96 protein-coding genes, 4 tRNA genes and 1 pseudogene (2 of these 101 cut by a window edge) are annotated in these 115,343 nt (G+C 42.6%); 66 read left to right on the top strand and 35 right to left on the bottom strand.

The window, feature by feature from the left end:
• On the top strand, window positions 1-3,065 hold the 3' portion of the coding sequence (locus tag AC1DU2_RS11125) for an ABC transporter permease (protein ID WP_477384387.1). Its footprint begins 391 nt before the window's first position; the window shows 3,065 of its 3,456 coding nt (coding positions 392-3,456); the start codon falls outside the window, past its left edge; its stop codon occupies window positions 3,063-3,065.
• Window positions 3,066-3,402: 337 nt separating this feature from the next.
• Here AC1DU2_RS11125 and AC1DU2_RS11130 read toward each other — a convergent pair whose 3' ends face one another.
• The 7 genes from AC1DU2_RS11130 to AC1DU2_RS11160 all read right to left on the bottom strand — a co-directional run bounded on the left by AC1DU2_RS11130 (window position 3,403) and on the right by AC1DU2_RS11160 (window position 10,222).
• A complete protein-coding gene (locus AC1DU2_RS11130; protein ID WP_477384389.1) occupies window positions 3,403-4,662 on the bottom strand; it encodes a cation:proton antiporter in 1,260 nt (419 codons plus the stop codon).
• 11 nt (window positions 4,663-4,673) lie between these two features.
• Window positions 4,674-5,492 carry a serine acetyltransferase domain-containing protein gene (locus tag AC1DU2_RS11135; protein WP_477384391.1) on the bottom strand — a complete coding sequence of 273 codons (819 nt, stop codon included), beginning with the start codon at window positions 5,490-5,492 and terminating at the stop codon, window positions 4,674-4,676.
• Between the two features lie 8 nt (window positions 5,493-5,500).
• Window positions 5,501-7,417 carry a family 2A encapsulin nanocompartment cargo protein cysteine desulfurase gene (locus tag AC1DU2_RS11140; protein ID WP_477384393.1) on the bottom strand — a complete coding sequence of 639 codons (1,917 nt, stop codon included), beginning with the start codon at window positions 7,415-7,417 and terminating at the stop codon, window positions 5,501-5,503.
• A complete protein-coding gene (locus AC1DU2_RS11145; RefSeq protein ID WP_290308837.1) occupies window positions 7,401-8,321 on the bottom strand; it encodes a family 2A encapsulin nanocompartment shell protein in 921 nt (306 codons plus the stop codon). Before AC1DU2_RS11145 ends, AC1DU2_RS11140 begins: the two co-directional genes overlap by 17 nt.
• Before the next feature lie 427 nt (window positions 8,322-8,748).
• A complete protein-coding gene (locus tag AC1DU2_RS11150) occupies window positions 8,749-9,108 on the bottom strand; it encodes a diacylglycerol kinase family protein (RefSeq protein WP_477384395.1) in 360 nt (119 codons plus the stop codon).
• A gap of 23 nt (window positions 9,109-9,131) precedes the next feature.
• Window positions 9,132-9,635 carry a hypothetical protein gene (locus tag AC1DU2_RS11155; RefSeq protein ID WP_477364105.1) on the bottom strand — a complete coding sequence of 168 codons (504 nt, stop codon included), beginning with the start codon at window positions 9,633-9,635 and terminating at the stop codon, window positions 9,132-9,134.
• A complete protein-coding gene (locus tag AC1DU2_RS11160; RefSeq protein WP_477384397.1) occupies window positions 9,632-10,222 on the bottom strand; it encodes a class I SAM-dependent methyltransferase in 591 nt (196 codons plus the stop codon). The genes AC1DU2_RS11155 and AC1DU2_RS11160 overlap by 4 nt, the downstream gene beginning before the upstream one ends.
• Window positions 10,223-10,597: 375 nt before the next feature.
• Between AC1DU2_RS11160 and AC1DU2_RS11165 the strand changes: the two genes are divergently transcribed.
• From AC1DU2_RS11165 to AC1DU2_RS11205, 9 genes are all read left to right on the top strand, one after another.
• On the top strand, window positions 10,598-12,022 hold the full coding sequence (locus AC1DU2_RS11165) for an MATE family efflux transporter (protein WP_477384399.1): 1,425 nt from the start codon (window positions 10,598-10,600) through the stop codon (window positions 12,020-12,022).
• A 160-nt stretch (window positions 12,023-12,182) separates the two neighbouring features.
• Window positions 12,183-13,286, top strand: a complete 1,104-nt coding sequence (locus tag AC1DU2_RS11170; RefSeq protein ID WP_477384401.1) for a twin-arginine translocation signal domain-containing protein — start codon at window positions 12,183-12,185, stop codon at window positions 13,284-13,286.
• Window positions 13,287-13,403: 117 nt separating this feature from the next.
• Complete coding sequence (locus AC1DU2_RS11175) at window positions 13,404-14,825, top strand: alpha-L-fucosidase (RefSeq protein ID WP_477364117.1); 1,422 nt, start codon at window positions 13,404-13,406, stop codon at window positions 14,823-14,825.
• Between the two features lie 153 nt (window positions 14,826-14,978).
• A complete protein-coding gene (locus AC1DU2_RS11180; RefSeq protein ID WP_477384403.1) occupies window positions 14,979-17,027 on the top strand; it encodes a BatA domain-containing protein in 2,049 nt (682 codons plus the stop codon).
• Between the two features lie 28 nt (window positions 17,028-17,055).
• Window positions 17,056-18,306, top strand: coding sequence for a dihydroorotase (locus AC1DU2_RS11185; RefSeq protein ID WP_477384405.1), 1,251 nt, complete (start codon window positions 17,056-17,058; stop codon window positions 18,304-18,306).
• Window positions 18,307-18,312: 6 nt separating this feature from the next.
• Window positions 18,313-18,981, top strand: a complete 669-nt coding sequence (locus tag AC1DU2_RS11190; RefSeq protein WP_147051962.1) for a hypothetical protein — start codon at window positions 18,313-18,315, stop codon at window positions 18,979-18,981.
• 30 nt (window positions 18,982-19,011) lie between these two features.
• Window positions 19,012-19,608: a DUF4199 domain-containing protein gene (locus AC1DU2_RS11195; protein WP_477384408.1), complete on the top strand. Its 597-nt coding sequence runs from the start codon at window positions 19,012-19,014 to the stop codon at window positions 19,606-19,608.
• Between the two features lie 180 nt (window positions 19,609-19,788).
• Window positions 19,789-20,349: a DUF4199 domain-containing protein gene (locus AC1DU2_RS11200; protein ID WP_477384410.1), complete on the top strand. Its 561-nt coding sequence runs from the start codon at window positions 19,789-19,791 to the stop codon at window positions 20,347-20,349.
• Window positions 20,350-21,033: 684 nt separating this feature from the next.
• Window positions 21,034-22,374, top strand: a complete 1,341-nt coding sequence (locus tag AC1DU2_RS11205; RefSeq protein ID WP_477364136.1) for an OmpA family protein — start codon at window positions 21,034-21,036, stop codon at window positions 22,372-22,374.
• 118 nt (window positions 22,375-22,492) lie between these two features.
• On the opposite strand, the gene AC1DU2_RS11210 is transcribed toward AC1DU2_RS11205, so the two are convergent.
• On the bottom strand, window positions 22,493-23,524 hold the full coding sequence (locus AC1DU2_RS11210) for a LacI family DNA-binding transcriptional regulator (protein ID WP_477384412.1): 1,032 nt from the start codon (window positions 23,522-23,524) through the stop codon (window positions 22,493-22,495).
• Between the two features lie 463 nt (window positions 23,525-23,987).
• Between AC1DU2_RS11210 and AC1DU2_RS11215 the strand changes: the two genes are divergently transcribed.
• Both AC1DU2_RS11215 and AC1DU2_RS11220 read left to right on the top strand, forming a co-directional pair.
• Window positions 23,988-25,457, top strand: a complete 1,470-nt coding sequence (locus AC1DU2_RS11215) for a tagaturonate reductase (RefSeq protein ID WP_477384414.1) — start codon at window positions 23,988-23,990, stop codon at window positions 25,455-25,457.
• A gap of 30 nt (window positions 25,458-25,487) precedes the next feature.
• Window positions 25,488-27,140 (top strand): UxaA family hydrolase, encoded by a 1,653-nt coding sequence (locus AC1DU2_RS11220; protein WP_477384416.1) that lies wholly within the window; start codon window positions 25,488-25,490, stop codon window positions 27,138-27,140.
• Between the two features lie 103 nt (window positions 27,141-27,243).
• On the opposite strand, the gene purB is transcribed toward AC1DU2_RS11220, so the two are convergent.
• Window positions 27,244-28,590 carry an adenylosuccinate lyase gene (gene purB, locus AC1DU2_RS11225; protein ID WP_477384418.1) on the bottom strand — a complete coding sequence of 449 codons (1,347 nt, stop codon included), beginning with the start codon at window positions 28,588-28,590 and terminating at the stop codon, window positions 27,244-27,246.
• Window positions 28,591-28,849: 259 nt separating this feature from the next.
• On the opposite strand from purB, the gene AC1DU2_RS11230 reads away from it, so the two are divergent.
• The 4 genes from AC1DU2_RS11230 (at window position 28,850) to AC1DU2_RS11245 (ending at window position 35,566) form a co-directional block, all read left to right on the top strand.
• Window positions 28,850-29,461 carry a TetR/AcrR family transcriptional regulator gene (locus AC1DU2_RS11230; protein WP_477364150.1) on the top strand — a complete coding sequence of 204 codons (612 nt, stop codon included), beginning with the start codon at window positions 28,850-28,852 and terminating at the stop codon, window positions 29,459-29,461.
• An 87-nt stretch (window positions 29,462-29,548) separates the two neighbouring features.
• Complete coding sequence (locus tag AC1DU2_RS11235) at window positions 29,549-30,964, top strand: TolC family protein (protein ID WP_477384420.1); 1,416 nt, start codon at window positions 29,549-29,551, stop codon at window positions 30,962-30,964.
• A 32-nt stretch (window positions 30,965-30,996) separates the two neighbouring features.
• Window positions 30,997-32,106 (top strand): efflux RND transporter periplasmic adaptor subunit, encoded by a 1,110-nt coding sequence (locus AC1DU2_RS11240; RefSeq protein WP_477364157.1) that lies wholly within the window; start codon window positions 30,997-30,999, stop codon window positions 32,104-32,106.
• A gap of 25 nt (window positions 32,107-32,131) precedes the next feature.
• A complete protein-coding gene (locus AC1DU2_RS11245; RefSeq protein ID WP_477364159.1) occupies window positions 32,132-35,566 on the top strand; it encodes an efflux RND transporter permease subunit in 3,435 nt (1,144 codons plus the stop codon).
• A 92-nt stretch (window positions 35,567-35,658) separates the two neighbouring features.
• Here the strand turns inward: AC1DU2_RS11245 and AC1DU2_RS11250 are convergent, their stop codons facing one another.
• Window positions 35,659-36,039, bottom strand: a complete 381-nt coding sequence (locus AC1DU2_RS11250; protein WP_477384422.1) for a hypothetical protein — start codon at window positions 36,037-36,039, stop codon at window positions 35,659-35,661.
• Between the two features lie 188 nt (window positions 36,040-36,227).
• Here AC1DU2_RS11250 and AC1DU2_RS11255 point away from each other — a divergent pair, with 188 nt between their 5' ends.
• The 4 genes from AC1DU2_RS11255 to AC1DU2_RS11270 are packed head-to-tail and all read left to right on the top strand — an operon-like array spanning window position 36,228 to window position 39,754.
• The gene (locus tag AC1DU2_RS11255) at window positions 36,228-37,220 is read left to right on the top strand and encodes an SPFH domain-containing protein (protein WP_477384424.1); all 993 of its coding nucleotides are present in this window, start codon (window positions 36,228-36,230) and stop codon (window positions 37,218-37,220) included.
• A gap of 12 nt (window positions 37,221-37,232) precedes the next feature.
• Complete coding sequence (locus AC1DU2_RS11260) at window positions 37,233-37,688, top strand: tetratricopeptide repeat protein (protein ID WP_477384426.1); 456 nt, start codon at window positions 37,233-37,235, stop codon at window positions 37,686-37,688.
• Entirely contained in the window at window positions 37,689-38,813 is a 1,125-nt protein-coding gene (locus AC1DU2_RS11265) for a TFIIB-type zinc ribbon-containing protein (RefSeq protein WP_477384428.1), read from the top strand.
• A 5-nt stretch (window positions 38,814-38,818) separates the two neighbouring features.
• Complete coding sequence (locus AC1DU2_RS11270; RefSeq protein WP_477384430.1) at window positions 38,819-39,754, top strand: TFIIB-type zinc ribbon-containing protein; 936 nt, start codon at window positions 38,819-38,821, stop codon at window positions 39,752-39,754.
• On the opposite strand, the pseudogene AC1DU2_RS11275 reads toward AC1DU2_RS11270, so the two are convergent.
• Both AC1DU2_RS11275 and AC1DU2_RS11280 read right to left on the bottom strand, forming a co-directional pair.
• A pseudogene (locus AC1DU2_RS11275) lies at window positions 39,719-40,090 on the bottom strand (VOC family protein); the annotation flags it as partial. The gene AC1DU2_RS11270 and the pseudogene AC1DU2_RS11275 overlap by 36 nt on opposite strands.
• A 180-nt stretch (window positions 40,091-40,270) precedes the next feature.
• Window positions 40,271-40,861, bottom strand: a complete 591-nt coding sequence (locus tag AC1DU2_RS11280) for a DUF4202 domain-containing protein (RefSeq protein WP_477384432.1) — start codon at window positions 40,859-40,861, stop codon at window positions 40,271-40,273.
• A 97-nt stretch (window positions 40,862-40,958) separates the two neighbouring features.
• Here AC1DU2_RS11280 and AC1DU2_RS11285 point away from each other — a divergent pair, with 97 nt between their 5' ends.
• Window positions 40,959-41,807 carry an isocitrate lyase/PEP mutase family protein gene (locus AC1DU2_RS11285; protein WP_477384434.1) on the top strand — a complete coding sequence of 283 codons (849 nt, stop codon included), beginning with the start codon at window positions 40,959-40,961 and terminating at the stop codon, window positions 41,805-41,807.
• 377 nt (window positions 41,808-42,184) lie between these two features.
• Here the strand turns inward: AC1DU2_RS11285 and AC1DU2_RS11290 are convergent, their stop codons facing one another.
• A complete protein-coding gene (locus tag AC1DU2_RS11290; protein ID WP_477384436.1) occupies window positions 42,185-43,411 on the bottom strand; it encodes a pyridoxal phosphate-dependent aminotransferase in 1,227 nt (408 codons plus the stop codon).
• A 160-nt stretch (window positions 43,412-43,571) separates the two neighbouring features.
• Entirely contained in the window at window positions 43,572-43,970 is a 399-nt protein-coding gene (locus AC1DU2_RS11295) for a DUF1573 domain-containing protein (RefSeq protein ID WP_090650036.1), read from the bottom strand.
• A 136-nt stretch (window positions 43,971-44,106) separates the two neighbouring features.
• Between AC1DU2_RS11295 and AC1DU2_RS11300 the strand changes: the two genes are divergently transcribed.
• The 3 genes from AC1DU2_RS11300 (at window position 44,107) to AC1DU2_RS11310 (ending at window position 48,255) form a co-directional block, all read left to right on the top strand.
• The gene (locus AC1DU2_RS11300) at window positions 44,107-46,536 is read left to right on the top strand and encodes an alpha-ketoacid dehydrogenase subunit alpha/beta (protein ID WP_477384438.1); all 2,430 of its coding nucleotides are present in this window, start codon (window positions 44,107-44,109) and stop codon (window positions 46,534-46,536) included.
• A 130-nt stretch (window positions 46,537-46,666) separates the two neighbouring features.
• Window positions 46,667-47,248: a nitroreductase family protein gene (locus AC1DU2_RS11305; protein WP_477384439.1), complete on the top strand. Its 582-nt coding sequence runs from the start codon at window positions 46,667-46,669 to the stop codon at window positions 47,246-47,248.
• A 221-nt stretch (window positions 47,249-47,469) separates the two neighbouring features.
• On the top strand, window positions 47,470-48,255 hold the full coding sequence (locus AC1DU2_RS11310) for a murein L,D-transpeptidase catalytic domain family protein (RefSeq protein WP_477384441.1): 786 nt from the start codon (window positions 47,470-47,472) through the stop codon (window positions 48,253-48,255).
• A gap of 57 nt (window positions 48,256-48,312) precedes the next feature.
• Here AC1DU2_RS11310 and AC1DU2_RS11315 read toward each other — a convergent pair whose 3' ends face one another.
• Window positions 48,313-49,854, bottom strand: coding sequence for a L,D-transpeptidase scaffold domain-containing protein (locus AC1DU2_RS11315; protein WP_477384443.1), 1,542 nt, complete (start codon window positions 49,852-49,854; stop codon window positions 48,313-48,315).
• Between the two features lie 175 nt (window positions 49,855-50,029).
• On the opposite strand from AC1DU2_RS11315, the gene AC1DU2_RS11320 reads away from it, so the two are divergent.
• Window positions 50,030-50,992 carry a glycosyl hydrolase gene (locus tag AC1DU2_RS11320; RefSeq protein ID WP_477384445.1) on the top strand — a complete coding sequence of 321 codons (963 nt, stop codon included), beginning with the start codon at window positions 50,030-50,032 and terminating at the stop codon, window positions 50,990-50,992.
• Window positions 50,993-50,994: 2 nt separating this feature from the next.
• Window positions 50,995-51,519: a DinB family protein gene (locus AC1DU2_RS11325; protein WP_477384447.1), complete on the top strand. Its 525-nt coding sequence runs from the start codon at window positions 50,995-50,997 to the stop codon at window positions 51,517-51,519.
• A gap of 8 nt (window positions 51,520-51,527) precedes the next feature.
• Here the strand turns inward: AC1DU2_RS11325 and AC1DU2_RS11330 are convergent, their stop codons facing one another.
• The 10 genes from AC1DU2_RS11330 to AC1DU2_RS11375 all read right to left on the bottom strand — a co-directional run bounded on the left by AC1DU2_RS11330 (window position 51,528) and on the right by AC1DU2_RS11375 (window position 61,854).
• Window positions 51,528-52,154 (bottom strand): HAD family hydrolase, encoded by a 627-nt coding sequence (locus tag AC1DU2_RS11330; RefSeq protein ID WP_477384449.1) that lies wholly within the window; start codon window positions 52,152-52,154, stop codon window positions 51,528-51,530.
• Window positions 52,151-53,392, bottom strand: a complete 1,242-nt coding sequence (locus AC1DU2_RS11335; RefSeq protein WP_477366487.1) for an MFS transporter — start codon at window positions 53,390-53,392, stop codon at window positions 52,151-52,153. Before AC1DU2_RS11335 ends, AC1DU2_RS11330 begins: the two co-directional genes overlap by 4 nt.
• A 94-nt stretch (window positions 53,393-53,486) precedes the next feature.
• Complete coding sequence (aroC, locus tag AC1DU2_RS11340; protein WP_477384451.1) at window positions 53,487-54,581, bottom strand: chorismate synthase; 1,095 nt, start codon at window positions 54,579-54,581, stop codon at window positions 53,487-53,489.
• A gap of 309 nt (window positions 54,582-54,890) precedes the next feature.
• Window positions 54,891-56,201: a 3-phosphoshikimate 1-carboxyvinyltransferase gene (gene aroA, locus AC1DU2_RS11345; RefSeq protein ID WP_477384453.1), complete on the bottom strand. Its 1,311-nt coding sequence runs from the start codon at window positions 56,199-56,201 to the stop codon at window positions 54,891-54,893.
• Window positions 56,202-56,311: 110 nt separating this feature from the next.
• Window positions 56,312-57,439: a chorismate mutase gene (locus tag AC1DU2_RS11350; protein ID WP_090650066.1), complete on the bottom strand. Its 1,128-nt coding sequence runs from the start codon at window positions 57,437-57,439 to the stop codon at window positions 56,312-56,314.
• A 110-nt stretch (window positions 57,440-57,549) separates the two neighbouring features.
• Window positions 57,550-58,455 (bottom strand): prephenate dehydratase, encoded by a 906-nt coding sequence (locus AC1DU2_RS11355; protein WP_477366497.1) that lies wholly within the window; start codon window positions 58,453-58,455, stop codon window positions 57,550-57,552.
• 253 nt (window positions 58,456-58,708) lie between these two features.
• Complete coding sequence (locus AC1DU2_RS11360) at window positions 58,709-59,581, bottom strand: PH domain-containing protein (RefSeq protein ID WP_477384455.1); 873 nt, start codon at window positions 59,579-59,581, stop codon at window positions 58,709-58,711.
• 80 nt (window positions 59,582-59,661) lie between these two features.
• Window positions 59,662-60,585 (bottom strand): sterol desaturase family protein, encoded by a 924-nt coding sequence (locus AC1DU2_RS11365; protein ID WP_477384457.1) that lies wholly within the window; start codon window positions 60,583-60,585, stop codon window positions 59,662-59,664.
• On the bottom strand, window positions 60,586-61,644 hold the full coding sequence (gene aroB, locus AC1DU2_RS11370; RefSeq protein WP_477384459.1) for a 3-dehydroquinate synthase: 1,059 nt from the start codon (window positions 61,642-61,644) through the stop codon (window positions 60,586-60,588).
• Between the two features lie 3 nt (window positions 61,645-61,647).
• Window positions 61,648-61,854 carry an RNA-binding S4 domain-containing protein gene (locus tag AC1DU2_RS11375; protein ID WP_090650080.1) on the bottom strand — a complete coding sequence of 69 codons (207 nt, stop codon included), beginning with the start codon at window positions 61,852-61,854 and terminating at the stop codon, window positions 61,648-61,650.
• Between the two features lie 58 nt (window positions 61,855-61,912).
• On the opposite strand from AC1DU2_RS11375, the gene AC1DU2_RS11380 reads away from it, so the two are divergent.
• The 3 genes from AC1DU2_RS11380 (at window position 61,913) to AC1DU2_RS11390 (ending at window position 64,149) form a co-directional block, all read left to right on the top strand.
• Window positions 61,913-63,118, top strand: coding sequence for a proline dehydrogenase family protein (locus AC1DU2_RS11380; protein ID WP_477384461.1), 1,206 nt, complete (start codon window positions 61,913-61,915; stop codon window positions 63,116-63,118).
• A 236-nt stretch (window positions 63,119-63,354) separates the two neighbouring features.
• On the top strand, window positions 63,355-63,762 hold the full coding sequence (locus AC1DU2_RS11385; protein ID WP_477366512.1) for a DUF4199 domain-containing protein: 408 nt from the start codon (window positions 63,355-63,357) through the stop codon (window positions 63,760-63,762).
• A 313-nt stretch (window positions 63,763-64,075) separates the two neighbouring features.
• Window positions 64,076-64,149, top strand: a tRNA-Pro gene (locus AC1DU2_RS11390).
• Window positions 64,150-64,354: 205 nt separating this feature from the next.
• Here the strand turns inward: AC1DU2_RS11390 and AC1DU2_RS11395 are convergent.
• Window positions 64,355-64,876, bottom strand: coding sequence for a hypothetical protein (locus AC1DU2_RS11395; RefSeq protein WP_477384463.1), 522 nt, complete (start codon window positions 64,874-64,876; stop codon window positions 64,355-64,357).
• Between the two features lie 371 nt (window positions 64,877-65,247).
• Here AC1DU2_RS11395 and AC1DU2_RS11400 point away from each other — a divergent pair.
• Window positions 65,248-65,321: transfer RNA gene (locus tag AC1DU2_RS11400), tRNA-Pro, on the top strand.
• A 215-nt stretch (window positions 65,322-65,536) separates the two neighbouring features.
• Here AC1DU2_RS11400 and AC1DU2_RS11405 read toward each other — a convergent pair.
• A complete protein-coding gene (locus AC1DU2_RS11405; RefSeq protein WP_477384465.1) occupies window positions 65,537-66,316 on the bottom strand; it encodes an SDR family NAD(P)-dependent oxidoreductase in 780 nt (259 codons plus the stop codon).
• A 311-nt stretch (window positions 66,317-66,627) separates the two neighbouring features.
• Between AC1DU2_RS11405 and AC1DU2_RS11410 the strand changes: the two genes are divergently transcribed.
• From AC1DU2_RS11410 to AC1DU2_RS11420, 3 genes are all read left to right on the top strand, one after another.
• Window positions 66,628-67,566, top strand: a complete 939-nt coding sequence (locus AC1DU2_RS11410) for an alpha/beta fold hydrolase (RefSeq protein WP_477384467.1) — start codon at window positions 66,628-66,630, stop codon at window positions 67,564-67,566.
• A gap of 174 nt (window positions 67,567-67,740) precedes the next feature.
• Window positions 67,741-68,151, top strand: coding sequence for a DUF1348 family protein (locus tag AC1DU2_RS11415; protein ID WP_477366524.1), 411 nt, complete (start codon window positions 67,741-67,743; stop codon window positions 68,149-68,151).
• A 271-nt stretch (window positions 68,152-68,422) separates the two neighbouring features.
• Window positions 68,423-69,298, top strand: coding sequence for an RNA polymerase sigma factor (locus AC1DU2_RS11420; RefSeq protein WP_477384469.1), 876 nt, complete (start codon window positions 68,423-68,425; stop codon window positions 69,296-69,298).
• Between the two features lie 501 nt (window positions 69,299-69,799).
• Here AC1DU2_RS11420 and AC1DU2_RS11425 read toward each other — a convergent pair.
• The 4 genes from AC1DU2_RS11425 to hscB all read right to left on the bottom strand — a co-directional run bounded on the left by AC1DU2_RS11425 (window position 69,800) and on the right by hscB (window position 71,973).
• The gene (locus AC1DU2_RS11425) at window positions 69,800-70,465 is read right to left on the bottom strand and encodes an adenylate/guanylate cyclase domain-containing protein (RefSeq protein ID WP_477384471.1); all 666 of its coding nucleotides are present in this window, start codon (window positions 70,463-70,465) and stop codon (window positions 69,800-69,802) included.
• 284 nt (window positions 70,466-70,749) lie between these two features.
• Window positions 70,750-71,214 carry a hypothetical protein gene (locus AC1DU2_RS11430; RefSeq protein ID WP_477384473.1) on the bottom strand — a complete coding sequence of 155 codons (465 nt, stop codon included), beginning with the start codon at window positions 71,212-71,214 and terminating at the stop codon, window positions 70,750-70,752.
• A 126-nt stretch (window positions 71,215-71,340) separates the two neighbouring features.
• Window positions 71,341-71,420 (bottom strand) — tRNA-Leu (locus AC1DU2_RS11435).
• Between the two features lie 28 nt (window positions 71,421-71,448).
• Window positions 71,449-71,973, bottom strand: coding sequence for a Fe-S protein assembly co-chaperone HscB (gene hscB / locus AC1DU2_RS11440; protein WP_477384475.1), 525 nt, complete (start codon window positions 71,971-71,973; stop codon window positions 71,449-71,451).
• 138 nt (window positions 71,974-72,111) lie between these two features.
• Between hscB and kdsA the strand changes: the two genes are divergently transcribed.
• The 5 genes from kdsA to AC1DU2_RS11465 all read left to right on the top strand — a co-directional run bounded on the left by kdsA (window position 72,112) and on the right by AC1DU2_RS11465 (window position 77,716).
• Window positions 72,112-72,885 carry a 3-deoxy-8-phosphooctulonate synthase gene (gene kdsA, locus AC1DU2_RS11445; protein ID WP_477359728.1) on the top strand — a complete coding sequence of 258 codons (774 nt, stop codon included), beginning with the start codon at window positions 72,112-72,114 and terminating at the stop codon, window positions 72,883-72,885.
• Between the two features lie 114 nt (window positions 72,886-72,999).
• The gene (locus AC1DU2_RS11450) at window positions 73,000-73,935 is read left to right on the top strand and encodes a KpsF/GutQ family sugar-phosphate isomerase (RefSeq protein ID WP_477384477.1); all 936 of its coding nucleotides are present in this window, start codon (window positions 73,000-73,002) and stop codon (window positions 73,933-73,935) included.
• A gap of 59 nt (window positions 73,936-73,994) precedes the next feature.
• The gene (locus tag AC1DU2_RS11455; protein ID WP_477384479.1) at window positions 73,995-75,326 is read left to right on the top strand and encodes a nucleotide sugar dehydrogenase; all 1,332 of its coding nucleotides are present in this window, start codon (window positions 73,995-73,997) and stop codon (window positions 75,324-75,326) included.
• Window positions 75,327-75,525: 199 nt separating this feature from the next.
• Window positions 75,526-76,929 carry an undecaprenyl-phosphate glucose phosphotransferase gene (locus tag AC1DU2_RS11460; protein WP_477384481.1) on the top strand — a complete coding sequence of 468 codons (1,404 nt, stop codon included), beginning with the start codon at window positions 75,526-75,528 and terminating at the stop codon, window positions 76,927-76,929.
• 1 nt (window position 76,930) lies between these two features.
• Entirely contained in the window at window positions 76,931-77,716 is a 786-nt protein-coding gene (locus AC1DU2_RS11465) for an ABC transporter substrate-binding protein (protein ID WP_477384483.1), read from the top strand.
• 4 nt (window positions 77,717-77,720) lie between these two features.
• Here the strand turns inward: AC1DU2_RS11465 and AC1DU2_RS11470 are convergent, their stop codons facing one another.
• Both AC1DU2_RS11470 and AC1DU2_RS11475 read right to left on the bottom strand, forming a co-directional pair.
• Entirely contained in the window at window positions 77,721-78,164 is a 444-nt protein-coding gene (locus AC1DU2_RS11470; protein ID WP_477384485.1) for a DUF4304 domain-containing protein, read from the bottom strand.
• The gene (locus AC1DU2_RS11475; protein WP_477384487.1) at window positions 78,161-80,014 is read right to left on the bottom strand and encodes a CocE/NonD family hydrolase; all 1,854 of its coding nucleotides are present in this window, start codon (window positions 80,012-80,014) and stop codon (window positions 78,161-78,163) included. Before AC1DU2_RS11475 ends, AC1DU2_RS11470 begins: the two co-directional genes overlap by 4 nt.
• A 131-nt stretch (window positions 80,015-80,145) precedes the next feature.
• Between AC1DU2_RS11475 and AC1DU2_RS11480 the strand changes: the two genes are divergently transcribed.
• The 8 genes from AC1DU2_RS11480 to AC1DU2_RS11515 all read left to right on the top strand — a co-directional run bounded on the left by AC1DU2_RS11480 (window position 80,146) and on the right by AC1DU2_RS11515 (window position 89,457).
• Complete coding sequence (locus tag AC1DU2_RS11480) at window positions 80,146-80,742, top strand: short chain dehydrogenase (protein ID WP_477384489.1); 597 nt, start codon at window positions 80,146-80,148, stop codon at window positions 80,740-80,742.
• Between the two features lie 197 nt (window positions 80,743-80,939).
• Complete coding sequence (locus AC1DU2_RS11485) at window positions 80,940-82,295, top strand: Gfo/Idh/MocA family protein (RefSeq protein WP_477384491.1); 1,356 nt, start codon at window positions 80,940-80,942, stop codon at window positions 82,293-82,295.
• Between the two features lie 11 nt (window positions 82,296-82,306).
• Complete coding sequence (locus AC1DU2_RS11490) at window positions 82,307-83,347, top strand: DUF6807 domain-containing protein (RefSeq protein ID WP_477384493.1); 1,041 nt, start codon at window positions 82,307-82,309, stop codon at window positions 83,345-83,347.
• A gap of 120 nt (window positions 83,348-83,467) precedes the next feature.
• On the top strand, window positions 83,468-84,484 hold the full coding sequence (locus tag AC1DU2_RS11495; protein WP_477384495.1) for an FAD:protein FMN transferase: 1,017 nt from the start codon (window positions 83,468-83,470) through the stop codon (window positions 84,482-84,484).
• The gene (locus AC1DU2_RS11500; RefSeq protein WP_477384497.1) at window positions 84,485-85,684 is read left to right on the top strand and encodes a Gfo/Idh/MocA family protein; all 1,200 of its coding nucleotides are present in this window, start codon (window positions 84,485-84,487) and stop codon (window positions 85,682-85,684) included. It begins immediately after the preceding gene.
• A gap of 2 nt (window positions 85,685-85,686) precedes the next feature.
• On the top strand, window positions 85,687-86,625 hold the full coding sequence (locus tag AC1DU2_RS11505; protein WP_477384499.1) for a glycoside hydrolase family 43 protein: 939 nt from the start codon (window positions 85,687-85,689) through the stop codon (window positions 86,623-86,625).
• A 162-nt stretch (window positions 86,626-86,787) separates the two neighbouring features.
• On the top strand, window positions 86,788-88,110 hold the full coding sequence (locus AC1DU2_RS11510) for a glycerate kinase type-2 family protein (protein ID WP_477384501.1): 1,323 nt from the start codon (window positions 86,788-86,790) through the stop codon (window positions 88,108-88,110).
• A 3-nt stretch (window positions 88,111-88,113) separates the two neighbouring features.
• The gene (locus AC1DU2_RS11515; protein ID WP_477384503.1) at window positions 88,114-89,457 is read left to right on the top strand and encodes a GntP family permease; all 1,344 of its coding nucleotides are present in this window, start codon (window positions 88,114-88,116) and stop codon (window positions 89,455-89,457) included.
• Window positions 89,458-89,648: 191 nt separating this feature from the next.
• On the opposite strand, the gene AC1DU2_RS11520 is transcribed toward AC1DU2_RS11515, so the two are convergent.
• Window positions 89,649-90,749 (bottom strand): zinc-binding metallopeptidase family protein, encoded by a 1,101-nt coding sequence (locus AC1DU2_RS11520; RefSeq protein WP_477384505.1) that lies wholly within the window; start codon window positions 90,747-90,749, stop codon window positions 89,649-89,651.
• 116 nt (window positions 90,750-90,865) lie between these two features.
• A tRNA-Leu gene (locus AC1DU2_RS11525) sits at window positions 90,866-90,947 on the bottom strand.
• Between the two features lie 214 nt (window positions 90,948-91,161).
• On the opposite strand from AC1DU2_RS11525, the gene AC1DU2_RS11530 reads away from it, so the two are divergent.
• The 20 genes from AC1DU2_RS11530 to AC1DU2_RS11625 form a co-directional block, all read left to right on the top strand.
• A complete protein-coding gene (locus tag AC1DU2_RS11530; protein ID WP_477359694.1) occupies window positions 91,162-91,503 on the top strand; it encodes a hypothetical protein in 342 nt (113 codons plus the stop codon).
• 35 nt (window positions 91,504-91,538) lie between these two features.
• Entirely contained in the window at window positions 91,539-92,000 is a 462-nt protein-coding gene (locus AC1DU2_RS11535; protein ID WP_477384507.1) for a DUF4268 domain-containing protein, read from the top strand.
• A gap of 326 nt (window positions 92,001-92,326) precedes the next feature.
• A complete protein-coding gene (locus AC1DU2_RS11540; protein WP_477384509.1) occupies window positions 92,327-94,795 on the top strand; it encodes a glutaminase family protein in 2,469 nt (822 codons plus the stop codon).
• Between the two features lie 155 nt (window positions 94,796-94,950).
• A complete protein-coding gene (locus AC1DU2_RS11545) occupies window positions 94,951-96,276 on the top strand; it encodes an MFS transporter (RefSeq protein WP_477384511.1) in 1,326 nt (441 codons plus the stop codon).
• Window positions 96,277-96,285: 9 nt separating this feature from the next.
• Window positions 96,286-97,014 carry a (Fe-S)-binding protein gene (locus tag AC1DU2_RS11550; protein ID WP_090647326.1) on the top strand — a complete coding sequence of 243 codons (729 nt, stop codon included), beginning with the start codon at window positions 96,286-96,288 and terminating at the stop codon, window positions 97,012-97,014.
• A gap of 285 nt (window positions 97,015-97,299) precedes the next feature.
• Window positions 97,300-98,829: a TolB family protein gene (locus AC1DU2_RS11555; protein WP_477384513.1), complete on the top strand. Its 1,530-nt coding sequence runs from the start codon at window positions 97,300-97,302 to the stop codon at window positions 98,827-98,829.
• A 143-nt stretch (window positions 98,830-98,972) separates the two neighbouring features.
• On the top strand, window positions 98,973-99,881 hold the full coding sequence (locus tag AC1DU2_RS11560; RefSeq protein WP_477384515.1) for a sugar phosphate isomerase/epimerase family protein: 909 nt from the start codon (window positions 98,973-98,975) through the stop codon (window positions 99,879-99,881).
• A gap of 172 nt (window positions 99,882-100,053) precedes the next feature.
• Window positions 100,054-100,608, top strand: a complete 555-nt coding sequence (locus AC1DU2_RS11565) for a gluconate 2-dehydrogenase subunit 3 family protein (RefSeq protein WP_477384517.1) — start codon at window positions 100,054-100,056, stop codon at window positions 100,606-100,608.
• Between the two features lie 3 nt (window positions 100,609-100,611).
• The gene (locus AC1DU2_RS11570) at window positions 100,612-102,327 is read left to right on the top strand and encodes a GMC oxidoreductase (protein WP_477384519.1); all 1,716 of its coding nucleotides are present in this window, start codon (window positions 100,612-100,614) and stop codon (window positions 102,325-102,327) included.
• 229 nt (window positions 102,328-102,556) lie between these two features.
• Entirely contained in the window at window positions 102,557-104,236 is a 1,680-nt protein-coding gene (locus tag AC1DU2_RS11575) for a GMC oxidoreductase (protein ID WP_477359670.1), read from the top strand.
• A gap of 24 nt (window positions 104,237-104,260) precedes the next feature.
• On the top strand, window positions 104,261-105,691 hold the full coding sequence (locus AC1DU2_RS11580) for a Gfo/Idh/MocA family protein (protein WP_477384521.1): 1,431 nt from the start codon (window positions 104,261-104,263) through the stop codon (window positions 105,689-105,691).
• A 144-nt stretch (window positions 105,692-105,835) separates the two neighbouring features.
• Window positions 105,836-106,408, top strand: coding sequence for a gluconate 2-dehydrogenase subunit 3 family protein (locus tag AC1DU2_RS11585; RefSeq protein WP_477359664.1), 573 nt, complete (start codon window positions 105,836-105,838; stop codon window positions 106,406-106,408).
• A gap of 385 nt (window positions 106,409-106,793) precedes the next feature.
• Window positions 106,794-107,945, top strand: coding sequence for a Gfo/Idh/MocA family protein (locus AC1DU2_RS11590; RefSeq protein ID WP_477384523.1), 1,152 nt, complete (start codon window positions 106,794-106,796; stop codon window positions 107,943-107,945).
• A gap of 9 nt (window positions 107,946-107,954) precedes the next feature.
• Window positions 107,955-109,007, top strand: coding sequence for a sugar phosphate isomerase/epimerase family protein (locus AC1DU2_RS11595; RefSeq protein ID WP_477384526.1), 1,053 nt, complete (start codon window positions 107,955-107,957; stop codon window positions 109,005-109,007).
• 56 nt (window positions 109,008-109,063) lie between these two features.
• Window positions 109,064-110,317 (top strand): MFS transporter, encoded by a 1,254-nt coding sequence (locus AC1DU2_RS11600; protein ID WP_477359655.1) that lies wholly within the window; start codon window positions 109,064-109,066, stop codon window positions 110,315-110,317.
• A 181-nt stretch (window positions 110,318-110,498) separates the two neighbouring features.
• Window positions 110,499-110,939 (top strand): c-type cytochrome, encoded by a 441-nt coding sequence (locus AC1DU2_RS11605; RefSeq protein WP_477359651.1) that lies wholly within the window; start codon window positions 110,499-110,501, stop codon window positions 110,937-110,939.
• A gap of 164 nt (window positions 110,940-111,103) precedes the next feature.
• Window positions 111,104-111,994 (top strand): hydroxypyruvate isomerase family protein, encoded by an 891-nt coding sequence (locus AC1DU2_RS11610; RefSeq protein WP_477384528.1) that lies wholly within the window; start codon window positions 111,104-111,106, stop codon window positions 111,992-111,994.
• A 50-nt stretch (window positions 111,995-112,044) separates the two neighbouring features.
• Complete coding sequence (locus AC1DU2_RS11615; RefSeq protein ID WP_477359645.1) at window positions 112,045-112,920, top strand: sugar phosphate isomerase/epimerase family protein; 876 nt, start codon at window positions 112,045-112,047, stop codon at window positions 112,918-112,920.
• Between the two features lie 15 nt (window positions 112,921-112,935).
• Window positions 112,936-113,706, top strand: coding sequence for a 3-keto-disaccharide hydrolase (locus tag AC1DU2_RS11620; RefSeq protein ID WP_477359642.1), 771 nt, complete (start codon window positions 112,936-112,938; stop codon window positions 113,704-113,706).
• A 278-nt stretch (window positions 113,707-113,984) separates the two neighbouring features.
• Window positions 113,985-115,343, top strand: the 5' portion of a protein-coding gene (locus AC1DU2_RS11625; protein WP_477384530.1) for a hybrid sensor histidine kinase/response regulator. 2,844 nt of this gene lie beyond the right edge of the window; the window shows 1,359 of its 4,203 coding nt (coding positions 1-1,359); it begins with the start codon at window positions 113,985-113,987; its stop codon lies beyond the right edge, outside the window.

Below are 115,343 nucleotides of genomic sequence, written 5' to 3' on the forward strand. Positions count from 1 at the left end.
ATAATAGTTTGCAGCCGGTGCTAATGGATAGGCCCCGCTTTGCCTTCCGCCGGTTGGATCAAGCCCTGCACCTGCTCGGCTTGCTTTGCGTGTTATGGTTTTTTAATGATGCGTTGAGTTTTGCCGTTGCTTTTGTGCTTATTGGTTTGGCTGCCGAAGGGGTGCTAAAGTTGAATAGCAGCCCACAACTGGCCACGCCCGTAACAGACAGGTATGATGCAAAGGAAAAAAGCCGCAGGCTAAAGGAAGCCGTAGCCGCAAACCGTTTTTACGAGGATGCTGAATTGACGTTGACCTCCCTGGCGGTAAAGCTGAATATCCATCCGCACGATTTATCACGCATTATTAATGTGGGGATGGAAAAGAACTTCAGCGACTTTATTAATGAGTTTAGGGTTCGTGAAATTGTCCGGAAAATGCAGGACCCGGCCCACGACCGGCTCACACTGCTGGGGATTGCCTATGAGTCGGGGTTTAATTCCAAAACAACTTTCAACCGGGTTTTTAAAGAGATGACCGGCAAAACCCCGGTGGAATACAAGAATAGCTTGAAAGAAGGGGTACCAATTGATAAGTTGGCACCCCGGTTACGCCTACAGCCGGTAATATTGCGTTCAGGAGGGCCGCCAAATTGGGCTCCGGTAAAATTAAACCGCAATTATATGATTAGGAGTTATTTAAAAATTGCCTGGCGCACATTGGCAAAACAAAAAACGTTGTCTTTCATTAACATATTTGGATTGTCTGTCGGGATTGCTTGTTTCAGCCTGTTCATGTTGTATGCCATTAATGAATTTAGCTTTGATGGTTTCCATAAAAATGCAAGCAACACCTATCTTGTTTTGGATGGAAATGCAAAGCAAAACATAAAAGCGCTCCAGGGAGTGATTTATACCCCGATGCCCCTGGGGCCTGCCATGAAACAGGAGTTACCGGGTGTAGAGCGTTATGTTCGTTATATACAGCCCTATGAAACATTCGTAAAAATAAAAAACGAGGGGAGGCGGGAAAATATCGCCTATGCCGACACGTCGTTCTTCAATATTTTTTCGTTTAAATTTAAATACGGGAATGCCAAATCGGCAATCAACGGTTTGCACAGCATGGTATTAACTGAAAACACTGCCGAAAGATTGTTTGGTAAAGTAAATGCCATTGGCGAGTCAGTACAGGTAAAGATCGGGGATGTGTTTGAAACCTTTATAGTTACAGCAATAGCCGAAAATCCGCCATCCAATTCTTCGTTCCAATACAGCATGCTTATCAACTTTGATTGTTTTGCTAACACCACCGGAAAAATGGCTACCCACGACTGGTGGATGAATTCGTTTATGACCTTGGTTCAGTTAAAACCCGGAAGCACATTGGCAAATGATAACAAGTTGTTGACCAGTTTCTGGCGCAGGCATTTTCCAGACGAAAAATCAGGTGGGTATAACCTGGTGCCAATCAGGGATGTGCATACCAGTCCGGAACTGATGGGTGTTAAGATTCCGCCTGTCGACCCAAAATCAATTTGGATGCTACTTAGTATCGCTGCCGGGGTTTTATTAATCGCCTGTATCAATTTCACCACTCTTTCTATAGGGCGTTCGGCAGGCAGGGCAAAAGAAGTCGGTGTCAGGAAAGTTACTGGCGGCACCAGGAAGGCTTTGGTAATCCAGTTTTTGACAGAATCATTATTGCTTTCTTTTTTTTCGACGATGGTAGGCCTGGCACTTGTATACCTGCTTTTACCTTACTTTAACCAATTATCAGGAAGGGAGCTGAGTTTCTCTTTCGCGCAATTCCCGCAGTTAACCGGCCTCATTGCCGGCTTGGTGCTGGTTGTTGGCCTGCTCTCGGGATGCTACCCTGCTTTGGTATTGTCGGGCTTTAATACGGTCGACGTATTGAAGGCCAAAATAAAAATAGGCGGGGCCAATTTTTTCACAAAGGCATTGGTAACTTTTCAGTTTGTTCTTTCGGCTACGCTTATTGTTTCTGCAATAATCATTCTGCAGCAATTAAATTACATGGAATCAAAAAATCCTGGCTTTGATAAAGCGAATGTGCTTGGTGTAGAGACGTTGTGGGTGTCGGACACGAAACACTTGATACCGCTTTTCAAACAGGAACTTTCCGGTCAGCCCGGCATTTCGGGTTTGGCCAGTGCCGACAATGGTCTTGGTGAGCATGAAGGGACGGGTTTCAGAGATTTTAGTTACCAGGGCAAATCGATAAATACAAAGAACTTTCATATCGATCCCGACTACATACCTACCCTGGGGATGCACCTGCTTGCAGGAAGAAATTTTGACCGGGCAATTGCTTCAGATACCGTGAACGCTGTGATCATTAATGAATCTATGATGCACGAATTGGGATGGCACCCCGAAAACTGCATAGGCCGCCAATTGGAAGGTTATGGTAAGGATAGCTTTAAAAACCCGACGGTGATTGGCCTTGTCCGCGATTTTAATTACGAGGCCCTTACTGATCGGGTGCAACCGGTGTTGTTTCACCAGTTTGCCCGGGGCGGGGAAAGTCCCGGTTTTATTTATGTGCGCCTGCAACCAGGCAATCCTTCAAAAGCTTTGGCTGCTATAAATTCCGCATGGAAAAAAATCGTGCCCGGTTACCCGTTACAATATAATTTTCTGGACGATGATATTAACCGCTTCTATAAAGCCGAAACAAGATTAAGCAATATCATTGGCTGGGCAGGCGGCATTGCCATTTTCCTGGGATGCCTTGGCCTGCTGGGGCTTTCGGCGCTCGCGGTTGTTAACCGCACCAAGGAGATTGGTATCCGCAAAGTGCTGGGAGCGTCGGTTTCAACTATCATCAGCCTGATTTCAAAAGATTTTTTAAGGCTTGTTGTAGTAGCTTTTCTCATTTCAACGCCAATAACATGGTGGTTAATGAATAAATGGCTGCAAGGCTATGCGTTCAGGATAAATATCGAATGGTGGGTTTTTGGAATATCCTGCGTAGCAATTATAGGTATAGCGTTGCTGACGGTATGCTTCCAGGCCATCAAAGCTGCTATGAGTAATCCGGTGACGAGTTTACGGTCTGAATGAAGTTTTGACGGCGCATTCTATAGTTTATCCACTGTCTGAGTTGAACCCTATTTAAAATTGGGGCTATTATTTTTACTTATGTAGGGTAAAATGACCTATCCCGTAACTAATAAAAAGAAATTTGACTATTGTAAAATAAATTGTTCCCCATTTAGCGCACAGTGTTTTGCGGCTGCGCGCTGGAGGATCACTTGTGAGAAATTAAGCCATTACAAAATATCAGAGCAATGCAAGGGTAATGCAAATCCCTCCGCCTCCACTAAATCCCTTACTGTAAGCTGAACGTATGTTCGGCTTACGGTTTTTTATTGGGTAGTGCAAAACATGCTGCTCATGATCAGGTAGTTTCAACTAACTGTAGTTTTTGCTCCTTCAAAAAGTAATGTTTCATGATTGGCCCGGAGATGATCATGGTAACCACCGTCATTACTACAAGGCCTTCAAATACGGGCTCGCTTATTATTTTTGCTTGTAAAGCTAATAAACCCAGCACAATTTCCTGTGATCCCCGGGCATTCATGCCGAAGGCGACTGCTATAGATTCGTTCTTGCTCATTCCACTCATGGCGCTGCCAATGCCCGCGCCAAGCAATTTGGCCAGGCAGGCAATAATCAATATGATAACCACCACTTCCAGGTTAAAATTGGCTATAAAATTCAGCCTTAAGCCAACTGAAGCAAAAAAGAGGGGAGCCAGTACATTAATGGTAAACTGGTGTAATACATGCTTGTGCTTCTCGGTAAAATATTTGGAATCGTTAATGCCAACCCCAACCAGGAAGGCACCAAATATACCGCGTACGCCAAGGCCTTCGGTAATACAGGCGCTGATTAAACAAAGGCAAACGGCCATAGTAAGCACACGGCCAGGTTTTTCGCCTTTACCTGCAAATGTTAATAGTTTGTGGATGAGCCATCGGCCGCCTGTTAACATGAAAACGGCATAAAGCACCACAATACTTACCGACCAGAATGATGCTTCGCCTTTGCCCATATTCATCAGCTGAATGATGACCGAGAATAAGATCCAGCCCAGGAAATCGTCAACCATAGCGGCAGTTAATACAATATTGCCTATGCGGGTGTTCAGGATATCCAGGTCGAGCAATATTTTGGTAATTACAGAAAGGGCGGTGATAGACAATGCCGTTCCGAAAAACAGGGACGTGACCAGTTGGTTATTAAAGCCATTGGCAAAATGACTTTGGTACAGATACCATACCGAAGCAAATCCAATGGCAAAAGGGAATATTATACCGGTAAGACTGATGCTGATAGCCTGCTTGCCATTCTGGCGTATCTGTTTTAGATCTACTTCAAAGCCTGCAATAAACATCAGTAAGATGATGCCGATGTTGGCGATGCCGTCAAATGCTTCGAAAGCATGCGGTGTAGCCAGGAAGATACTTTTAAAAACAGATGGGAATAATAAACCCAATAGGGTAGGGCCAACAATGATGCCCGCGAAAATTTCGCCGATAATGGCGGGCAGCTTATACCTGCGGCACAATTCGCCTAACAGCCTTGCAGGTATCAGGATGATCAAAAGAATAAGCAGGAAATGAATTATCTCTGATGAGTTAAGTTTAGAAACCATGTTTAAAAAAATTATTGCAGGTTTTCTTTTACCTCAATTCGTAATTGATGGGTATTAAAAACATGCGAAAACGGCTGAACGCTTTTTGTCAGGAACACGCTGCCTCCAATTACGCTGTTATGGCCAATTATCGTGCGGCCGCCTAAAATGGTGCTGCGGGCGTAAATAACTACGTTATTCTCCACTGTAGGGTGCCGTTTTGTTTCGGATAGTTCCTTGCTTACCTGTGCCGCCCCTAAGGTTACGCCTTGATATATGGTTACATGTTTGCCAATGATACTGGTTGCGCCTATAACTATCCCCGTGCCGTGATCGATACAAAAGGGCGTATCAATTTGAGCTTTAGGATGAATATCAACACCTGTTTTGCCATGCGCGTGTTCAGATAATATCCGGGGTAAAATGGGTATGCCCAACCGGGTAAGCTGGTGTGCTATACGGTAAACCGCTATTGCGTAGAAGCCGGGATAGGATACAATTACCTCATGCACGCTGGTGGCTGCAGGATCTTTTTCGTAGATCATGGATGCGTCCTTTCTTAGGTCCTGGTAAATTTCGTTCAGCGAATCGTAAAATGAAATAACGGCCTCCTCAATATCAATGTCCTTCGGATCCAGGTAGCTTAACAGGATATTCTCCAGGTCTATCTGGTTCTTTTTTAAATGACCACCGTATATAGATAGCTTGTTGGCATGGTTATTTGGAAACAGAAACTCGAAAAGATCAGACAGCCAACCTACACAAGCCCTGATCTTTGGCGTAGCCTCCCATTCGGCTTTATGGGTTTCATAAAGCGTTTGTATAAAGCCGTCAAATTTATCGTCTTTCATGGGCTGGTTTATCTTTTAAGACTGTGGAGGGTATTTACCAGCAAATCAATTTCGGCACAGGTATTATAAAATGCCAGTGAGGGCCTGACTGTCGCTTCTACACCAAACCGCCGCAATATGGGCTGGGCGCAATGGTGACCGGAGCGAACGGCAATGCCCTGTTGGTTTAAAGCTGCACCTACTTCTTCGGTTTTGTAGCCATCCAATACAAATGATAAAACACTGGCTTTATCGGGCGCAGTACCTATCAGGCGTATCCCTTTTACTTCTTTTAATAATTGGGTGGCGTAAACCAACAGGTAGTGCTCATATTGCGCTATCAGTGGCATACCCAAGCGGGTAACATAATCAATTGCAGCGCCAAGGCCCACGGCATCGGCAATATTACCGGTTCCGGCTTCAAAGCGGCCGGGGGCATCATGGTATTGGGTATACTCAAAAGTTACATCCTTAATCATATTGCCACCACCTTGCCATGGTTGGGTTTCGTTTAAAAGATCTTCCTTCCCATAAAGCACACCAATTCCGGTTGGTCCGAATACCTTGTGTCCCGAAAAAACAAACCAATCGGCATTTAAGGCCTGCACATCAACCGGCATGTGCGATACCGATTGTGCTCCATCAACCAATACTTTAGCGCCTGCCAAATGCGCCAGGTGTACAATTTGCGCGGCCGGTGTTACTGTACCTAAGGCATTTGATACCTGCGTAAAAGAAACCAGTTTTGTTTTAGGCCCAAGTAGTTTTACGTATTCATCAATGAGTATCTGCCCGTCGTCATCAACTGGTATAACTCTGATTTTTAGCCCTTTTTTGGCCGCCAGTTGCTGCCACGGAACAATATTGGCGTGGTGTTCCAGTTGGCTTACAATAATCTCATCACCGGCGTTCAAGTACTGTTCGCCCCAGCTTTTGGCTACCAGGTTAATGGCCTCCGTGGCTCCGCGAACAAATATGATCTCATTGATGGAACGGGCATTTAAAAAGGTTTGTACTTTTTTGCGTGCGCCTTCATAGGCATCGGTAGCCCTTGCTGCCAGTTCATGTGCTGCGCGGTGGATGTTGGAGTTTTCGTGCTCGTAAAAATAGCTGATACGGTCAATTACCTGCCGGGGTTTTTGCGTGGTTGCTGCGTTATCCAGCCATACCAACTGTTTTCCGTTAACCAGTTCCTGTAATATCGGGAAATCGCGCCTTACAAAGTTTACATCAAAAGGGGGGCTAATGATATTGCTAAAGCCTGCGTGCTTAACTTTTTCCGGCTCCGGTTTAACCGTTGGCAAACCATGATTATCCGATAAAAAATAGAATGGAACCTCAGCAGCGACAGGTGCTCCGGTAAACGGCAAACCATTTGAAGGGCCTGAAGTACGAATGTTGTTCAATATTTTCTTCAGGTCAATATCAAATGCCTGGTCCTGCTGATATGGCCGCTGGACCAGGTTTTCAGGCGCTGGTGAAAGTTGCTCAACCTGGAAATTTTGTTTTAACGGCACATCAGGTATAAGATCTGTTTTAACCAGGTAAGAGTCGTAACCAACCCCAGGTTGTGTAGGCAATTGTCCTCCAAACCCGGCAGGAGCGCTGTTTTGTACAGGAGCCGATGGCGTGGGATGGGTATTCAAATTAGGATCGGCAAAACTGGTTTGTGGATCTTTTAGATTAACGGCGTTATTTTGATTGATGGCAGATGGCGAAATGCCACCGCCCCCAATTGTACTTGAAGGAACAGATGCCGCAGGCTGTTGCGGCGAAGTAAATGACCCGGTATCAACAATAGCACCCGGCAACGGAAAAGCTTCGGGCGCCTGCTGAACAGGTAATTGGTTTACAACGCCGCCTGGTCCCGATTTAAAGAACTGGTTGGCCAGCTGCTCTAATTCCTGCAAGTTGGGCAAGTTATCCGGATTAATATTTGTACTCATGGTAATTACCTAAATCAACATCCTCCAAAACAGCTATAGCGTCATCAACCAATACAGCCAATGAGCAGTAAAGCGAAACCAGGTATGAGGCAATAGCTTTATTGTTGATGCCCATAAACCGTACAGATAAACCCGGAGATTGCTCGCCCGGTAAACCAGGTTGAAACAGGCCTACAACACCCTGGCGGCTCTCGCCCGTGCGCAAAAGAATGATCTTTGATTTGTTATTAACGATAGGCAACTTGTCTGACGGAATAAGCGGGATTCCTCTCCATGTAATAAACTGCGAACCAAACAAAGAAACGGTTGGCGGCGGTACACCGCGGCGGGTACACTCGCGACCGAAAGCGGCAATGGCCAAGGGGTGCAGCAGAAAGAAACCCGGTTCTTTCCAAACCTTGGTAATCAGTTCGTCCAGATCGTCGGGGGTAGGCGGGCCCAACCTTGTTTTAATTTTTTGCGATGCGGCTACGCTGCTTAATAATCCGTATTCGGTATTGTTGATCAGTTCGCTTTCCTGTCGTTCTTTAACAATTTCGATAGTGAGCCGTAATTGTTCGCTTATCTGGTTGTAAGGCTTACTGTACAGGTCAGATACACGGGTGTGTACATCTAATACCGTATTTACAGCGCTTAAATTGTACTCACGTGGGTTTTCCTCATAATCAACAAATGTTGAGGGTAATTCGCGCTCGTCGCGGTTGGAGCAATCTACCTCTACATTGTTGGCATCTATCACCTTGTTTAAGCGGTATACACCCGATTCAACAGGAATCCAGTTTAGCAGGTGTGTAAGCCAACGGGGCGTAATGGTTGATAGTTGCGGTACGGTACGGGTTGCAACGGCTAACTGCCTGGCGGCTACATCACCAAGAGCGGTTTGTTTTGGTTTTTGATCTGGCATTTTAGAATTAAGATATCGGGTATAAAAAAAGTTGTTTTAATGCTATTTATCTGCAGAAATAACTGTCGGGGCAATAATAGTATATTAAATCGATAGATTTAATAGTTTAATAAAATTATTTTTCACAACCCAACTGAATAGTTTTTGAAATTTGGGAAGGGTTTAAATGGGGTTATTATATTTCTGACAGCTTTTAGCCAAACGAGTATTACACAATTTTACCGATGCATCTCGCCCTGTATAAAATACCGGATAAGTATTCTGATAAACTCTCCTCCGCATTCGCTGAAATAAAAAATCCACCTGAAAGGCCTTTTTTTCATTTACATTCATCAGGAAGACTTAAGATGATTTGATCCCCCGTATAAATTAGCGTGTGAGGCGGCTAACGTTAGGATGATTTTGGGGGTGGGCTAGCCCTGTGAAATTATTTTAACAAATAAGGCAAGTATATAATCACGGCACATAACACCGCGAAAAAACAAACAATCAACACAGCTCCGGAGGCCAGGTCTTTTACCTGTCCAATTAATGGATCCTGTTCTTTTGTAACCCTATCCGCTAATTTTTCGATGGCTGTATTAAATATCTCCGCCATCCATGCCAGGCCAATCAGTATCAGTGTAATGAGCCATTCTATCTGGCTGACTTTCAGTAGTATGTTGGCCGCGAGGACGGCAATAGCAGCGGCAAGGTGAAAGATCATGTTATGTTCAAATCTAAATGCCAGCGATATTCCCCGTATAGAATATCTATAGCTTTTCAGATGTTCCTTAATTCTGTCCATGTCCGTTAAGTATAATTTTTATCCTATTTAAAAACATGAGCTAAATAAACTATGCAATAACTGGCCAGGCAAACAATGGTTTTTGAGTTTGGCCGGGTAAAAATATCCTGTTTTTCGCACTTGTCACTCACAATGTAACTACCTAATAACCAAAACACAACAGAAACTCCAATGTCCATAAAGTCAAACCGTCCATTGGCAATATGGAAGAGCTGAAGTATTTCTAAACTAACACAAAATATAAGCGGGATAAACATCCCGTCAATTCGCCAATTATTCCGGGTAATGTAATAGGGTTTCGAAGTAAGCGTAATACAAAATACCCAGAGCCCTTCGGGTAAAGAGTAAATTATCATGTTATTCAATGGTAATACCGTCACGATATATGCCTTTAACCTTGCGTAGGTTGCAAGTGAAATCACCCGGATGACGATTTCGTTCACAACAGTCCTGTCTGTTCGATAAAACAGGTAAATAAACAAACTGATGAGCAGCGATATGCAAATAAAAATATACTTCTTTCTCAATTTTTCTGATAAATTAAAAGTTTGAAATAGGATGCTAAGCCCAGATGAACCTCCTTTAAAAGGATAAACTTTTTGATCGCCGCTATTCGATCAATGTAAAAAATCGATCTGAAGTGGAGAACCTTTGAAATCATCTCAAATGCACCATCGATATATTTGAACCAGTTATCGGGTGTAAAATGATTAAGAATAAATACCTGTCCCTGCGGTTTCAACACCCTTAATACTTCTTTCAATAATAGCTCCGGATCATCTACTACCGCAATTACATGGGAGAGCACAACGTAATCGAAATGTTCATTATCAAACAACAGTGATTTACCATCCATCTTAAAAACCTTAATATTTTCGCGCGCCTTTTGGCAGGCGATTTCAAGCATTGCTGCGGATGTATCGATGCCAATTATCTTATGCTTTTTATAGCGATGGAAATGAGCGCCGTTGCCAACACCAATCTCCAGTAAATTACCCTCGGGCAGCAAGTTAATCTCGTTAAATAAAACTTTCTTTTGTGGTTTCAGGAAAACATCTACCAATGGATATAAGAATGAGAATCTGTTGTAAAAGGAATCAGTTTGCTTACCCATCTGAAATTATCTAAACTTTGTTAACGTTATCATTTAATAATTAAAATGCATTCAGTTAACGGCACTCCTCGAGTGTAAGACAAAATTATCAATTTACTTTTCATTTCAAAGTACTTTTAAAAAAAATAATCAATATGATTTTTGCCCCGCCTGATAAGTGATTCAGAAGTACCGATCAACGATATAACACGCTACCACCAGGCAATTAAGGGACGGGGGGCGTATGCGGTTCGCAAACCTGAATGTTTTATTTGAGTAATACCTTAAGCTAAAATTGATTCTTAGTCACAACTTGCATAAGCAAAGGTTTCATTATATTTGCTATCCAGGGTCTCAGATAAAACGCCGCTCCCTAAAAAACACAAGCTTATATTTATGTCACACTCATTTACTGCAAAGGGTAAGGTATCTTCTTTTTTCTCGGTTTTAAAACAGGCTATCAAGGGCCAGGAGGTTGATTTAACATCAATCAGTATAAAAAGGGCAATTGTTTTATTGGCCATACCCATGATGCTGGAAATGGCTATGGAATCTGTTTTTGCACTGGTCGACCTTTATTTTGTAGGCCATTTAAAAAACAGCAGTCACGCAATTCAAACAGTAGGTTTAACCGAATCTGTTTTAACCGTTATATATTCGCTGGCCATAGGTTTAAGTATGGCTGCAACAGCAGTTGTTGCCCGCCGCATTGGCGAAAAAAATCCAGAAGCCGCGTCAAAAGCCGGGATGCAAACCATCATTATAGCCGTGCTTATAAACCTGGGGATAAGTATTTTTGGATTTTTACATGCCCGGGGCCTGCTTTTGATTATGGGCGCTTCGGCAGAAACCGCAGACCATGGTACTCCATTCGTTCGCATTATGATGGGCGGCAGCATCATTATTGTATTGCTGTTTTTAATTAACGGCATTTTCAGAGGGGCCGGCAACGCCGCAATCGCTATGCGTAGTTTATGGCTTGCCAACATTGCAAACATTATTTTATGTCCTATTTTCATCAGGGGGCTTGGGCCAATCCCGGCCTTTGGCTTAACGGGAGCAGCCATAGCCACCAGCATTGGTCGTGGTTTGGGTGTTACATACCAGGTTTATAATTTATTTAATGGCAAAAATGCTTTAAAAATCCGCCTGAGCTATTTTATACCCGATTGGCAACAGATTAAAGCGATTATTAAAATTGCCGCGCCTGGTATTTTGCAATTTGTAATAGCCAGTTGCAGCTGGATATTTTTGGCGCAATTGGTTGCGACAACAGGCGGCGACCACGGCTCTGCAGGGTATCAAACTTCGCTGCGGTTAATGATGTTTTTCCTGTTGCCGGCGTGGGGGTTGAGTAATGCTGCTGCAACTTTGGTGGGGCAAAATTTAGGCGCAGGGCACGTTGACCGCGCCGAACAATTGGTATTTCAAACCATAAAGTATACGGTGGTATTTTTAGGTATCGTAAGCATTTTGTTTTTAACCTGCGGCCATTTGTTTGCTTCGTTTTTTACCGACGATGAGGCTGTAAAAAAAGTGGCTACCCGTTCATTACAAATTTTGAGCGGCGGCTTTATTATTTATGGAATAGGTATGGTATTAACTAGCGCGTTTAATGGTGCCGGTGATACCTGGACACCGACTAAAATCAATGTTTTTACTTTTTGGTTATTCCAAATCCCTTTTGCTTATCTAATGGCAAAGTATTTTGCGATGGGGCCAACCGGCGTTTTTATATCTATCCCTGTGGCCGAAATTGGATTAACCATAGCCGCTTACGTATTATTTAAGCGTGGAAAATGGAAGAAAACCATGGTGTAATGCGTCTGCCCTGAAAGTATCTTTCAATTGTATGTACAAATACCAAAATAAATCTGATATTAGAACCTGTTTTAACCAATTGAACAGCCATTGAAAAGGTGGCCACGTTCCGCAGCTGCCTTGATACTTGATACTGACTACTTGATATTATTATTACATTATGGAAAGAAGAGATTTTATAAAAAACACCGCTGTGGCTTCAGCATTGGTGGCCGCCGCACCGGTAAATAGTTTTGCTATCCTACATAAGGACCTTAAACCCGACGACCAAACCATAGGCCAGGGTGGCTATACTTACAAAGCCGATAAAGGTTGGGCCAAGATTAGTGTAAACAGCCACCCGCTGGCCAATTGCCACGAAATGGTTCAGGATAGTAAAGGCCGGTTAATTATGCTGGGCGATCATACCCAAAATAACATTCTTATTTTTGATAAATCGGGCAAATTGCTTGACTATTGGGGTACGGCTTTGCCGGGCGGCCATGGGCTAACCATCAGCAAGGAAGGGGGCGAAGATTTTCTGCTGCTTACCGATTGCGGCTGGGCGGTTGATAAAACAGGTAACTCGTACGGTCAATCGGGGCAGGTGTTAAAAACCACGGTTGATGGCAAGCTGATATTTGCTATCGGGCACCCACGCACCATTGGTGTTTATAAAGACAATGAGCCTTTTAAACCAACAGAAACCGCGGTAGCACCCAACGGCGATATTTATGTGGCCGATGGTTATGGGTCTGACTATATTATACATTACGATAGCAAGGGGCAGTATATTCGTCATTTTGGCGGGCATAACAACACCAATAAGGATCATAACCTGGTGAATGCCCACGGCATCACGGTTGATACACGGGACAAGAATAACCCAACGCTGGTTTGTACCTCCCGCGAGGAAAACTGCTTTAAAATATTTACTATGGATGGTAAATTCATAAAACGCATTGATATGCCGGGTATGTACGTTTGCCGGGCGGTAATTAACGACCAAAATATTTACGCGGGTGTTTGCTGGAGTAAAGATGCCGGCGGCAACAGGTTTGACTTCTCGGGCTTTGTAACCATATTGGATAAAGAAAATAAAGTGATCTCAAACCCCGGCGGTGCCGCRCCTGTGTACAAGAACGGTGTTTTACAGCCTACTTTACAAGCGCCAGGCCGCATTTTTCAGCACGGGCACGATGTGTGTGTTGATGAGGATAAAAATGTTTATGTATGCCAGTGGAATGCTTATCATACAGCTCCGGTTAAATTAACCAGGGTATAGGATGGGCAGGTGTTAATATAGTTGAATAATATGCCAATATGAATTTATTTTTAGTTGGCCGTTTTTCACAAACTTAGCTGTTTACAAACACCTTAATTAATAAACATTCTATCTGCTATGATTAACATTACTATCAAAACAAAACTGTTGCTGGTTTTTTGTTGTGCGCTTATTTTAAGTGTAACCAACGTAAATGCCCAGGGCATTTCAAAAACGCAGCAACCATTGTCGGTATTGCAGCAAAAATTCGTCGACCTGCGCTTCGGTATGTTCATTCACTTTAATATCCCGACTTACGAAAATGCCGACTGGCCCGATCCTGAAACACCTGCATCAGAATTTAACCCTAAAAAACTGGATTGTGTGCAATGGGCAAAAGCAGCAAAATCGGCCAATATGAGCTATGGTTGCTTAACAACCAAGCACCACAGCGGCTTTTGTATCTGGGATACCAAAAGCACCGATTACAATGTAATGAACAGCCCGTTAAAGCGGGATGTTGTTAAAGAGTATGTTAAGGCTTTTCGCGACCAGGGTTTAAAAGTAATGTTGTATTATTCTATTTTGGATACTCACCACAAGCTGCGCCCCAACATGATACAGCCAAGGCATATCGAAATGATCAAAAAACAGATCACCGAGTTACTTACCAACTACGGCCCGATAGAAGCCCTGATTATTGATGGCTGGGATGCACCATGGTCAAGAATTTCTTATGACGATGTTCCTTTCCAGGAGATTTATCAACTGGTTAAATCGTTACAGCCAAACTGCCTGATGATGGATTTAAACGGCGCCAAATACCCTGGCGATGGTTTATATTACACCGATATCAAAACCTATGAAATGGGTGCCGGCCAGCGTTTATCAAAAGAAACCAATAAAATGCCGGCTTTAGCATGCTTGCCTATCCAGGCTAACTGGTTTTGGAAAACAGATTTCCCAACAACGCCAATCCGCGATGTAAATAAGTTTGTGAACGAAACTTTGATCCCGCTTAATAATGCAAGCTGTAATTTTATACTGAACGTAGCGCCAAATACTGATGGTTTGATGGACGATAACGCGCTTGCCGGTTTAAAGCAAATAGGGCAGCTATGGAAAAATGAAGGCCCGGTAGGCAAATTAGGCGAAACAGGCCCGCCTATTGTATCGCATAACCTGGCCAAGCATGCACCGGCCAACTCAAGCTGGAGCGACGACTCTGAAATTATGGATTTTGCCAACGATGATGATTTTTCCACTGTGTGGCAATCAAACCCAAGGGTTAAAAATCCCTGGTACGAGGTTACCTTAAAACCGGGCCAGGCTTTTAATACCGTGGTGGTATTTGAACGCAAACCCAATATTAAAAAATACAAGCTGGAATACCTTGACGGTACCACCTGGAAAACTTTATTTGAAGGCGAAAATCTTAGCCGCGTTAAAGTAAACCGCTTTGCCCCGGTAAAGGGCGACAAAGTGCGCATGTCTATCCAAACTTACGACGAAGCCCCAAGCATAGCCGAGTTCCAGGTTTATAATGAACCGAAGCTGTAGGCAGATGGGGAGATTTCAGATTACAGATGTGCAGATTGGGGGATAACTTCTATGTCATTGCGGGTACCCATCAGGTAAACCTGATGGGTACCCGCAATGACATGAAAAGAATAATCTGCATATTTGCACATCTGAAATCTGTAATCCCAAAAAATGCACTTCATCTATCCGGCTTTTTTATTTGCATTGCTAACGTTAGCCATCCCGGTAATTATTCACCTGTTCAACTTTCGTAAGTTTCAGAAGGTTAATTTTAGCAATGTTCAGTTTTTAAAAGAAATCCAGGAGCAGCAGTCGTCCCGCCGCAATTTGAAAGAGCGGTTGATATTGGCATCAAGGCTGCTGGCATTAACATTTTTGGTTTTGGCATTCGCAAGGCCGTTTATTCCCGGGCAAAATTCAGGTATTGCAGGCAGGCAAAATGTGGTAAGTGTTTTTGTAGACAATTCATATTCTATGGAAACCCTTAACCGCGAGGGTTCATTACTGGATGATGCCAGGCAAAAAGCTAAAGAGATAGCATCCGCATATAATATAAATGATCGCTTTCAGCTGCTTACGCAGGATTTTGAGGGCAAGCATCAACGCTTGCTCAACCGCGACGAGTTTAATGATGCGGTAGACCAGGTAAAAATTAGCGCGCAAAGCCGTAGTTTACAGCAAATAGTAAGCAGGCAGCAAAGTTTACTGTTAACCCAGCCTGGCGCTGCAAAATCTGCCTATGTTATATCCGATCTGCAAAAAAACATGGCCGCTAAGCCGCTGAAAACGGATAGCAGTATCGCTTATAGTCTTATTCAGCTGAGGGCCGGTAATTTACCCAATATCGCGGTTGATTCTGTTTGGTTGCTCAGTGCTGTCCATCGCCCGGGCGAAAGTGAAAAGCTGGTAGTACGGCTGCACAATTATGCCGATGAAAAAGCGGAGAAAATTCCTTTAAAAGTATTAATTAACGGTGCACAAAAAGCTTTAGGCAGCTATACTGTGGCAGCACGGTCTGTACAAAATGATACGTTGTCGTTTATGGGTTTGCAGGCGGGCTGGCAGCAGGGCGAAGTGCAATTACAGGATAACCCAATCACCTTTGATAATAAGTTTTATTTCAGTTTTAACGTGGCACAACAGATGCCGGTTTTGCTGATTGATGCCGGAACACCAGACCTATACCTGAAAGCTGTTTTTGCAGCCGATCCTTTTTTTAAAACCGTGCACGTACCCGATGGTAATGTGGATTACGCTGCGTTAAGCGCTTATCCCATAATTGTTATAAGCGACGTTAAAGCAATATCTACCGGGTTGGCACAGCAACTAAAAACTTACGTTTCAAAAGGTGGAACCCTGGTAGTTTTTCCCTCGACCAATGCTGATCTTGCTAATTACCGGTCGTTCCTGCAGGGGATGAACGCCGCCTACCCGGAAAAACTGATTACCCAGACAAACAAGGTATTCGGCCTTAACCGGCAAAGCCCGGTATTTAAGGGTGTATTTGAAAGTTTTCCTCAAAATCCCGATTTGCCCGTTGCTAAAAAATATTTCCGGTTAAGCGCTGCCCATGGCGTTGCAGATAACCTGATGACGCTAACCGGGGGCGAAACTTTTTGGGCCGGATATAACAGCGGCAGGGGTAAGGTGTATGTAGCTGCAGTGCCGTTAGATGAAGAATTTAGCAACCTGCCGCGCCATGCGCTTTTTGTACCCATATTGTTCAGGATAGCTTTGCTGAGTGGTCATGACCTGCCATTGTTTTACACTTTGGGGCAGGATGAAACTTTGGAAATTCCGCCGGTGCAAATTGCCGAGAAACAATTGCTTAAATTAAGCAGGGGCGACCAAAGCACCATACCTGATGTAAGGCAGCAGGAGGGGAGCACGTTGTTGTATGTTTCGGATCAATTGCATGAGCCGGGAATTTACACTTTGAAAAAGCAGGATAGCACACTGGCTACACTGGCTTTTAATGATAACAGGAGCGAATCGGATATGAGTTATCTCGACGCTGCGGCGTTAAAACAAATTATGCCAAAGTCAAGCGCCTTAATTACAGGCGGTAACGCCTCATTAAAAGGTATTGTTGCCGAAGCAAATTTAGGCATGCAATTATGGAAACTTTGTATAATTTTGGCATTGATTTTTCTGGCTGCCGAAATTGTGCTCATCAGGTATTTTAAACCCGGTGTTCCGGTGGTAAAACAGCCGGTTTAATCAACAAAAATCCCTTAAAGCAGTGCTAATGAATTTGCTTATCAAATCTGCCACTATCCTTGATCCCGGATCACCCTTTCACCAACAAGTTGCCGATATTTTAATTGAAAATGGACTTATTACCCGCATTGCCGATGATATTGAAGCCGACGCCATGTTGTTTGAAGGCGAAGGCAAATATGTATCACCAGGTTTTTTCGATTTAAACTGCAATATTGGCGAGTTGGGATTGGAAACCAAAGAAGATATTAAATCTGGTACACAGGCAGCCGCCGCAGGTGGCTTTACCGGCCTGGCCATGATGCCAAATACTGCAAACCCGGTACACTCTAAAGCCGAGGTAGAATATCTGATTAACCGGTCGAGAGGGAATCTGGTAGATGTTTATCCCTTAGGCACCATATCACACAAGCGCGAGGGGAAAGACCTTGCCGAAATGTATGATATGTACCTGAGTGGTGCCAAAGCTTTTACCGATGGTAACCGCCCCGTACAGGACGCCGGTTTGATGGAACGTGCTTTACTGTATGCGCAAGGTTTTGATGCGATGGTGTTTTCGTACCCCGAAGATACCGCGATAGCAGGCAAAGCCAAAGTGAATGAAGGCGAAATTAGTACCTTGCTGGGAATGAAAGGGATTCCGTCGCTTGCCGAAGAGCTGATGATTGCCCGCGACCTTTACCTGGCCGAATACACGGTATCTAAAATACACTTCAGTACCATATCGACAGCCCGCTCTGTCGAGCTTATCCGCGAAGCCAAACGCAAAGGCCTCGAGGTTACCTGCGATGTTGCTGCACACCATTTAATACTTACGGATGAAGCCTTGTTAGGCTTTGATAGCCAATACAAGGTAAAGCCACCCCTGCGCACCAAAGATGATGTAAAAGCCCTGATAAAGGGCTTAAAAGATGGCACTATTGATGCTATCGTATCGCAGCATACGCCGCACGAAATTGAATTTAAAGATGTGGAGTTTGAGGTAGCGGCTTATGGCATGGTTGGTTTTCAAACGGCATTGCCGCTGGCTCTTAAGGCAGGTTTGCCTGTTGAAGTGCTGGTAGAAAAACTGGCCATTAATCCGCGCGAGATACTTGGCATTGATGTGCCTGTAATAGCCGAAGGTGAAAAGGCCAACCTGGTGCTTTTTGACATTGATGCAGAGTGGCAGTATAACAGCAAAAGCAATGTGTCAAAATCAATAAACTCGCCTTTTATTGGCGATACTTTAAAAGGAAAAGTGCTGTTAACCTATAACAACAAACAAATATCTAAATAGAAAAATATGATCGATCCAAAAATAGAAACGGCCTTCCAGGCTGCCTTAGAGGCATTTTCTAAATATAACAGCTTTGATGCAACCGTATTAACCGGCGATTTCGGTGATGTTTTTATTTCCGACGAAGATTTCCTGACCAAGGTTGACGCTTTGGACGAAGTATTTGACAATAACCCACAGGTTGAGGTGTTGCGCGAGGTGTTTTTTGATCTGTTAATGATCAACTTTTTTAGCGCCGATGTTAAAAAACTGGAAGAGGATTACCTGGATACCCCGGAGTGGGAAGATATTGAAGAACAAACGCTTGACCGGGGTACCGAGCTGTTAAACCTGCTCTTGTACCTGAACGAGTGTGAAGACGAGGACATTGAGCCCGAGCTGGAAGACTATTTGAAAGAGTTTTTATTGGTTGATGAAGACGAGTTCCAGGACGAATACCGTATTTATGAGCCTATTATAGCTAACCAGATATTGATGGAAAGCCCGGTAGAAGAAATAGCAAATGTAGCCAACAGCTTGCCCGAAGATTCTGAACTGGCCGAACTGTTTTACCCGGTAATGTGCTTTTTTCAAAATATAGATCCATCGCCGGAGGCAAAGGCTATTATAGCCGAAAACGCATTGGAAGCTGATTTCGATATGGCTGTTTTAGAGATCCTGATCAATTTTCAATAGGCAGTTCGGTTGCCTTAATTACATGTAAGCATGAACGAAGAGATAAATAAAAAAATAAAAGTACAAGGATTAATCAACGGGTTGATTTTGGGGGTTGTGTTATCGGTTGTAAGCATCGTTTATTTTTATTTTATGATACTGGTGGCAAAAACGGCTGTTACAGTAACCATCGGTTCGGTGCTGTTTTCATATGTGTTGCCAATAGGGATAGCCATTTTGTTTTGTATGGGTCTCCGGAAAAAAATAGGAGGGGCCTGGAACGTGCGGCAGGCTATTACAGGTATCTTTATCATGTTTTTTGCTTCCTACCTCGTAGTGTTCATTGTTAAAGGCAATATTTTTGCGAAAGTAATAGAGCCCGATATGGTTCAGAAAACTGAAGCTGCGATGATAAACGCGCTAAATAAACTTAAGGTAGAAAACCCGGCAAACGCCAAGGATGTGGATGCTAAAATAAGCGATATGAAAAAGGCTTTAGAAGGTGAAAAAAGCATCACCATAGGGCAGCAAATTCAGTCATTTGGTATAACTATTATATTTCTGTTTGTGTTAGCCCTGGTTTTTGCTGCATTTTTTAAAAATGAACAACAAGTTTATAGCACGGGAACAGGCAGCACGGCAGTGTAACTAATAATTAGATATGACTTTACAGGCCTTTCCTTATCCGGGAAGGCCTGTTTTAATTTGTACTATAATCAATACAGCAACTGAAGTTTCCGGCATGCATATCAAATAAATGTGGAGCAGCGTACCAGATTTCTAAAATATTAGTTAATTTAGGGAAACAAAAAATAAACCTATAATCTCATGGAAGTAAAAAAAGCCAGCCCATCTGCCCCCGCAATAAAATGGGCGTTGATTGGCGTAGTAACATCAATAATACTTACTTACGCCTTCGATTTATCGAATATCGACCCTAACTCAAAATTAAGATGGATAAGCTATATCCCATTTATTGCGTTTTTATGCCTTTCGCAAAAAGAATATCGCAATCAGCTTGGAGGTTATTTAACGTATGGTGAGGGGTTTCAGGCCGGGCTGTTATACTCCGTTTTTATGGGGATACTCGCTGCTATTTTCACTTACCTGTACTTTGCTGTGCTAAGTCCCGAAATGCTTGAAAAAATACTTGCATCGTCAGAGGCACAATTACAAGCAAAAAATATGTCCCAGGATCAAATTGATACAGCCATGTCCATGACACGTAAATTCATGAAACCTGGAATTATGGCTGTTTTTGGCTTGATAGGTACTATAATTATGGGAGTCATCATCGCACTTATTACTGCGGCCATATTCAAAAAAGAGCGCCCTCCGTTTCTGAATGCCGGGTATGATGAACCACAGCCGCTCGATTCAACTGTGTAATATAATGCCAACTGATCTTATAACAATTCAACAGGCCTTTTCTGAAAAAGAAAGGCCTGTTTTGCTTTCCCGGCTATGCAGAATGCTATTGTGGTGTATCGCGGGTAATGCAGACAGGGCTTATTATCGTGATTAGGTAAACGTTTGTTAGCAACATAAAAGCGCCGGTTATTATACCGGTTTTTTTGGAGCCGTTTTGATATAACGTACAAATGATTTTTAATGTTCTGCCTAAGCCCGGTTAAGTGCTATACAAAATTGCATAGATCCAAAGCAAGTCGTTCGACTGTATGCTAATATTGTATCCTAATATAGACAGTTTATGTACTTAAAATAAAAATAACAGTTCAGTGATTTGCTGTTTTTCGCCGGCGGCTTATTTTTTTTGACTAAATCAACCTCGTTTTCCCGAATGATCCTTTGTTGATGTATCGGAAGTTTGAATCCAAGAGCGCGTCTTTTTGTTTTTTGGCGTTCTTTTTGTAAAAGAGCAAAAGAAGTAAATTGAAAGCGAAGATGGTAAGTGTAATTGGTCGGGTATCTAAAGGAGAATTCAACCAATTGATTATTTTAATTTCATAACTATAAAACAATTTTCATTTGTCGAAACAATTTGCTTTTTTTTAAGTTATAGGTGATTATAAAGGCTTTTATAACGCCCTAAAAAACAACAACAAAACAACTATGAATTACTCTACATTAAAGAAAACAGTCGCATTATCATTTGCGTCTTTGATGGTTGTAGGTATGGCTACTGCTCAAACCGATTCCACCAAAACAGCAACTACTACAATGTCTTCTGAGACTTCTACTGCCAAGGTATTTGGTGGTATTGGCCAGTACAACACATTCAGTATTGGCGTTAGCGCCGGTATCACTGATGGGCTTGTTCCGTTTACCATTAACACTACCAACAAGTTTAAAGCTGATTTGGGTTATGGTGTATATTTAAGGCAACAACTATCTCACACCTTTAGCTTACAATTGGATTATTTAGGTGGTAAAGTAACAGGCGTTGATGAAGAAGGTAAACCGAAGTTTGGTTACACCGGATACAAAACTTCGTTTAATTCGGCGGCGCTTAGTGCTGTATTTAACATCGCAAGCGTTAGCTTCCTGCATCGTAAAAACAGTGTTAACTTTTATGGCTCTGCAGGTTTAGGTTTAGACTTGTACAAAATTAAAGAAAATACAACCGACGCCGGCGTTGTTAACACTTTGCCTTTTGGCGATAAAACAGTAAAAGAACTATTTGCTCCGGTTGGCGTTGGTGTAAAGTTCAGACTGTCTGACGCGGTAGCCTTAAATTTAGGTTACACCGTTAGCTTTGTACAAGGTTACAACTTTGGTGGTATTCATACCTATCCGCAGTTTAGCCATTACTCTTATACCTATGGTGGTTTAGAGTATACTTTTGGCCCTAAATCAAAACAAAACTTAACATGGGTTAACCCGGTTGCACAAATGTATGACGAATTGTACGATGCAGCCTTACGCCAGGAAGTTGAAGCTTTAAAAGGCCGTGTAACCAATGTTGAAACTGCGGTTAGCGACCTGAAAAAAGATTCAGATGGCGATGGTGTTGCTGATCAGTTTGACAAATGCCCAGGTACCGCCGCAGGCAGTGTAGTTGATGGTTCTGGTTGCGTTATCGTATTCCCTAAACCAGATTCAACGTTGGGTGGTGGCAAAGTGGTTGGTACCGCTTACTCAAACATCCAGTTTGAATTTGACAGTTCGGTATTGCGCACTTCATCTTACCCTGTATTAGATGCTACATCTGCCGATTTGCGTGCATCTGGTGCTAAAGTTGAGGTTGATGGCTTTGCTTCATCTGAGGGCACAGCTGCTCACAATCTTTCTTTATCAAAAGATCGTGCTAATTCGGTAAAAACTTACCTGGTTAACTCTGGTGTTGATGCCAAGAAAGTAAAAATTAAAGGCTATGGCGAAACTCAGCCAATTGCTGATAACTCAACAGAAGATGGTCGTGTATTAAACCGTCGCGTTCAGTTCAAAAAGTAATAATCTTTAATAAAATATTATTTGCGAAAGCCCCGGATAACCCGGGGCTTTTTTGCGTTTAACAAATTTCTTTAAATTAAGGCCTAACGATTATTAATCGGACGTAAAAGAATACTGCTTATTTTAATTTTTGCGACGATAATCTTTCAATTAACTGCGTATCTACTCGCTCGGTTGTGAATTCTTCAACCGGCCATTTGCTTTCAATGGTTTTTATAAGTAGTTCAGTCGCTTTTTGTCCTATCTGGAATGCAGGCTGGCGGACTACCGTGAGCGGCGGATCAAATAAATCAACAACATCCGAATTGGTAAAGCCGGCCAGGGCCAAATCATCCGGTACTTTTACCCCCAGTTTTTTTAAAATCGACATACAATTAATGGTCAACCTATCGCTGCCAATAAAAATGGCTTCGGGCCGGTCATCCATAGCTAACAAAGCTGTTACAGCAAATTCAATTTCATCATAAATCATCCCGCCATGCTCACAATTTTTTAAATAGCCAGGTTTAAATTCGATGCCGTGCTTATCCAGGGCCGATTTAAAACCATTAAGTCTTTCAACCGTAATTGATAAGTTATTTGAATTGGTTAGGTGCGCTATTTTGTTAAACCCAGATTTTATCAAAAGCTCCGTAGCATTAAATGCTCCCTTAAAATTATCAGCAACTACCCTATGTGTATTAATATCTGCGGCTATTCTGTCAAAAAATACAATAGGGAAGCCTTTTTCATGAAGATATTTATACTGCGATGTATCGGTTGTTTGGGCAGATAAGGAAACAAGTAACCCATCAACATGCCTTGAAAGCAAATGCTGTACGTTAACTGTTTCCCTGTCAAAAGATTCGTGGGTTTGTGTAATAATAACATGGTAACCAAGGTTATACGCAATAGACTCGATTCCATTAATGGCCTGCGAGAAATAGTCATTGGCTACCTCGCACACCACAACACCAATAGAATGGCTTTTTTGATCTTTCAAACTTAAGGCTATAGGGTTAGGGCGGTAATTCACTTTCTCTGCATATTCCTGGACAAGTTTTTTGGTTTCAGCGCCAATTTCGTAGCTGCCCTTTAATGCCCTTGATACTGTGGATGTTGAAACACCCAAAGCCTTTGCAATGTCCTTAATGGTATAAGATTCAAACATAATTTGGTTCTCTGATCGTGCAAATTACAGCAAGATCAAACGTTTGCAAATATTAAGAAATTATTTTACCACTAAGTTATCGTAAAAACCGGGATTTTGTCGTGTTCACCCATGTCTTCAAAAATTACGCAAACGTTACTGGGAACGATTGCGTGGTTTTAGTTGGTCAAATGTTTTTTTTTATAGCCGAGAGCCATTAATCTTGTTTAAGATTTAAAATCTCGCAGTCAGCAGCATTGATCTAAATAGAATTATACTGCGTTTAACTTTTACCGGCCTTTAAATACGGCAAGAACGCAGTATATGCCGCAGGCCGCCCCTGGTTTTACAACGAATAAGTAGATGGCCGGAAGCTGCGTCGGAATTCGAAAATTTTAACGCTGCAAATGACCTGGTACGCCGGGTGACCGATCACACTTTATAAAAACAAAAATAAATTATAAATACCCCAATCAAACAAAACATGATACTTTCAAAGTATAACCTTAAAAGAATAAACAAAACTGCAATTGAACTACCGGCTGAGCATCTTTTTGAACTGCCGGAAAAAGTACTGCAATTTGGCACCGGCGTATTATTAAGGGGGTTGCCTGATTACTATATTGATAAGGCCAACAGGGCAGGGGTTTTTAATGGAAGGGTAGTGGTCGTCAAGTCCACGGATACCGGGACGGTTGATGATTTTGACAAGCAGGATAATTTATACACCATTTACTCAAAAGGGATTGTTAACGGCCAACAGGTAAGCGAGCAGGTAATTTCGTCGGCCATAAGCAGGGTGCTTTCTGCAGCTAATGAGTGGGACGAGATTTTGGACGTTGCCAGGAACCCCAAATTAAAAGTGATCATATCAAACACCACCGAAGTGGGCATTAAGCTGGTAAAAGAAGATGTACGTAAACACCCGCCGGCTTCATTTCCGGGCAAACTATTGGCTGTTTTGTATGAGCGTTATATGGCCTTTAAAGGCAGTGCCGATAGTGGCCTGGTAATTATTCCAACCGAGCTTATTGTTGATAACGGTAAAAAACTGGAGGCCATTATATTAGAATTGGCCCATCTAAACAAATTGGAGCCCGACTTTATGGATTGGCTGGAAAGTAGTAATAGTTTCTGTAATTCATTGGTTGACAGGATTGTGCCTGGTCGGCCGGATAGTGCATCGAAAGATGAATTGGAGAGCAAGAATGGCTATACCGATAATCTTGGCATTATGGCCGAAACCTATAGCTTGTGGGCCATAGAGGGCGATGATAAAATAAAAGAAGTATTATCATTTGGCCAGGTGGATGAAGGTGTGGTAATAACACCTGATATTGAATTATTCAGAGAGTTAAAGTTAAGGCTGCTGAATGGTACACATACCTTGTGCTGTGCTTTTGCTTACCTATCGGGATTTAAAACGGTTAAAGATGCAATGGGCGATGTGCAGTTTACAAAGTTTATCACGCAGCTGGTATTTGATGAGATAAGGCCGGCCATCCCCTATGAAATTGACGATGAAGTAGCCGCCGATTTTGGAAACAAGGTGTTGGATAGGTTCCGCAATCCGTATATCCGGCATGAGTGGTTAAGTATCTCGGTGCAATACTCCACCAAAATTAAAATGCGGGTTATTCCGTTATTATTAAACTATTATAAATTAAAAAATGCAGCTCCGGTATGTATGGCGCTTGGCTTTGCAGCCTTTATCCGTTTTATGCATGTTGAAGCAGGTGATGAAGGGCAATATATCGGTACCATCAACAATGAGGAATATAAAGTTACAGATAGCCAGGCTACCTATTTTGCAAAGATTTGGGAAAACCCGGATATCGATGCTGTAATTCAAAATATATTAAAAAATAAAGACCTGTGGGATGCCGACTTAGACATTTTACCAGGTTTTACCGAAGCGGTGACAGAACAATTTAACCGCATTAACAGAGGATAAAGACATCGCCGTACAATTAAAATTAAAACGATGAAACAACGAATTATAAAAGTACATCCTGCCGATAATGTACTGGTAGCCCTGGTTGATTTAAAAGCTGGTGAAAATGTCGAATATAAAGGCGATACTTATACAGTAACTGACTTTATTCCGGCAAAACATAAATTTGCCGTTACGGATATTCCGGAAGGCGGCGAAATTATCATGTACGGAGTTTTAGTAGGTAAAGCGCAAAGCCCTATCCCAGTTGGTGGTTTGTTATCTACCGGTAATGTAGTACACGCGGCCAACAGCTTTTTAACCGGCACCAGCCATACCGACTGGCACAAGCCAGATGTAAGCAAATGGCAAAGCCAAACATTTAACGGCTATCACCGGGAGGATGGTAGTGTGGGCACGGCCAATTACTGGCTGGTTGTACCAATGGTGTTCTGCGAGAATCGCAATATTGAAGTATTGCAGGAAGCGTTGGTAAAACCCTTGGGTTACGGACGAAAGAAAACTTACGAGATAAAGGCCCGGCAGTTGATAGGCATGATTAAAGCCGGCAGAGAGATTAATGAAGTATTGTATACCGAAATTGACGGAGATACAGCCCAGGCAACGGGCAACAAGCTGTTTCCGAATGTTGACGGTATCAAGTTTTTATCGCATACCGGCGGTTGTGGAGGCACACGGCAAGATTCAACTACCTTGTGCGGTTTACTGGCAGGTTATATTACCCATCCTAATGTGGCAGGCGCTACAGTATTAAGCCTGGGATGCCAGAATGCCGAGGTGAAGACGTTGCAGGAAGAGATCAGTAGACGCTCGCCAAACTTTAATAAGCCATTGTACATACTGGATCAGCAAAAAACCGGGAAAGAGGCCGATCTGATGGAACTGGCCATCCGGCAAACTTTAGCCGGCCTAATGCAGGCCAATACAAACGTTCGTAAGCCGGCGCCGTTAAGTAAGCTTGTTATAGGGCTGGAATGCGGGGGCTCTGATGGTTTTTCGGGCATTTCGGCAAACCCTGCAATTGGTTACACCTCAGATGTGCTGGTGGCACTGGGCGGTTCGGTTATCCTGGCCGAGTTTCCTGAACTATGCGGTGTTGAACAAAACCTGATTGACCGTTGTTTGGATAAAAATGATGCCGAACGTTTTGCCAGCCTGGTAAGTAGCTATAGCCAGCGTGCCGAAGAAGCAGGCTCTGGCTTTTACATGAACCCATCGCCGGGCAATATAAAAGATGGTTTAATAACCGATGCCATCAAATCCGCCGGAGCTGCAAAAAAGGGCGGTACATCACCGGTGGCAGATGTGCTTGATTATCCTGAAAAAGTTACCAGGCCCGGTTTAAATTTGCTGTGTACCCCCGGTAATGATGTGGAATCAACCACAGCCGAAGTAGGTTCGGGGGCTAATATAGTTTTATTTACAACCGGTTTGGGTACGCCAACCGGCAACCCGATAGTTCCTGTTGTTAAGATAGCCACAAACACCACCTTATTTAACCGGATGAGCGATATCATCGACATTAATACAGGTACGATAGTAGAAGGCGATGAAACCATTGAACAGGCAGGAGAAAGGATCCTGGACTACGTAATTAAAGTGGCAAGCGGCGAAATTGAAGTAAGCGCGGTAAGGCATGGCCAGGACGATTTTATTCCCTGGAAAAGGGGCGTATCCTTATAGGTATAATTTGTTAAATGTTTTTAAACTTATAATGAAGTATATGCCCACCCGTCATGCTGGAGTAACTACCCCGCTTAAGCGGGTAGTTACTCGTGACATAGGGCTAAATCCCAGTATAGTTCAAAGGCGTAATCTTTTTCAATTCATCTTTCACATTATCTGTCACATCCAACCTGTCCACAAACTCTGCAATAGTTTGTGCGTTTATCTGCTGATTGGTGCGGGTAAGGTCTTTTAGTGCTTCGTATGGATTAGGGTAGCTTTCGCGCCTTAATATGGTTTGGATAGCTTCGGCAACTACCGGCCAGTTTGCTTCCAGGTCGGCAGTTATGGCGTCCTGGTTAAGTAATAGTTTGTTTAAACCTTTAACGGTCGATTTTATGGCGATTAAAGTATGAGCTACAGGGACGCCGATATTGCGCAATACTGTCGAATCGGTTAAGTCGCGTTGCAACCTCGATATCGGTAACTTAGCAGCCAGGTGTTCAAATAGCGCGTTTGCGATACCTAAGTTACCCTCCGAGTTCTCAAAATCAATAGGATTAACTTTATGTGGCATAGCCGACGAGCCTACTTCGCCTGCTTTTATTTTTTGCTTAAAGTAATTCATGGATATGTAAGTCCACATGTCACGGTCAAGGTCAATCAGGATATTGTTAATCCGTTTTAAAGCATCGCATTGGGCTGCAAAGTTATCGTAATGCTCAATCTGGGTAGTAAACTGCGACCGGCTCAATCCTAATACGTCATTCACAAAATGATTTCCGAAAGCTTTCCAATCCTTAGCGGGGTAAGCAACATGGTGCGCGTTGAAATTGCCCGTAGCGCCCCCAAATTTGGCTGAGTATTTTACTGATTTTAAAATCTCCAGCTGGCCTTCAAGCCGCTCTACAAAAACCTCAATCTCTTTGCCAAGTCTTGTTGGCGAAGCTGGTTGTCCGTGTGTATGCGCCAACAATGGGATGTTTTTCCAATCGGCAGCATAACCTTTTAATGTATTAATTAGCTGGCTAATGGCAGGGTAGTAGGTATTGTTTATAGCAAGCTTAAAGGTGTAGGGGATAGCAGTATTGTTGATATCCTGAGATGTTAAACCAAAATGGATAAACTCTTTAAAAGCATCTAAACCGCCTAATCTATCAAACTCATTTTTGATAAAATATTCCACAGCTTTCACGTCGTGGTTAGTAATTTTCTCAATCTCTTTGATGCTTTGGGCATCCGCTTCGGTAAAGTTTTTATAAATATCGCGTAACTTTTCTACCAGATTAACATCAAAACCCTGTAACTGAGGCAAAGGATATTCAACCAATGCGATAAAATACTCAATCTCGACAAATACACGGTATTTGATCAGGGCGTATTCAGAAAAGTAATCGGCAAGTTCGGCGGTGGTGTTTCGATAACGGCCATCAATTGGCGAAATTGCAGAAAGCGGAGAAAAGTTCATTGAAATATAATTTTTTGCAAAGATAAGCATTTAGATGCGCAGATGATATTAGATGTGCAGATGTGCAAATTTCAGGTGTGCAAATTTCTGAAACGGTGTCCTATTTTAAAATTCTCGATAGTCGTATCAAAATATGTAGCAGTTATTTGACATCTGGAATTTGAAATCTGCACATCTGTAATGTTTGTCTGAAAAAAGTCATTTCGTTTGGAAACTTTGAAATCAAAAAATGTTTCCTTAGTTTTGACCCGGAAAGTCAATGAGTCAAATAGAAAGAATAATCGAAGGGGGCGAAGAGCTGTTTTTAAAAGCAGGTATCAAGAGCGTAACCATGGACGATATAGCCAGGCACCTGGGTATGTCGAAAAAAACGATATACCAATTTTTTAAGGATAAAAACGAGCTGGTAACAGCATTGGTAACCAAAAAGCTGAAGGAAGATGAAGAGCAGATGATTGAGTTCATCAATAAATCTTCTAACGTGATTGAGGAAATGATCAACATGACCAAATGCTCTGAGGATATGTTTTCACGCATCAACCCGATAGTAATTCATGATATGCAAAAGTATCATCCTGATGCATGGAAGGTTTTTCAGCAATTTAAATCGGAGGTTTTGATTAGTACGTTGGAGGAGTTGTTGACCAAAGGAATTAAACAAGGTTATATAAGGCCCGAGATTGACCCCAAAATAGTAGCCCGTATGCGGGTGAATACGGTAGAGCTTGGGTTTAACACTACCATATTCCCGGTAGCCGAATTTAATACCTGGAAAGTGCAGGTGCAGTTTTTAGACCATTTTAATTATGGCATTTGTACCCTTAAGGGGTACAAACTTTTAAACCAGTACAGGAATATTAAAGAAGATTAATTTAACACTGCTGACATAAGGCTGTCATAATCAGCCTGGATATTTGAGGCATAATAGATGAAAAATCACCAAACAACTATATATACAATGAAATATTTACTTTTTACGGCCACATTTTTGGGTGCCGTAGCCTTTAAAAGCTATGCCCAGGAAACGCCACCTAATAATCAGACCTTTAATTTTAGCGTTCAGGAGTGTATAAATTATGCCCACGAGCATCAAACTGCGGTAGTAAATGCGGGCCTGGATATTAAAAGCGCGGAGTATAAGATAAAGGAAACAACAGGAATAGGTTTGCCGCAGATTGCTGCATCGGCATCTTTTCAGGATTACTTGAAAACACCATCTATTTTGTTTCCTAACTCTTTAAATGGCTTGTATGCTGTGTTACATCAGGAAGGTGTGAAGGACGGGAAAGGTAACCAAATAGAGGCCAAAACATTTCCTGATGTTAATTTCAGTATTTACCAGAAATATAACAGCAACTTGGGTTTAACTTTAAACCAGATAATATTTGACGGAAGTTATTTAGTAGGATTGAAAGCATCGAAAACTTATAAGGAACTTTCTGTACGAAGCTTAGTCAGTACTAAAATAGACGCATCTGTAGCAGTTACTAAAGCATATTACCAGGTTTTGGTAAGTAACAGGCAAATAATACTTTTAGATGCCAACATCACACAGCTTAAGCAGCAATTGGACCAAACGGTTGCACAAAACAAGCAAGGTTTTGTAGAAAAAATTGATGTAGACCGGATTACTGTTCAATATAACAATTTGATTACCAATCGAGAAAATGTTTTACGGATGTTGGTATTAAACTATCAGGTTTTGAAATTTCAGATGGGAATGCCCATTGAAAGCGAATTAGTACTTAAGGATAAACTTGAAGATATCAATATAGATAGTAGCATTGCCGATGCAAGCGTAACATCAGACACCGCTTTTTACCATAAAAGAATTGAGTATAATTTGTCAGAAACTAACGTTAAATTAAATGAACTTGATTTAAAACGCAGAAAATCTGCCTTCCTTCCTTCTTTATCGTTAAACGGTAGTACAGCAATTACTTATCAAAACAACGATTTTAGCAAATTATATAGTGCGAGCTACCCATCAACCTATTTCGGTTTAAGTTTAAGCATCCCAATCTATAATGGCGGGCAACGCATTAACCAGGTTAGGCAAACGCAAATTACACTGTTAAAATCAAGAAACGATTTATATAATCTTAAAAATCAGTTGAGCCTGCAAGCCAATCAGGCCCGTATTACTTTCATTAATGGTTTGCAATCCTTAAACAATCAAAAGGCCAACCAAACTTTGGCTCAGGAAGTTTTAAGGGTTTCCAAAATAAAATACCAGCAAGGGGTAGGCTCAAGCATCGAGGTTACACAGGCACAAACCGCCCTTGAAGATGCTGATAACAAATATATACAAGGATTATATGACGCGCTGGTAAGCAAGGTTGACCTTGACCAGGCATACGGACGTATTCAATAAAACACAAACTAAACTCACTATATAAAAACGACATGAAAAAAATATTATACATACCGGCTGCATTAGTTCTTTTGGTTGCAGCCTGCACCAGCAAACCAAAAGATAAAAAAACCGAGCTTGCTGATTTGCAAAAACAACAAGCCGAAATAAACGCCAAAGTTGTTAAACTACAGGCCGAAGTGGGTGGCGCCGATTCGGGTAAAACTACCGATGTAAGTGTTGTTGCTATAAAGACCGGTACGTTTACCAATTATGTGCAAATACAAGGTAAAATAGATGCACAGGATAACGTAACAGCTTACCCGCAAACTGCTGGTACTATTACCGGTATTTTTGTGAAAACAGGCGATCATGTAAGTAAAGGTCAAACACTTGTCCAACTGGATAACAGTGTAATGATGCAAAATATAGCACAGAGCGAAACGCAGGTTAGTTTAAATCAAACTTTGTTTGATCGCCAGAAAAATCTTTGGGATCAAAAGATAGGCACCGAAGTTCAGTTTTTACAGGCACAGGCCAATTTGCAAGGCAGTAAAAAAGCTTTAGATGCATTGAAGAAACAGTCGGCTTATTTTCGCATTGTATCGCCAATAAGCGGTAGTATAGATCAAATGGACCTTAAACTGGGCCAGGTTGCCAGCCCAGGCCAAAATGGTATCCGTATTGTTAATGCCGATGTATTAAAGGTTAAAGCTGATGTGCCTGAGTCTTACTCAGGAAGTGTAAGCACTGGTAACGAAGTAAAGATACTGGTACCTGATGCAAATGATTCACTGGTTACTAAAGTAACTTTTGCAGCTAAAGTTATTGACCCCAGCTCGCGCAGTTTCGGTGTCGAGATTAAATTGCCTGTGCGTAAAACCTTACGCCCTAACATGACCGCCATCATTCAAATTGCCAACTACAACAAGGCAAACACTATTGCAATACCTGTGAAGGCTATTCAAAAATCAGAAGAAGGTGACTATGTATTGTTAAATGCCAATGGCGTTGCCAAACGGGTTAATGTAAAATCGGGCAGCACCTATGGTGGCCAAACAGAAATATTATCAGGTTTAAAGGCCGGCGATCAATTGATTACCGAAGGTGCAACGGATATCGAAGACGGCGATAAGATCAAAGTTTTAAATTCTGCTAATTAAATATTAATCATTTGATCTGTCAATTATGAAAGATTCAACTAAAGAATTCGGCCCCTCCAGTTGGGCCATCGATAATAAGACCGCCATATACGTGCTCATATTTTTGATCTCGGTATTAGGTCTTATCAGCTATAACAGTTTGCCAAAGGAAAACTTTCCAGATATAGCGCAGTCAAAAGTATTTGTTACCACAACTTTTGCCGGCCAATCGCCTCAAAATATAGAGAACCTGGTTACCAGGCAGATAGAGAAGCAACTAAAATCATTAAAAGGGTTAAAAAAGGTTACTTCCAACTCGGTGCAAAATGTATCTATTATTACTGCCGAATTTCAGGCAAATGTTTTAATAAAAGATGCTAAGATCGATGTGAAAGATGCCGTTGATAAAGCAAAGCAGGATTTACCGCAAGGCGACGTGAATTTGAAAGAATCGGTAATATCTGATATTAACGTTGCCGATCTTCCTATTTTATACATCAATATATCTGGCGATTATGACCTTAAAAAGCTGAAGGAATATGCCGATGTGTTAAAGGACGAGATAGAGAGCTACAAGGAAATATCCAAGGTTGACGAAATAGGTGCTTTAACACCCGAAATTCAGGTTAATGTTGATATGAACAAAATGGCGGCAGCTCAGGTTAGTTTTAGCGATATTATCCAGGCAATCGGTAACGAAAATATTCTGTCGTCTGTTGGTACCATCAAAACGGATGGCATCCGTCGTAGCATCGATATAAAACAGGATTTTAAAAATGCCGACCAGGTAGCTGCTATGGCTATCAGGAATCCTAAGGGGCAGGCTGTTTACCTAAGGGATATAGCCGAAATAAAAGATTCATTTTTAGAGCAGGAAACTTACGCGCGCTTAAAAACTCCCGATAATCCTAAATTTAAAAATGTAATTACCTTAAACGTAAGTAAAAGGGCTGGCGAAAACTTAATCCAGGCATCTGATAAAATCAATGCGCTGATAAAGCTAAAACAGAAAACGGTTTTCCCAAAGGGTTTAGCTATTACAGTAACCGGCGATCAATCAGACAAAACGCGGACGACGCTAAATGACCTGATCAATACCATCGTAATTGGTTTTATGTTGGTAACCATTATCCTGATGTTTTTTATGGGCACAACTAATGCCATATTTGTGGCGTTATCGGTACCATTATCATGTTTTATTGCTTTTTTAATAATGCCAGCCATTGGGTTTACATTGAACATGATTGTATTGTTTTCGTTCCTGCTGGCCCTGGGGATTGTGGTGGATGATGCTATTGTGGTTATTGAAAACACGCACCGTATTTTTAATAACGGTAAAGTACCTATTAAACAGGCGGCTAAAATGGCGGCAGGTGAGGTGTTTTTACCAGTATTTTCGGGAACGATGACTACGTTGGCACCATTTATTCCGCTTGCATTCTGGAATAGCCTGATTGGTCACTTCATGTTCTTTTTACCAATAACGCTTATAATTACGCTACTGGCGTCATTGGTTGTAGCTTACATCATGAACCCGGTGTTCGCGGTCGATTTTATGAAACCCCACGTTGAAGGAGAGCATGATAACCCTAAATTTGATAAGAAAACAACTCGTGCTGTACTAATTATGGGAGTATTGGCTATTATAAGCTATGCTTTATTTTTTGCCGGTATCTGGACAATGGGTATGGGTAATTTAATTGCCCTGGCTATAATTTTATACCTTATTAACCACTTTGTTTTACTAAGGGTGATTGATAAGTTCCAAAACAATGTATGGCCGAGGTTTCAAAAATGGTATGCCAAATGGTTGGAGCGGGCAGTTAAAAGACCTGTGATTGTCCTGTTAGGAACATTCGCCTTATTTGTATTTGCCATATTTTTAATGGTTGTAAGAGGCAAAACACCCGAGTTTTTCCCATCGGGCGATCCGAATTTTGCTTATGTATACATTGCCATGCCTATTGGTACCGATCAGGCTACCACAAACGAGGTTACTAAAAAGCTGGAGCAGCGTGTTGCCCAGATAGTTGAGCCAGATAAAGATATCGTGTCGTCGGTAATATCAAATGTTACCAAAGGTGTAACTGATCCTACAGATGAAGATCAGTTAGACTACGAAAACAAAAGTAAAATTACCGTTGCTTTTGTTGAGTTTGGTAAACGCGAAGGTAAAGATACCAAAGCCGTTTTAAAAAGAATACGCGATGCTGTGCAGGGTGTACCGGGAGCCAGAATTTCTGTAACACAGGAAAATAGCGGCCCGCCGGTGCAAAAAGATATCAGTATCGAACTCATTGGCGATAACCTTGATTCGCTGGTAAAAACCGGTAACCGTTTAAAAAATTACATTGCTAAACAAAACATTGCCGGTATTGATAACCTGGTAGCAGATGTACAAAGCGATAAACCTGAAATTGTTTTTGACATTGACAGAGAAAGGGCTAACCGTGAGGGTATAAGTACAAAAACCGTTAATGATAACCTGGGGGCTGCAATTTTTGGTGCTAAGGCCGGAGATTTTAGAAACACCAAAGAGGATGATTACCAGATTAAAGTAAGAGCACTTGAAAGCCAGCGGAGTAATATTGATGAGTTGAAAAACTTAAAGATCACCTATCGTGATTTGGCCACAGGTGGTTCAATAAGGCAAGTGCCTATATCTGCCTTTACCGATGTTAAGTATACCAATACTTACAGTAATATTAAACGTAAACAGCAAAGGCGCGTATTGACATTAGGATCAAACGTTATAAAACCTTACAATGCTAACGAAGTAAATGCAAGCATATTAAGGGCAATTGGCAATTTTAAACATGCAGATGATATTATCATACGCCAGGGTGGTGGCCAGGAAGATCAGCTGGAAGCAGTTACATTCCTTGGTGGCGCTTTAGCTACATCATTTGGTTTGATCCTGATCATCCTGATGATTCAATTTAACTCCATAGGTAAAACGTTGATCATCATCAGCGAAATCTTCTTCAGTATAATAGGGGTATTATTGGGCGTAAGTATCTTCGGTATGACTATGGCCATCGTTATGACTGGTGTAGGTATTATCGCACTTGCTGGCGTGGTTGTGCGAAATGGTATCCTGCTGGTAGAGTTTACGGATATGTTGATTGAGCAGGGCGCGAGCGTTCACGATGCCGTAGTTGAAGCGGGCCACACCCGTATGACGCCGGTATTGTTAACAGCAACTGCAGCCATATTAGGTTTGATCCCATTGGCAGTAGGTTTCAATATCGATTTTGTGGAGATGTTCACCCACTTTAAGCCACACATTCACTTTGGTGGCGATAACGTAGCCTTCTGGGGTCCTTTAGCCTGGACAATGATCTTCGGTTTAGGCTTTGCTACCATCATCACCCTGATCCTGGTGCCATGTATGTACCTTATCCGTTATAACCTTAAAGCAAGGCTTTTCGGGAAAAAGGAGGAGAAGCATATTCCGGTTTTAGAAGCAGAGGAAGTTTAACTTTTTAAACTACTAATAAGAATGGCCGCCCTGGAATTTAACAGGGCGGCTTTTTTGTGCTTAATATATAGGCAAGCAAGTTTATATCCTGTTTACATCCATTCGGACGCGAAACGGTTAAACTCGTTTCTAAGGTCTATAAACATCCGGTCTTCTGTAAAATAATCTTCCGCAAGCTGGTTGTATGCCATAACGGTTGCTTCGTCAACATATGTTGTGGTTGCCTTTAGCTCATGCTGCAGTAAGGTCATGTTGGTATGGATGCGGTGCTTTAAATTGTCAAGGTAATCACGATGGATGATTAGTTGGTTTTGAAAATATTCTACTTTTTCCGAAACCTCTTTCCCAGTGTTATCACCGGCAATTTCTTCTAATCGTTCCTGTAGAAAGCCAAGTTCCAGTTCGTAAAAACCAAGTCCTCTTAACCAGGCGTTGTGTGCAAAATTCAAATGTTTGATACTGATATTTTTCATGCATCAAGGTTAGGAACCATTGCCCGATAAAAAAATGACATATAGCACTTCATTTTATGAGGTTGAACAGTAATTAGTTCCCGCCTTTACACACTATCCTGTCCTTGATGTATGTGCATTTATTATGTTTATTTTTTAAATAAATAATTTATATTAGCCTTGAACATTAAACATCGTCACAATTATTTATGCCTGAATTAGTTGAAGTTCTTGAGTTTTTAGATAACTCGGGAAGTGTAATGGTAAAGCGGGTTCCGGATAACGGACCGACAGAAATCAAATGGGGCGCGCAACTAACTGTACGCGAAACGCAGGAAGCCATATTTTTTAGGGATGGCCAGGTAGTAGACGTTTTTGCGGCGGGGCGTTATATGCTGGAAACGCGTAATTTTCCGGTGATCACAAAATGGGTTACGAGTTTTGCTTATGGCCCTAATTCACCGTTCCGCGCTGAGGTTTATTTCACCAATAAAAAACTATTTACTAATCTGAAGTGGGGCACGCAAGAGCCAATTTTATTTGCTGACCGCGACCTGAAAATGGTACGCTTACGTGCTTTTGGTAATTACACCATCCAGATATCAGATTCCCGCGTGTTTGTAAATCAAATAGTAGGTACAATGGGCATGTACCAGGATGCCGATATTGCCGATTACTTAAAAAATATTATTGTATCTAAACTAACCGGGATACTTGGAAAACAAGCACAATCGGTGATGGATCTGCCTTCAGCTTATGATTCCATTAACGAAAATGTAAAAACAGCGCTACAGACCGATTTTCAGGATTTGGGTTTATCATTGCACAATTTTTACGTAGGTTCAATTTCTGTGCCTGAAGAAGTTCAGGAGATGATAGATCAACGATCGGGTATGTCGGCCCTGGGTAATATGGATGAGTTTATGAAATACAAAATGGCCATGTCAATCCAGGATGCTGCAAATAACGTCAACGGAATTGCAGGACAAACGGTAGGCGGTGGGGTTGGGCTGGGCATGGGTTTTATGATGCCGCAAATGGTTCAGCAGGCTATGGCACCGGCTATACAGCCTAGTGCTTCAATGCCTGAACAGAAATCCCCTATCGAAAAACTCAAGGATCTTAAAAGTCTTTTGGATTTGGGGATTATCACCCAAGCTGAGTTTGATCTAAAGAAAGCACAATTGTTAAGTCTTATATAACCTTATCCACTTATGACGAATAGTCATCCTTACGAACTGTTTGCTGCTGCCAGCCAACTGGTTCAGCAACAATTACTATTTGACGCCATGCGGCAGTTCATGGACATTACCCGGCTTTATCCAGACCATGAACTGGCGGATGATGCCTTGTATAATGCCGGGCTTTGTCATTTTCACATGAATTCCTTTAAGTCCGCCATCCTTATTTTTCGCGAGCTCATTCAGAACTATCCGGATGCCACAATTTATCCGGATGATAATACCAGGGAATTCGGCCGTACGGCCGCTAAAGCTCATTATTCCATCATCAACTGCTATTTGGGATTGAACGAGGTTGAGGAAGCAAAAAAGGAACTGGCCATACTCAGTGATTTTGATGATGCATATGTTTTCTCTGCAATGAACGAAACTATCAGCTACAAAAACCTGGGACTGATTGCTATACAAACATTTGAACAGCTTAAATAAATGGAACCGGCTACTACACAACCCCTAAGCGGCAGCAATGCCTGCAGCAATTGCGGAGCAAACCTCGAATACGATTTTACAACAAATACCAATAAATGCCCCTATTGCGGAAGCGCTTTTACGACGAGCAAATCAACTGAGCATCCAACAACCGGGCCGGCACCTGATGCAGGCTGCATTCGTTTCAGGAATGACCTTTCAAAATTCAGGGATGCGGTAATTAAGTTTCTAAGCAGCGGCGATAAAACGCCCGTCAACCTGTTATTCGAAGCGGAGTTCCTGCCCGTCGAGCAGATATATGTTCCGTTTTATCAGTTTAGTGGTACCTATACTGGTTATTATAACACGATTGATAATAACGGAAAAGTACTTAGTCAGAACACTCCGCTTAGTGGCAATTTTTCAGTTTCGGTTTATGGCGGTGAAAGTAAGGCGGAGGGAGAAAACATGGCGGTCTTTGCCAATCGTGTCGACAAAAAGCTAATAATTCCAGTTAATGCTATCCAAACAGACGGTATTAAATTAACTGATAGCCAACCGGAACAAAAAGCCTGGGATAATTTGGGCCAGTTACAAGCGGCTAACCAGGTTTATAGCGAACTTACTCATGCTGATCCGGCGCATAAACATCAACACTATTTAAAATATGACACTAAATCGGCCAGTAAATTTTATTACCCCGGCTGGCGGGCAGTATATTATTACCATGGGAATGACTACGCCATTTACATGGACGATGTGACCGGGGAACTAAACGGCAGGAGACCGGCTGATGCCAGTTTCGAACCTCCTCAACAATCGACGGTTTATAAAAAATATCTGTTATTCGGCTTAGGGCTTTGGTTTGGTGTCCTGGTTTTACGCGCTGCATTGACAGCATTTGCCGGAGATTATTTTGACTTCAAGAATCACTCTTTAAATAACATCATTTTTAGTGAGCCCGTAGGGTTTTATTGGTTGTTACGCGGCGCGTTTTTTCTGGGCTTGCTCCCGCTATTGATGGTAAAGGTACTGTATAAAAAGACTGTTGCAAACTATTACGCCGCGCTAGCCCGGGTACGGAGCGGTAACCTCGACCTTTTAGCATCAGGGAGGAAATCCATCAAATTTCGCCAAATACGTTAAAGTTCATGGATCCCCGGAAATTAAGTAAATGTAGTAATTGCGGTGCCGAACTGGAACCTGCGATTACTACAACTATAAAATGTGCTTACTGCGGCAGCGTATTTGAAACCGCGATAAGTGAGGTATCGCCTCCCGATCCGCCATTAAGCGAGGATGAAGAAGCTTTTCAGCCTGTTGAAACTTCACTGGCGAGTCCTGGAGTTAGTCAAGAAAAAAATAGCAGTTCTGGAGCAATCATCATCACCATCTGCGTGTTGGTGTTAATAGGGCTGATAACCACAATCCATAATTACGCCATTGAAAATACTACTAACAATACAGCCGATTCGGTTGCTATTGACAACGTTGCCTCGATCAATAAGGCAAAAAAAGACAGCGCCGGTGTAATTAGTAATGAGGCAAAGCAAGGTGCATCGTCGAAATCTGCACCCAAAGAGTTGTCTTCAATTGTAGTGGATGCCGCAATGTTCAAAAAACTTTATCGCAATGCGCGTAAAAAGCATGATCAGTTTTCGGGCAATACGTTCATCTACGATCAAAGTTCTCCGCGTTATGTGAATATCAATGGCATATACGCCTATATTAGTAAGGACGATAGCGGTAACACACTCCGGTTTACCACTCAATACACCTCAAAGAATTGGCTATTTATAAAAAATATGATCTTTAATGCCGGTGGTGAAACGTTTAATTACGCGCCTGATTTTAAAAGAGATAACGGCGACGGGGCAATATGGGAATGGAGCGACGAAGAAGTCCCGGATGCAAACCTTTCTATGTTGGTCAAAATAGCTATTTCCAAAAGAACAAAAGTTAGATACGATGGCGATAAATACTACGATGTTGTAACGGTAACCCACATGCAACAGGCGGCGTTAAAAAGGCAGCTTCAGATTTACAAAGGATTACTTTTGGGCTACGATAGGGTGTCCAAAAAATAAAACATAGCCATCGGCATCTGTTATTTCAAAACCGCGTAGCCCGTCGCTATTGTTGTGAATGGGTTGGCGGAAGCTTATGCCGGCCTGATTAAATTCTTCAAATAAAACGTCGGGGTCTTCGGTAGATATATATGCATCCCAGGCAGCCCATTCGTGCCTAGTAGGGTTGGGCATGGGTTTTATGTCGGCAGTAATAGCCTTTAGCATAAGGGAAATGGGGCCGCGGCCCACCATGGCAAAAAACGGATCACCCTCGGGCCCCATGTACCGCACTTCGAACCCAAGTTTAGTTACATAGAAAGCAACCGAATCGGTTACGTTGGAAACAATAAAAAAGGCGAAATGAAGTAAAGCTTTGACATCGTTTTAAGTTTTTATGATGGGTAAAAGCAGCCTTGTATTTGTTTCAAATATCGATAATTCAAAAAATAGATACAATAAAACAATTAAAAACGGTACTGGTATTTTGTATCTCATTAGAAGTGGTCATGAACTTGCCTGCGCCATACAAGTTTATTACAATCTGCTTAAGGCCTCATTAATCAATTCTAACCCATTTTCTGAATAAGGCAATTTTAGCGCGAATTGATGCCCGTGCCCGTCCATTTTTAACAACGATTTCCGAAGAATATTAATGATTTTCTCAGGATCATCCTTGTATTTTTTTCTGAATTCCTCATATTGCAATTGCAGGAATACCAGGCAAAGTGCATTCTCCATGGTCTGAACATCAGCGTCAACCTTAATTCGTTTCTTCAGGATGATTTGTTTAACACGATCCGATGTCTCGTCGTCATAACCCGTATCTTTCATCAAACGTCCTGCGATGGAGGCATGATGCAGGGATAGGTCTTTGCGCCAATTCAGGTATGGCTCACGCCCTTCCGGGTAATCTTCACGCGGAATTTCCCACCTGCCGATGTGCTGACTCCTGGATGCCAATAGTAACTCTTCACCAGCATCAGGATCTAATTTTAAAACCCATTCATATAATTTAATAGCAAAAAAGTATTCCTGCGGCTCAGTTGCGTTCTCCCAGGTAAAACTGCGGGGATCTTGTTTGTTATAAGCATCAAAAAGTTCAAACGCCTTGTTTAGTTTACTCATAGGTTGAAAATAAGTTAAATATTTATAATGCCCTCATAGTTTTTTGAAATCATAAATATCCGATAGATTTGTTGTTATCCATCTAACCAATAATCTTATGAGTACATCTACAGCAAATTTATTTGAAGCCAGGGCTAACGAGTTTAAAATGCTGCATCAAAGGGCGGGTATTTTTGTAGCTCCTAATCCCTGGGATGCAGGATCGGCAATGATTTTGGAAACCCTGGGGTTTAAGGCGCTTGCCACAACAAGCGCCGGGCTTGCTTTCTCATTGGGTAAGCCTGATGGACATGCGTCAATAACCCGCGAGGAGACCCTGCAGAATGTGAAAAATATTATTGCAGCTACCAATTTACCTGTAACTGCCGACCTGGAGAATGGCTATGGCGACAACCCTATGGATTGTGCTGAAACGATTGACCTTGCCGCGAAAGCAGGTTTAGCAGGTGGTTCTATCGAAGATGCTACCGGAAACCCGGCTAATCCCATTTACCCGTTTGAATTGGCTGTAGAACGGGTGAAGGCCGCCGTAAAAGCTGCCCGCGATCAGCCGTACCCATTCACGTTAACTGCACGGGCCGAAAATTTAATATACGGCAGGCCCGATTTAAAAGATACTGTTGCCAGGCTGGTTGCTTTTGCCGATGCTGGAGCCGATGTATTATTTGCGCCCGGCCTTAAAACGCGCCAGGAGATTGAGGCAGTGGTTAAGGCCGTTGCGCCCCGCCCGGTTAATGTAATTATGGGCGTTTTGGGTAGCAATTTTTCGTTAAATATGCTCGAAGATATGGGGGTGAAGCGGGTGAGCATCGGGTCATCGCTGATTCGGGCAGCTTACGGGGCGGTTTTTAGGGCGGTAGAAGAGATCCTTCAAAACGGCACTTTTAGCTATGCCGACCATGCAACACCGTATGGCGATTTGAATAAGTTATTCGGAGGGCGTTAAAAAGCAACTGTTAAACAATAAAACCCGGCGGTAAGCCGACATGGCAAACGCATCTAATTGGGTTAACATAACTTAACACATTTTAGATAATATATTATAAATATTTGATAATCAATATTTTATATTTTAACATGGTTAACACTAAACTGATCGCGCAATTTAGGCGTATCCAAATACTTGTGCCTGTCGTTGGCCAATGCAAGTCCCCTCAGTAGCCGGATCATTTAACCAGGATCAACAAATAAAAACAAGGTGTCGTTTGATGCTCTTATCTTCCCGACGCCGTAAGCTTATTCCATTAGCTATTTGGATGCGTTTGCCCTGGTAGGCCAGATTTTGTTGTAAAGTATTATAAAATAAACGCGTATTGAAAATTACTAATTTTTAGCCACGAGCTGCTCCGTTGCAGCCACCTTTCCGGGATACACCTTCAAAGCCTCCTCCAAACAAATCATAGCGCTTTTTAAGTCGTCATTATTAAGTACATAAGCCATACGTACTTCATTTGTGCCGGCGCCCGGCGTGCTGTAAAAGCCTGTTGCAGGTGCCATCATTACGGTTTGGTTGTTGTAACTAAAGGTTTCCAGCATCCATTGGCAAAACCTATCAGCATTGTCAATTGGGAGCTGTGCCACTACATAAAATGCCCCCCCTGGGTTAGGACAGTAAACGCCATCAATGTTATTTAAGGCGGTTACCAGGGTATTTCGCCTGCTGGTATACTCTTTATTTACGGTTTCAAAATATTCGTCGGGCGTATCAACGGCTGCCTCACCGGCAATTTGTTCAACCATGCCGGCACTTAACCGGGCCTGGGCAAATTTCAATGCTGCTGTGCGTAATTCTGCATTTTTAGTAATCAGGCAGCCTAAACGGGCGCCGCATGCGCTGTAACGTTTGCTTACGGTATCCATAACCACCACGTTATCATCCAACCCGGCTAAATGCATCGGCGAAATAAATTTACGGTCATCGTAGCAAAACTCGCGGTAAGCTTCGTCCGAAAACAGGTAAAGGTCATATTTTAAACACAATTCCTTTAAAGCCTCCAGTTCTTCCTGCGAATACAGGTACCCTGTTGGATTGTTAGGATTGCAAATGATAATAGCTTTGGTTTTATCAGTAATCAGCTTTTCAAATTCGCTGATAGGGGGCAAGGCAAATCCGTTATCAATGTAAGATAGGATAGGTTTTACCACAATATCGCTCTGGCTTGCAAATCCATTGTAATTGGCATAAAAAGGCTCCGGGATAATTACTTCATCGCCCGAATCTAAACAGGCCATCATGGCAATGGTAATGGCTTCAGAACCGCCGGTGGTTACAATGATATTATCCGGGGTAATATTGTACCCCAGTTTATTGTAGTATTGTGTAAGTTTTTTACGATAGCTTAAAGTACCCTCGGATGGAGTATAGGCCCAAACTTTAAAATCAATGTTTTTAATGGCATTTAACATGCCTTCGGGTGTTTCAATATCCGGCTGGCCGATATTCAAATGGTACACTTTTTTGCCATCCAGCTTAGCCTGATCGGCATAAGGTGTTAATTTACGAATAGGAGATGCGGGCATTCGCTGCCCTTTCTGAGATATTTTTGGCATGTGCAAAATTACAAAAAAAAAATCCGCCTCTGAAAGTAGATAGAGGTCGGATTCATTTTAATTATTGTCAATTGAATTTCAAAATGCAAAAAAAACACCGCGTAGCGGTGTTCAATATTTTTTTAAGTACTCCCTTCCGGGGAGGATTTAGGAGGGTTGCTTACTTACTTGAAGCTGGTTTGGCAATAACCTCGCCTATGATATTTAAGTATTTTTCGGGTGTAACCGCGTTTGATTTAACTACAATGGTTTTGTTAAACGGAGCAGCCACTGCAGCATTATAAGTGATTTTAATTAAACCTTTATCACCGCTTTTTACAGGGGTTTTGGTATAATCGGCAATGGTACAGCCGCAGGTTGGCCTTACTTCAGTAAGTATAAGTGGCTCTTTACCAATGTTTGTAAATTCAAAAACAGTAGTAACAGGAGTGCCCTGGGGTACTTTGCCAAAGTCATGCTTTTCTTCATTGAATTTAAACTCGGCTTTTTGGTTATCTTGTGCCGATGCAGTGAAGGCAAAACCTAAAACAACTGCGCAGATCATTAATATCTTTTTCATATGCTATATTTGATTAATACAAATATAAAAGGTTTAACGTAATAACAAAACTATTAGCAATACTTCATGTTTTAAGTGTTACTATGCCAAATACAGAATAGAATTTTATAATTTTACCGTCTAAAMGAAATTTTATATGCCTGGAACTGCAATTCGTGCCACCAGTAAATTTGATACCGCAGAGCTTAGTTTTGATGATTTTAAAAAGATCGTTATTGAAGATTATCGTATTGGTTATGAGAGCAGACAAGCCAGTATTATAGGCCGTAAAGAGGTATTAACGGGCAAGGCTAAGTTTGGTATTTTTGGCGATGGCAAAGAAGTTGCACAGTTGGCCATGGCCAAAGCATTCCGCGCCGGCGATTGGCGTGCAGGCTATTACCGCGACCAAACTTTCATGTTTGCCACGGGCATGAGCAACCTCAGGGAGTTTTTTGCCCAGCTTTATGCCCACCCTGATGTAGAAAAAGATCCGGCCTCGGCCGGCCGTCAAATGAACTGCCATTATGCTACCCGTTTTATTAATGCCGATGGCAGTTGGATAAACCAAGCCGAAACGATGAATTGTTCATCGGATATATCAACCACAGGCGGCCATATGCCGCGATTGCTGGGCCTGGCTTATGCGTCAAAACTATACCGCCAAAATAAGGAACTGGAATATCTGAGCCAGTTTTCGGTTAATGGTAATGAGGTTGCCTTTGGAACTATAGGCAATGGCGCCACATCCGAAGGCGTTTTTTTTGAGTGCTTTAACGCGGCCGGCGTGTTGCAGGTACCCATGGCAATTTCTATTTGGGATGATGCTTATGCAATCTCGGTACCGGCTAAACTACAAACTACTAAAGAAGATATTTCAGAAATATTAAAAGGTTTTCAGCGCGAGAATGGCTCAAACGGCTTCGAGATTTTTAAGGTTAAAGGATGGGATTATATAGCCCTTTGTGAAACCTATGCCCGTGCCATTACTTTATGCCGTGAAGAACATGTTCCGGTGCTTATTCACGTTACCGAGATGACCCAGCCGCAAGGGCACTCAACCTCGGGTTCACACGAACGATATAAATCAAAAGATCGCCTGGCCTGGGAAGATGAGCACGATTGCTTGCTGAAAATGCGCCAATGGATGATTGCTTCGGCCATTTCAACTGAGCAAGAGCTGGATGAGTTGGAAGCAGAGGCCAAAAAATATGTGCGCGACTGCCAACGTGAAGCAGCAGGGGAATTGGTTACCTTGATAAATGCCGAATTGGAAGAAGCGGCCAAAATGATTGAGCAATACGCCGAAGATGTTTCGGTAAAAGAACAATTGACAGAGATAGTAGCCGAATTGCGTAAAAGCTATGATGCCGGCCGTAAAGAAATTGTCTCTGCTGTTAGGAAAACTTTGAGGGCTACGGCTAAAGAAGACTCGGCCGAAAGACAATTACTTGTAAATTGGTTAAATGCCGAAAAAGTTAAAGCCAATGAGAGGTATAACACAAAGTTGTTTTCTGATACGCCACAATCACCACTTTATGTGCCCGTTGTGCCTGCCGTCTACAGCGATAACGCTCGCTCTATTGATGGTCGCGAAGTTTTAAACGCTTGTTTCGATGCTAATTTTGCCAGGGATAAAACCATCGTGGCATTTGGTGAAGATGTGGGCGCCATAGGAGATGTAAACCAGGGATTTGCAGGCCTGCAAAGTAAGTACGGCGATTTGCGAATAACCGATACAGGTATCCGTGAAACCTCTATTATTGGGCAGGGTATGGGCTTGGCTATGCGTGGATTAAAACCAATTGCCGAGATTCAATATCTTGATTACCTGATATACGCAATTACCGTTATCTGCGATGATATCGGCAGCCTTAGTTACCGTACTTTCGGCGGGCAAAAAGCGCCTTTGATTATACGCACCCGCGGACACCGCCTTGAAGGTATCTGGCACTCAGGCTCGCCCCTCGGGATGATATTGGGCTCGATGCGTGGATTTCATATCTGCGTGCCACGTAACATGACCCAGGCGGCAGGCATGTACAATACATTACTGCGCGGCGATGAACCCGCATTGGTTATCGAAAGCCTGAATGGCTACCGCCTGAAAGAAAAACTTCCTGAAAATGTTGGCGAGTTTACTGTGCCGCTTGGTAAAGCCGAAATTATGAGGGAAGGTACCGATGTTACCGTTGTATCCTATGGTTCAACCTTGCGCATTGTTTTAGAGGCCGCCGAGGAGCTGGAGAAAATGGACATCAATATTGAAGTTATCGACCCGCAAACTTTATATCCGTTTGATAAAGATAACCTTTGCGGTGCGTCGTTAAAGAAAACAAATAAACTATTGGTGGTTGATGAGGATGTACCAGGTGCTGCATCTGCTTATATTGTTCAGCAAATAATTGAAGCCCAGAAGGGTTATTACTCGTTAGATAGCCAGCCGCGTACATTGACAGCGAAGGAACACAGGCCTCCTTATGGCTCGGATGGGGATTATTTCAGCAAGCCATCTTTGGATGATATTGTTGAGGCTGTTTATGCCATTGTAAGCGAAGCAAACCCGGCTAAATTTCCGCCGATATAGTAAGGAGAGTCAAGAATCAAGAGAAGTGCAAAGGTGATTTATCTGTTTTTGACTCTTCATATCTTCTTGATTACATAGTTTTAATTTTTTGTCTTAATTCCTGATTCTTAACTGTTGATTCTCCACCACCATGGATTCTAATTCTTTTGCTACCGTTGCCAGTATTATAAAAACACGCCGTTCGGTTAAACCAAATGTGATGAACGGGCACAAGGCTCCAAATGGTCATGTTGCCGCCCTGCTTGAACTTGCCGATTGGGCGCCAACACACGGCTTTACCGAACCGTGGCGATTCATCGTATATGAAGCCCCTACTAAGTTTTGCCAGTTACATGCTGACGTTTACAAGCAAGGGGTAAATGCCGAAGAATTTAACGAAACTGTTTACAGCAACCTGCAACACCAGGGTGATAAAGCTTCCCATGTTATTATTGCCATTATGGAAAGAGGTAATCTGGCAAAAATTCCTGCTTTTGAAGAAGTGGCGGCCGTTTCCAGTGCTATTCAAAATATCCTGCTCGGCGCTACGGCTTTAAGTATGGCTTCATTTTGGAGTACCGGTGGAGCCATATTAAAACCGGGTTTTAAAGATTTTTTGCAGCTGAGGGAAGATGATCAAGTAATGGGCGTATTGTACCTGGGTTATGCCGACCAAAATCCTGAAGGAAAAAGAACAACTCCTCTTGAAAATAAAGTTAAATGGATCAAATAAATAATCCTAACCTTTCCATTATTTACATCGTATAACTCTGCATTGTAATTTCCTTTGTTGAAATAATATTTCATTATAACTAAAAAAATGTTAAAAATGATTTTTTAATTAGATTGGAATTTATATATTTGTAATTGTCCGGTTCCTAATGCTGGTCAATTTATCAATTCTAAGCCTTTATTAATTTAACTTATTGATTCAAAATTAAACTCAACACAAGTATGAGGAAATGTTTTTGGGGCTTAATATTGGCGATTTTTTTATTTTCTGCTACAGTTATTAGCTGGAGATCGCCAAATGCTAACAAATCAAACGGAGGGGTAAATTCTGGTCTTGCTACAAAAGAATTATTTAACCAGTACGTAAACAGCCTGTATGTGGCTGCCGGTTTACAAGGGTCAGGGCTGGCTTTTGATGTGTTTGAAAAAGCCTTTACCGGTTATACCAATCTGAAATTATCGCATAAAATACCAGAAAACAGCGCGGTGTTGACGATAGTCGACTTCAGTAAATCGAGTCGCGAAAAACGCATGTGGATTGTCAATTTATTTAATAAACAACTGTTGTTGAACACCTGGGTAGCTCACGGATCAGGAAGCGGCATGGAAATGGCTGAGCATTTTTCTGATCGTAACGATTCGCACCAAAGCAGTCTGGGTTTTTACCTTACCGATAATGTTTACATAGGTAAACATGGCCGTTCGCTACACTTAGATGGATTGGATTCGGGTTTTAATGCCAGTGCACGTTTTCGTGATATTGTAGTTCATGCAGCAAAGTACGTTGGGCAAGGTGCTATTGACCAGCAGGGGCGTTTGGGCCGCAGTTTTGGCTGCCCGGCAGTAGCACCAAATGTTGTTGATTTTGTGATCAACACTATCCAGGGCAAATCGGTGATTTTTATCAACGGTAATGACGACACTTACACCTCAAAATACCTGGATGAAACGGCACCCTTAAACCAGGTAGCTGCAGATTCTACATCTTTTGATATAGCAAAGCTATAAAATATTGCCTATCCAATTATAAATCTGATTGCCCGGCCTAACCAGCCGGGCATTTTTTTATTTGGTAAGAAATTTTTTAAGGTGATCATACAGCACGATGTCCAGCCCATACACATCTGGCCGATGTTGTAATACACCAGTTTCATCAGCCCAACAGGTAACGTAGGTAATATATATCGGTGTTTTTTTAGGCAGTGCTATGCTGGTAGGGTCAGGATTGTCAGTCGCCATATCTTTCACAATGGTGTCAAACTCTTCGCCTTCGCCAAAAAGGTTTTTGGCAAGGGCCTGTGGGTCGCCAAGGCGCACACAACCATGGCTTACTGCACGCATGGCTTTTCCGAATGCAGATTTTGCCGGCGTATCATGCAGGTAAACACTGCTTTTGTTTTTAAACAGGAATTTTATCTTTCCTAATGAGTTATCCTCTCCGGGGCGTTGTTTAAAATCATAGTCAAGGTTATCTTTGGTAACCGCACTCCAGTCAACATCTTCAGGGTCATCAATCAATTTTCCGTCTTTATAAACATCAATATTTTTGTTTGATAGGTAATACCTGTCTTTGGCGGCCTCTATAATAATTTCTTTAGTGGCTATACTTCGCGGAATATTCCACACCGGGTTTACATCTACACTGTGAATTACGCTGTTTAGTTGGGGCGTTTCACGTGGGAATGGTTTATCAATGGCACAGGTATCATCATATTTACCCAGGCTGTTTTGCCCGTCCATGTTTCGGCCCTGCCCAACACAAACCTTCATGTTTAGTATGGATTTTCCATTTTCAAAAACATCAAGCCTGTAATCGGGTACGTTTACATATACGTATTTGGGCTCGTAAGGTTTATTTCGCCAACGTAAACGTTCCATATTAACCAACAGATAGCGTTGGGTTTCTTCCTTCGATAAACCATCAAATGTATCGCCATGCAGATACGCTTTTTGCAGTGCAAGGTATTGCGGGTCTTTGGGTTGTATGCTATCCAGGTACGCCTTAGTATCGGAGGCCATTAGCGTGGCTTTCATTGATGCGCTGTCGGGGTGTTTGGTAGCCGTAAAATACCTTGAGTAGATTTTTTTTGGGTTAACTACACCAAATTGTATGGCATTGGCATATTTTGTTAGGGTGCTGGTTGCCAGCAGTTCCAGTTTGGCCAACTCTTGATACGCTTCTTCGGTATTACTGATACCGGTTTTGCCATGAAATTTGGCAATCATAGCCTTTAATTCTTCGGGATGGAATAATTCAGGATCAATACCGTGCTCATCAGCCTTACTGTAAAAATTCGGTATAGCATCCAGGTCGCCATTGGCCAGGTGGTTCATTACAAATACGGGCATGTAATTATTTGCCTTGTAATAAGCCTCTATAGCCGGCTCGTTGGATAGCTTTAACTTTTCAATCTCCAACTCTTTTTTAAACGCAGCGGTATATGCATCGTCGTCAAGATCCTTAAAGACCTTGTTTTGTGTTGTTTTAAAAAGATTAGTGGCTATTTTATTATGCTTTTCTTTACAGCTTTGTATGGTTAACAATAAAGCAAATAAGGAAATCAGTATAAAGGATAGTGATTGTTTGTTTGTCGTGACGGGAGGCATACGTATAAATTACTGTTAAATATAGCTCATTAATAGCAATTGCCATACCACAACCGCTACAAGTTTTTAATTAAATTTGAAATCAGACAATTTATCAGCAATATTTGACTAATCGCTTCATGAGTCGCTAATGAAAAGACAGTTATTAATTATAGCAACATGCTTTCTGCCATTTATGGCAACTGCACAGGATTTTAAGCCGGTAAACAAAAATGCCACCCCCGAGGCGGTTAAGTTACTATCCTTTTTATACCAAATAAAGGGAAAGCATATCCTGTCTGGTCAGCAAAATTATAATAACGATCTGAACACGTTTTCGGATAGTGCTTACGCCATTACCGGAAAATATCCCGCTTTGTGGGGTTCTGATTTTATGTTGTGGGGCGATAAAGACCTTGGGCAGAAGCTGGTGTACGAAGCGCAAAAGAAATGGCACGATGGTTACCTGGTTACCATTATGTGGCACCAGGGCAGGCCAACTGATGATGCGCCATATGACTGGAAAACAAGTATACAGGGTAAGCTTACCGATGCCGAGTGGACAGAATTGACTACACCAAATACGCCTTTAAATAAAAAATGGCTGGCAGATATAGATAAAAAGGCGGTTTACCTAAAACAGCTAAGAGACTCACATGTACCGGTTTTGTGGCGGCCCTACCACGAAATGAACGGCGTATGGTTTTGGTGGGGCGACAAAAAAGGCAAAAACGGTATCCAAAAGCTTTGGAAAATGATGTACGACAGGTATACCAACTATCATAAACTAAACAACCTGATATGGGTATGGGGCGCAAACGGTTTACGCGATATTCCCAAAGACGAAGCATACGATTATAAACTATATTATCCAGGTGCCGATTATGTTGATATCCTGGGATCGGACGTTTATCACTCTGATTACGAACAAAAGGATTACAATGAGCTGCTAAGCCTCGCCAACGGCAAAATTATTGTACTTGGCGAAACCGGCGAATTGCCCAAACCGGAAGTATTGGCAGCCCAGCCCGAATGGGCCTGGTTTATGATATGGACAAGCTGGCTTTGGACGGATAATACCCACAATAGGGTAAAGGAAATTTACAACCTGCCGCAAACCCTTAACCATGAAGAAGTAAAAACCATGCTGCAAAAATAGTAATGGACAAAATTAAACTACCCGAAGTTTGGTTGCGCGGCCCTTTAAATGATATCCCCGCGTTGTTGCAGCCCGTTGCACATGCTTTATTGCAGGCCAGGGAAGAACTGAATGAGCTGATGGCCGATTTTCCAGACCTATTGTTGTGGAATAAAGTTGCGGGCGTGGCCTCCCCGGGTTTTCATTTACAGCATTTGACTGGTGTGCTCGACAGGCTATTTTCCTATGCAAAAGGAGAGATTCTCTCCCAAGAGCAATTAACCTATTTAGCCGCCGAGGGTAGGCCAGATGTAACCATTAGTGCAGCCGTATTAGTTAAGCAATTTAATTCCCAGGTTGATAACGCCCTGAAACAATTGGCCAATACTAATCAATCTACCTTAGCCGAAATAAGAGGCGTGGGACGCGCGCAAGTTCCATCAACTGTTATTGGCCTGTATGTGCACGCTGCGGAGCATACGATGCGCCATTTAGGACAATTACTGGTTACTGTTAAGGTTTTGAAACAGGGTTTGTTACAACTATAGTATCCGGTTTACATAAACATAGCTACCGCATCCTTAAGGCTTTTTGATGAGTGGGTTACTATCGCACCAGGGTGCCTGTCGTCCGGATCAAACAAAAACGTATCGATACCTAATGAGCCTGCCGCTTTTATTTCAGATTCGGGATCATCACCAATAACCAACAACTCTTCTGGCCGATAATTGTTATTGCTCATAATCATGGCAAAAATGTCTTTTTTTGTTTCTGAGGATATTTGCGGGTCGACAATATAGATAGCTTTAAAATCGGCTTCGACGCCTAACAGTCGTATTTTGCTCCATTGCAGCTTGGTAAAGCCGGTAGTCACCAGGTATTTATCTATCGGGGTTTCACTGATGTATTTATACTCTTCGTAAGGTTGCATCGGGAGGGCATACTCCAGGTCTTTGAGCAAATCAAGGCCTTTGTTTTTTGCCGCTTCGCTGAAGTTGAATTTTTCGGCCACTTGCTGGTAGGGGCGGCGCTGCATTTCTGCTTTTGCCTTTTCAATTTTCTCGGTGCCAATTTCTTCTGCCAGGGTATCAACAAAGCCAAAAACCGCTTCGAAAAGATTGCCGGAAATTGAACTTACAGGGTAAATGGTATTATCCAGATCTAATATGATGGCCTTTTTCATAATATATTGTCAACAGGAGTTAATACAATTGGCTCGCTTTTTTTTATTAGCTTTTTAAGGATATAGTACCCGATAGATACAAATAAGCAAACGCCGGCAAATACCCACCACAAGCTATCAAAGCCACCTGATGTAATAATCCGGGCGCCAACGGCAGGAGCAATGATCTGTGCCGCCGACCAAGACATGCCGTAAATGGCAGCATACGAGCCCCGGTTACTATTATTCGTTCGGCTCACCCAAAAAGAGTTCATGAATGGCATGGCGATGATTTCGCCAAAAGTTATCATTACTACTATCAAAACAGCTATCCCGGCATTATGAGGCAGTATGTTCAATAAAACAAAGGTAATGCCGGATAATAATACACCTATGCTGATATAGGATAAAGGATGCCTTTTACCATCCAACTTATGAACAAGCACCATTTCGACAGCTACGATCAGTATTCCGTTGAGCGCCATTAAAAAGCCGATAAAACTTTGGCCAAGATGCCACTGTATTACATAAAATACAGGCTGAGTGATGAAGAATTCATAGAAACAGCAGGAGAATAGCGTATTTAAAATGATGAACCATAAGAATATGCCATCGGTATGCGCCGCTGCCGATTTTATAACCTTTGCCACGCTTTTTACCGATGTCCGGATCTGTGATCGGGGCATTAAATTCAATAAAAGTACTGCCGCCAAAATATTTGTACTACCATCTACCCAAAAAAGCCAATGATAGTCAACCGATGCTAACACTCCGCCCAGGCCACCACCAACCGCCCAGCCCAGGTTAACCGCCAATCGGTTTAGCGAGTAGGAGCGTGTTCGGTTAGCATCATCAGCGTAATGTGCAATTGCCGCCGAGTTTGCAGGCCTGAACGACTCATTACAAACGCTGAGCACAAACGTTAGTATGCAAATACTAATGAAGGTATGCTGGTATCCTAAAATAATAAACTGGATGCCCCCTAAAAGCAGGGCTCCAACCTGCACATCATAAAAACCTATTTTATCGGTTAGCTTGCCACCTAAAAACGCGCCTCCAAATGCGCCAATGCCAAAAAACGCCATTACCCAACCCGACTGTATTACCGTAAAATGAAGTTGTTTAATCATATAAACACTCATAAACGGAACCACCATAGTGCCGCTCCGGTTAATGAGCATTACCAGGCTCAGGTACCAACTGTTTTTAGATAGTCCGTAGTAGGCGTTTTTGTATGATTGGATAAGCGGGCTTAGCATCGTTGTACAAAGATAGTTTTTAAGGCAGAAAGCCTAAGGCCCAAAGCAATAAAAGCTTTCTGCCTTAGGCCTTCCGCTTTTAGCTTTTCTCTTTTTAGCTCAGTTTCGAATTACGGTTTCGCAACCAATGGTCGGCCAAAACCAGTGCTGCCATCGCCTCAACAATAGGTACAGCACGCGGCACCACGCAAGGGTCATGACGGCCTTTGCCCGATATTTCGGCGGCGTTACCTTCGCTATCAATGGTGGCCTGGTTTTTCATGATGGTAGCAACCGGTTTAAAGGCTACTTTAAATTCGATAGGCATACCGTTGCTGATACCACCCTGTATGCCGCCCGAGTAATTGGTAATGGTTGTTATATCGCCTAAATGCGACTTTACAAAAATATCGTTATGCTCGGATCCCCGCATTTCGCTGCCTGCAAAGCCCGATCCAAATTCAAAGCCATGAACGGCGTTGATGCTTAGCATAGCTTTACCTAAATCGGCGTGCAGTTTGTCAAATACCGGGTCGCCTAAGCCAACGGGGCAGTTTTTTATGTAGCAGCTTACCTTACCGCCAACGGTATCACCGTCTTTGCGTACGCTGTCAATAAACTCAATCATTTCTTCAGCTGTTGCCGGGTCGGCACACCTTACAATGTTTTTCTCCCGCTCATCAATAAATTCCTGAACGTTTTTAATCTCCACGTTTGGTGCATCTATTTTGCCAACGCTGCTTACATGGGCTGCAATCTCAATTCCCTGGGTTTTGAGCAATAGCTTTGCCAGGGCACCCGCAGCAACACGCGCCGCAGTTTCGCGGGCCGAGGAACGGCCTCCGCCACGATGGTCGCGGATACCGTATTTGGTTTGGTAGGTATAATCGGCATGGGATGGGCGGAACACATCCACATTATGGGTATAATCCTTTGACCGCTGATCTTCATTCGGAATCAGCATTGCAATGGGCGTGCCCGTGGTTTTTCCTTCAAATACGCCGGATAGGATCCGTACCGTATCTGCCTCTTTACGCTGTGTGGTAATCTTCGACTGCCCAGGCTTGCGCTTATCCAGCTCGCCTTGTATATATTCGATATCAACTACCAATTGTGCCGGGCAGCCATCTATTATTACCCCAATGGCCTCGCCATGCGATTCGCCAAAAGTGGTTATCCTGAATACTTGCCCGAATGAATTGCCTGCCATTGTTTTAGATGTGAGATGTTAGATACGACATTTAAGAAAGCTCAAATGTCAGAATTTAATTCTAATTAAACCGTCATTGCGAGGTACGAAGCAATCCCCTAAATGCTAAGTCCCACGTAGTTCGGGATTGCTTCGTACCTCGCAATGACGGGTATTTTATGGTTTTTTCAAGATGGTCAATTTCATTATGTCATTGCGAGCGTAGCGCGGCAATCTCGTCGGTTGCATGGTTGTCTTGCAAAGTTCGCGATTGCTTCGTGCCTCGCAATGATATAGTTTGGTGCCGGATTTACCTTTTACCTTTCGCCTTTAACCTTCCACTTCCTCCACAACAAACCCTTGCTTCTCCAAATCATCCCAAAATGCAGGGTACGATTTGTCGACTACCGGGCCGTTTTCAAATTCCAGTTGCGGAACAACCAGCGCCAGTGGAGCAAAAGCCATGGCCATACGATGATCGTGGTAGGTGTTGATGAACATCCGCTCCGGAATAAACTTTTCGCTGCAATCCAGTTTATAAACCTGGCCCTTTTCAATCAGTTTAACGCCCATTTTGGCCAGTTCGGTTTGTAAAGCTAAAACCCTGTCGGTTTCTTTGATCTTTAGCGTTTCTAAACCGGTGAAAGTTGCTTCGTGACCTAATGCCGCGCACACTACAATTACTGTTTGTGCCAAATCGGGGCATTCCTTCATGTCGAAGACTTTGCGGCTTAAAGGTTTGGCCTCTTTTAGTAAATGTACACCACCATCTTTAAATTGCGATGTGATACCAAAATTGGCCATTATCTCGGTAATAACGCTGTCACCCTGGAGGCTATATGCGGTTAAACCGGTCAGGAATATTTCTGCCTCATCGGCCAGGGCAGCAATAGCATACCAGTATGATGCCGCGCTCCAGTCCGGTTCAATGTATAATGATGTTGTGGCAAAATCCTGGTTGGCTATGGCAATCACATTGTCGGTCCAGGTGTGCTGGATACCTGCTGTTTGTAACATAGCCAGGGTCATTTCTACATATGGGCGCGACGTTAGTTCGCCTTCAATATGTAATTCCAAACCAAGCGGCAACCGGGCAGCTATTAGCAAAAGTGCGGTAATGTACTGACTGCTGATGTTGCCTTTTATACTGATTTGACGGCTTAGCTGCTCAAAACCGCCTTTTAATTTAATAGGAGGGTAGCCTTCTTGCTCTTCAAAACCTATGTGGGCACCAAGTTCCTTCAACGCATCCACCAATACACCTATCGGCCTCTCCTTCATGCGTTGGCTACCGGTTAAAATTACCTCGTAATCCTGTATAGCATAATAAGCCGTTAAAAAACGCATCGCCGTACCGGCCGGGCCGATGTCGACAGTGGTGAGTAGTGAGTGGTGAGTAGTGAGTGGTTCGCCGCTGCTGACCTCCAATACCTCTTGATTCTTGACTCTTGATTCTTGATTCTTCCTCAAAATCCCTGCTAACAAAACCGAATCGGCCGAATCGGATACATTATCTACCTTAACCTTACCGTTGCTCAGCGCTTCGATAATGAGGGCGCGGTTACATTCACTTTTTGAACCGGTGAGGTTTACCGTGCCTTTTATATGCTTATTACTTTTACTCAGGATGATGTTTTGCATCGCTATTTATAGGTTGTATGTTTTACGTTGTACGTGATACGCGGTACGTTGAAGGGAATAAACCTAAGTCAAAACGTATAACGTACCACGTAAAACGTATAACATAAAAATTACGCGTGTGTTAGTTTTTCTGCTGCCTGGCCTGCTTCGCTGGCGTTCATGATGGCTGTTTGCCTGCTGATAGATTCGGCGTGTAAAAGTTCCAGTAATTTTTCGGTAAACTCGCTGCCTAATTTTAATGCTTTAGCATAATTAGTACGTTTTTGCAGAATTTCGTCCCAACGGCCAACCTGTAAAATGGTAATACCGTTATCTTTTTTATGCTGACCGATTTTATCGGCAATCAGCATACGCTCGGCAATTTTCTGGATAACTAAATCGTCAATTTTATCAATCTGGTTGCGCAATTCGTGCAGCTTATCGTTAACCTCGGCATTGCGTACTTCTGGTTTACGTAAAGCCAAATGATCAATAATATCAGCAAGTGCAGCAGGGGTAACCTGTTGTTTAGCATCTGTCCAGGCTACGCTTGGGTCGATGTGCGATTCGATCATCAACCCTTGCATATCCAAATCCAAAGCTTTTTGCGAAATGTAACCAATAAGGTCGCGGTTACCCGATATGTGGCTTGGATCGTTAATGATAGGCAATTCAGGTGCTAAAGTTTTTAAGGCGATAGCGATATCCCACATCGGCTCGTTACGGAAAGCAGATTTTTCGTAAGATGAAAAACCGCGGTGGATAGCAGCAAGTTTAGTAATACCTGCGTTGTTGATACGCTCTAAAGCACCAATCCATAAAGAAAGATCGGGGTTTACCGGGTTTTTAACCATTACCGGCACATCAACACCACGCAAAGCATCAGCAATTTCCTGTACAGTAAAAGGGTTTACTGTTGAACGGGCACCAACCCAAAGTATATCAACACCTGCTTTTAAAGCTTCTTCAACGTGTTTACCGGTAGCTACCTCAATAGCTGTTGGCAAGCCTGTTTCGGCTTTAGCGCGTTTTAACCACTCCAAACCAATTGAGCCAATACCTTCAAACTCTCCCGGGCGGGTACGTGGTTTCCAGATACCTGCACGTAAAGCAGAAATTTTACCGGTTTGGGCTAATAAATGGGCGGTGGCTACCAGCTGATCTTCAGTTTCGGCGCTGCAAGGGCCTGCAATTACCAATGGTTCTTTACCGGTTTTAATCCAGGTATGAAGTGGCTGTATGTTTAAATTTAGTTTCATTGTGTTTGTTATTTGTTCCGGCTGCTTGTTTTTTAAACCGGGTTGTTTTATGTTTTAATTTTTTGATTTCCTGTTTGGTTCGGTGATCTTGAGGGATCGCCTTTTTTTGTTTAAACGTTGCGGCGGATGTTGATATATCGCCTGCCGCGGTCAATTCGCTGGGGTTTGGGTGCTACTGATGGTTCGTCATCGTGTCTTTCATATTCGCCAAGTATGTTAAAGTTTTGTGTGTATTTCAGTATCTGCCGTATAGCACTATCGTAGTGTTTCTGCTCGTCCCACTCCACATCTACATAAAAATTATATTCGTTACGCTTACCAAGTATGGGCATGGATTGTATTTTGCTCATGTTTAAACCCTCTTCGGCAAAAATGTTAAGCACTTTGGCCAAAGCCCCAACCTTATTACTTACCTGGAAACAAAGCGATGCTTTATTGGCCGGTTTTTTATCCATGTTATCATGATGGGTGAGGATCAAAAAACGGGTAAAATTCCGTTTGTTTGATTCGATGCGGCGCTCCAAAACATCCAGTCCGTATAGTGTTGCCGCCAATGAATTGGCGATAGCTACTGTATCCGTTAATTGTTCGTCGCGGATGCGTTTAGCGCAGGCGGCGGTATCGCTGCTCTCTACAATTTTAAGATGCGGGTATTCGTCAAAAAAATCAACACACTGGCGCAGTGCAATAGGGTGCGAGGTTACGTATTTTACATCCTCAAACTTTACACCGGGCAAAGCCATCAGGTGCAGTTGAATAGGCAGGTAAATTTCGCCTACTACCGGGAAACCATAATCGAGCAGTAAAGTGTAGTTGGGCAATATGCTGCCGGCAATGCTGTTTTCAATAGCCATTACCACATAATCAGCCTCGCGGTTCTTTAACTTCTCAAAAGTTTGTTTAAAAGAGTTGCACTCAATCATCTGGGCGTTTTCGCCAAAATAACGCAGGCCGGCTTCTTCATGGAAGGAGGCGCGGATTCCCTGTATAGCAACTCTTGGTTTTTCTATTTTCATAACCCCTGTTAATGCAAAAAGTCCCGGCATTTTGTGCCGGGACTTTTTAAATTTTTTATGTGTGTTTAGTACATATTAGTCCCGGCTCTTACTGGTAAAGTAAAAGTAGTAACCATAAAAATATGCACTGTTAAATTTCATCTGTTTTTTATTACGTTGTAAATGTACGGTAAAAAATGATTCTGTCAATAGAAAATTTTATTTTTTGGTGAAAAAAGTAGGTGAACCAAATTTTATATTGTAAAAATGGATTTTACCTACTTTTAAATAGTCTGTTGCTGCTGTAAATAACAGGTATCCCTAACTTATTCGGAAATTTCGATAAAAAATCGTAACTGCTAATCAATATATTGGGGATTATCAGGCAATCACCGTTCTGAAATTTAACCTCGATTTTCTTATTAAAGTCAAGGCGAAAGCCACGGCGGTCATTGTTTTCATAAATGACGATGTTTTCGATATTCAGTTTTTCATAGGCCGATATATTTTGCTCGTCTTTTCCAAAATAAAACAAATTGTTGCCCCTTGAAATTTGAAGGTACAAACTGCGGTTTTGAATAGCGAGAAACACGGTGTAAAGTATAAATCCTCCGATGATTAAAATAAGAAAGCAGGGATAAAGTATAAAAGGGGTGTCACTGGGAATGCTGGCAGCAAAGCTGATAAATAATCCAATATAGACCAATAACAATGCAATCAGCATAAATACCCGTGAAGGTTTTACTTTATATATAAAGTTATTGGTGATGAAATGGGGCTGGTTGCCGATGTTAAAAAAATGCTTCTCGAAAACGCTTAGGTCAAGGGTTTTATCAAAAAAATCGGCAACAAGTTTTTCCGCGGCCTCAATATCAGCAGCGTGGTATTCATATAAATGATTATCCCTGTCAAGGTAATAAACACAAAATTTCCCGCCGAAATAAAGCCCCAGTTTTAGATAGTTAATATCATCGTCCTGTATAGTAACCGATGGGCCGGTTAATTGAATATCAGTTAAAGGGCGCTCCAAATCCCAGGGAAAGTTTTTTATCAGTTGAATTGTTTCATCCAAATTTCTTGGCTGCTCGTCAGAAAATTCGCCTTTTTCGTAAGTGTTATGTTGTAGTTTGGATATAAGTTGCGGCATAGGTTATATAAGGCGATGCTTGTTTGCTTCTAATTCAAATATAAAATATAGCATCGATACTTATGCGGTTTGCAATAAAATTAAGCGGTTTGTTTTTGCTCGATGAGGGGCGAAATATGCTGAATTTCATATTCCCGCTGCATTACCCTTGCAGTTTGTGTGCTACCATCGTGGCTCCATCCCGGTGGGTTAAATAAATAACCAAGCTTGTTTTTAATGCCCGGCGCGTGTTTAACATCGTGTATCAACGCCTTCCACTCGTGAAATATAACATTTACCGGCCCCATATCATCGGGTTGTTTGGTAATGCCGTATTTAACAGGCTCGGGCAAATCCTCGTCGCGGAAGGTGCCAAACATCCTATCCCATAAAATTAACACCATGCCCATGTTTTTGTCAAGGTAGGGGATGTTTGATGCATGGTGCACGCGGTGATGTGCTGGTGTTACAAAAATCCACCCATACCATTTTGGCAGCGGAATTTTATATTGCGTATGTACCAGGTTGCCATAAAACTGGGTAACCAGGTAGGCATACAAAATATCTAAAGCGCTAAAGCCAAACAGCGCGAGTGGTAAGTAAAAAAATACCCTGTACAATGGCTCAAACACAGTTGACCGGAAACCGGTAGTGAAGTTGAAATGTTCTGACGAATGATGGGTTACGTGTATAGCCCAAAAAACGCGGCAATAATGGCCAATATAATGCAGCAGCCAATACAAAAAATCCTGCGCAACAATCAGTACAAACCAATATAGCCAAACGTTATGGATTTGAAACAGCCGGTACCTGTAAGTAAAACTCAGGATAATAAATGTGCTTCCTTTTACTACCAGGTTGGTTACAACGGCAAGCGAGGTGAGATAAACGTTGGTAAAAGTATCGCGTGTTTCGTAATAATGCCTGTCTTCCCAATAACTTAAACCCATTTCTACAAGGGTTAAAATAACTAAAAGGCAAAGTATTACAATGGCGCTTATTTCCGTTTTATCTAAGTGCTGCATCTACATGTTAATATAATACAATAAACTATCGCAAAGTTCGGCTTCTGTGCAGATATTATCAATATTACATTGACCAATGTTGGTCAGCAGGGTGCAATTTATATTTCCGCTTTGGTTCTTCTTGTCCTTTTTCATGAATTCAAACAACGTTTCGAAGCTTGATTGTTTGATGTTATAACGCGGATACAGGTTATTCAGTGTATCTGTTATCTCCTTTAGTTCTTCGGCAGGCAGGTCTGTTTTTTTGTGGGCCAGGTACGATTCGCAGATCATGCCTATGGCAATAGCCTCGCCATGCGATAAATGATCTTTATCGTTGATCAACGAATAGGTTTCAACCGCGTGGCCAACGGTATGACCAAAGTTCAAAGCCTTGCGGATCCCTTTTTCATGTGGGTCCTCCACGGTAATTTTATTTTTTATGGCTACAGACCGGTGTACCAGTTCGGCAGATGGTTTGCTCAAATCGCTGTTTTTTAACTGGTTCCAGTAATCGGCGTCCTGGATAAGCCCGTGTTTTAACATTTCGGCCAGGCCGGATAGGATTTGTCTTGGAGGCAGGGTATCTAAAAAGCCCAATTCAATAAATACAGCTTTGGGTTGTGTAAAGGTACCTATGATATTTTTAATGCTATCGATATCGATGCCGGTTTTACCGCCTACTGATGCATCCACCTGCGATAATAGGGTAGTAGGCACGTGTACAAAATCAATCCCGCGTTTAAATGTTGATGCAGCAAAGCCGCCCAGATCGCTGATAACGCCGCCGCCAAGGTTAATAAGCAGGCTTTTGCGGTCGGCACCAAAATCAATCAGCATTTTCCAGATGCCGATGCAAAAATCAATGTCCTTACTTTCTTCGCCGGCGTTTATTTCAATGATGTCAAAATTGTCCTGGTCTTCTATCTTGCTTTTTACAAGGGGCAGGCAGTGTTGGGCGGTATTTTCGTCGGTTAAAATAAAAAAACGGGAATAGTGCCCGTGTTTTACGAAATTGGCCAGCTCATCAATACTATTTTCAAAAAAAATGGGGTAATTATCGCTCTGAATGGTGTCCATAATTTAAATAACCATGATTTTATTTCCTCTGAATTCAACCAGGTCTCCTCGTTTTACTTTAAGGCGTTTGCGGTAATCAACCTGTCCATTATAACTTACTTCGCCCTCACTTACAACTATTTGCGCCTCGCCTCCGGTGGGTACCAGGCCGGCTGCTTTTAGTAGTTGTATCATCGGGATAAAGTCGCCGTTTAACTTAAATTCAATCATGGTGGGCAAAAATAAACTATTCATGGAATAATGAGTTATCATTTTTATAATTTTGCGCATGCTTTCTAACGAAACTAATAATACATCCAAACACGGTAAGCCCTCTTTTGAAAATACAGAAATAGCTTTTCGTCATTCATCTAACGCAGATCTTAGCCGCGCTTATTGGTTATTCAGGATCATCAATGTTAATTTTTTGGTGAAAATAGGCCCCCCGGTAACCAACTTTGCCATTAAAATAGGCCTGCCGATTAAAGGCATCATCAAGGCGACTATATTTAAACACTTTTGCGGCGGTGAAACCATTGCCGGGTGTGATAATACCATCAAAAACCTATATAGCGGTGGCGTAGGTACTATTTTAGATTATTCGATAGAAGGCGAGGACGATGAAGCCGTTTTTGATAGTACCAGGGACGAGATCATCCGCACGATAGTGCGGGCCTCAAAAGATAAAGCCATACCATTAACCGTGTTTAAGATAACCGGAGTTGGCCGTTTTGCTTTGTTAGAGAAGCTGGACGCCCGCCTGCCACTTACACCCGATGAAGAAAGCGAATGGCAAAGGGTGCAAAGCCGGGTATTGGCTATTTGCGATAAAGCCTACAAAAGCAACGTGCCCGTGATGATTGATGCCGAAGAAAGCTGGATACAGGAAACTATTGACCTGCTGGCTTTAACCATGATGACGCAGTTTAATACCAAGCAGCCCATTGTTTACAATACCTACCAAATGTACCGCCACGATAAACTGGCATCGATATTAAACGATCACGAGATTGCCAAAGGCGAGGGTTTTATATTAGGAGCCAAAATTGTGCGCGGTGCTTACATGGAAAAAGAGCGTAAGCGTGCCCTGGAAATGGGTTACGATTCGCCAATTCAGCCTGATAAAAAATCAACAGACCTGGATTATGACTCGGCATTGGATTATTGTACCAGCCATATCAACGAAATTGCCTTTATAGCGGGAACCCACAACGAGGAGAGCTGCCGCCTGCTGGCCGAGCTTTTGGATACCAAGGGTATAGACCATAAGCACCCGCACGTATATTTTTCGCAATTACTGGGCATGAGTGATAACCTGAGTTTTAACCTGGCGGATGCGCAGTACAATGTGGCCAAATACGTGCCCTATGGGCCAATAAAAGCCGTGCTGCCATACTTGTTCCGCCGCGCACAGGAAAATACCGCCATTGCCGGCCAAATGAGCCGAGAGCTGAGTTTGATAGTGAAAGAACGGGGAAGAAGAAACAAGAACTGAGAGTCAAGAATTGAGAGTCAAGACAGAAAAATATGGGCCGCTAAAATTTAGCGGCTTTTTTATTGACTTACTTTTGGGAGGGGGGGGCGTTCGGCACCGTTTAATTTGGGATGGGGTTGATCAGTGGTTCATAAATATGATGGTAAATTACCGCTAATAAAAAGACGTGATTTGCAGGCAAACAATAAAAAAATTTGCATTTTTATATCAGGCATTATCATATGCCACCCTAAATTATGAGAAATGCATTTGTAACAGGTTTAATCCTGGGTATCCTTAGTGGTACCTGGTTGTTCATCATGCGGTCGTTTGGGTATAATAGTACCGGGAACCACGTAAGCCCGGTTGAATATTTATCATTACTGATACCTTTTTGCGGTGTTTATTTTGGGGTGAAACGCTACCGTGATGATGATAAGCAAGGCGAGATCGGTTTTTTTGATGCCCTATTTCAAAGTTTTAGGATTTTGCTTATCGGTGGCCTGTTTGCCTGTTTGGCAGGCATTGTTTACATTAACTATTTTGATATGGCAAGTAACCTGTTCGCTTTTTCGGGCAGGCTTTTCGGCGGGCTGGTTATTGGTATATTAATTTGCTTAGGGGTGTCTGCCGCATTGATGAATAAATCGAGCAAGCTGAATTGATAGGAGTGTGGCTGTAGTTGATGACTTGCAGGTCACAAACAAGTGTCATGTTAATGATAAATTGACGGATATTCTTTAGCCCAAAGTCTCAAGTCCTAAGCCAAAAAAGGAAAAATTCAACTTTCAACTTTAGACTTACGATTTAGTACTATTGACTTAACACTATCATCGATAGCTGTAAATAATATAAAGTAAAAGAATATTTAACGTCAAATGTGCGCTAATGAAGGGGTTATAATTTTACCTGAAATTTAATTTAAAAAAAGTTTTGCAGCTTGATTAAAAATCCTAATTTTGCCAACCCAATCGGGAACGGGATGTAGCGTAGCCCGGTATCGCGCCACATTTGGGATGTGGAGGCCGCAGGTTCGAATCCTGCCATCCCGACAAAAGCGATACCAGATCAAATTAAAACCCTCCCAATTTTTAATTCGGAGGGTTTTTTATGTAAAAAAGTCGCCGGGTAAAAAAACATTTTTTAACCATGTTAGCTGCCGCTTTCGATTGTTTGCTCCTAATAGCATGTTAAAATAAAAAGCGGGATTGTTGTAACCAACAGTCCCGCTTTTGTTACCCGCAATTTGTAGCGCTTTTACTCGGTTTTTTTCACTGTAGTGGTGGTAGTTGTTTTTGTTGCCGCCACCGGTGTTTTTTTATAAACACGATGATATACGTGTACAGGCTTTTTTGAACCAGTTGCCTTATGTGCAACAACATGAGTAGTTGAACTGGTTGTAACAACCGGCTTTACTTCTGTTGTAGTTGTAGTAACTTCGGTTGTTTTTGGTGTTGGTGCGGGAGCAACTACAGGCGCTGGTGCCTGCGTTTTAACTGTATCATGCACTATAACCACGGATGGCGGTGGTGGTGCCGGCGTTTGTTTTGCCGGTTCAGGTAAATGACCTGTTACAGCGCCGTCGGCTGCGCCGCTTATTGCGCCGGCTGTGCCGGAGCCCTCCATCTTGATTTTTGTTACCGTACGACCGTGGGCGCCCTTTTTAACTTTCTTTTTTATCTCCACTTTGTTGTTTGTGGTGTCTTGGGTTTGAGCCCCGGCAGTTTGAATGCACCATGTAATGCTGGTTACAAACAATATTAAACAGATCTTTTTCATAATAAATGTAGTTAGTTAGATGATGTTGTTGTAACATATTTATTACAGATTTTGTTTGTTATTTTTTAAATTATTACTATGAAATTAAATTGCTTGCTTTAAAAGCAAATACTTAGGTGTGATTTTTTTGATACAGTACAGATTGAGATGAGTTTGATGTTGCTTTTATAAACTATCGCCACACCAGATTTGATGTCAGTAAATGAATTTAGCCAGCAAATTAATTATTTCCCCATTCTGACCATGTATATCACTGGCCGTAATGCCCTACTAAAATACCAACTTAGCATTGTAGTCGCTGTATACAGATGATTTTTTCAGAAGTTTTGATTAATTGAATTATAATATTACCTTTGCAACCCCAACGGGAACGGGATGTAGCGTAGCCCGGTATCGCGCCACATTTGGGATGTGGAGGCCGCAGGTTCGAATCCTGCCATCCCGACTATTAATGCAAAAACGCCCTTAGATTATTCTGAGGGCGTTTTTTGTTTTAATAAAGATTTATTGAAAATTAAATAACTGTAAATCAATATAGTTTCGGTTCGAATTCTTTTATCTCTTCTTTGAAATATTAGTTTGTCTCTGGCTTCTCAGTAAAGACAATGTTATCAGCATAACTAAAAGATAGCCGAAAGACGCTGATTTCAGTAACTATGATCAACCGCGACCTGTTGACATGCCGCCGTCTACTGCTAAAATAGCACCGGTAGTGAATGCGCTTTCGTCAGACAAAAGGAATACAATCGCGCTGGCCGCTTGTTCAGGCTTGCCGTTTTTACCGAGTGGGTTGAGGCCTAACAGGCTGTTGTAGGTTTCTTCAACCTTTTCAACACCCACAACATCGTTTAATACATTGGTCACAAAAAGACCCGGGGCAATAGCGTTTACTCTAATGTTTTCAGGCGCCAACTCAACTGCAAGGTGTTTGGTCAACGCATGCAAACCTGCTTTGGCTACCGAGTAAGCCGAAGTAGGCATGCCCTTTACAACATTTTCTGACCAATAAGAACCAATGTTTACGATAGCGCCGCCACCGTTTTCTTTCATTTTCTTCGCTACCGCCTGTGAGATGAAGTAGAAACCTGTATTGATGTCCAGCAAAGCAGCGTATTCATCGGGGGGTGTGTCCAAAAATGGTTTTGGCCTAAAGATTCCGGATGCGTTCACCAGGTAATCAATTTTGCTTTCTTTTTCAATTTCGGCAATGAACGCCTTTACACTTTCAGTATTGGTAATGTCAACAACTTTACCTACAACCTTGATTTGTGGATGGTTGTTAGAAAGTTCAGTTACTGTTGCTAAAACTGAATCTTTTGTTTTACTAGCTACAATAACATTTGCGCCTCTTTCAGCAAGCAATGATGCTGTTGCTTTGCCCATACCACTGGTTCCACCTATAACCAGGGCTACTTGTCCGTTTAAATCTTGATTTTTCATGTTCTTATTTATTGAAATTTACCCTTTGACGTAGTTTTTAAATTCTGTGACAAAGTTTTGTCTAAAGCCTATAAAAACTTTCATTTGGTGGTTATAGCGTTTGCGAGTCTCCAACAAGCAAGGTTGCGGTTGCTTTGCCCATACCAACTATAAGCAGTGCTGTTTTGACCGTTTTAATTTTGAGTTTCCATTTTCTTAAATATTTGCCCCTTTGTCACAGTTTTTAAATTTTACGTCAAAGGGTAAAATAACAACTGGAAAAGCGGCAGGGGCATTTCAACCCGGCCGTTTGATATTCAAAAAATAAAAAAATGGAAAGAACAGAATTTCTAAAAATAGGTTCTATAGCAGCAGCGAGCTTATCGATATTGCCTAAAACCAAACTTCTGGGAGCAACCACATCGGGCGTATATTCTGCACGTAATGCTCCAACCAGCTTCGTTGAAGCAGGCGGCATAAAATTCGCGTACCGTCGCTTTGGGCGCAAAAATGGGTTGCCATTGGTATTCACCAATTTCCTTACCGGGACAATGGACAACTGGGACCCCGCAGTGTTAGATAAAATTGCCAAAGAGCGCGAAGTAATCATCTTTGATAATACCGGCGTTGCATCTTCTACCGGTACTACGCCTAATACAGTTGAGCAAATGGCCAGGGATGCTTACACTTTCGTTAATGCACTCACCTTGAAAAAAATCGACTTATTGGGTTTCTCCATCGGCGGCATGGTGGCACAATGTTTGGCCTATCAACAGCCGCAACTGATCCGCAGGCTGATCCTGATCGGAACCGGCCCAAGCGGAGGGGAAGGTATGGAAGATTACACGCCCCAGGTGTGGGCGCTGCTCCAAAAGAAATATCCACATGCTGATGAATTGCTGCTCGATGCTTTCTTCACACCTACAAAAAACAGCAAGGCAGCCGGAGGGGAATATTTGAAACGCATTCGCACACGAGTAGGCAAAGAACCAGCTTTGACAGGTAAAGTGGCACCAGCCCAGCTTGCTGCGATCTTCGGCTGGGGTAAAGGACACGAGAATAATTTCGATTACCTCAAATCAATTAAACAACCGACATTGATTGTTCATGGGGATGCCGACATTTTTTGCCCTGTAATAAATTCTGTTCTGTTAAAAGAACACTTAGAAAATGCTCAGTTGATTGTTTATCCTGACGCAAACCACGGACCGCAAAACCAATACCCTGAAGATTTTGCTAAAAAAGCCAACAACTTCTTAAATCAGGCCTAAGCAATAAATTAATCAAATTTCAACACCGGGCAGGTGTTTGACCAGTAAGACAATAGCCTTACTGGTTTTGACATTTAAATAGTACCACATTTTCTTCAATTACTACCATAGATATTCGATAGCCCAAGATTAACTTTATCAATTTACTTTTAGATACCAACTAAACATATTTAAATGGAACAAAAACTCCCATTGCCGCCTTTTAATTTCGAATCGGCAACGCAAAAAGTGCAAATGGCAGAAGATGCCTGGAATACCAGGGATCCGGAAAAGGTTTCGAAAGCCTACACGATAGACAGCGAATGGCGAAACCGCTCCTCATTTTTCAAAGGGCGCGAAGCAATCGTAAAATTTCTGACCCAAAAATGGACAATTGAACATCAATATAAATTGAAAAAAGAATTATGGGCATTTACCGATAACCGGATAGCAGTTCGTTTTGAGTATGAGTACCATAATGTCGAGGGCGAATGGTATCGTGCTTACGGAAACGAAAACTGGGAGTTTGATGAAAATGGGTTCATGATGAAGCGTTTCGCCAGCATTAATGATGTGCCAATTGCGGAATCCGAGCGCAGGTTATAAAATGAACGTACAAGTAATTTTAGAACTATTTGTAGCTGACTATGAGAGTTATACTTACATATTGTACGCGCGAACCTATTTGTAAATAACTACAATGTAATATTACGCTTTAACAAGGCTATCTATAACAGCTTTGCTTGCCCGGTAATCAGCGTGTTGTCTATATTTGTAAGACCAATGAATCTTTAATTTTCGAATAACATAATTATGTTTTGGCTCGAATTTTTTTTTAATAATTAATAATAAAAGTTATTCAATTTACATTTTGATTATGACGCCTTTCAGTATATCATATAAAGAGGAAGATGATCTTACGCTGATCAGGGAGTTTTTTGAAGGCTCCAAAGCTTCACTAAATCAATTGATAAATCGTCATCAACGGTTTATCTATAATCTTGCCTTAAAATTTGTAAATGACAGGGATGAAGCCGCTGACCTCACACAGGAAGTATTAATTTCGCTGGTGTCGAAGTTAGACAAGTTCAATGGTAACAGCAGTTTCCGCACCTGGTTGTACCGCATGGTATATAATCAGTTCATCGATACTAAGAGAAAGAAAGTAGAAAAATCAGTTGTATCCTTTGAAGAGTACGGGGATTATTTGGATACCGCGTATAACGATGAGGGAATGACGCCGCAAGAGCGGGTGGACAATGAAAAGGCAATCGACTGGACACGCAATAAATGCCTGACAGGCGCGCTGATTTGCCTGGACAGGCAACAACGCATGGTTTTTATACTTGGTGCGATCTTCAATTTGAAATCCAGTGTAGCAGCCGAGATTCTTGAAGTGACACCGGAGAATTTCAGGAAGCAACTGCAACGTGCTAAGGATGATTTATTCAGGTTTATGCAGGATAAGTGCGGGTTAATAAATGTTGAGGCCCCTTGTCGCTGTCAAAAGAAAACCAAAGGATATATCCAGGACGGCATAGTGTCACCAGAGACAATACAATTTTACCGTCAATTCACTGACTCTATAGAATCCGTTGTCGAAAGTAAAAACCGGGAGATAGATTACCTGATTACAAATCCATATTTGTACTTATTTACTCAACAACCTTATGAAACCAAAAAAGATAACGAAATTAAGTCCCGTCATATTCTAAGCGATCCGGCGGTTATGCAGCTTTTTCAATTATCATAGGCATCGCCTCTTTAAGTTTATATCAGGTTATAGTATTAAGGGCAGTGACTCAAAGTAATTTGAGGGGTAAAAAGTTTGCCGGAAACGACATTTTTTACAAACTGGCTACCACCAGGATCCATAGAATTAAGCTAATTGTTGTCATACATAGTTAGCTGCCAGTAAACTAAACTAATTAAAATTAAAACCCGTGTACTCTCAAGATTGGCCCAAATTTTATATGAGGTATATTTTTTATAACGTCAAATTAGCCAGCAACCTCGAATCATGTAGGAAGGTTCGAAATTTGTATAGGCAGGGCGACAAAAGCGATACCAATCGAGTCGAAAACCCCTTAAGTTTTATGATTTAAGGGGTTTTTATTTGGAGTTAATCCTGGTTAGTCAGATAAGAAAGGGGTTAGTCCGAAAGGTTGGGAAATAAACTATTTGGGATTTGTACGGGGGGCAACTCTGGTAAAATCGGCGAAATTGTTCGGTATTAATCAGCCGGACTTACGTGCTACCCGGAAATAGCCAGTAAATAGTCCAAGTTTGAATGATTACGGTTGTTATATGGTTTTCCCGCCAGGCGAACCTGCTGGTCTCCACTGATCCCCCGCAACTGCACAGTTTGATAGTGGGCGATAGCTCCGTCGCCTGCTAACAACTGGTATGCATGCTCTGAAATGATCAAATCGTTATTCAACTCTTTAGTTTTGGCCTGTAGCCTGGATGCAACGTTTACGGGGAGGCCCATTACGGATAATTGCGGAGCGTTATCCAGCCCAAACTCGCCAACAAAAACTTTACCGGCATGCAGGCCGACGCCAATCTCGAGCGGGCCTCCATAATAAGGCTCGTCATAAGCTTCGTTGTACAGGCTAACCGCCTGGAACATCACTTTGGCAGCCTGGTAAGCATTGTTTACAGATTCTTTCAACCCGGTTTGCAAACCAAACACTGCATATAAGCTGTCGCCTGCTATCTCTACCACCTTGCCTTCAAATTTCTTGATGATTTGGTTAAAGGCGGTGAACAAACGGCGCACAATTTGAATAACGGTGTTACCAGACTGTGCTTCCATTAAGCGGGTGAAATTCCGGATATCAAGAAACAGGATGGCAAGCTCCTGCTCTTTGTCTGGGGGAGCGGGCGCCGGGTTCAATATGAAATAGTTATTTTCCATAGTAGTATAGACGATTGACACTTAAAATCATTTTAAACAAAAGTAGATGGATGACCAAACGATGGCAAAACAAAAAAGGTAAACCGGGGCGGCTTGCCGGTGAAGACGGGGATAATAGCGGTAAACTGTTTTTTTGGCGCATCGCCCCGAAAAAACTACCCGTTTAAATCAATAATAAGATATGAATAGTGAAAAGCCGCCCGCTGAAACCTTTTATTTACGATGCCAAATGGTATTTAACATACGTTGTAAATATCATTCGGTAATGGTATTGATCGTTTTTTTTAGAATGGCCGGAAATTTGGCCGGCTAATGAGGGGCGAAAACGACCACGGTATCGAACTTAGTATTACCACCAGGGCTATGGTAAACCAAATAGCCGTTGTTTTAAATTTTTGCAGGTCACTAACCTGTCGTTTGCTTCTGGCCGAGCCAACGGTAATGAGGGTTATCCCGATCAACATCATCGTGATATGCTCCATGCCAAAAAAACGGATGTCGCGTTCATGTACTGCAGTGCCAAAGTGGTGCAAAAAGTAATCAACAACCGGGCTGATGAAGTATAGCCAGATGCCTAATATTAACTGAATATGTGCCGTTGTTGCTGTGGTGTGCCTTACAACGTTATCGAATTTTAAATAAGGCTTTCGTAACAACCAGCCACGATAAGCGCTAAAAATAGCGAACAGGAGGGTACTCAATACCAACCAACGGGTGAGTGAGTGTAATGCCAATAAGGTTCCGTACATGTTTATGCAGACGATTAGCCGACAAAAATATTTTAAAGTTTTTTATTTTTTTATCCTGCGGATTTTAAGTTGATAAAATCAGGCGTAAAAACAACAAAGCCCTCCTGATTTCTCAGGAAGGCTTTGTACCCAGCGCCGGAGTCGAACCGGCACGGTTTCCCACAGGTGTTTGAGACCAGCGCGTCTACCAATTCCGCCAGCTGGGCATACTCTGTAAATCTGATCAGCGATCTTTTACAGGCGGGCTGCAAATGTATCTAAACTCTCTTTAATTCGCAACAGATATTTTTGTCTGTAGTAAATATTTGCAATTTTTATACGCCGTTCTTCCTGTGCAGTATGGTCAAGTTGCGTATAATCAGCTGTTAGGCCGTGCAGGTTTTCGTTAATATCAGCCTCAAAGGCAAGTACTTCTGCCGTTATTGATGCCAGTTCTGTGCTGTTGTCAACTTCCATCAATCTTTCATTAATATCCATCATTTCCATCAAAAAATCAGCCGGTAATTGTGGTTTTGCACCTTCAGAAACCAGGTCATGGAGCTTTAAAACGTATTCCATTCTGCGTGCGGGGTCATTTAATGCCTGGTAGGCTTTGTTATTCAGGGTAGATAATTCCAGTATTTCCTGTTGTTTTGCTTCATCCTCGCCTGCATAAAAATCGGGATGATATAGTTTACTTAGTTCGTAAAATTTCTTTTTGAGTTTGGCTGGTTCAATATTAAATGATTCGGGTATGCCGTAAAATTCAAAGTAATTCATAAACACGAATTTCACCAATTATGTCGAATTACACGAATTTTAATTTGCTGCTGCTTTTCTATATCTCTACCTTGCGCTAAACAGTTTCATTCGTGAAATTCGTGCTTATCACTATCTTTGCCACATAACCTACATAATATGTTATTTGAGCAGATGCGGCAGAAGCCGTTTTTTATATTGGGCCCGTGTGTAATGGAAAACCAGGAGTTGTTATACACCGTTGCCGAAAAGGTTGCCGAAGTTGGCCAAAAATATAACGTGCCAGTGATTTTCAAATCATCTTTTGATAAAGCCAACCGTACATCCATCCACTCTTACCGTGGCCCTGGGATAGGGAAAGGGATGGAAATGCTTCAAAATGTTAAAGAGAAATTTGGCTTGCCTGTTATCACCGATATTCATGAACCTTTCCAGGCGGCTATTGCTGCCGAAGTGGTTGATGTGCTACAAATTCCGGCATTCTTATGCCGCCAAACCGACCTTTTGGTTGCCGCTGCCGAAACAGGTAAAATAGTTAATATCAAAAAAGCACAGTTCCTGTCGGGCGCTGATATGTTTTATCCCGCCCAAAAAGTGCTGGAGGCCGGCAACACCAAAGTAGTACTTACCGAGCGTGGCAATATGTATGGTTACAATAACCTTGCTGTTGATTTCAGGAACATTTATGATATGAAGGCTTTTGGCCATCCCGTTTGCATGGATTGTACCCATTCGGTACAACGGCCGGGCGGAGCAGGTGGCAAAACAGGCGGCGATCGCACTTTTGTGCCGATGATGGCCCTGGCTGCAAAAGCATTTGGCGCCGATGGCTATTTTATTGAAACCCACCCCGATCCGGATAATGCCCTGAGCGATGGTCCCAATATGCTGAAACTACATGATTTGGATGCCTTGATAGGTTCGTTGGTTTAAGTAAATTGTTTGAATCAGAATTTGCAGAATTAAAAAATTCACAGAATTTTAAGTAAACGCAAATAAGCTGAAGAGACAATTCTGTAAATTTTAAAATTCTGAGAATTCTGATCGATGAAGGATATTGCCAAAAGAGTTTTTGCTATCGAAATAGAGTCGCTGCAACATGTAGCGAAATTAATTGACGATGAATTTACTAAAACCGTCGAGGCTGTATTGAATTGTACGGGTAAGGTGGTAGTTATCGGGATAGGTAAATCCGGATTGATAGGAAAAAAAATTGCAGCCACACTTGCCAGTACCGGTACACCAAGCTTTTTCCTGCATCCCGGCGAGGCATTTCATGGCGATCTTGGGATGGTTGGTACTAATGACGCTGTTATGCTGATTTCGTATTCAGGCGAAACTGATGAAGTGCTGCGCATAATCCCGTTTTTAAAATGGAATAATAACCTGGTTATAGGCGTTACCGGCAATTTAAACTCTACCGTTGCTAAAAACAGTCATCATCACTTAAATATAAAAATTTCCCGTGAGGCTTGTCCGCTGGAATTGGCGCCCACATCGTCAACCACAGCTGCGCTGGTTATGGGTGATGCACTTGCAATTGCATTAATGGAGTCGCGTGGATTCAAGCAGCATGATTTTGCCCGTTTTCATCCCGGCGGCAGCCTTGGCCGTAAACTATTGGTTAGGGTAAAAGATGTTATGCGTACAGATAAATTGCCAATTATAGATGAAGGTGCGTCGTTTACTGAATTATTGCTCAGTATGTCGGCGGGGCGACTAGGAATGGTTATTGTTGGGAAGGCCGATAATATTAAAGGAATTATTACCGACGGCGATTTACGACGCGCTTTATTAAAGCACCCTGATCCATCTACATTAAGTGTTTTGGAAATAATGACAGTTAACCCACTAATTATTGATGGCGAGGAGTTTGCGGGTTATGCCGAACAATTGATGATTGAAAAAAAAATCACCACGTTACTCGTCGGCTCGGCATCTAACAGGTCGGTCAACGGCGTATACCAGATCTATAGTCAGTAATGTGGTTTATCCAACTCAAAAAATAATATATATTTGCAAATATCTACCCTTGTTTAAACATGTTTGATCATCCGTCAAATCAAATTCTGCAACAATTTAAAGCTCCGGAAACTGCCCGCATTGCAATAATAGGGTTAGGGTACGTAGGATTGCCGCTGGCAGTTGAGTTTGCAAAAAAATTCCGGGTAAAAGGATTTGATATAAAAAAAACAAGGGTTGATGAACTTAATAACGCCCATGACCGCACGTTAGAAACTAATACAGAAGTATTAAAATCGGTTTTGTCGAGCAGTGGTAGTGGCAAACTTGTATTTACCTCAGAGGTTGGGGACATAGCTGATTGTAATGTATTTATAGTTTCGGTACCAACACCTACTGATCAGCACAATCGTCCTGATCTCGACCTGATAAAAAAAGCAAGCGAATCAGTTGCGTCTGTACTTAAGGTTGGCGATGTAGTGATTTATGAATCAACGGTTTATCCCGGAGTAACCGAAGAGGTATGTGTGCCTATACTTGAACGGGTATCTAAGCTCCGGTTCAATGTTGATTTTTTTGCGGGATATTCACCCGAGCGGATTAATCCCGGGGATAAAATACATACCCTAACTAATATTCTGAAGGTCACCTCGGGCTCAACGCCCGAAGCTGCCGATTTTATTGATAAACTTTATCAGATGATTGTAACTGCGGGAACACACAAAGCCCCAAGTATAAAAGTTGCTGAAGCCTGTAAAGTGATTGAAAACTCCCAGCGCGACATCAATATCGCGTTTGTAAATGAGTTGGCCAAAATTTTTCAGATCATGGGTATTGATACTCATGCTGTTTTAGAGGCGGCCGGTACCAAGTGGAATTTCCTGAATTTTAAACCAGGACTTGTTGGCGGCCATTGTACCGGTGTTGATCCGTACTACCTTGCCCAAAAAGCCCAGGAGGTAGGTTACCATCCCGAGATTATATTGGCTGGCCGCAGGCTAAATGATGGCATGGGTACATATGTAGCCCTGGAGGTAATTAAGCTGATGGTTAAAAAAGATATTCCGGTAAAAAACTCAAATGTGCTTGTACTCGGTTTTACTTTTAAAGAAAACTGCCCTGATGTGCGCAATACCCGGGTAATTGATATCGTAAAAGTTTTAAGTGAGTTTGAGGCATGCTATGAAATTTACGACCCCTGGGCAGACCCATTTGAGGTTGAATTAGAGTATAAGGTGAAAACCCTTAAAACATTTGATGAGTTAAAAGGCGGATATGATGCTATTATAGTTGCAGTATCGCACAGGGAATTTCTTAGCCTTAATTATGATAAGTTAAAAAAAGGTTCTTCATCGGTAATTTATGATATAAAAGGAGTATTGGATAAAAGCATTGTTGATGGCAGATTATAATAATGCGTTTTGAAATAAGATTGTTGTAAAAACCAATGGTAGTTTTATATTTGATTTGATATGAATTTCTTAATTTTTAATTTTGTTACCTATGCAATAACACATTTGTAAACAATTGTACTTTCAATTATCACATTGTTATTTATAAATAAATATGCTAATTTTAGCGGGTGTTATATACTTCAACAAGCTCTAATACATGATTCACAGATACGCTACTTTTATTAAAGCAGTGAACCTTACCATTGATTATATTATACTTAATATGAGCATGGTAATTTCTTACTTTATCGAAGATAGGTCATACATTTTTTGGATAAACAACAGGAAATATTTACCCATTGTTTTGGTGTTTAATTTGATCTGGTTATTATCGGCCAATATTACCGGCTTGTATGAACATGTGTTGAATAAAGATTCTATCAAAACATATCGTGGGGTAATAAAGACCTACCTGTTGTTTGTAAGMTTTATTTGTTTTACCATAATTATACTTATAGGTACAAAAGCATACTTTATTACACGCGAATACCTGTTTTATTCCCTTGCATTATTTGGATTTTTACTTGGCTTGTGGAAGCTGATATTCCTTACAATACGCAAAAGTGACAGGGCATCATTGATAGATACCCGTGCGGTTATTATTATTGGTGGTGGTAGGATAGGTGCCGATTTGTACGGTTTTTTTAAACAAAACCCCGAGCGTGGCTACAACCTTGTAGGTTTTTTTGATGATAATCCGGAACTTGTAAATGATAAGCACCTTTATTTGGGTGGAACAAATGATTGTATCAGCTATGTGTTAAATAACAAGGTAGACGAGATTTTTTGTACCCTGCCCAATTCCGAAGCTGCCACAATAGAGCGGCTAATGCTTGATGCTGATAAAAACCTCATCAGGTTTAAGTTTATTCCGGAGTATTATGATTATGCAAAAAAACCAACTTTTATACAAAGTTTTGGGCATATTCCCGTTATATCTGTAAGGCCCGAGCCATTGGAGAACATGCTCAACCGCTTTATAAAACGGTTGTTTGATGTTTTGTTTTCGCTGTTTATTATTCTTTTTGTGTTCAGCTGGCTTTTTCCTATTCTAGCCATTTTAATCAAACTTGAATCACGAGGTCCGGTATTCTTTGTACAGGAACGATCGGGACGGGATAATAAACCATTTAAATGTTATAAGTTCCGTAGTATGCGGGTAAACAAAGACTCTGATAAGAAGCAGGCCACCCGTGGCGACTCCCGTATCACCAAAACAGGGGCTTTTATTCGCAAAACCAGTCTTGATGAACTTCCGCAGTTTTTTAATGTGATATTGGGCAACATGTCTGTAGTAGGTCCACGGCCACACATGATTAGCCATACACAGCAATATTCGCAGCTTATCGATACATTTATGGTTAGGCACTTTTTAAAACCCGGAATTACAGGATGGGCCCAAATAAATGGCTTAAGGGGCGAAACCCAAACAACTCAGGCTATGCTTGAACGTGTTGAGGCGGATGTTTGGTACCTCGAGAATTGGTCATTCCTGTTGGATATGAAGATTGTTTTCTTAACGTTTTGGAATGCTTTAAGAGGAGAGAAGAACGCTTTCTAACATGGCCGGGTTTCGCGATCAGTTAAACCGCGTAATTAATCTGCCATCTATACCAAAACGTATTATTTCTGTAGTGCCCTCGCAAACCGAGCTTTTGCTTTATTTAGGTTTGGATGTTGAGATTGTTGGTATTACCAAATTTTGCATTCACCCGAATGCAAAAGTTAAAGCCATAACCAAAGTAGGGGGCACCAAGAAACTAAATATTAAACTGATAAAATCCCTGCAACCCGATTTAATTATCGCTAACAAAGAAGAGAACGATCGCGGCCAGATTGAAGAGCTGATGGATGTTTGCCCTGTTTGGATAAGTGATATAAATGACCTGGAGAGCGCCTTAACCATGATCCAGGGTATTGGCGACATTGCCGGTAAGAGACAGGAGGCCGACGCTTTAAATCTCGAAATCAGGTGCCGTTTTGATGCAGGTATTTTTCCCTCTTTGAATATTACCGTAGCCTACTTTATATGGAAAAATCCGTATATGGTTGCTGGCAGGCAAACGTATATTGATAGCTTGCTGCAAAAGTGTGGCTTAACCAACGTTTTCGAATCGCAACGGTATCCTGAAGTATCTCCGGATGAGTTGGTTGCTGCTAATCCCGGTGTGGTGTTTTTATCGTCCGAGCCATACCCGTTCAAACAAAAACATATCCATGAGTTTAAACAATTGCTGCCAAAAGCCAAAGTTGTTTTGGTTGATGGCGAAATGTTTTCATGGTATGGGAGCAGGTTGTTGCAGGTGCCGGAGTATTTAAATGAATTGACGACTGAGATAATAGCTTGATTTTTTAAGGTACCATTTCATTTCGCTGGTTATCTGGATCTTCACCCCACCAATTTTCAGCTTCCTGCCAAAGGTTAATTATTTCCTTTGCTTTTTTTCGATAGATATTACCCCACAAAATATCTTTGCTAAAATCAAACCAATGGTCTGTTTTGTTTTTAATGCTACCTAACCTTAATCGCTTATACATATCATGGGCTGTACAACTTGAAGGTTTTACAACTTCTCCCCATGGTCTTGCTATCCCTTTAGTTGAGCAGTTTGAGATTTCGACGACAAAACGAGGTGAACTGAAGCTGAATTGAAAAGTTATCAGGTTTATCCTGTCTTCTTTCATTCTTCTGAAATGCGGAAATGACCCCTTAAATCCTTGTTCTCTAAAAAATGGTACAGCTATGGTTTTGATAGCCTCATTCATAAGCAGGCGTCTCTCTTTTCCTGTTATCATGGTTTCATCACCGGCAAAATTATTTTCGATTTACCATGGTAAACATTGATAGTTTCTTTCACAAAGTCGCTGTCCTTTGCATGATAAATATCCACAAATTGCTGCGGATTTCTGTCGGCTAATGGAAACCAGCTGCTTTGTACCTGGATCATTATTTTGTGACACTGTTTAAAAGTATGGGCAACATCCGGTACCAGGAATTTTACCTGTGTAGGCATTCCCGGCACAAATGCTTCGGGTGCCGAGAAGCTATTGCGGTACCTGCCGCGCATAATTTCGGCCCGTACCAGCATTTGATAGCCGCCCATAGGGTATTTGGTAACAGGGTTGGCTGGTGTATTATCGGGGAAAACATCTATGATTTTCACTACAAAATCGGCGTCGGTATTTGAAATACTAACCATCAGGTCGGCAGTTACCGGGCCGCCAAGCGTGATGTCGTTAGTTAATGTATCGGTGCTGTAAGTTAAAACATCGGTGCGGCGGGTGGCAAAACGCTGGTCGTCGGTCATGTACTCGCGGGTGCGGTATTCGTGCACCTTTTCGGCATAGGGAACCGGTTTGGCCGGGTCGCTTGTATAGCTGTCAAAGGTGTTTTTGGTATTTGTTGGGCTATCAAAAGATAATTTCCCGTTTTGTTCAAAATAAATCGGCGTAGGCACAGCATCAACAGGTGGCCATTGGGGTAACTTCCGCCATTTATTCTCGCCAGAAAAAAATATAGTCGCTTTACTAAGCGTATCTATCGAGCCTTTCCCCTTTAAATAGTAATTGAAGAACGGAATTTCGATGTTTTCCTGGTACCACTCGTTGGTTTTGCTACCAAACTGGATGTTGCCTAAATGAGTACCATCTTTGCTTGCCCATTGCCCGTGAAACCAGGGACCTACTACCAAATTGCTTTTGGTTGCCGGGCTTTGCTTCACTAAAGCCTGGTAGGTATTCCACGCTCCGTAGCCGTCCTCGGCATCAAATAATCCACCCACAACCAACATAGCAGGCTTTACGTTTTTAATCCCCGAGCGCGTATCGCGGGCCTTCCACCAGGTATCAAGGTTGGGATGAACCATCATATCGCTCCAAAATTTAAGGCTGTCGCCCGATGCTTTGGTAAAGTTGGGTAATGCCCCCATTTTTAAGTACCAGGCATAGTTATCAGGGCCATTTATTGGATACGTTTTGGCAGGCAATGTGGTAGGATGGGGGCGTGGCTGGCTAAAACCATACCCCACGTGAAAATCAAATGCGTCCATCAAAAATAAAACGCCATTATGGTGGTCGTCATCGCCAAAAAATCTATCGGTAACCGGTGCCTGCGGACTAACGGCCTTCAATGCCGGGTGGCCGCTTAAGGCAGCTTCAGTTGCATAAAATCCAGGGAACGAAATCCCGGTAACACCAACCTTACCGTTGTTGTTATCCAGGTTTTTAACAAGCCAGTCTATAGTATCATAGGTATCGCTGGCCTCATCAATATCTTTACTTGTCTTTTTATTGGGATTGAAAGGACGTACCACTTCGAAAGTTCCTTCGCTCATCCAGCGCCCCCTGATATCCTGAATCACCATGATATAGCCTTCTTTGCAATATTTGATCATGAAATTTCGCCAGTATCCGCGGTAATCTTTGCCATACGGCGCACAGGAATACGGCGTTCGGGTTATCAGTATCGGGTGCTTTTCAGCCTGGTCTTTAGGCTGATAAACGGATGTAAAAAGCTTTATCCCATCGCGCATCGGTATTTGCACTTCTTTTTTGATATAATTATTTACAAACCAGGCCGAGTCGGCATTTTGGGCAAATACTATCGCGGGTGCTAAAAGAATTGTAAGCAGTAACAGTTTTTTCATAGGGAGGTGTACGTTTAAACGTAAATATATTCTTTTTTAAGAACGTGCAGAAATGAGACAGATTTTACAATCGTACTATCGTTTACAGCCATAAATATTCGTCATCTTTAACATATCAAAACAATATCATCATGAAAATAATCATTGTGGGCGCCAGTGGCACACTTGGCAAGCACGTTACAGCAGCTTTAAAAAACAATCATGAAATAATAACTGCCGGTTCCAAAAGCGGCGACGTACAGGTTGATATCAACTCGCCCGAATCTATCGAAAAATTTTATGAGCAGACCGGTCGGTTTGATGCCTTGGTAAGTACCACAGGCCAGGGGCATTTTGGACCGCTACCGACTATGACGTACGCCGATTTTATGAAAGGTATCAATAGCAAACTAATGGGGCAGGTAAACCTGGTTTTAACTGGTCAGCGTTTTATTAATCCTAAAGGCTCTTTTACCTTAACATCGGGTATTTTAAGTGAAGATCCCATTGTATCAGGATCTAATTTAAGTGCGGTAAACGGTGCGCTTGAAGCTTTTGTAAAAGCAGCTGCTATTGAGCTGGAAAATGGTGTACGTATAAACACCATAAGCCCGGGCGTTGTAGAAGATTCGCCCGGTTATTTTCCGTACTTCCCCGGCCATATCCCGGTAACTATGTCGCGGGTTGCGCAGGCTTATGTTAAAAGTGTTTTGGGAGCACAAACGGGGCAGGTATATAAGGTTTTTTGATAATAAATTTATTTCAAATTCCGAATGGCTGGCTATAATCCCCGCCATTTTTAAAGTACCGTCCCGCTCTGTAATAAGCTTCTTACAAACCGGATACTGGTTTTTACCTGATTTCTTCGATATTTGACGGTAGCGGTGCCAGGCCGCTGTTTTAAACCAATTTTTATCTACACTATAAAACAAGTAAACCTAACAGCATGGAAAACTCTCGTCGTACGTTTATAAAACAGGCCGCGATAGCCGGGACAGGTGTATTGATCACTAAAAATGCGTGGAGCGCCAAAAGCTACAAACGCATTATTGGTGCTAATGACCGCGTTCGGGTTGGTGTTGTCGGCTTCTCCGACAGGCATAAAAGCTCGCACATCCCCAGCTTTATGAACCACTGTAAAGAACTGAACTTCGAGGTGGTTGGCGTATCCGACATCTGGAAATACCGGCGAGAGGAGGGGGCAGCTACCTGGAAAGAAAAAATGCAGCATGATGTAAAGGCATACAGAAACAACGAGGAGTTGTACGATAGCAAAACGGTTGACGCAGTATTCATCAGTACCGCCGATTTTCAGCATGCCCGTCACGCCATTGAGGCGGTAAAGGCCGGCTGCGATGCTTATGTTGAAAAGCCTTTTGCCGAAACGATGGAGGATAACCGCGCAGCATTAAAAGCCGTTAAGGAATCCGGAAAAATAGTACAGATAGGATCGCAGCGCAGAAGCGGGGATAATTACCACGCTGCCAATGATTTTATCCGCTCGGGTAAATTTGGCCCTATTACCATGGTTGAGCTTACCTGGAACGTTAACCAGCCAGGCCGCTGGCGCCGGCCCGAATTGCTAAGTAAGTTAAAAGAGGAAGATACCGATTGGAAACGTTTCATCATGAACCGGCCATATGAGGCCTTCGACCCACGCAAATATTTGGAGTATCGTTTGTTTTGGCCATATTCATCCGGCTTAGCCGGCCAGTGGATGAGCCACCAGATTGATACTGTACATTGGTTTACAGGGCTAAAACATCCGCGCAGCGTGGTTGCCAACGGAGGTATTTATATGTGGAAGGATGGCCGCCGTAACTGGGACACTATTTTGGCTGCCTTTGATTATGGCCCGTTGGACGATCCGTCAACCGGTTTCCAGGTAACATTTGGCTCACGCATGCATAACGGGGATGAACACCCCGCCGAAATATACTACTCCAACGGTGGAGAACTGAACCTGATTACCAATAAGGTATCGCCGAATGGTGGGCTTACAGAAAAAATGGCTGCGGCCATGGGCATGAAAGCCAACCTGCTGCCCGAAATCAGCCTGGCAAATACACAGCAGGTTGTGGCATCGGCCAACACCGGCGGCGATGTGCTTACCTCCAACCATGTACGCAACTGGATGGAATGCGTGCGCAGCCGTAAGCAGCCCAATGCGCCGGTTGAAGCAGGGTACAGTCATTCTATCGCTAATATCATGACCAATGCCGCCGTACACACTGGTGTTAAGGCTACATTTGATGAAAGCACCCAGGAGGTAATGGCAAATGGTAAGATTTTTAAATATTAAAGGCAATTACCATGAACAGCTTCAAAAAAACAGGTTTAGTAATAGCCTCAATAGCTTTTGCTGCAAGCGCGGCGGCCCAGAAAAGCGAGCAGGTAAAAGTTGTAGCGTCAAAAAATGAGCATAAGGTAGATGTTTTTATCGCTGGCAAGCCGTTTACAAGTTTCCTGTACCCTGATAGCCTGGAAAAACCTGTGCTGTATCCTTTGCGTGCAGCAAATGGCACGGTTGTAACCCGTGGTTTCCCGCTGGATCCTAAACCAGGCGACCCAACAGATCATCCACATCATATTGGCCTTTGGTTTAATTTTGAAAACCTGAACGGGCTCGATTTTTGGAATAACTCCTACGCCATTCATCAAGACAAAAAGAATTTGTATGGTTGGATTCGTACCGATAAGGTGTTGGAAACCAAAAGCGGCGCAACCGGCGTATTGGCATACCATGCAAACTGGACAAACCAGCAGAAGGACGTTATTTTAGAAGAAACCACCCGGTTTGAATTTAGCGGGACAGGTAACCAGCGCATTATTGACCGTATTACAACTTTAAAGGCTATAGTCGACGCAACTTTTACGGATGCCAAAGACGGCTTGCTTGGCCTGCGCCTGGCACATGACCTGCAAATGCCCGCCACCGAAGACCAAAAATTTACCGACGACAAAGGCAACGTAACGATAGTGAAGGCTGGTACCGATAAAGTGGCCAATGGCAATTATTTGACCAGCGCCGGCAAAACCGGCAACGATGCCTGGAGCACACGCGGTGTATGGTGTAAAGTTTACGGTAAAATGGGCGCCGACTCGGTAAGTATTGCCATTATAGATCATCCCCAAAACCTCAATTATCCTACTTTTTGGCATGCGAGGGGGTATGGATTATTTGCTGCTAATCCTCTGGGTGAAAAGATTTTCACCAACGGTAAATCATCCAAGAATTTGCATTTGAATAAAGGGGAGTTGGTGACTTTTAAATATCGGGTTGTTATTGAGAATGGCGGGCAGACGATTAGTGCAAAACAGCTTGATATGATAGCTGAGAAATTTGCGAAATAATTCATTCAAAGAAGGATAAAAAAATTCTCGTTTAGCAAGTTATTGATTGAATTGGTTTGGGGATAAAACATGGAGGTGCTACAGCAGCCTTACCCGGAATTTTTAACTTTGCCTGCACCTATGAAAAATAATTGGCTACCCGGTATTGTTGTTTTGGTGTTGCTGTGTTGTGCCTTCGGGAAACAGCCATCGTTGCGCCTTTTCGAAATAAAAGGTTACGCCCAGGGTACTACCTATAGTATTGTTTATTATGCGCCTGATAGCCTGGTCAGTCAGCAGCAAACGGACAGCTTGTTACAACGTTTTGATAAATCGGTATCGCTTTATCTGCCTCAATCGCTAATCTGCAGGTTTAACCGCTCGCAAAAAGGCATCCGCGTTGATGATGTTTTCCGTGTTCTTGTAAGCCGCGCCTTGCAGATAAGCCACGCTACCGGCGGGCTGGTTGATCCAACTGTAAAGCCGCTGGTTGACGCCTGGGGCTTTGGTGTTTTTAAATCCGACCATGAGCCCGGCAAGGAAGAAGTAAAAAATTTGCTGCGCCAGGTGGGTGCAAATAAAATAAGGCTGGAGGGGGATTTTTTATATAAGACGGTGCCCGGCGTACAGCTGGATTTGAATGGAATAGCCCAGGGGTATTCGGTCGATCTGCTGGCCGATTTGCTGGAGTGGCATCATATCCACGACTATTTGATTGAACTGGGTGGCGAACTGCGGATTAAAGGCCATAAACCCGGTAACGAGCCATTTAGGGTTGGTATTGAGGGGATCAGCGGCGATGATTTGGATCCTGCGCCCATGCGACAGGTGATTGAGCCGGGCGACGGCGCTATCACCACTTCGGGTAACTATCGTAAGCACCATGAGGCCGGGGGCAAACAGGTATCGCACCTGATGGACCCGCTTACGGGTTATCCTGTTCAAAACGAAATGATCAGTGTGACCGTGTACGCCAGGGACGCCATCACCGCCGATGGGTATGATAATGGTTTTATGGCCATGGGTTTGCAGCGCAGCCTGGCTTTTTTAGCAAAACGGAAAGATATGGGCGCTTATATGGTTTACCGGCGACCCGATGGTCGTATTGCAGATACTGTAAGTACTTTTTTTAAGGGATATCAACACAAAACTGAATAGATGGAAAGAAGAACGTTCCTGAAAAATACCGGCCTGCTGAGCGGCGGGCTGTTGATTGGCAATAAACTGAGCGCCCTGCAACCCGCCGGGGAGCCCATTAAAATAGCAGTAATAGGTTGTGGAGATCGCGGTACCGGCATTATGAACATCCTTAACGGGATGCCTGAGCAATTCCGGATAACTGCTTTGTGCGATGTGCTCGATTTTAGATTGACAGCTGCACAAAAGCTGGTTAAAACCGGTACGGTAAAAACTTATATCGACTATAAAAAACTGTTGGATGATAAAGAGGTAGATGCGGTTATTGTAGCCGTACCGCTATACCTGCATTACCCGGTAGCGGCAGATGTGATTCGTTCCGGCAGGCATTTATACCTGGAAAAAACGATGACCTATACAATTGACCAGGCGCTGGATCTGGTGACACTGATGCATGGCCGTAATGAACAAGTTTTGCAGGTGGGTCACCAGTACCGTTATTCTCCTTTATATTACCGGGTGAAGGAAATGATTCATAAAGGCTACCTGGGCAAGGTGACCCAGGTTGACTGCCGATGGGACCGTAATGGCAACTGGCGGCGCCCGGTACCCAACCCGGCGCTGGAGCGGGCCATCAACTGGCGGATGTACCGGGAATATTCAGGCGGGCTGGTAGCCGAATTGCTTTCTCACCAGATAGATTTTATCAACTGGGCCTTTGATACCCATCCGCAAGAGTTTTTCGCAACAGGAGGGATCGATGTTTTTAAAGATGGCCGGGAAACCTATGACAACGTACAGCTTATGCTGCGCTACCCGGACCCGGGCCTGATAGGCAATTTCGGGGCTATGTGCGGCAATGCGCATGATGGATATCTTTTTAAGATTAAAGGTACACTGGGCACCGTATCCCTGCTCACAGACCAGGGAATGTTTTACCCGGAAAAAAAGCTCCTGAGCGAAAAGGGAACGGTTGACGGTGTGACAGGTGCAACGCGCATCGTCTGGAACAAAGAAGGAGGGACGCCCATTTTACCGGAAGCCACAAAAGACGGAACCTGGTATGCCTTTAACGATTTTTATCAGAAAATTAAGCGAAGAGAGTTACCCGACAGTAATGTATTCACCGGTGCGCGTACCGCCATCAGCGTGCACCTGGCCAACCAGGCATTGTACAGTCAGAAGGTTTGTAGCTGGGATAGTAATTACAAAATTGGATGAGCATGAAAAAGCAATTGCTTATGTTTTTGCTGCTGGGAGCAATCAGCACTGCTAACGCGCAAAGCCGGATGGATACCATCAGGCTGGCCGACCCAACTGTATTTTATGACAACCACACGTATTACCTCTACGGTACAGGCAGCCCGGATGGCTTTGGGGTTTATACATCAAAGAACCTTGAAAATTGGAAGCGAGCGGATAAACCAGCTTTATTAAAGGGCGATAGTTATGGTTCAAAAAGCTTCTGGGCTCCGCAAGTATTTAGGTATCGCGGCAAATATTATATGGCTTACGCCGCCGATGAGCACATTGCCATTGCGGTGAGCGACAGCCCTCTCGGGCCTTTTATCCAGCGTGTGCATCAACCAATCACGGAGCCGGGGAAGCAGATCGACCCGTTTATTTTTAAAGATGCCGATGGAAAGTTGTACCTCTATCATGTCCGGTTAGATAGGAGTAACCGTATCTATGTGGCACGGTTGAAGGATGACTTGAGTGATATTGACAGTTCGACGCTGATGGAATGTATTCATGCTGACCAGGGGTGGGAAAATACTGCAGCTGCCAACTGGCCGGTTGCAGAAGGACCGACGGTAACTAAAATTAATAACCTGTATTACCTGTTTTATTCTGCTAACGATTTTAGAAACATTGATTACGCGGTGGGTTATGCCACATCTGCCAGCCCAACCGGACCATGGACTAAATATGCGGGGAACCCGGTACTGAGCAGGAAAAACACCGGGCGGAACGGCAGCGGGCACGGCGACTTGTTTACCACAAAAGATGGGGAACTGTTTTATGTTTTTCATACCCACAGTTCAGAAAACAGCGTTGGTCAGCGAAAAACAGCAGTTGTCAAGCTATCCCTTTCCGGTCAAAACCCGGCTGTTATTTCTGTAGTGCCTGGTACTTTCCATTACCTGCAAATTAAACATTGACTTTGGGACAGGTCCCAGGATATTTTTTTTATTGGCTTAAAAGGGTAGCAAGTTTTATAAACACTATGCTATAAATCTTTCGTTTAAAAATAAAATGCTCCGTAATTTGGAGGCTTCTTGATAGCTGAGAAGGGCGTTTTTTTTTTACATGGTAAATGTTTTATGATTGAAGAAAAGCATGCGATTCAAATTTTCAGATCAGCTGTATCCGCGGTACAGCCCGGGCAGTTGTTACGGCAACAATTATCTGTAAGCAAGGATTCATTGAGTATCGGAGGCGTGGTCTTCCCCAAAAACTCCATCTCTCATATTTATGTGGTAGGGGCAGGGAAAGCTGCGGTTGCGATGGCCGTGGAAACCGAAATGATTTTGGGTGAGTACATTAGCGAGGGGCTGGTTACAACTAAATATGGTCATGCCTTGCCCACTTCTAACATAAGAATTATTGAAGCGGCACACCCCGTGCCGGATGAAAATTGTGTTAATGCTGTTACTCAAACCATAAAACTGCTTAAAAAAGCAACAAAAGATGACATAGTGATTTGCCTGTTAAGCGGTGGTGCATCGGCCTTATGGTGCGATTTGCCGCCGGGAGCAACATTGAAGGAAGTACAAACAACGTTTGACCAGTTAATAAAATCAGGGGCCGCTATTCATGAAATCAATACGGTTCGTAAACATTTGTCTTACTTTAAAGGTGGCCAACTTGTTAGAGTTTGTGGCGGAGCCGCGGTTTTTTCGTTCATTATAAGCGATGTGCCGGGAGATGACCTGGAGGTAATTGCCAGCGGGCCCACTGTTCCCGATGCCTCCACTTTTGAGGATGCAAAGGCTATCCTTGAAAAGTATAAGCTATTATCCCTATTACCGCAAAGCATCACACAACATATTGAGGATGGCATTAAAGGAATAATTAAGGATACACCTAAACCAGGAGATCCTCTTTTTCTCAATACAGTCAACCGGATTATCGGGAATAATAAAATGGCCGTGCTGGAAGCAGCCTACATGGCAAAAAAATTAGGGTATCATGTACAGGTAGTGGATCATTTGATAACCGGAGATGCAGAGATAGAAGCAAAAACGCTGGTGGAATTTGCCCGTCAATATAAAGGGCCGAAACCGGTTTGTATATTACAAGGCGGCGAAACAACCGTCAAAGTAACGGGCACAGGAAAAGGTGGCCGCAATCAGCATTTTACATTGGCTGCGTTAAATGAGCTGAATAAGCTGCATCAACAAAATATTTCTGATGAAATTACCATTTTAAGCGGAGGTACCGATGGAACAGATGGGCCAACTGATGCAACAGGAGCGGTTGTTGACAATGATACTTTAATCCGGGTTTTGCACGACGGATTGTCGATAGAAGACTACTTAATGAAACATGATGCGTACCACTTCTTTGAACAAACCAATAGCTTAATCATAACCGGGCCAACACAAACCAATGTAATGGATATTATGATAGCCATTGTAAAATAAAGTATGATGATAAATACGTACTATCTGCTTTTTCTTCTGATTGCCAGCATTGGTTTTATTATATGGTTTACAGCGTATAAAAAAGTAAATGCCTTTTTTACGCTATTAGTAGCCGCCTTAGGGGTTGGTTTATTCAGCGGCTTACCGCTGATAGAAATAGTAACTGCGCTTAAAACCGGTTTTGGGCATACCATGGAAAAAATAGGGTTGCTTATTATCTTGGGTACCACTTTGGGGATAATACTGGAGAAAACCGGCGCAACCATGAGCATGGCGAATTATATTTTACGGGTAGTTAAAGAGGAAAATGCACCAATCGCCATTACACTTACCGGTATTATAATCGGCTTCCCCATTTTTTGTGATAGTGCTTTTATCATTTTGAGCGGTTTAAACCATTCGCTTGTAAAAAAAGCTCACAACAGGATGCCGGTTATGGCTGCTGCTTTGGCAACGTCGCTGTACGCGGTGCACTGCCTGGTGCCGCCGCATCCGGGTATTACGGCAGCAGTAGGTACAGCAGGTGGCGATTTGGGCAAAGTGATGCTCTGGGGTATTTTAGTTGCTATACCAGCCGCATTCGTTGGGTATATCTGGAGTGTGTGGCGCGGGAGCAAAGTTGAATATGAATACATCGAGCCCGAAGTTATTCCCGTTGAGACAAAACAGCTGCCGCCCGTATCATTTTCTTTCCTGCCTGTGCTTTTACCAATTGTCTTAATCGCTTGTAAATCGGTAATGCCAATTTTTATTGCACCTGCGTTGATGGTTCAAAACGGTTACCTGCAAATGATTTCGTTTGTGGGCGAACCGGTTATGGCGCTGGCTATTGGAATTGTTGCCTCTTTTAAACTTGTTCAAAAACCATTTAAGAAAGATTTGAATCATTGGCTTACAGAGGGGGTAGACAAGGCGGGCATGATTCTGGCTATTATTGCGGCCGGCGGTATGTTCGGCGAAATGTTGCAGGCTACCGGGATGGGAAAAAACCTGGGCGGCATGTTGAGCGGACTGTCCTTAGGTATTTTCTTTCCATTCCTGATTGCTGCCATTTTAAAAACAGCCCAGGGATCGTCAACAGTTGCTGTTATTACCGCATCTTCGCTGGTTACACCGTTACTTTCAAATTTAGGTTTATCGTCGCCAATGGGGCTTACACTAACTATATTGAGCATGGGGGCAGGAAGCATGGTGATAAGTCATGCCAACGACGCCTATTTCTGGGTAATCAGCCGTTTTTCTAACCTGGACACTGCTTCCACATTGAAGGTATACAGCGTGGCTACTTTACTTATGGGGCTCACGGTACAACTTTTAATTTGGGTACTCTTTAGCATGTTTAAATAGAAGTTTGAGAAAGAACCGCGTTTGCCGTTTATTGATGCAATGAGCAAAAATACGCAAACCATCGACACCATGGCTTGAATATTTGCCAACCCATTGGTGTCGATGGAAAATCTAATCACTTCAATTCCTTCAAAATTAAGCTTTTGTCTTGTAAGTTGATTTGATTCAGCAGTGTTTTAAAGCGATCTCCTTTAATAACTTACCTTTGATGCATAGCAAATCTTATGTATAAAACTTAGTTTTTCTACAACCTTTGGCGGAATTACAAAAGGGTACAAATCCTTGTTGCCCATGCTGCGGTTCATGCTGTTCATGGCAAAGGTTAATGGTAGCCATAAATTAAGCAAGGTTTCAAAACTTTGTTGCTGATAGGGGCTCACATTGATGATAGCCTTTAAGTTGCTTTTTTTATCGGCAAGGCGGGGAGATACCGTCATCCCGAAGGAATCGGCGGTTTCAAGCGTATCCATAATGTGCAGGTAATGTGCCCAGGTTTCGGCCCAGTCTTCCCATGGGTGCGAACTTGCGTACGTACTAATGAAGTTTAAGTTCCAATCAGCGGGTGGGCCCTGGCTGTAATTCCGTTCAAGTGCCTGGGCGTAATCCTGGCGTTCATCGCCAAATAATTGGCGGTATTCGTCAATAAATGCACTGTTATCTATTAGCCTGTCCCAGTAGTAATGCCCCACTTCGTGCCTGAAATGGCCCAATAAAGTACGATAAGGCTCGTTCATTTGTTTGCGCGATAACTCGCGTTTATCATCATCAGCTTCATCAACATTCAGCGTAATTAGGCCATCTTCATGCCCTGTTAAAACCTGTTGAGCGGCATCGGCCTCTGTAAGGAAATCAAAACTCAGGCCTTTTACTGCATCCTGAATTTTACTTACCAGGGGAAGTTTCATTTGCAGTAAGGTATAAATAAGCCTGTGCTTGGCAAATTCTATCAATCGCCACTGTCTTAAATGATCGGGGTCGGCCAAATTGGGCACAATGTGGTTTAATTCACATGCGCGGCAAAATATATTGGGGCTATCAGCCGGTATCAGCCAGTTGCAAACATCAAACTCATGGTTTTTGCAATATTTAAACAATTGCTTTTTATTGCTCATTAGGCCGCCCAATAACGGCTTTTTATTGCTGTGCAAACGGTAAACAGCATTGTTATCCTGAACAAGCGTGGCCAGGTTCAGATCGCCGGCAATAAAACCCAGAGGACTTTTGCAACATTCGCATATACTGTTTTCAAAATATAATAGCTGACTACAGTTGGTACATTTAAACAATTTCATAATCTGTATTAAGGCTGTTCAATGTTGAATAGCTTGTGAGTTAACAGATTATAGGGCGGTGGGTTTTTAATATTTAAACAAAAAACCCGATCAAATTGATCGGGCTTTAACTGCTGTGCGGAAGAAGGGACTCGAACCCCCACGCCTCGCGGCGCCAGATCCTAAGTCTGGTGCGGCTACCAATTACGCCACTTCCGCATTAGGATTTTTAACAGGTCGCAAAGATAGTGTTTTAAGCTAAATTATAAAACATAATTTCAGTTTTTTGTTTATCTGCCTCATTACTTTGTTGTTAAATTAATATCACCAATAAAAAAAGCGGCAGGTACCCCAATTTAGTTTCTTTTGATGACTTACCGGCGCGAACAATTTCCGCGCTAACTTGTAATACAACTATAAAAAAAACTAAACTATGCCACGCACAGTAAGCTATCAAATTAATAAAGACAACGGAAATCAAGTAAACATTATCATTGAACCGGTACAAACCCAATCATCAAACAACAGTCTTGATTTTACGGGCGTTTATGCCTTGTATAAAGGCGACAGCCATGGCGTGGCCCACTTACTGGAGCTGCAGGAGATAGCGCCCGAAATAGGGGACAGCCTTCCGCTGGTAGAAGATGTACTTAACCCGGCTTTTTTAGGGAGGCTGACCTACGATAACAACAAATTAAAGTGGGATTATACCGGCGGGCCCCTTTCGGCAAATGAACAGGCGCAGGTGGTAGCGTTTATACAAAGCACAAAATAATCTATAAATTCGCTGCGTAATAAATATAACAACTATTGTACTCGCGCGATCAGGCATCACAAATTAAACAGGCATTCTGGACGGTTTTTGGCCAGTATATTGCGCCGCAACCATCGGCCGATGGTTTACGCATTAACTGGGTTAATTATAAAACCGGCATCAAGCACCTGCATTTTAAAATGCAGGCCGATAAAAGGTCGGCATTTATAGGTATCGAAATTTCGAACCCCGATTTGGGCATACAAGAACTGGTTTTTGATCAGTTTAAAGAACTTAAATTAGTATTTGACGCCAGCATAGGCGAGGAATGGGACTGGCTGCTGCACACTACCGACGATAATAACAAAACGGTAAGCCGCATCATCAAAACGCTGCCCAACGTAAGCGTATTTAATCAAAACGACTGGCCCGCCCTAATCTCCTTTTTTAAGCCCAGGATCATCGCCTTAGATGATTTCTGGAGCACCGCAAGTTATAGCTTCGATTTGTTTAAGTAGGTGGTAGGGCAGATTTCAGATTTCAAATGTGCAGATTTCAAATTTCAGATGAGGGGATGATATTAAATGACGGATTAAATTCTGTTAATTCTTAAATTCTGAAAATTCTGACTCTGACAATCTTTCATCTGCACATCTGGAATTTGAAATCTGCACATCCGTAGCCCATCTGCATATCCGAAGCCCATCCGAAGCCCACTTTCTACAATTCGTATCAATTAATCGTCTATTTGACGCTTTTTTTTAAAAGCGGTTATTAATTGAAAAGAAAACCAAATATTTACCGTTGGTACTTATCAATCTATATAATAACACTACTAAAACACATGAAGAGGTTTCCATTAACCGTTTGTATTTCAATTTTGGGGCTGTTTGCCCGGGCGCAGGATGTTAAGGCACCGGCTTATCCGCTTATTACGCACAATCCGTACTTCAGCATCTGGTCGTCTACTGATGATTTAAATGAATCAACAACTCACCACTGGACAGGAAAAGATCAATCACTATTGGGCCTGATAAAGGTGGATGGCGAGGTTTACCGTTTTATGGGTAAAGAGCCGGTACACTACAAAACCCTGGTAGCCGGCGGCGATGAAAAACCTTACGAAGTAAAGTATACCGAAACGAAACCGTCAGATAACTGGGCCGATGAAAAATTTGACGATGCTGCATGGAAAACGGGTACAGCCCCTTTTAGCGACGACCCCAAACAAGGTAAAACAGTATGGACAAGCCGAGATATTTGGGTGCGCCGCGTGTTTACCTTCCATAAAGCAGACATTAATAAACTGTTCCTGAAACTTCACCATGATGATGAAGCCGAAGTATACCTTAACGGCGAAAAAATAAACGTAAGCAGCGGCGCCAATGGCGATTTGCAAATGATGGCGCTTAAGAATGATGTAGCCGGTAAACTGAAAGAGGGCGAAAACATATTGGCTTTACATTGCACCAATACCGGTGGCGGTGCTGCCCTTGATGCCGGCTTTGCTGATGAACTAAAACCTACACAACATGCCGATATTCAGGTAGCTAAACAAACCCATGTTGAGGTTACGGCAACCCAAACCATGTACGCATTTAAATGCGGCAAAATTGATTTGCAAGTAACGTTTACATCACCTTTGTTAATGAATAACCTTGATTTGATGGCACGGCCAATATCGTACATTACTTACAGTGTACAATCAAATAACGGCCAGGCACATAACGTACAAGTTTATTTAGGCGCATCTGCGGATATTGCCCGTAACAAACCATCACAGCCGGTTACAACTCAAAAGTATGAAACAAGCACTTTGACGGTGTTAAAAGCAGGAACTGTTGAGCAGCCCATTTTACAAAAACGCGGCGACGATTTACGGATAGACTGGGGATACATGTATGTTGCAGCGCCAAAATCGGCTGCTGCCACACAGTACATCAGCACAGGTGACGAAGCCGTGACTTCGTTTTTTAAAAACGATGGTAAATCAACCGTTAAAGAAGGTACAGACGTGGTACTGAATACGGTGGTACCTTTTGGTAAAGTGGGTAAAACAGCGGTTGAACATTTTGTTGAATTGGGCTACGATGATATTACGCCCGTTCAGTACTTTCATGTAAACTTAAAACCATACTGGCAAAACGCGCAAATCAAAACTATTGATCAGTTACTGGCCAAAGCAGCTACCGATTACCCCGTGATTACTAAAAACTGCGCGGCTTTTAACGCACTGATGTATCACGATGCTTTAAAAGCAGGTGGCGATAAATATGCTAAACTGTGTGTGTTGGCTTATCGCCAGGCAATAAGCGCTCATATATTGGTAAAAAGCCCGCAGGGCGAAATCTTATTTTTATCGAAAGAGAATTTCAGCAACGGATCTATTAACACAGTTGACGTAACTTATCCATCGGCGCCATTATTCCTCATCTACAATCCAAAACTGATGGAAGGCATGCTGAATGGGATTTTCTATTTCAGCGAAACCGGGAAGTTTCCGCATGATTTTGCGGCGCATGACTTAGGTACTTATCCGCTGGCAAACGGTCAAACTTATGGCGAAGGCATGCCGGTTGAAGAGTCGGGCAATATGCTGGCGCTTACAGCGGCTATTGTTAAAGCAAATGGCAATAACCCAGCCTATGCTAAAAAGCATTGGAAAACTTTAACCGCATGGACTAACTACCTGGTTCGTGAAGGCGGCGATCCGGCCAACCAGTTGTGTACCGATGATTTTGCGGGTCACCTGGCACGCAATGCAAACTTATCTGCCAAAGCCATAGTAGGAGTAGGCTGTTATGCTCATCTTGCCGATTTAATGGGCGATAAAGCCACGGGTGCCAAATACAGGGCTATAGCCAAAGAAATGGTTGTCAAATGGATGAAACTTGCCGATGCCGGTGATCATTACTCGCTGGTTTTTGAAAAGCCGGAAACCTGGAGCCAGAAATATAATATTGTATGGGATAAAATCCTGGGCTTAAACCTGTTCCCGCAATCGGTTTATGACCGCGAGGTTAAATTTTATCTTACCAAACAAAACGAATTTGGTTTACCACTGGATAGCCGTAAAACTTATACCAAAAGCGATTGGATCATATGGACAGCCACCCTGGCCAAAAGTAACGACGATTTTAAAACCCTTGTTGCCCCTGTTTACAAATACGCTATGGAAACCCCAACCCGCGTACCGCTAAGCGATTGGCACGAAACTACTGATGGTAAACAGGTAGGTTTTCAGGCACGCAGCGTTGTAGGCGGATACTTTATCAAAGAGCTACAGGAAAAGTGGAAACCAACGGTGAAATAGAGTTAAGAGCCAAGAATCAAGAATCAAGACCAAAACCATTTTTGCATGTCATTGTGGACGTTAAGCCCGCAATGACATGTTTACTTGCATTTGCTACAATAAAATCCTGTCTTGACTCTTGATTCTTGACTCTTTTTCCTACTTTTAAAGTATCAATGGAAACCAAGAATAACAAGAAAACCATCCGGGCCTGGGCATTTTTTGATTGGGCCAACTCTGCCTATAACCTGGTCATCACCTCAACAATTTTTCCGGCGTATTATGTGGCTATAACCGCCAATCCGGCTAACGGAAACAGGGTCACCTTTTTTGGCAAAAGTTTTATAAACACGGCATTATCAGATTATGCTTTGGCAACGGCCTACATGATCATGGTTTTATTATTACCCATATTGTCGTCGATAGCCGATTACAAGGGTAATAAAAAGCTTTTTATGCAATTTTTTACAGCTCTAGGTTCGTTGTCGTGCTGTTATTTGTTTTATTTTAAACCTCATGAGCCTATTGAAGCAAGTATTATTGCATTTGCCCTTGCGGCAATTGGTTATAGCGGAGGCTTTGTGTTTTACAATTCATATCTGCCCGAAATTGCAACCGTTGATATGCAGGATAAAGTAAGTGCAAAGGGTTTTACTTATGGCTATATCGGTAGTGTATTGCTTCAGATAGTTTGTTTTGTATTTGTGAAAAAGCCAGAATGGTTTGGGATTACCGATGGTAGTTTTGCGCCCCGCTTATCGTTTTTGCTGGTTGGTTTATGGTGGATGGGCTTTGCTATTATACCGTTTGTGGTGTTACCCAAAGGAAGCCCCAATGCGGTGCCACATAATCATAATATAATCAAAGGCGGCTTTATTGAGTTAGGCAACGTTTGGAAAAAAGTAAAAGAGATGCCGTTACTCAAAAGGTTTTTGCCGGCATTTTTCTTTTACTCGATGGGGGTACAAACAATTATGCTGGTGGCAACAGGCTTTGCGGCCAAGGAATTAAAAATGGATACATCAGCTTTAATTACCATTATCCTCATTATCCAGCTTGTTGCCATTGCCGGCGCAACGCTAATGTCAAGGTTATCTGGTAAATATGGCAACGTCAGGGTTTTGATTGGTACGGTTATCATTTGGATAATGGTTTGTATTGCCGCTTATTACACCAAAACCCATAGCCAGTTTTATATTATTGCAGTAATTGTTGGTTTGGTAATGGGGGGCATTCAATCCATGTCGCGGTCAACGTATTCCAAATATCTGCCCGAAAATATTCCAGATACCGCATCTTTCTTTAGCTTTTATGATGTTACTGAGAAGTTGGCTATAGTTGGTGGTTTATTCAGCTTCGGTTTTTTTGAAGAAATAACGGGCAGTCCGCGCAATTCGGTGTTGGTATTAGCTATATTTTTTATAGTTGGATTGATTTTATTGTTTTCTTTGCTGAAAGCCGAAAAAAGCATTCAAAAAAATGTGGAATTTAGCGCCGAATAATTTGTGCCGATGAAGATAGAGCTGTTTGTACCATGTTTTGTAGATCAATTATTTCCTGATACTGCTTTTAATACTATAAAAGTGCTGGAAAAGGCAGGCTGTAAGGTGAGTTTTAACCCTAACCAAACCTGCTGCGGACAACCTGCCTTTAACGCCGGTTTTTGGGACGATGCCAAAGCGGTGGGCAGTAAGTTCCTGAATGATTTTTCGGAAGATAGCGTCATCGTTACGCCATCGGCTTCGTGTACAGGCATGGTAAAAAATTACTATAACGATTTATTTACCAATACGGCCCTGCACAATAAATGCCGGGCCATACAAGGTAATATTTATGAGCTGTCGGATTTCCTGGTAAACATCCTCCAGTTTGATTACTTCGGCGCGGAGCTGGATGGTAAAGCCGTATACCACGATAGTTGTGCCGCGTTGCGTGAGTGCAAGATCAGGACAGAGCCAAGGCAGTTACTCTCCAAAGTGTTAGGCCTGGAGCTGCTCGAACTAAAAGATAACGAAACCTGTTGTGGCTTCGGCGGCACATTTGCCGTTAAGTTTGAAGCTATATCTACAGCTATGGCGCAACAAAAAGTAGATAATGCTTTAGCGGCCGGTGCAGAATATATCATCTCGACAGATGCTTCATGCCTGATGCAGCTGCAAACCTACATCGATAAAAACAGCTTACCTATCCGTACAATTCACCTGGCCGATGTGCTGGCGTTGGGGTGGGGGAATGTGTAAACTTATGTTAACAGTGATTTAAGGTAAGTTTGCTTGTCGGATTTTGCAATAGAATCCGTGATTCTGAAAGACATTACAACCCAGTCGGAAACTGTCAATGTATAATGAGCCGCCGTATGTCCGGGCGCTCGTATAATGCTGCGAGCGGGCAACAATGGTGGTAATCCCTTTCTTATTTCCCGATACTAAAAAAATACCTTGATGGTAAAATAGTATTATTGAAAATGCAAACGATTTTCATACCTTAGTAAAGCCAATTAATAGTGTAACTTAAACACCAAACTAATGCTAAGTAAGATCTTCTGTTCCGCAGCGTTTTTGTTGTGCCTTGCCTTTTTCAATCAAAAAGTTCAGGCTCAGGGGCTCGGCATATTCGATAATCAAACCGATGTAGGTACCATTAAACATCCCGGCGGCGCGCAATATGATGTTAAAACCCAGCAATATCAGCTTAGCGGATCGGGCCAAAACATCTGGGCCTCGCATGATGATTTTCATTTTGTATGGAAACGCGTGAAAGGCGATTTTATACTGCGCACCAATGCTGCCTTTATTGGCAAAGGTGTTGAGCTGCACCGTAAGGTAGGCCTTATGGTACGTAGCACGCTGGATAGTAATTCAAAGCACATTAATGCGGTTGTTCATGGCGATGGCCTTACCTCGTTGCAGTATCGCAAAACGGTTAGCGGCATTACCGAGGAGAAAAAAGCAAGTATCACTGCGGCAGATGTTATCCAGTTAGAGCGTAAGGGCCATACATACACCATGTCGGTAGCCCGTAAAGGCGACTTATTTGTCACCGAAGAAGTAGGCGATCTTGACCTGGGCGACGATATTTATGTAGGCATTTTCATTTGCTCGCACAATGCAGATGTTACCGAAAAAGCCACTTTTAGTAATGTGCGGATTGTAGTTCCGGCGCCGGCAACATTGGTGCCTTACAAACAATACCTTGGCAGCAGTATAGAGCTGCTGGATTTGGATACGCAAAATAGCACCATCATTTACCAGTCGCCGCGCTCATTGCAGGCACCCAACTGGATGAAGGATGGCAAATCGTTAATCTACAACAGTGAAGGCTCGCTTTATAAATATGATCTTAAAACCAATACGCCAATTGCATTAAATACTGCGCCGGCAAAAAACAACAATAATGATCACGTACTTTCATTTGATGGCAGGCAATTGGTGATAAGCAGTGGCGATGGCGGCCCTTCTATAGGGTATACCGTACCTGTAACAGGAGGCCAGGCAAAACGGATTACTGCTACCGGCGTTGGCGCAAGCTATATGCATGGCTGGTCGCCCGATGGTAAGTATATCGTGTTTTGCGGCGAAAGAAACAAAGAGTACGATGTGTACCGCATCCCGTCGGCCGGCGGCCCCGAAGAACGGTTGACTAATACCCCCGGTTTGGATGATGGCCCCGAGTATACCCCGGATGGAAAATACATCTACTTTAATTCGGTACGCAGCGGGCTGATGCAGGTTTGGCGTATGAAAGCCGACGGCAGCGAACAAACGCAAATTACCAATGACGATTACAACAATTGGTTTCCGCATATTTCGCCCGATGGCAAGTGGATTGTGTATATAACTTTCCTTAAAAACGAGGTAGCCCCCGGTGATCATCCCTTTTATAAGCATGTATTTTTAAGGGTAATGCCGGCAGCTGGTGGTCCGTCAAAAGTTGTAGCATACTTATACGGCGGGCAAGGTACTATCAACACCCCATCATGGGCGCCGGATAGCAAACATCTTGCTTTTGTAAGCAATTCAGATTTATTGTTCCCCGTATTCCCGATAGGTAAATAAGAAGAATCAAGAGTTAAGATTCAAGAAATTATAAATTATTAATTTGAACCCGGAGATTAGAATATAGAAAGAGATTTCAATTTAGACCGAATTACTTCTATCTTGACTCTTGATTCTTGTCTCTTGATTCTAACCCAAAAACTATGACTACACGCAGATCATTTTTAAAAACAGGCGCCCTGGCAGTTGCCGGCGCTACCCTTTTACCCGAAAGTTTATTTGCCGCACCCAAAAAACTCGAAAGGGTAGGTGTGCAGCTTTACAGTGTACGTGACGCTATGAAGCTTGACCCCAAGGGGACGTTGAAGAAGATTGCAGATGCGGGATATCATCATGTAGAGCATGCTAATTACATCGACCGAAAGTTTTATGGCTTCCCGGCAAAGGAGTTTAAAAAGATATTGGAAGATTTAACGCTAAAAATGCCAAGCGGCCATACCGTAATGACAGCGCAACACTGGGACGAATCAAAAAAAGATTTTACCGATGCCTGGAAATATACAGTAGAAGATGCAGCCACGATGGGACAAAAATTTGTAATAAGTCCATGGCTTGATGAAAAAGTGCGTACGGATATGGATGCCCTGAAACGCGCCATGGAGCAGTTTAACAAATGCGGTGAGCTGTGCCAAAAATCGTCGATGAAATTTGGTTATCATAACCATAATTTCGAGATCAGCACCAAAGTTGGTGATATTACCCTGTATGATTATATCATTCAAAATACCGATGCCGCCCTGGTTGCGCAACAAATAGATATCGGCAATATGTTAACTACGGGCGGGCACGCTCTTGATTTTATTAATAAATATCCCGGCAGGTTTGAGTCGATGCACGTTAAAGATGAAATAAAGGTAGCCCCACATGGCGGCGACGATACCGAGAGCTGTATTTTAGGCCAGGGTATTATGCCGGTAAAAGAGATTGTAAAGGCTGGCAGCAAAAAAGGTGGCACTTCGCTTTTTATTATCGAGCAGGAGGCCTATCAGGGCAAAGATCCGGTAGAGAGTGTAAAAATTGATTTACAAATCATGAAAAAATGGGGTTATTGATAGTATAAGGGTAACTTACCACCACCAACGGATTTAATTTTTGAGGCGGCTAATTTTAGATGCTAAAATTATTAAGTTTGACAACCGTTTATAAATAAATACACAGATGAGTTTTGATTGCCCGCCATACTTAAGGTGAATAAATTGAGACTGCTAAAACAATTTACTTAACATGCACAGGCGTACTGTAATAAAAAATTTGGCTTTGGTAATAGGCGGCGCTGTACTGCTTCCTGCATGCCACCGAACGGAAGGAAAGGCCTCTTTAACGCTTAAAAATGTTGAAATCAGCGCCGATCAGGAAAAGCTGGTGGGCGGCATTGCTGAAACTATTATACCAAAAACAACAACACCTGGTGCAAGGGATCTGAATCTGCATTTATTCGTATTCAAGATGCTGGATGATTGCTACAAAAAAGAAGATCAGCAGGCATTCGTGACTGGTATGGGGCAGTTTACGGATGCTGTCAAAAATAAATATGATAAACCTTTTTCGGATTTAAGCCAAAAACAGCGCGAAGACGTGTTATTGAGCATCGAAAATGATAAGGACGAGAAAAGTACGGCAAATTCAAAAGAGCTCAAATCATTTTACGGGATCATAAAAAGGCAAACTGTAAATGGTTATGTAACGTCTAAATATTTCATGACCAAACAAGTAGTGTATGAACTTGTACCGGGTCGTTATAATGCCCGTTTTCCATACAAACAAAAGCAATCAGCATAAATAATGGCTAATTTAAATATAGATAACGTTAAAGACAGAACATTTGATGCAATAGTGATTGGCTCGGGGATGAGTGGTGGCTGGGCTGCTAAAGAACTTACAGACAAGGGCCTTAAAACGCTGATACTGGAACGGGGCCGCGATGTAAAGCATATTAAAGATTACCCCACTACCAATATGTACCCCTGGGAGTTTGAGCACCGCGGCGAACTGCCGGTGGCCATAAAAGAAGCCAACCCTATAGTAAACCGCTGTTATGCTTTTGGCGAAGATGCCGCTCACTTTTTTGTAAAGGATAACGATCACCCTTATGTACAGGAGAAACCGTTTGATTGGATCCGTGGTTACCAGGTAGGCGGTAAATCGCTGCTTTGGGCCCGCCAAACACAGCGCTGGAGCGAATTTGATTTTGAGGGCCCGGCCCGTGATGGTTTTGCTGTTGATTGGCCCATCCGGTATAAGGATATTGCCCCATGGTATAGTTACGTTGAAAAATTTGCAGGTATTTCTGGTAACATGGATGGCCTTGCAGAATTGCCCGATGGCGAGTTTTTGCCTGCTTTCCCCTTAAATGCGGTTGAAACTTACTTTAGCAAGCATGTGAAAAGTAAATACAGTAACCGGCATGTAATAAGTGCACGTTGCGCGCATTTATCTAAACCAAACCCAATTCACTTAGATCAGGGCCGTGTGCAATGCCAGGAACGCATTTTGTGCCAGCGTGGCTGCCCGTTTGGCGGTTACTTTAGCGCAAATGCTTCTACTATTCCATGGGCATTAAAATCAGGTCATGCTACTTTACGTCCATTTTCTGTTGTACAGGAGATTATTTACGACGAGAAAAAAGGTAAGGCAAGTGGCGTTCGCATAATCGATACCAATACAAAAGAAGCGATTGAATATTTTGCAGATATCATTTTTGTAAATGCAGCGGCTTTAAATACCAACCTGGTATTATTAAATTCAACTTCGCATCGGTTCCCTAACGGCTTGGGTAATGATAGTGGGGTATTGGGCAAATACGTTGCCTTCCACAATTATTCGGCACACATTGGGGCCGAGTATGATGGCGAAAAGGAATGGACGACCGATGGCCGTAACCCGGCCGGTGGTGGTTATATTCCACGTTTCCGTAACGTTTATAAGCAGGAAACTAATTTTTTACGCGGGTATGCTTCTGGCTTCAGCGCGTACCGTTACCAGCAGCGCCCATGGGACGGTGTTGGTAACGGCCTGAAGGATAACCTGGTTAAGGATAACCTGAGCAGCTGGAAAGTAGGATCGCATATGATGGGCGAAACCATACCCAAAGAGAGCAACTATGTAACCCTTGATAAAACGTTAAAAGACCAATGGGGGATACCGCAACTGAAAATATCGGTTGACTATGATGATAACGACGAGAAGATGAAGAAAGACTATGTAGAGCAGTTGACAGAAATGTTTACCTCTGCGGGTTTTACCAATATAAAAGCCAGTACCGATAACCGCGCGCCAGGACTTGATATTCACGAAATGGGCGGCGCCAGGATGGGTAACGACCCCAAAACATCGGTGCTTAATAAATGGAACCAAATGCATGCGGTAAAAAACGTATTTGTAACCGATGGAGCCTGCATGACCTCAACCTCATGTCAAAATCCATCGCTTACCTACATGGCCTTTACCGCACGGGCAGCTGATTATGCGGTGAATGAAATGAAAAAGGGGAACATATAAGAAGCCTCACCTAAGTCCTCTCCAAAGGAGAGGACTTTTGATTATCTAGGTAAGTGTTTTGATGATCTTTATTTAGGCGTTTCAGAACCCTCTCCTTTGGAGAGGGCAGGGTGAGGCCTCAATGTGTAAAAAAAACACAATGAAAATTTATTTGTAAAATAATTTTTATTCATACATTTAAACGGAATAACCAAGTAATAAACAAAATTTAACAACCTAATATAATTGTATGTCTGCAAATACTTATGACGCTATTGTCATCGGCTCGGGGATATCTGGTGGGTGGGCTGCCAAAGAACTGACACAAAAGGGTTTAAAAACCATTATGCTTGAACGCGGGCGCGATATCAAACATATAAAAGATTATGTGAACGCTACTAAAGACCCATGGGAGTTTACCCACCGTGGTGGCCGTACACAAAAAATGATTGACGATTACCCTGTTTTAAAACGCGATTATCCACTAAACGAGGTTAACCTTGATTATTGGGCCAGCGATAAAGACAGCCCTTACACAGAAACCAAAAGATTCGACTGGTTTCGTGGCTATCATGTAGGCGGCCGTTCATTAATGTGGGGTAGGCAATCGTACCGCTGGGCCGATGTTGATTTTGAAGCCAACTTGAAAGATGGTATTGCTGTTGACTGGCCTATCCGTTATAAAGATATAGCGCCATGGTATAGCTATGCCGAGCAATTTGCAGGTATATCTGGTAACAAAGATGGCCTTGCAATTCTTCCGGATGGCGATTTTATGCCGCCAATGGAGCTGAATGTGGTTGAAAAAGATGTTGCTAAAAGATTAAAAGATCATTATAAAGAGGCCCGGGATATGATCATTGGCCGTACCGCCAATATCACTGTACCGCATAATGCCCGTACTAATTGCCAGTACCGTAACAAATGCTGGTTGGGTTGCCCGTTTGGTGCCTACTTTAGCACACAATCGGCTACGTTACCGGCCGCTATGGCTACAGGTAATTTAACTGTAAGGCCATGGTCTATTGTTACAAAAATTCTGTACGATAAGGATAGCAAAAAAGCCAAAGGTGTTGAAGTACTGGATGCCGAAACCAACCAAACCTATGAGTATTTTGCAAAAATTGTTTTTGTAAATGCATCAACAATTAACTCAGCCTGGATTTTGATGAATTCGGCAACTGACGTTTGGGATGGCGGTTTGGGCAGCAGCAGCGGCGAACTTGGCCACAACCTGATGGATCATCACTTAGGTGTTGGTGCATCTGGCAGATATGAAGGTTTTGAAGATAAATATTACTTTGGCCGCCGTGCAAACGGATTTTATATTCCTCGCTTTGCAAACCTTGGCGGCGATAAACGCGATTTTATTCGCGGTTTTGGTTACCAGGGCAGCGCGAGCCGCGAAGGTTGGAGCAGGGATATTGCAGAAATGAACATTGGCAGCGCTTATAAAAATGCTATTACCGAACCAGGTACATGGCAGGTAGGTATGGGAGGCTTTGGCGAAACGCTTCCATATCATGAAAATAAAGTAACCCTTGATAAAACCAAAAAAGATAAATGGGGCCTCAATGTGGTTGCTATTGATGCCGAACTGAAAGATAACGAGAAAAAGATGCGTATTGCCATGGAAGCCGAAGGCAAGGCAATGTTGGAAGCCGCAGGTGTTAAAGACGTGCAAACTCATAGCACAAACCCATTCCTGGGCCGTGGTATTCACGAAATGGGTACCGCACGTATGGGCCGCGATCCTAAAACATCCGTACTTAACCAGTGGAACCAGGTTTGGGATGCAAAAAACGTATTTGTTACCGATGGTTCTTGTATGACATCTGCCGCATGCCAAAATCCATCGCTTACTTACATGGCGCTGACAGCCCGTGCAGCCAACTACGCAGTTGAAGCATTAAAGAAAAACGAGATCTAACAAAAACATCATAATACAATACCTATGTCTGAAGAAAAAGAGAAAGTTACTCCCAATCCATCGAGGCGGGATTTTATTAAATCTACTACCGTAGCTGCCGCAAGCTTCATGATCGTTCCGCGCTTTGTATTGGGCGGAAAGGGTTATATAGCGCCAAGCGACAAGCTTTTGATAGCCGGCGTTGGTGCGGGCGGTAAAGGCCAAAGCGACATTGCCAATTTTTACAAAAGCGGAAAAGCCGAGATTGCTTTCCTTTGCGATGTAGATGACAGGCGTGCGGCAAGATCACGCGCCGATTTCCCTAAAGCCAAGTATTATAAAGACTGGCGCGAGATGTATGATAAGGAGCACAAACACTTTGATGCTGTATCAATATCCACCCCGGATCATAATCATGCCATTATAACTTATAAGGCCATGCAAATGGGTAAACACGTTTACGTGCAAAAGCCAATGACACATGATATTTGGGAAGCCCGTTTACTAACCGAAGCTGCAAAAAAATATAAAGTTGTAACCCAGATGGGTAACCAGGGATCATCAAATGATGGCACCCGTTTATTATCTGAATGGTATGATGCCGATTTGATTGGCGATGTACATACCGTTTACTGCTGGACAAACCGCCCCGTATGGCCGCAAGGTATTCAATGGCCGGCAGCCAATCCTAATATCCCAAAAGAATTGGATTGGGATCTGTGGCTGGGTACTGCGCCTAAAAAAGATTACGTTGATAAATTGGTGCCGTTTAACTGGCGCGGATGGTGGGATTACGGCACAGGCGCCCTGGGCGATATGGGCTGCCACCTTGTTGAGGCTCCTTTCAGGGTATTGGGTATCCAGTATGCAAAAGATGTACAGGCCAGTGTTGGCAGTGTGTATGTAGATGAGTTTAAAGAAGGCCATTTCCCTGAAAGCTGCCCTCCGTCAAGCCACATTACGTTAACATTCCCTAAAACTGATAAAACTAAGGGCGATGTTAAACTGCACTGGATGGACGGTGGTATACAACCCGAAAGACCTGAAGAGTTATTGCCAAGCGAAAAATTTGGCGGCGAAGAAGGTAACGGAACACTATTCATAGGTACAAAAGGAAAAATGTACGCAAGTACCTATTCCGACGCGCCAACGCTGTTGCCGACCGCGCTTACCAAGGATGCAAAAGCACCTCAGAAATGGGCACGTGTACAGGGTGGGGCAAATGGTCACTACGCACAATGGGTAGAGGGATGTTTGGCCGGTTATGGTAAAACAGAGTTAAGTTCATCTTTTGATAAGGCAGGTCCGCTTACCGAGGCTTTGTTAATGGCAAACCTTGCAGTACGTGGTCATGAATTACAAGGTGGCCGTGTAAAACTGGTTTGGGATAACGAGGCTATGAAGGTTACAAACTTTGACCCGGTTAACCAATACATTAAGCGCAATTACCGCGAAGGTTTTGAGCTGAAAGCTTAGTTTAATTATTGAATTATTGATTTATTGAATTACTGATTGAAGGAAGCGTTACTTTGATCAATTAATAATCAAAATTCATAAATTCAATCGGTAATTTAAAAACTCAATAATTCAATAAATCAATAATTCAATAAATCATAAAAAATGAATAGAAGAGACGCAATTGGCAGGGTGGGCTTGTTACTTGGAGGAGCGGTTATAGGAGCCGAGTTTTTCATTTCGGGCTGTAAATCGTCTACATCCGCATCGGGCGTAGCCGACCTGTCTAAACCAGAAATTATTGCCTTCCTTGATGAGGTTGGTGAAACCATTTTACCGGCTACAACTTCTCCCGGCGCTAAAGCAGCCGAAATAGGTAAGTTTATGGGCGTAATGGTAACCGATTGCTATACAGCAGATGATCAGAAAATATTTTTAAAAGGTATTTCTGATATTGACAGTGCAAGCGATAAAAAGTTTGGTAAAAAATTCATGGAAGCAGATGCCAAACAACGCACAGAATTGCTTACCGAACTTGATGCCGAGCAAAAATCCTACACTAAAACTAAAAAACCTGAAGACCCTAACCATTATTTCAGGATGATGAAGGAATTAACCTTGTTAGGTTTCTTTACTTCAAAACCTGGTGCAACCGAGGCTTTGCGTTACATAGCTGTACCAGGCAAATACGATGGTAATTTCCCATACAAAAAAGGCGATAAAGCCTGGGCTACCTAAGGGGTTGGTTTGTAGTTGATTGGGTTGATTAGGTGAGTGGTTGATTGAGTTGAATAAGACGACGGTTGATTGAGTTAATGGGTTTTAATCCTATCAACCTGGCTAACATAATCTAACTCAATCAATACAATCCAACCTAATCAACCCAATCAACCACTCACTTAATGATAATTGGTTTGTGGTTGATTAAGTTGGACTGAGTTGATTAGGTTGGATTGATTGAGTTAAGTAAATGGTTTACTAAGTTGGAAATATATGAACAGCAATGTTTTGAAAAATCAACTCAATTAACCAAATTTACCCCATTCAATCGATTGTATTCTAATTTAATTAATCAACTCAAACTACCTTAATCAACTGAATCCAACTCAACAAAACATAAACAATGAAACTAAGATTAGGAATGATTGGCGGCGGGCAAGGTGCGTTTATTGGCGCCGTGCACAGGATTGCCGCCCGCATTGATGGCGAATACGAGCTTGTTTGCGGTGCATTTAGCAGCAATGCCGAAAAATCAAAAGCAAGCGGCGTTTTGCTGGGTTTGCCCGAAGACCGTGTTTACAGTTCATATACAGAACTTATTGAAAAAGAAAAACAACTGCCTGAAGACCAACGTGTTCAGGTAATTAGCATAGTTACGCCCAACCATGTACACTTTGATCCATCTAAAGCTGCATTGGAAAATGGCTTCCATGTTGTGTTAGATAAGCCAATGACATTTTCATTGGCCGAGGCTAAAGAACTGGAAAAAGTAGTGAAATCAAGCGGCAAGTTATTTTGCTTAACACATACTTACACCGGCTATCCTATGGTAAAGGAAGCCAGGCAACTGATAAAAGCCGGTAAACTGGGCACAATCCGAAAAATTTATGTTGAGTATCCGCAAGGGTGGCTAAGCAGCTTTTTAGAAGGGGACGACAACAAACAAGCTTCATGGCGTACCGATCCTGGTAAAAGCGGGATAGCCGGTGCCATGGGTGATATTGGTACTCATGCTTTTAACCTTGCTGAATACGTAACCGGGCTGCAGGTAACAAAAATATGTGCCGATATTAACGTTGTTGTACCGGGCCGCAAGCTTGACGATGACGGAGCAGCACTATTAAAATTTGATAACGGCGCAAGCGGTGTGCTTACGGCTACCCAGATTGCTGCCGGTGAAGAAAATAACGTAAAGATTAGGGTTTACGGCGAAAAAGGCGGCCTTGAATGGCACCAGAGCGATGCTAACTCATTAACCCTGATGTATACCGATAAACCGATGGAAGTATGGCGCACAGGAGGTGGGTACACCAGCTCGTTTGCGCAACATAACACCCGCACACCGGCCGGCCACCCGGAAGGTTACCTGGAAGCTTTTGCCAATTTGTACCGCAATTTTGCTTTAACGGTGAAAGCAGGTTTGGAGGGCAGGGAAGCGACTCCTGAAGAGCTGGATTATCCCGGTATTGATGAAGGTGTACGCGGTATGGCATTCATCGAAAATGTGATTGCTTCGGGCAAATCAGATAAAAAGTGGACTGAGTTTACGATCTAACAAAAAACTATGAAAACCATTAAAGGACCTGCAATATTTATAGCTCAATTTATAGGCGACAATGCCCCTTTTAACAGCCTTGATTCTATTTGCCAATGGGCAGCCGGGCTTGGCTACAAAGGCGTACAACTGCCAACGCTGGATGCCCGTTTCATTGACCTGCAAAAGGCTGCCGAAAGCAAAACTTATGCCGAGGAAGTAAAAGGTGTAGTAAACAGCCACGGATTGGAGATTACTGAATTATCAACCCACCTGCAAGGGCAGCTGGTAGCGGTAAACCCCGTTTATGACGAACTGTTTGATGGGTTTGCTCCCGAGCAATACCGTAAAAATCCTGCTGAAAGGCAAAAATGGGCCGTACAGCAACTTAAATATGCTGCGCAGGCTTCAAAAAATTTAGGTTTGCAGGCATCTGTTACTTTCAGCGGTGCGCTGCTTTGGCCTATGGTATACCCGTGGCCGCAACGCCCTGCCGGTATTGTAGAAACCGCTTTTGAAGAATTAGCAAAACGCTGGACACCTATTCTTGATGTTTACGAGGATAATGGCATCGATTTATGTTACGAAGTACATCCGGGCGAAGACCTGCATGATGGTATTACGTTCGAGATGTTTTTAGATAAGGTAAAAGGACACAAACGAGCCAATTTATTGTATGATCCATCACATTTTGTTTTACAATGCCTGGATTATTTAGAATATATCGACCTGTATCACGAACGTATAAAAATGTTTCACGTCAAGGATGCCGAGTTTAACCCTACGGGTAGACAAGGCGTGTATGGAGGTTACCAAAACTGGGTAGATCGTGCAGGCCGTTTCCGCTCGTTGGGCGATGGCCAGGTTGATTTTAAAGCGATATTTAGTAAGCTGACGCAATACGATTTCCCCGGATGGGCCGTGCTGGAATGGGAATGCGCGCTTAAACATCCCGAAGACGGTGCCCGTGAAGGTGCAGAGTTCATCAAAAATCATATCATTCGAGTAACCGAACGCGCGTTTGATGATTTTGCTGCATCAGGCACCGACGATGCGCTGAACAGGAAGACGTTGGGAATATAAAAATCAGTACATTTGAAATAGCCAATTAACCAATTAATTAAACTTAATATATTTAAATGCAAACCATTAACCGCACACAACTATTCAGGGCCAGTTGCTTATCCCTGTTGGTAACATCACTATCATTCGGTATCCGTGCCGGTATCCTTGGCGAACTCGGAACAAAATTCGCGCTCAATGCCTCGCAATTAGGAACTATAACAGCCACTGCATTCTGGGGCTTTCCTCTTGCTGTAGTTATTGGAGGTATTGTGGTAGATATCATTGGTATGAAACGTTTGCTGTTACTGGCATTTATATTTCACCTTGCCGGTATTTTACTTACCATTTTTGCCACTGGTTACTGGACACTATTTTTCTCTACATTAGTTATTGGTATTGCCAATGGCACTGTTGAGGCTGCCTGTAATCCTTTGGTAACCTCGTTATATACCGAAAACAAAACAACTAAGCTCAGCCACTTTCACTTATGGTTTCCAGGTGGTATCGTAATAGGTACATTAATAGTTACGCTGTTTAAGCTTATCGGCCTCAATTGGCAGGTGCAGGTAGGTGTAATGCTTATACCTACAGCTATTTACGGATACTTGTTTTCAAAACTCGATTTCCCGGTAACAGAACGGGTTGCATCAGGTGTTTCAACAGCCGGTATGTACAAAGCTGTGGCATCGCCGCTGTTTATTTTTATGTTTATCTGCATGTTTGGTACAGCAATAACCGAGTTGTTTACAGGGCAATGGATTGATGTATTATTGAAAAACGTAACCGACAATGCATTGCTTTTGCTGACTTTAGAAACAGGTGTAATGGTATTGGGTCGGGCTTTTGCTAAGCCGGTGCTAAAGTTATTCTCGCCCCAGGTAGTAATCCTGATGTCGACAATAGTAGCATCAATCGGTCTTTTTATGTTGAGCACTATGACGGGGGATATCATATTCCTGGCGGCAATTATATTTGGTATGGGAGTTTGTTTCTTTTGGCCAACAATGCTGGGTTTTGTTTCAGAAAACATTCCAAAATCAGGTGCGCTTGGTTTAAATCTTATGGGTGGGGCCGGAATGTTCGCGGTTTCTATCTGGACTATAATCATGGGTAAATACTATGATAATATCGTAGCTTCAAAAATGGCCGCATTGCCCGCCGGTACCGATCCTGCAAAGGCGCTGGAAACTGCAAAAAGCCTTGCCGGGCCCGATGTGTTACATTTTACGCTTGCCATACCCCTGGTTTTAATTGTAGCCTTTACCGGTTTGGTGTTTTATATGCGTACAAAGAAAAAAACAGCTCCTTTAAGCCAGGTAACTGTTTAACAAACCATATTTTTTAGGATAAAAATTGTATTTTTCGGCACAATTAATAAATAAAATTAAAAACAGTATAAAGCATCAAAATTATAGGTAAAACCTACCCGGTGTTGATGCTTTATATTTAATTAAAAAACAAAATCAATGGGGTTAAAACCCCGTTACCCTAAAAAAACAAACTAACTCAATGAAAAAGGCTTTTTTTATTCTTGGTATCTGTGCGGTAGTATCTGCCTGTGGTGGCAATTCGGCAAGTAAAGGTGGTAGCGATAGCACCGCTGCTGCAAATCAAACTGCTAAGGCAACTAATTCTGACGCTGATACCAATGCTACAAAAACCGGTACCGAAGGTGCAGGTGGCTCGGCAGGCTCAAGCGCAGGCGAGAAACTGTTAGCAGCTAATGATTGCGGAACTTGTCATAAAGTTGACACAAAAGTTATTGGCCCATCCTTCCAGGATATCGCAAAAAAATATGATGCTTCTGAAGCCAACATTGATATGCTGGCCAAAAAAGTAATTTCCGGAGGTAGCGGTAACTGGGGTACAATGGCCATGACGCCGCATGCCGCACTTGCCGAAAGCGATGCAAAAGAAATAGTAAAATATATTCTTGCACAAAAAAAATAACCCGGATAATTTATCGGGGCAATAAGTTTTAAAAATCAGGCTGATCATTTAATAAACCGGCAAGCAATTGCCGGTTGCTTTTGTTCTGTTTTATAAATTATTAACCGCGCGTAACCAATTATAATCCGGGATTAATACTTCCTGGAACAAACCGATATACAACCATGGAATCAAATCAAAACAGGCGGTCGGCTATAAAAAATATAGTTACCGGTACAGCCGCCATTACCGCGGCCGGTATGTTATCGTCATTTAAACCCGGAGAAAAAGAAATGGGAGTTGATACTGCGTTAAAAGGTAATATTAACCACGCCGTATGCCGCTGGTGCTATGGCGACATGACAGTTGAACAACTTTGCGCCGCCGCCAAAGATATTGGCATAAAGGGCATCGACCTGGTTGGCCCGGCAGACTGGCCTACACTTCAAAAGTATGGCCTGTACTCGTCCATGTGTAATGGTGCCGAAATTAACCTGACCGATGGTTTTGGCGATACGCAATTTCATGCCCAGCTGCATAAAAACTACAGCGAAATGATACCCAAGGTTGCTGCTGCCGGTTATAAAAACCTGATTTGTTTTAGTGGCAGCCGTCGCGGAAAAGACAATGAAACAGGTTGGAATAATTGTGTTGAGGGTTTGAAACCAATGGTTGAGCTGGCCGAAAAGCATAATATTGTGCTTGTGATGGAACTGCTTAATAGCAAAATTGACCACAAAGATTACCAATGCGATAGGGTAGAGTGGGGTGCCGAACTTGCCAAGAGGTTGGGATCAGAGCATTTTAAATTGTTGTTTGATATTTACCACATGCAAATTGATGAAGGCGATGTTATTCGTAACATCCGTCAATACCATCCATATATCAATCATTACCATACCGGCGGCGTACCCGGCCGTAACGAGATTGACGAAACACAGGAACTTTACTACCCTGCAATAATGAAAGCTATTGTAGAAACCGGCCATAAAGGTTTTGTTGCGCAGGAATTTATTCCGAAACAAAAAGACAAGGTGGCTTCACTGCGTAAAGCGGTACACATTTGCGACGTTTAAACCTTATGGTGTAAACACACTCCAACTGTACATTAACCAAACAGAAATACATGACAACCAGAAGAACATTTTTAGCACAGGCCGGTCTACTTTCGGCAGGTGCAATGTTAGCGCCGTCTTTATTATCGGCAAAAGAGAAGAATGGTGCAGGACTGCAATTATATAGCCTGCGCAACGAGTTACCTGCCGATGTAAAAGGTGTTATAGGTAAAGTGGCCAAAGCTGGTTACAAAGAAGTTGAAACCTTTGGATACAACAAGGAAAAAGGCTATTGGGGACTGCCAAGCAAAGATTTTGGAACGCTATTAAAAGATAACGGACTGAGCAGCCCAAGCGGTCACTACGGTTTAGATTCGTTTTTTGGCGAAGGAAAAACCGACGATTTAAAAATGTATATGGAAGTGGCCAACACCATTGGTCAAACTTATATCATAGTACCCTCATTAAACCATAATTTCATAAAAACGGTTGACGACTGCAAAGGCGTGGCCGAAAAAATGAATAAAGCCGCCGAGATATGCAAGGCTTCGGGTTTAAAATTAGGTTACCACAACCATAACTTTGAATGGGCACCTGTTGGCGATACCACATTTTACGATGTAGTACTAAACAATACCGACCCCAAACTGGTTAACATGGAAATGGATTTATACTGGGTGGTACGTGCAGGGCAGGATCCTTTGGCCATTTTTGAGAAACATCCCGGACGTTTTACTTTTGTGCACATTAAAGACAGGGATAAAACCAATGGCAACCTGAATACAGAAATAGGTACGGGCGATATTGATTTTGTAAAAATATTGAGCAAAGCAAAACAGGGCGGTGTAAAACACTTTATTGTTGAGCAGGAAAACTACACCAATATTGATCCTTATGTAAGCATTGCCCAAAGCGCTGCCTACCTGAAAAACACGCTTCACATATAATAAACCAATTATAACATGAGATATTCAATAATATTAACAACCATTTTAGCTGGAAGTTTTTTTATGGCCAACGCGCAAAATGCTAAACCCGAGGATACCGAAATTTGGGAACCAATTCCAAAAGCCGTAGTACCTGGCAAAGTTTTAGGCGATGCACCATCTGATGCCGTTATTTTATTTGATGGCAAAGGCCTTGATGAATGGGTAGATGTAGAAACCCAAACACCCGCTAAATGGACAGTAAAAGGCGATATCCTTACGGTGAACAAAGCCACCGGTAATATCGAAACCAAGAAAAAATTTACTAATTATCAATTACATATTGAGTGGCGTGTGCCTGCAAGCATTACCGGCAGCGGCCAGGCCCGCGGCAATAGCGGCGTGTTTTTAGCTTCATTAGGTAAAGGCGATGCCGGTTACGAATTACAGGTTTTAGATTCATACAACAACAAAACCTATGTAAACGGCATGGCAGGCAGCTTGTACAAACAGGTGATCCCACTGGCAAACCCAGGCCGCAAACCGGGTGAGTGGAACGTGTATGACGTTGTTTGGACAGCCCCTGTATTTAACCAGGATGGTACACTAAAATCTGCCGCAAGGGCAACTGTTTTCTTTAACGGCGTACTTGTTGAAAATAACTTTGAATTACTTGGCCCAACCCAATACATTGGCAAGCCATCTTACGAAGGTAAAGCCCATGGCGCGTCGCCAATAAAGCTGCAAGCTCATGGCGATAAAAGCGAGCCACTTAGTTTCCGCAATATCTGGGTAAGAGAGTTATAAGTAACTGATATTTTATTATTTAAAAAGCTCATCCAGATTTATTTGGATGGGCTTTTTAAGTTTATAATCGCGCACAAAATGCTTCCACGCAAAAAGTCATTTTACCATTCAAGGCCTCGGTAAAAATCTCTCCGCTTTATTCTCATAAAAATACTTATATTGAACTTTTTATTCCATACTGACTTATTAGTATCTAAATAAAACGCCAAAACCAGTTATGGGGCCCCCTCACCTTAATTGATTTAATCTAACCAATTAATTATCAATACGCTATCGATTTGAATATTTACAAGTATTTATTTTTAAGTGTACTGCTGCAGCTTTTTGTCTTAAAAAGTTTTTCGCAGCAGGTCAATCTTAAATTTGAGCACTTTGGAACCCGCGAGGGCTTGTCGCAGGTTAACGTGAGTTGTATTATGCAGGATAGTCGCGGTTTTATGTGGATAGGTACACGCGATGGCCTTAACCGTTACGATGGCTACAGCTTTATAAATTACAAATACAGCGCCATCGATAACAACAGCTTAAGCAGTAATGTTGTAACCGATGTGGTTGAGGATAAACAAGGCAATCTTTGGATAGGCACTTCTATCGGGTTAAATAAGTACGATTTCAAATCCGGGCGGTTTTCACGTTATCAGCACGATAATAAAAATGTTAACAGCTTATCATATAATACTATAAATGACCTGGCCATTGATCATGAAGGCAATTTGTGGATAGGGATGCAAAAGGGGGGCCTCGACTTCTTCGATATTAAAAAAAATAAATTTACACATTATCGCCATTCAGAAACCGATAGCACATCATTGAGTAATGATAATGTGACTATTGTACTGGAAGATTCAAAACACAAACTTTGGGTAGCTACATCAGCCGGGGGATTAAACCTGTTTGATAGAAAGCGTAATTCGTTCAAATCATACCGGCATTCAGATACGGATAACACTTCGATTTCCCAAAATAACGTCACCGCTATTTTTGAAGATAATAGCCAAAGAATTTGGGTAGGTACTATGGATGCCGGTCTTAATTTATTTGACAGCGATAGAGGTACGTTTAAGCACTATCTGCATAGCGATAAACAGGCTGGTACAATAGCCGGCAATACAATCCTGAGCATCGGGATGGATTTGAACAACAACCTTTGGGTAGGATCTGAAAATGCGGGGCTTAGCATCTTCAACTTTCAAACGGGGGCAATCAACACCCACGCTCATGATGATATTGATAAAAACAGCATCAATGGCAATACCATTTACAGCATCTGCCGTGATAGATTAGGCAATATGTGGCTTGGCGCTTTTAGCGGAGGTGTTAACTTGTTTAAGCGCAGTACACAAAGCTTTGATCATTACCGCCACACAGCATCGCCGGCGAGTTTGTCAAATAATTTTGTGCTGTCGCTTTATGAGGATAATGATAAAAATCTTTGGGTAGGCAGCGATGGCGGGGGGAGCACCGTTTTTAACAAAAATGGCAGCGTAAAACAATACATCAAGCAACCCGGCGATGAAAATAGTATTTCGGCCAATTATGTGCTCACCATCAACCAGGACCACCAGGGCGACTATTGGATAGGCACATGGTCGGGGGGCATTTCTGTTTTTAATAAAGGCACAGGGAAGTTCAGGCAT

The sequence above is a fragment of the Mucilaginibacter sp. P4_C11 genome (assembly GCF_056402115.1).

What these genes read in the sequence shown, in the direction of transcription:
- AC1DU2_RS11495 (WP_477384495.1), top strand. Translation starts at nt 83,468, where the DNA reads ATGAAAAATAATTGGCTACCCGGTATTGTTGTTTTGGTGTTGCTGTGT.
- AC1DU2_RS11320 (WP_477384445.1), top strand. Translation starts at nt 50,030, where the DNA reads ATGGCAACTGCACAGGATTTTAAGCCGGTAAACAAAAATGCCACCCCC.
- AC1DU2_RS11395 (WP_477384463.1), bottom strand. Translation starts at nt 64,876, where the DNA reads ATGAAAAAGATCTGTTTAATATTGTTTGTAACCAGCATTACATGGTGC.
- AC1DU2_RS11335 (WP_477366487.1), bottom strand. Translation starts at nt 53,392, where the DNA reads ATGCTAAGCCCGCTTATCCAATCATACAAAAACGCCTACTACGGACTA.
- AC1DU2_RS11220 (WP_477384416.1), top strand. Translation starts at nt 25,488, where the DNA reads ATGAAACAACGAATTATAAAAGTACATCCTGCCGATAATGTACTGGTA.
- AC1DU2_RS11515 (WP_477384503.1), top strand. Translation starts at nt 88,114, where the DNA reads ATGATGATAAATACGTACTATCTGCTTTTTCTTCTGATTGCCAGCATT.
- purB (WP_477384418.1), bottom strand. Translation starts at nt 28,590, where the DNA reads ATGAACTTTTCTCCGCTTTCTGCAATTTCGCCAATTGATGGCCGTTAT.
- AC1DU2_RS11615 (WP_477359645.1), top strand. Translation starts at nt 112,045, where the DNA reads ATGACAACCAGAAGAACATTTTTAGCACAGGCCGGTCTACTTTCGGCA.
- AC1DU2_RS11590 (WP_477384523.1), top strand. Translation starts at nt 106,794, where the DNA reads ATGAAACTAAGATTAGGAATGATTGGCGGCGGGCAAGGTGCGTTTATT.
- AC1DU2_RS11485 (WP_477384491.1), top strand. Translation starts at nt 80,940, where the DNA reads ATGGAAAACTCTCGTCGTACGTTTATAAAACAGGCCGCGATAGCCGGG.
- AC1DU2_RS11180 (WP_477384403.1), top strand. Translation starts at nt 14,979, where the DNA reads ATGCACTTCATCTATCCGGCTTTTTTATTTGCATTGCTAACGTTAGCC.
- AC1DU2_RS11295 (WP_090650036.1), bottom strand. Translation starts at nt 43,970, where the DNA reads ATGAAAAAGATATTAATGATCTGCGCAGTTGTTTTAGGTTTTGCCTTC.
- AC1DU2_RS11480 (WP_477384489.1), top strand. Translation starts at nt 80,146, where the DNA reads ATGAAAATAATCATTGTGGGCGCCAGTGGCACACTTGGCAAGCACGTT.
- AC1DU2_RS11490 (WP_477384493.1), top strand. Translation starts at nt 82,307, where the DNA reads ATGAACAGCTTCAAAAAAACAGGTTTAGTAATAGCCTCAATAGCTTTT.
- AC1DU2_RS11285 (WP_477384434.1), top strand. Translation starts at nt 40,959, where the DNA reads ATGAGTACATCTACAGCAAATTTATTTGAAGCCAGGGCTAACGAGTTT.
- AC1DU2_RS11405 (WP_477384465.1), bottom strand. Translation starts at nt 66,316, where the DNA reads ATGAAAAATCAAGATTTAAACGGACAAGTAGCCCTGGTTATAGGTGGA.
- AC1DU2_RS11500 (WP_477384497.1), top strand. Translation starts at nt 84,485, where the DNA reads ATGGAAAGAAGAACGTTCCTGAAAAATACCGGCCTGCTGAGCGGCGGG.
- AC1DU2_RS11145 (WP_290308837.1), bottom strand. Translation starts at nt 8,321, where the DNA reads ATGCCAGATCAAAAACCAAAACAAACCGCTCTTGGTGATGTAGCCGCC.
- AC1DU2_RS11360 (WP_477384455.1), bottom strand. Translation starts at nt 59,581, where the DNA reads ATGCCGCAACTTATATCCAAACTACAACATAACACTTACGAAAAAGGC.
- kdsA (WP_477359728.1), top strand. Translation starts at nt 72,112, where the DNA reads ATGTTATTTGAGCAGATGCGGCAGAAGCCGTTTTTTATATTGGGCCCG.
- AC1DU2_RS11425 (WP_477384471.1), bottom strand. Translation starts at nt 70,465, where the DNA reads ATGGAAAATAACTATTTCATATTGAACCCGGCGCCCGCTCCCCCAGAC.
- AC1DU2_RS11270 (WP_477384430.1), top strand. Translation starts at nt 38,819, where the DNA reads ATGGATCCCCGGAAATTAAGTAAATGTAGTAATTGCGGTGCCGAACTG.
- AC1DU2_RS11385 (WP_477366512.1), top strand. Translation starts at nt 63,355, where the DNA reads ATGAGAAATGCATTTGTAACAGGTTTAATCCTGGGTATCCTTAGTGGT.
- AC1DU2_RS11575 (WP_477359670.1), top strand. Translation starts at nt 102,557, where the DNA reads ATGTCTGCAAATACTTATGACGCTATTGTCATCGGCTCGGGGATATCT.
- AC1DU2_RS11165 (WP_477384399.1), top strand. Translation starts at nt 10,598, where the DNA reads ATGTCACACTCATTTACTGCAAAGGGTAAGGTATCTTCTTTTTTCTCG.
- aroC (WP_477384451.1), bottom strand. Translation starts at nt 54,581, where the DNA reads ATGGCAGGCAATTCATTCGGGCAAGTATTCAGGATAACCACTTTTGGC.
- AC1DU2_RS11305 (WP_477384439.1), top strand. Translation starts at nt 46,667, where the DNA reads ATGGATTCTAATTCTTTTGCTACCGTTGCCAGTATTATAAAAACACGC.
- AC1DU2_RS11290 (WP_477384436.1), bottom strand. Translation starts at nt 43,411, where the DNA reads ATGCCAAAAATATCTCAGAAAGGGCAGCGAATGCCCGCATCTCCTATT.
- AC1DU2_RS11200 (WP_477384410.1), top strand. Translation starts at nt 19,789, where the DNA reads ATGGAAGTAAAAAAAGCCAGCCCATCTGCCCCCGCAATAAAATGGGCG.
- AC1DU2_RS11620 (WP_477359642.1), top strand. Translation starts at nt 112,936, where the DNA reads ATGAGATATTCAATAATATTAACAACCATTTTAGCTGGAAGTTTTTTT.
- AC1DU2_RS11585 (WP_477359664.1), top strand. Translation starts at nt 105,836, where the DNA reads ATGAATAGAAGAGACGCAATTGGCAGGGTGGGCTTGTTACTTGGAGGA.
- AC1DU2_RS11505 (WP_477384499.1), top strand. Translation starts at nt 85,687, where the DNA reads ATGAAAAAGCAATTGCTTATGTTTTTGCTGCTGGGAGCAATCAGCACT.
- AC1DU2_RS11325 (WP_477384447.1), top strand. Translation starts at nt 50,995, where the DNA reads ATGGACAAAATTAAACTACCCGAAGTTTGGTTGCGCGGCCCTTTAAAT.
- AC1DU2_RS11365 (WP_477384457.1), bottom strand. Translation starts at nt 60,585, where the DNA reads ATGCAGCACTTAGATAAAACGGAAATAAGCGCCATTGTAATACTTTGC.
- AC1DU2_RS11130 (WP_477384389.1), bottom strand. Translation starts at nt 4,662, where the DNA reads ATGGTTTCTAAACTTAACTCATCAGAGATAATTCATTTCCTGCTTATT.
- AC1DU2_RS11375 (WP_090650080.1), bottom strand. Translation starts at nt 61,854, where the DNA reads ATGATTGAATTTAAGTTAAACGGCGACTTTATCCCGATGATACAACTA.
- AC1DU2_RS11540 (WP_477384509.1), top strand. Translation starts at nt 92,327, where the DNA reads ATGAAGAGGTTTCCATTAACCGTTTGTATTTCAATTTTGGGGCTGTTT.
- AC1DU2_RS11160 (WP_477384397.1), bottom strand. Translation starts at nt 10,222, where the DNA reads ATGGGTAAGCAAACTGATTCCTTTTACAACAGATTCTCATTCTTATAT.
- AC1DU2_RS11140 (WP_477384393.1), bottom strand. Translation starts at nt 7,417, where the DNA reads ATGAGTACAAATATTAATCCGGATAACTTGCCCAACTTGCAGGAATTA.
- AC1DU2_RS11455 (WP_477384479.1), top strand. Translation starts at nt 73,995, where the DNA reads ATGTTTGATCATCCGTCAAATCAAATTCTGCAACAATTTAAAGCTCCG.
- AC1DU2_RS11595 (WP_477384526.1), top strand. Translation starts at nt 107,955, where the DNA reads ATGAAAACCATTAAAGGACCTGCAATATTTATAGCTCAATTTATAGGC.
- AC1DU2_RS11215 (WP_477384414.1), top strand. Translation starts at nt 23,988, where the DNA reads ATGATACTTTCAAAGTATAACCTTAAAAGAATAAACAAAACTGCAATT.
- AC1DU2_RS11605 (WP_477359651.1), top strand. Translation starts at nt 110,499, where the DNA reads ATGAAAAAGGCTTTTTTTATTCTTGGTATCTGTGCGGTAGTATCTGCC.
- AC1DU2_RS11430 (WP_477384473.1), bottom strand. Translation starts at nt 71,214, where the DNA reads ATGTACGGAACCTTATTGGCATTACACTCACTCACCCGTTGGTTGGTA.
- AC1DU2_RS11310 (WP_477384441.1), top strand. Translation starts at nt 47,470, where the DNA reads ATGAGGAAATGTTTTTGGGGCTTAATATTGGCGATTTTTTTATTTTCT.
- AC1DU2_RS11245 (WP_477364159.1), top strand. Translation starts at nt 32,132, where the DNA reads ATGAAAGATTCAACTAAAGAATTCGGCCCCTCCAGTTGGGCCATCGAT.
- AC1DU2_RS11475 (WP_477384487.1), bottom strand. Translation starts at nt 80,014, where the DNA reads ATGAAAAAACTGTTACTGCTTACAATTCTTTTAGCACCCGCGATAGTA.
- AC1DU2_RS11280 (WP_477384432.1), bottom strand. Translation starts at nt 40,861, where the DNA reads ATGAGTAAACTAAACAAGGCGTTTGAACTTTTTGATGCTTATAACAAA.
- AC1DU2_RS11135 (WP_477384391.1), bottom strand. Translation starts at nt 5,492, where the DNA reads ATGAAAGACGATAAATTTGACGGCTTTATACAAACGCTTTATGAAACC.
- AC1DU2_RS11600 (WP_477359655.1), top strand. Translation starts at nt 109,064, where the DNA reads ATGCAAACCATTAACCGCACACAACTATTCAGGGCCAGTTGCTTATCC.
- AC1DU2_RS11580 (WP_477384521.1), top strand. Translation starts at nt 104,261, where the DNA reads ATGTCTGAAGAAAAAGAGAAAGTTACTCCCAATCCATCGAGGCGGGAT.
- AC1DU2_RS11355 (WP_477366497.1), bottom strand. Translation starts at nt 58,455, where the DNA reads ATGAAAATAGAAAAACCAAGAGTTGCTATACAGGGAATCCGCGCCTCC.
- aroA (WP_477384453.1), bottom strand. Translation starts at nt 56,201, where the DNA reads ATGCAAAACATCATCCTGAGTAAAAGTAATAAGCATATAAAAGGCACG.
- AC1DU2_RS11530 (WP_477359694.1), top strand. Translation starts at nt 91,162, where the DNA reads ATGCCACGCACAGTAAGCTATCAAATTAATAAAGACAACGGAAATCAA.
- AC1DU2_RS11210 (WP_477384412.1), bottom strand. Translation starts at nt 23,524, where the DNA reads ATGTTTGAATCTTATACCATTAAGGACATTGCAAAGGCTTTGGGTGTT.
- AC1DU2_RS11255 (WP_477384424.1), top strand. Translation starts at nt 36,228, where the DNA reads ATGCCTGAATTAGTTGAAGTTCTTGAGTTTTTAGATAACTCGGGAAGT.
- AC1DU2_RS11230 (WP_477364150.1), top strand. Translation starts at nt 28,850, where the DNA reads ATGAGTCAAATAGAAAGAATAATCGAAGGGGGCGAAGAGCTGTTTTTA.
- AC1DU2_RS11565 (WP_477384517.1), top strand. Translation starts at nt 100,054, where the DNA reads ATGCACAGGCGTACTGTAATAAAAAATTTGGCTTTGGTAATAGGCGGC.
- AC1DU2_RS11350 (WP_090650066.1), bottom strand. Translation starts at nt 57,439, where the DNA reads ATGAAACTAAATTTAAACATACAGCCACTTCATACCTGGATTAAAACC.
- AC1DU2_RS11175 (WP_477364117.1), top strand. Translation starts at nt 13,404, where the DNA reads ATGATTAACATTACTATCAAAACAAAACTGTTGCTGGTTTTTTGTTGT.
- AC1DU2_RS11555 (WP_477384513.1), top strand. Translation starts at nt 97,300, where the DNA reads ATGCTAAGTAAGATCTTCTGTTCCGCAGCGTTTTTGTTGTGCCTTGCC.
- AC1DU2_RS11560 (WP_477384515.1), top strand. Translation starts at nt 98,973, where the DNA reads ATGACTACACGCAGATCATTTTTAAAAACAGGCGCCCTGGCAGTTGCC.
- AC1DU2_RS11545 (WP_477384511.1), top strand. Translation starts at nt 94,951, where the DNA reads ATGGAAACCAAGAATAACAAGAAAACCATCCGGGCCTGGGCATTTTTT.
- AC1DU2_RS11185 (WP_477384405.1), top strand. Translation starts at nt 17,056, where the DNA reads ATGAATTTGCTTATCAAATCTGCCACTATCCTTGATCCCGGATCACCC.
- AC1DU2_RS11190 (WP_147051962.1), top strand. Translation starts at nt 18,313, where the DNA reads ATGATCGATCCAAAAATAGAAACGGCCTTCCAGGCTGCCTTAGAGGCA.
- AC1DU2_RS11195 (WP_477384408.1), top strand. Translation starts at nt 19,012, where the DNA reads ATGAACGAAGAGATAAATAAAAAAATAAAAGTACAAGGATTAATCAAC.
- hscB (WP_477384475.1), bottom strand. Translation starts at nt 71,973, where the DNA reads ATGAATTACTTTGAATTTTACGGCATACCCGAATCATTTAATATTGAA.
- AC1DU2_RS11420 (WP_477384469.1), top strand. Translation starts at nt 68,423, where the DNA reads ATGACGCCTTTCAGTATATCATATAAAGAGGAAGATGATCTTACGCTG.
- AC1DU2_RS11415 (WP_477366524.1), top strand. Translation starts at nt 67,741, where the DNA reads ATGGAACAAAAACTCCCATTGCCGCCTTTTAATTTCGAATCGGCAACG.
- AC1DU2_RS11240 (WP_477364157.1), top strand. Translation starts at nt 30,997, where the DNA reads ATGAAAAAAATATTATACATACCGGCTGCATTAGTTCTTTTGGTTGCA.
- AC1DU2_RS11550 (WP_090647326.1), top strand. Translation starts at nt 96,286, where the DNA reads ATGAAGATAGAGCTGTTTGTACCATGTTTTGTAGATCAATTATTTCCT.
- AC1DU2_RS11265 (WP_477384428.1), top strand. Translation starts at nt 37,689, where the DNA reads ATGGAACCGGCTACTACACAACCCCTAAGCGGCAGCAATGCCTGCAGC.
- AC1DU2_RS11520 (WP_477384505.1), bottom strand. Translation starts at nt 90,749, where the DNA reads ATGAAATTGTTTAAATGTACCAACTGTAGTCAGCTATTATATTTTGAA.
- aroB (WP_477384459.1), bottom strand. Translation starts at nt 61,644, where the DNA reads ATGGACACCATTCAGAGCGATAATTACCCCATTTTTTTTGAAAATAGT.
- AC1DU2_RS11510 (WP_477384501.1), top strand. Translation starts at nt 86,788, where the DNA reads ATGATTGAAGAAAAGCATGCGATTCAAATTTTCAGATCAGCTGTATCC.
- AC1DU2_RS11450 (WP_477384477.1), top strand. Translation starts at nt 73,000, where the DNA reads ATGAAGGATATTGCCAAAAGAGTTTTTGCTATCGAAATAGAGTCGCTG.
- AC1DU2_RS11315 (WP_477384443.1), bottom strand. Translation starts at nt 49,854, where the DNA reads ATGCCTCCCGTCACGACAAACAAACAATCACTATCCTTTATACTGATT.
- AC1DU2_RS11470 (WP_477384485.1), bottom strand. Translation starts at nt 78,164, where the DNA reads ATGATAACAGGAAAAGAGAGACGCCTGCTTATGAATGAGGCTATCAAA.
- AC1DU2_RS11380 (WP_477384461.1), top strand. Translation starts at nt 61,913, where the DNA reads ATGCTTTCTAACGAAACTAATAATACATCCAAACACGGTAAGCCCTCT.
- AC1DU2_RS11250 (WP_477384422.1), bottom strand. Translation starts at nt 36,039, where the DNA reads ATGAAAAATATCAGTATCAAACATTTGAATTTTGCACACAACGCCTGG.
- AC1DU2_RS11465 (WP_477384483.1), top strand. Translation starts at nt 76,931, where the DNA reads ATGGCCGGGTTTCGCGATCAGTTAAACCGCGTAATTAATCTGCCATCT.
- AC1DU2_RS11205 (WP_477364136.1), top strand. Translation starts at nt 21,034, where the DNA reads ATGAATTACTCTACATTAAAGAAAACAGTCGCATTATCATTTGCGTCT.
- AC1DU2_RS11235 (WP_477384420.1), top strand. Translation starts at nt 29,549, where the DNA reads ATGAAATATTTACTTTTTACGGCCACATTTTTGGGTGCCGTAGCCTTT.
- AC1DU2_RS11570 (WP_477384519.1), top strand. Translation starts at nt 100,612, where the DNA reads ATGGCTAATTTAAATATAGATAACGTTAAAGACAGAACATTTGATGCA.
- AC1DU2_RS11260 (WP_477384426.1), top strand. Translation starts at nt 37,233, where the DNA reads ATGACGAATAGTCATCCTTACGAACTGTTTGCTGCTGCCAGCCAACTG.
- AC1DU2_RS11610 (WP_477384528.1), top strand. Translation starts at nt 111,104, where the DNA reads ATGGAATCAAATCAAAACAGGCGGTCGGCTATAAAAAATATAGTTACC.
- AC1DU2_RS11300 (WP_477384438.1), top strand. Translation starts at nt 44,107, where the DNA reads ATGCCTGGAACTGCAATTCGTGCCACCAGTAAATTTGATACCGCAGAG.
- AC1DU2_RS11150 (WP_477384395.1), bottom strand. Translation starts at nt 9,108, where the DNA reads ATGGACAGAATTAAGGAACATCTGAAAAGCTATAGATATTCTATACGG.
- AC1DU2_RS11410 (WP_477384467.1), top strand. Translation starts at nt 66,628, where the DNA reads ATGGAAAGAACAGAATTTCTAAAAATAGGTTCTATAGCAGCAGCGAGC.
- AC1DU2_RS11330 (WP_477384449.1), bottom strand. Translation starts at nt 52,154, where the DNA reads ATGAAAAAGGCCATCATATTAGATCTGGATAATACCATTTACCCTGTA.